103 protein-coding genes, 2 tRNA genes and 2 rRNA genes (2 of these 107 running past the window's edge) are annotated in these 114,208 nt (G+C 56.9%); 40 read left to right on the forward strand and 67 right to left on the reverse strand.

The features are described 5' to 3' along the window. Positions 1-150: the 3' portion of a VOC family protein gene (locus VXJ35_RS03240; protein ID WP_054761308.1), read on the forward strand. Its footprint begins 147 nt before the window's first position; 150 of the gene's 297 nt are visible here — the last part of the coding sequence; its start codon lies off the left edge, out of view; it ends in the stop codon at positions 148-150. Positions 151-159: 9 nt separating this feature from the next. On the opposite strand, the gene VXJ35_RS03245 is transcribed toward VXJ35_RS03240, so the two are convergent. The 5 genes from VXJ35_RS03245 to VXJ35_RS03265 form a co-directional block, all read right to left on the reverse strand. Next, positions 160-669 (reverse strand): J domain-containing protein, encoded by a 510-nt coding sequence (locus tag VXJ35_RS03245; protein ID WP_064020468.1) that lies wholly within the window; start codon positions 667-669, stop codon positions 160-162. Positions 670-813: 144 nt separating this feature from the next. Continuing rightward, entirely contained in the window at positions 814-1,497 is a 684-nt protein-coding gene (locus tag VXJ35_RS03250) for a Fe2+-dependent dioxygenase (RefSeq protein WP_064020469.1), read from the reverse strand. A gap of 3 nt (positions 1,498-1,500) precedes the next feature. Beyond that, positions 1,501-2,211: a PepSY-associated TM helix domain-containing protein gene (locus tag VXJ35_RS03255; RefSeq protein WP_064020470.1), complete on the reverse strand. Its 711-nt coding sequence runs from the start codon at positions 2,209-2,211 to the stop codon at positions 1,501-1,503. Between the two features lie 66 nt (positions 2,212-2,277). Continuing rightward, positions 2,278-4,467 carry a TonB-dependent siderophore receptor gene (locus VXJ35_RS03260; protein ID WP_064020471.1) on the reverse strand — a complete coding sequence of 730 codons (2,190 nt, stop codon included), beginning with the start codon at positions 4,465-4,467 and terminating at the stop codon, positions 2,278-2,280. A gap of 169 nt (positions 4,468-4,636) precedes the next feature. Continuing rightward, complete coding sequence (locus VXJ35_RS03265; RefSeq protein ID WP_157198049.1) at positions 4,637-4,951, reverse strand: hypothetical protein; 315 nt, start codon at positions 4,949-4,951, stop codon at positions 4,637-4,639. A 211-nt stretch (positions 4,952-5,162) separates the two neighbouring features. Between VXJ35_RS03265 and VXJ35_RS03270 the strand changes: the two genes are divergently transcribed. Both VXJ35_RS03270 and VXJ35_RS03275 read left to right on the forward strand, forming a co-directional pair. Continuing rightward, a complete protein-coding gene (locus VXJ35_RS03270; RefSeq protein ID WP_064020472.1) occupies positions 5,163-5,411 on the forward strand; it encodes a hypothetical protein in 249 nt (82 codons plus the stop codon). 10 nt (positions 5,412-5,421) lie between these two features. Beyond that, the gene (locus tag VXJ35_RS03275; RefSeq protein WP_064020473.1) at positions 5,422-5,715 is read left to right on the forward strand and encodes a hypothetical protein; all 294 of its coding nucleotides are present in this window, start codon (positions 5,422-5,424) and stop codon (positions 5,713-5,715) included. 7 nt (positions 5,716-5,722) lie between these two features. On the opposite strand, the gene VXJ35_RS03280 is transcribed toward VXJ35_RS03275, so the two are convergent. From VXJ35_RS03280 to VXJ35_RS03370, 19 genes are all read right to left on the reverse strand, one after another. Continuing rightward, positions 5,723-5,875, reverse strand: coding sequence for a hypothetical protein (locus VXJ35_RS03280; RefSeq protein WP_157198050.1), 153 nt, complete (start codon positions 5,873-5,875; stop codon positions 5,723-5,725). Positions 5,876-6,255: 380 nt separating this feature from the next. Continuing rightward, complete coding sequence (locus VXJ35_RS03285) at positions 6,256-6,882, reverse strand: hypothetical protein (RefSeq protein ID WP_064020474.1); 627 nt, start codon at positions 6,880-6,882, stop codon at positions 6,256-6,258. A 394-nt stretch (positions 6,883-7,276) separates the two neighbouring features. Beyond that, on the reverse strand, positions 7,277-8,089 hold the full coding sequence (locus VXJ35_RS03290; protein ID WP_064020476.1) for a heme ABC transporter ATP-binding protein: 813 nt from the start codon (positions 8,087-8,089) through the stop codon (positions 7,277-7,279). Position 8,090: 1 nt separating this feature from the next. Beyond that, positions 8,091-9,185: an iron ABC transporter permease gene (locus tag VXJ35_RS03295; RefSeq protein WP_064020477.1), complete on the reverse strand. Its 1,095-nt coding sequence runs from the start codon at positions 9,183-9,185 to the stop codon at positions 8,091-8,093. After that, a complete protein-coding gene (locus tag VXJ35_RS03300; RefSeq protein WP_064020478.1) occupies positions 9,182-10,078 on the reverse strand; it encodes a hemin ABC transporter substrate-binding protein in 897 nt (298 codons plus the stop codon). The genes VXJ35_RS03295 and VXJ35_RS03300 overlap by 4 nt, the downstream gene beginning before the upstream one ends. Before the next feature lie 17 nt (positions 10,079-10,095). Further along, the gene (locus tag VXJ35_RS03305; protein ID WP_064020479.1) at positions 10,096-10,632 is read right to left on the reverse strand and encodes a HugZ family protein; all 537 of its coding nucleotides are present in this window, start codon (positions 10,630-10,632) and stop codon (positions 10,096-10,098) included. A 33-nt stretch (positions 10,633-10,665) separates the two neighbouring features. Further along, entirely contained in the window at positions 10,666-11,682 is a 1,017-nt protein-coding gene (locus VXJ35_RS03310; RefSeq protein WP_064020480.1) for a ChuX/HutX family heme-like substrate-binding protein, read from the reverse strand. A 91-nt stretch (positions 11,683-11,773) separates the two neighbouring features. Beyond that, on the reverse strand, positions 11,774-12,505 hold the full coding sequence (locus tag VXJ35_RS03315; protein ID WP_064020481.1) for a hypothetical protein: 732 nt from the start codon (positions 12,503-12,505) through the stop codon (positions 11,774-11,776). A gap of 145 nt (positions 12,506-12,650) precedes the next feature. After that, a complete protein-coding gene (locus VXJ35_RS03320) occupies positions 12,651-12,881 on the reverse strand; it encodes a hypothetical protein (RefSeq protein ID WP_064020482.1) in 231 nt (76 codons plus the stop codon). An 11-nt stretch (positions 12,882-12,892) separates the two neighbouring features. Continuing rightward, positions 12,893-15,301: a TonB-dependent hemoglobin/transferrin/lactoferrin family receptor gene (locus tag VXJ35_RS03325; protein WP_082880780.1), complete on the reverse strand. Its 2,409-nt coding sequence runs from the start codon at positions 15,299-15,301 to the stop codon at positions 12,893-12,895. A 349-nt stretch (positions 15,302-15,650) separates the two neighbouring features. Continuing rightward, positions 15,651-15,881 (reverse strand): hypothetical protein, encoded by a 231-nt coding sequence (locus VXJ35_RS03330; RefSeq protein ID WP_064023350.1) that lies wholly within the window; start codon positions 15,879-15,881, stop codon positions 15,651-15,653. Next, a complete protein-coding gene (locus VXJ35_RS03335) occupies positions 15,881-17,005 on the reverse strand; it encodes a PepSY domain-containing protein (RefSeq protein WP_064020483.1) in 1,125 nt (374 codons plus the stop codon). Before VXJ35_RS03335 ends, VXJ35_RS03330 begins: the two co-directional genes overlap by 1 nt. Before the next feature lie 12 nt (positions 17,006-17,017). Continuing rightward, positions 17,018-19,219 carry a TonB-dependent siderophore receptor gene (locus VXJ35_RS03340; RefSeq protein WP_064020484.1) on the reverse strand — a complete coding sequence of 734 codons (2,202 nt, stop codon included), beginning with the start codon at positions 19,217-19,219 and terminating at the stop codon, positions 17,018-17,020. A 264-nt stretch (positions 19,220-19,483) separates the two neighbouring features. Continuing rightward, positions 19,484-19,909 (reverse strand): biopolymer transporter ExbD, encoded by a 426-nt coding sequence (locus VXJ35_RS03345; protein ID WP_054763634.1) that lies wholly within the window; start codon positions 19,907-19,909, stop codon positions 19,484-19,486. Then, positions 19,909-20,652: a MotA/TolQ/ExbB proton channel family protein gene (locus VXJ35_RS03350; protein ID WP_054763635.1), complete on the reverse strand. Its 744-nt coding sequence runs from the start codon at positions 20,650-20,652 to the stop codon at positions 19,909-19,911. The genes VXJ35_RS03345 and VXJ35_RS03350 overlap by 1 nt, the downstream gene beginning before the upstream one ends. Before the next feature lie 4 nt (positions 20,653-20,656). After that, complete coding sequence (locus tag VXJ35_RS03355) at positions 20,657-21,436, reverse strand: energy transducer TonB (RefSeq protein WP_082880782.1); 780 nt, start codon at positions 21,434-21,436, stop codon at positions 20,657-20,659. A gap of 77 nt (positions 21,437-21,513) precedes the next feature. Further along, positions 21,514-21,690 (reverse strand): hemin uptake protein HemP, encoded by a 177-nt coding sequence (gene hemP, locus VXJ35_RS03360; RefSeq protein ID WP_054763631.1) that lies wholly within the window; start codon positions 21,688-21,690, stop codon positions 21,514-21,516. 8 nt (positions 21,691-21,698) lie between these two features. Continuing rightward, on the reverse strand, positions 21,699-21,977 hold the full coding sequence (locus tag VXJ35_RS03365; protein ID WP_064020485.1) for a hypothetical protein: 279 nt from the start codon (positions 21,975-21,977) through the stop codon (positions 21,699-21,701). Between the two features lie 520 nt (positions 21,978-22,497). After that, positions 22,498-22,926 carry a hypothetical protein gene (locus VXJ35_RS03370; RefSeq protein ID WP_157198051.1) on the reverse strand — a complete coding sequence of 143 codons (429 nt, stop codon included), beginning with the start codon at positions 22,924-22,926 and terminating at the stop codon, positions 22,498-22,500. 121 nt (positions 22,927-23,047) lie between these two features. Between VXJ35_RS03370 and VXJ35_RS03375 the strand changes: the two genes are divergently transcribed. From VXJ35_RS03375 to VXJ35_RS03390, 4 genes are all read left to right on the forward strand, one after another. Further along, positions 23,048-23,476 carry a hypothetical protein gene (locus VXJ35_RS03375; RefSeq protein WP_064020486.1) on the forward strand — a complete coding sequence of 143 codons (429 nt, stop codon included), beginning with the start codon at positions 23,048-23,050 and terminating at the stop codon, positions 23,474-23,476. A gap of 185 nt (positions 23,477-23,661) precedes the next feature. Then, the gene (locus tag VXJ35_RS03380) at positions 23,662-24,759 is read left to right on the forward strand and encodes an IS5 family transposase (RefSeq protein WP_064020487.1); all 1,098 of its coding nucleotides are present in this window, start codon (positions 23,662-23,664) and stop codon (positions 24,757-24,759) included. Between the two features lie 191 nt (positions 24,760-24,950). Beyond that, a complete protein-coding gene (locus VXJ35_RS03385) occupies positions 24,951-25,307 on the forward strand; it encodes a hypothetical protein (protein WP_157198052.1) in 357 nt (118 codons plus the stop codon). A 107-nt stretch (positions 25,308-25,414) separates the two neighbouring features. Continuing rightward, positions 25,415-25,924: a hypothetical protein gene (locus tag VXJ35_RS03390; protein ID WP_064020488.1), complete on the forward strand. Its 510-nt coding sequence runs from the start codon at positions 25,415-25,417 to the stop codon at positions 25,922-25,924. Between the two features lie 1,128 nt (positions 25,925-27,052). On the opposite strand, the gene groL (VXJ35_RS03395) is transcribed toward VXJ35_RS03390, so the two are convergent. The 7 genes from groL (VXJ35_RS03395) to glnE form a co-directional block, all read right to left on the reverse strand. Next, positions 27,053-28,675, reverse strand: a complete 1,623-nt coding sequence (gene groL / locus VXJ35_RS03395; protein ID WP_064020489.1) for a chaperonin GroEL — start codon at positions 28,673-28,675, stop codon at positions 27,053-27,055. Between the two features lie 59 nt (positions 28,676-28,734). Beyond that, on the reverse strand, positions 28,735-29,025 hold the full coding sequence (gene groES / locus VXJ35_RS03400; RefSeq protein ID WP_064020490.1) for a co-chaperone GroES: 291 nt from the start codon (positions 29,023-29,025) through the stop codon (positions 28,735-28,737). A gap of 291 nt (positions 29,026-29,316) precedes the next feature. Beyond that, positions 29,317-32,064 (reverse strand): EAL domain-containing protein, encoded by a 2,748-nt coding sequence (locus tag VXJ35_RS03405; RefSeq protein ID WP_064020491.1) that lies wholly within the window; start codon positions 32,062-32,064, stop codon positions 29,317-29,319. After that, positions 32,061-35,000, reverse strand: coding sequence for a PAS domain S-box protein (locus VXJ35_RS03410; RefSeq protein ID WP_231914839.1), 2,940 nt, complete (start codon positions 34,998-35,000; stop codon positions 32,061-32,063). Before VXJ35_RS03410 ends, VXJ35_RS03405 begins: the two co-directional genes overlap by 4 nt. A gap of 9 nt (positions 35,001-35,009) precedes the next feature. Further along, positions 35,010-35,615 (reverse strand): YfiR family protein, encoded by a 606-nt coding sequence (locus VXJ35_RS03415; protein ID WP_064020493.1) that lies wholly within the window; start codon positions 35,613-35,615, stop codon positions 35,010-35,012. 13 nt (positions 35,616-35,628) lie between these two features. Then, on the reverse strand, positions 35,629-38,007 hold the full coding sequence (locus VXJ35_RS03420; protein WP_231914840.1) for a TonB-dependent siderophore receptor: 2,379 nt from the start codon (positions 38,005-38,007) through the stop codon (positions 35,629-35,631). A 136-nt stretch (positions 38,008-38,143) separates the two neighbouring features. Next, complete coding sequence (glnE, locus tag VXJ35_RS03425) at positions 38,144-41,020, reverse strand: bifunctional [glutamate--ammonia ligase]-adenylyl-L-tyrosine phosphorylase/[glutamate--ammonia-ligase] adenylyltransferase (protein WP_064020495.1); 2,877 nt, start codon at positions 41,018-41,020, stop codon at positions 38,144-38,146. Positions 41,021-41,186: 166 nt separating this feature from the next. Here glnE and VXJ35_RS03430 point away from each other — a divergent pair, with 166 nt between their 5' ends. Together VXJ35_RS03430 and VXJ35_RS03435 are read left to right on the forward strand one after the other, a co-directional pair. After that, entirely contained in the window at positions 41,187-41,666 is a 480-nt protein-coding gene (locus tag VXJ35_RS03430) for a cytochrome c (RefSeq protein ID WP_054760186.1), read from the forward strand. Position 41,667: 1 nt separating this feature from the next. Next, on the forward strand, positions 41,668-43,152 hold the full coding sequence (locus tag VXJ35_RS03435) for a DcaP family trimeric outer membrane transporter (protein ID WP_408953925.1): 1,485 nt from the start codon (positions 41,668-41,670) through the stop codon (positions 43,150-43,152). Positions 43,153-43,392: 240 nt separating this feature from the next. Here the strand turns inward: VXJ35_RS03435 and VXJ35_RS03440 are convergent, their stop codons facing one another. From VXJ35_RS03440 to hslV, 8 genes are all read right to left on the reverse strand, one after another. Then, positions 43,393-44,490: an IS5 family transposase gene (locus VXJ35_RS03440; RefSeq protein ID WP_064019980.1), complete on the reverse strand. Its 1,098-nt coding sequence runs from the start codon at positions 44,488-44,490 to the stop codon at positions 43,393-43,395. A 459-nt stretch (positions 44,491-44,949) separates the two neighbouring features. Further along, positions 44,950-46,518, reverse strand: a complete 1,569-nt coding sequence (gene ubiB / locus VXJ35_RS03445) for a ubiquinone biosynthesis regulatory protein kinase UbiB (RefSeq protein WP_064020497.1) — start codon at positions 46,516-46,518, stop codon at positions 44,950-44,952. A gap of 12 nt (positions 46,519-46,530) precedes the next feature. After that, positions 46,531-47,166, reverse strand: coding sequence for an SCP2 domain-containing protein (locus VXJ35_RS03450; protein ID WP_064020498.1), 636 nt, complete (start codon positions 47,164-47,166; stop codon positions 46,531-46,533). Continuing rightward, positions 47,167-47,706 (reverse strand): Uma2 family endonuclease, encoded by a 540-nt coding sequence (locus VXJ35_RS03455; protein WP_082880784.1) that lies wholly within the window; start codon positions 47,704-47,706, stop codon positions 47,167-47,169. It abuts the gene before it with no gap. 33 nt (positions 47,707-47,739) lie between these two features. After that, the gene (ubiE, locus tag VXJ35_RS03460; RefSeq protein ID WP_064020499.1) at positions 47,740-48,489 is read right to left on the reverse strand and encodes a bifunctional demethylmenaquinone methyltransferase/2-methoxy-6-polyprenyl-1,4-benzoquinol methylase UbiE; all 750 of its coding nucleotides are present in this window, start codon (positions 48,487-48,489) and stop codon (positions 47,740-47,742) included. An 8-nt stretch (positions 48,490-48,497) separates the two neighbouring features. Next, complete coding sequence (locus VXJ35_RS03465; RefSeq protein ID WP_054760194.1) at positions 48,498-48,887, reverse strand: gamma-butyrobetaine hydroxylase-like domain-containing protein; 390 nt, start codon at positions 48,885-48,887, stop codon at positions 48,498-48,500. Between the two features lie 6 nt (positions 48,888-48,893). Continuing rightward, positions 48,894-50,213, reverse strand: coding sequence for an ATP-dependent protease ATPase subunit HslU (gene hslU / locus VXJ35_RS03470; protein WP_064020500.1), 1,320 nt, complete (start codon positions 50,211-50,213; stop codon positions 48,894-48,896). A gap of 3 nt (positions 50,214-50,216) precedes the next feature. Then, a complete protein-coding gene (gene hslV, locus VXJ35_RS03475; RefSeq protein ID WP_054760199.1) occupies positions 50,217-50,780 on the reverse strand; it encodes an ATP-dependent protease subunit HslV in 564 nt (187 codons plus the stop codon). 213 nt (positions 50,781-50,993) lie between these two features. Between hslV and VXJ35_RS03480 the strand changes: the two genes are divergently transcribed. Then, positions 50,994-51,431, forward strand: a complete 438-nt coding sequence (locus VXJ35_RS03480; protein WP_064020501.1) for a hypothetical protein — start codon at positions 50,994-50,996, stop codon at positions 51,429-51,431. A 154-nt stretch (positions 51,432-51,585) separates the two neighbouring features. Here VXJ35_RS03480 and VXJ35_RS03485 read toward each other — a convergent pair whose 3' ends face one another. Continuing rightward, on the reverse strand, positions 51,586-52,233 hold the full coding sequence (locus VXJ35_RS03485; protein ID WP_054760203.1) for a hypothetical protein: 648 nt from the start codon (positions 52,231-52,233) through the stop codon (positions 51,586-51,588). A 731-nt stretch (positions 52,234-52,964) separates the two neighbouring features. Between VXJ35_RS03485 and VXJ35_RS03490 the strand changes: the two genes are divergently transcribed. After that, positions 52,965-53,471: a hypothetical protein gene (locus VXJ35_RS03490; protein ID WP_064020502.1), complete on the forward strand. Its 507-nt coding sequence runs from the start codon at positions 52,965-52,967 to the stop codon at positions 53,469-53,471. 118 nt (positions 53,472-53,589) lie between these two features. Further along, positions 53,590-54,432 carry an NAD-dependent epimerase/dehydratase family protein gene (locus VXJ35_RS03495; protein WP_064020503.1) on the forward strand — a complete coding sequence of 281 codons (843 nt, stop codon included), beginning with the start codon at positions 53,590-53,592 and terminating at the stop codon, positions 54,430-54,432. Here VXJ35_RS03495 and VXJ35_RS03500 read toward each other — a convergent pair. Next, on the reverse strand, positions 54,420-55,931 hold the full coding sequence (locus VXJ35_RS03500; RefSeq protein WP_064020504.1) for a B12-binding domain-containing radical SAM protein: 1,512 nt from the start codon (positions 55,929-55,931) through the stop codon (positions 54,420-54,422). The two genes, VXJ35_RS03495 and VXJ35_RS03500, sit on opposite strands and share 13 nt — an antisense overlap. Positions 55,932-56,133: 202 nt before the next feature. On the opposite strand from VXJ35_RS03500, the gene VXJ35_RS03505 reads away from it, so the two are divergent. The 6 genes from VXJ35_RS03505 (at position 56,134) to VXJ35_RS03530 (ending at position 61,089) form a co-directional block, all read left to right on the forward strand. Further along, positions 56,134-56,856, forward strand: a complete 723-nt coding sequence (locus VXJ35_RS03505; RefSeq protein WP_082880785.1) for a DUF445 domain-containing protein — start codon at positions 56,134-56,136, stop codon at positions 56,854-56,856. A 2-nt stretch (positions 56,857-56,858) separates the two neighbouring features. After that, a complete protein-coding gene (locus VXJ35_RS03510; RefSeq protein ID WP_064020505.1) occupies positions 56,859-57,635 on the forward strand; it encodes an alpha/beta fold hydrolase in 777 nt (258 codons plus the stop codon). Between the two features lie 102 nt (positions 57,636-57,737). Then, the gene (locus VXJ35_RS03515; RefSeq protein WP_064020506.1) at positions 57,738-58,139 is read left to right on the forward strand and encodes a hypothetical protein; all 402 of its coding nucleotides are present in this window, start codon (positions 57,738-57,740) and stop codon (positions 58,137-58,139) included. 41 nt (positions 58,140-58,180) lie between these two features. Continuing rightward, positions 58,181-59,410: a pyrophosphate--fructose-6-phosphate 1-phosphotransferase gene (locus tag VXJ35_RS03520; protein WP_054760213.1), complete on the forward strand. Its 1,230-nt coding sequence runs from the start codon at positions 58,181-58,183 to the stop codon at positions 59,408-59,410. 424 nt (positions 59,411-59,834) lie between these two features. Then, the gene (locus VXJ35_RS03525; protein WP_157198053.1) at positions 59,835-60,110 is read left to right on the forward strand and encodes a hypothetical protein; all 276 of its coding nucleotides are present in this window, start codon (positions 59,835-59,837) and stop codon (positions 60,108-60,110) included. A gap of 259 nt (positions 60,111-60,369) precedes the next feature. Continuing rightward, the gene (locus tag VXJ35_RS03530; RefSeq protein WP_064020509.1) at positions 60,370-61,089 is read left to right on the forward strand and encodes a GGDEF domain-containing protein; all 720 of its coding nucleotides are present in this window, start codon (positions 60,370-60,372) and stop codon (positions 61,087-61,089) included. On the opposite strand, the gene VXJ35_RS03535 is transcribed toward VXJ35_RS03530, so the two are convergent. Next, positions 61,080-64,673 (reverse strand): PAS domain S-box protein, encoded by a 3,594-nt coding sequence (locus VXJ35_RS03535; RefSeq protein ID WP_064020510.1) that lies wholly within the window; start codon positions 64,671-64,673, stop codon positions 61,080-61,082. The genes VXJ35_RS03530 and VXJ35_RS03535 overlap by 10 nt on opposite strands. Positions 64,674-64,739: 66 nt before the next feature. After that, positions 64,740-65,387 (reverse strand): response regulator transcription factor, encoded by a 648-nt coding sequence (locus VXJ35_RS03540; protein ID WP_064023354.1) that lies wholly within the window; start codon positions 65,385-65,387, stop codon positions 64,740-64,742. Between the two features lie 299 nt (positions 65,388-65,686). Between VXJ35_RS03540 and VXJ35_RS03545 the strand changes: the two genes are divergently transcribed. Further along, positions 65,687-66,145 (forward strand): CBS domain-containing protein, encoded by a 459-nt coding sequence (locus tag VXJ35_RS03545; RefSeq protein ID WP_197495955.1) that lies wholly within the window; start codon positions 65,687-65,689, stop codon positions 66,143-66,145. A gap of 195 nt (positions 66,146-66,340) precedes the next feature. On the opposite strand, the gene VXJ35_RS03550 is transcribed toward VXJ35_RS03545, so the two are convergent. Next, complete coding sequence (locus tag VXJ35_RS03550) at positions 66,341-67,003, reverse strand: response regulator transcription factor (RefSeq protein WP_064020512.1); 663 nt, start codon at positions 67,001-67,003, stop codon at positions 66,341-66,343. A gap of 236 nt (positions 67,004-67,239) precedes the next feature. After that, entirely contained in the window at positions 67,240-69,501 is a 2,262-nt protein-coding gene (locus VXJ35_RS03555; protein ID WP_064020513.1) for a PAS domain S-box protein, read from the reverse strand. A 320-nt stretch (positions 69,502-69,821) separates the two neighbouring features. Here VXJ35_RS03555 and VXJ35_RS03560 point away from each other — a divergent pair, with 320 nt between their 5' ends. Further along, complete coding sequence (locus VXJ35_RS03560; RefSeq protein ID WP_197495956.1) at positions 69,822-71,843, forward strand: alpha-amylase family glycosyl hydrolase; 2,022 nt, start codon at positions 69,822-69,824, stop codon at positions 71,841-71,843. Positions 71,844-72,226: 383 nt separating this feature from the next. On the opposite strand, the gene VXJ35_RS03565 is transcribed toward VXJ35_RS03560, so the two are convergent. The 6 genes from VXJ35_RS03565 to VXJ35_RS03590 form a co-directional block, all read right to left on the reverse strand. Further along, the gene (locus tag VXJ35_RS03565) at positions 72,227-72,850 is read right to left on the reverse strand and encodes a hypothetical protein (RefSeq protein ID WP_064020514.1); all 624 of its coding nucleotides are present in this window, start codon (positions 72,848-72,850) and stop codon (positions 72,227-72,229) included. 271 nt (positions 72,851-73,121) lie between these two features. Next, positions 73,122-73,892, reverse strand: coding sequence for a hypothetical protein (locus tag VXJ35_RS03570; protein WP_157198054.1), 771 nt, complete (start codon positions 73,890-73,892; stop codon positions 73,122-73,124). Positions 73,893-74,134: 242 nt separating this feature from the next. Then, a complete protein-coding gene (locus tag VXJ35_RS03575) occupies positions 74,135-75,499 on the reverse strand; it encodes an IS1380 family transposase (RefSeq protein WP_064020516.1) in 1,365 nt (454 codons plus the stop codon). A gap of 264 nt (positions 75,500-75,763) precedes the next feature. Then, the gene (locus tag VXJ35_RS03580; protein WP_064019980.1) at positions 75,764-76,861 is read right to left on the reverse strand and encodes an IS5 family transposase; all 1,098 of its coding nucleotides are present in this window, start codon (positions 76,859-76,861) and stop codon (positions 75,764-75,766) included. 197 nt (positions 76,862-77,058) lie between these two features. Beyond that, entirely contained in the window at positions 77,059-77,970 is a 912-nt protein-coding gene (locus tag VXJ35_RS03585) for a hypothetical protein (protein ID WP_157198055.1), read from the reverse strand. An 860-nt stretch (positions 77,971-78,830) separates the two neighbouring features. Further along, entirely contained in the window at positions 78,831-79,298 is a 468-nt protein-coding gene (locus VXJ35_RS03590; RefSeq protein ID WP_064020518.1) for a nuclear transport factor 2 family protein, read from the reverse strand. 91 nt (positions 79,299-79,389) lie between these two features. Here VXJ35_RS03590 and VXJ35_RS03595 point away from each other — a divergent pair, with 91 nt between their 5' ends. Beyond that, a complete protein-coding gene (locus VXJ35_RS03595) occupies positions 79,390-80,007 on the forward strand; it encodes a TetR/AcrR family transcriptional regulator (protein ID WP_064020519.1) in 618 nt (205 codons plus the stop codon). Here the strand turns inward: VXJ35_RS03595 and VXJ35_RS03600 are convergent. Next, on the reverse strand, positions 79,975-82,668 hold the full coding sequence (locus VXJ35_RS03600) for a cation-transporting P-type ATPase (RefSeq protein WP_064020520.1): 2,694 nt from the start codon (positions 82,666-82,668) through the stop codon (positions 79,975-79,977). The genes VXJ35_RS03595 and VXJ35_RS03600 overlap by 33 nt on opposite strands. 190 nt (positions 82,669-82,858) lie before the next feature. Between VXJ35_RS03600 and VXJ35_RS03605 the strand changes: the two genes are divergently transcribed. After that, positions 82,859-83,065 (forward strand): hypothetical protein, encoded by a 207-nt coding sequence (locus VXJ35_RS03605; protein ID WP_064020521.1) that lies wholly within the window; start codon positions 82,859-82,861, stop codon positions 83,063-83,065. 43 nt (positions 83,066-83,108) lie between these two features. Here the strand turns inward: VXJ35_RS03605 and VXJ35_RS03610 are convergent, their stop codons facing one another. Next, complete coding sequence (locus tag VXJ35_RS03610; protein ID WP_082880786.1) at positions 83,109-83,870, reverse strand: molybdopterin-synthase adenylyltransferase MoeB; 762 nt, start codon at positions 83,868-83,870, stop codon at positions 83,109-83,111. Positions 83,871-84,072: 202 nt separating this feature from the next. Here VXJ35_RS03610 and groES (VXJ35_RS03615) point away from each other — a divergent pair, with 202 nt between their 5' ends. The 3 genes from groES (VXJ35_RS03615) to VXJ35_RS03625 all read left to right on the forward strand — a co-directional run bounded on the left by groES (VXJ35_RS03615) (position 84,073) and on the right by VXJ35_RS03625 (position 86,990). Continuing rightward, the gene (gene groES / locus VXJ35_RS03615) at positions 84,073-84,360 is read left to right on the forward strand and encodes a co-chaperone GroES (RefSeq protein WP_054760220.1); all 288 of its coding nucleotides are present in this window, start codon (positions 84,073-84,075) and stop codon (positions 84,358-84,360) included. 56 nt (positions 84,361-84,416) lie between these two features. Beyond that, complete coding sequence (groL, locus tag VXJ35_RS03620; RefSeq protein WP_064020522.1) at positions 84,417-86,057, forward strand: chaperonin GroEL; 1,641 nt, start codon at positions 84,417-84,419, stop codon at positions 86,055-86,057. A gap of 159 nt (positions 86,058-86,216) precedes the next feature. After that, positions 86,217-86,990: a response regulator gene (locus tag VXJ35_RS03625; RefSeq protein ID WP_054760223.1), complete on the forward strand. Its 774-nt coding sequence runs from the start codon at positions 86,217-86,219 to the stop codon at positions 86,988-86,990. Positions 86,991-87,010: 20 nt separating this feature from the next. Here the strand turns inward: VXJ35_RS03625 and VXJ35_RS03630 are convergent, their stop codons facing one another. From VXJ35_RS03630 to VXJ35_RS03680, 11 genes are all read right to left on the reverse strand, one after another. Next, a complete protein-coding gene (locus VXJ35_RS03630; protein ID WP_231914841.1) occupies positions 87,011-89,944 on the reverse strand; it encodes a FimV/HubP family polar landmark protein in 2,934 nt (977 codons plus the stop codon). 65 nt (positions 89,945-90,009) lie between these two features. Beyond that, positions 90,010-91,032, reverse strand: a complete 1,023-nt coding sequence (locus VXJ35_RS03635) for an aspartate-semialdehyde dehydrogenase (protein ID WP_054760228.1) — start codon at positions 91,030-91,032, stop codon at positions 90,010-90,012. 6 nt (positions 91,033-91,038) lie between these two features. Beyond that, on the reverse strand, positions 91,039-92,118 hold the full coding sequence (leuB, locus tag VXJ35_RS03640) for a 3-isopropylmalate dehydrogenase (protein WP_064020524.1): 1,080 nt from the start codon (positions 92,116-92,118) through the stop codon (positions 91,039-91,041). A 22-nt stretch (positions 92,119-92,140) separates the two neighbouring features. Further along, complete coding sequence (gene leuD / locus VXJ35_RS03645; protein WP_064020525.1) at positions 92,141-92,779, reverse strand: 3-isopropylmalate dehydratase small subunit; 639 nt, start codon at positions 92,777-92,779, stop codon at positions 92,141-92,143. A gap of 3 nt (positions 92,780-92,782) precedes the next feature. Beyond that, positions 92,783-94,189, reverse strand: coding sequence for a 3-isopropylmalate dehydratase large subunit (gene leuC / locus VXJ35_RS03650; protein ID WP_064020526.1), 1,407 nt, complete (start codon positions 94,187-94,189; stop codon positions 92,783-92,785). A 75-nt stretch (positions 94,190-94,264) separates the two neighbouring features. Continuing rightward, positions 94,265-94,903 (reverse strand): adenylate kinase, encoded by a 639-nt coding sequence (gene adk, locus VXJ35_RS03655; protein WP_054760233.1) that lies wholly within the window; start codon positions 94,901-94,903, stop codon positions 94,265-94,267. Between the two features lie 194 nt (positions 94,904-95,097). Next, the gene (rsmA, locus tag VXJ35_RS03660) at positions 95,098-95,889 is read right to left on the reverse strand and encodes a 16S rRNA (adenine(1518)-N(6)/adenine(1519)-N(6))-dimethyltransferase RsmA (protein ID WP_064020527.1); all 792 of its coding nucleotides are present in this window, start codon (positions 95,887-95,889) and stop codon (positions 95,098-95,100) included. A gap of 40 nt (positions 95,890-95,929) precedes the next feature. Next, a complete protein-coding gene (locus tag VXJ35_RS03665; RefSeq protein WP_064020528.1) occupies positions 95,930-96,568 on the reverse strand; it encodes a DUF4276 family protein in 639 nt (212 codons plus the stop codon). Further along, entirely contained in the window at positions 96,562-97,755 is a 1,194-nt protein-coding gene (locus VXJ35_RS03670) for an AAA family ATPase (RefSeq protein WP_064020529.1), read from the reverse strand. The genes VXJ35_RS03665 and VXJ35_RS03670 overlap by 7 nt, the downstream gene beginning before the upstream one ends. Before the next feature lie 38 nt (positions 97,756-97,793). Next, a complete protein-coding gene (gene pdxA / locus VXJ35_RS03675; RefSeq protein WP_064020530.1) occupies positions 97,794-98,771 on the reverse strand; it encodes a 4-hydroxythreonine-4-phosphate dehydrogenase PdxA in 978 nt (325 codons plus the stop codon). A 67-nt stretch (positions 98,772-98,838) separates the two neighbouring features. Then, positions 98,839-99,366 carry a MarR family winged helix-turn-helix transcriptional regulator gene (locus VXJ35_RS03680; protein ID WP_375142689.1) on the reverse strand — a complete coding sequence of 176 codons (528 nt, stop codon included), beginning with the start codon at positions 99,364-99,366 and terminating at the stop codon, positions 98,839-98,841. Between the two features lie 250 nt (positions 99,367-99,616). On the opposite strand from VXJ35_RS03680, the gene VXJ35_RS03685 reads away from it, so the two are divergent. From VXJ35_RS03685 to nirJ, 9 genes are all read left to right on the forward strand, one after another. Next, a complete protein-coding gene (locus VXJ35_RS03685; RefSeq protein WP_064020532.1) occupies positions 99,617-101,197 on the forward strand; it encodes a nitrite reductase in 1,581 nt (526 codons plus the stop codon). Beyond that, complete coding sequence (locus tag VXJ35_RS03690; RefSeq protein WP_054760240.1) at positions 101,194-101,502, forward strand: c-type cytochrome; 309 nt, start codon at positions 101,194-101,196, stop codon at positions 101,500-101,502. The genes VXJ35_RS03685 and VXJ35_RS03690 overlap by 4 nt, the downstream gene beginning before the upstream one ends. Positions 101,503-101,505: 3 nt before the next feature. After that, on the forward strand, positions 101,506-101,805 hold the full coding sequence (locus tag VXJ35_RS03695; RefSeq protein WP_064020533.1) for a cytochrome c: 300 nt from the start codon (positions 101,506-101,508) through the stop codon (positions 101,803-101,805). Positions 101,806-101,891: 86 nt separating this feature from the next. Then, complete coding sequence (locus VXJ35_RS03700; RefSeq protein WP_064020534.1) at positions 101,892-103,064, forward strand: cytochrome D1 domain-containing protein; 1,173 nt, start codon at positions 101,892-101,894, stop codon at positions 103,062-103,064. Positions 103,065-103,066: 2 nt separating this feature from the next. After that, a complete protein-coding gene (locus VXJ35_RS03705; protein ID WP_064020535.1) occupies positions 103,067-103,531 on the forward strand; it encodes an Lrp/AsnC family transcriptional regulator in 465 nt (154 codons plus the stop codon). After that, positions 103,524-104,066 (forward strand): AsnC family transcriptional regulator, encoded by a 543-nt coding sequence (locus VXJ35_RS03710; RefSeq protein ID WP_082880788.1) that lies wholly within the window; start codon positions 103,524-103,526, stop codon positions 104,064-104,066. The genes VXJ35_RS03705 and VXJ35_RS03710 overlap by 8 nt, the downstream gene beginning before the upstream one ends. A 5-nt stretch (positions 104,067-104,071) precedes the next feature. Further along, positions 104,072-104,515: an Lrp/AsnC family transcriptional regulator gene (locus tag VXJ35_RS03715; RefSeq protein WP_064020536.1), complete on the forward strand. Its 444-nt coding sequence runs from the start codon at positions 104,072-104,074 to the stop codon at positions 104,513-104,515. Further along, the gene (locus VXJ35_RS03720; protein WP_064020537.1) at positions 104,515-104,994 is read left to right on the forward strand and encodes an AsnC family transcriptional regulator; all 480 of its coding nucleotides are present in this window, start codon (positions 104,515-104,517) and stop codon (positions 104,992-104,994) included. The genes VXJ35_RS03715 and VXJ35_RS03720 overlap by 1 nt, the downstream gene beginning before the upstream one ends. A 2-nt stretch (positions 104,995-104,996) precedes the next feature. After that, on the forward strand, positions 104,997-106,136 hold the full coding sequence (gene nirJ, locus VXJ35_RS03725) for a heme d1 biosynthesis radical SAM protein NirJ (protein WP_064020538.1): 1,140 nt from the start codon (positions 104,997-104,999) through the stop codon (positions 106,134-106,136). Positions 106,137-106,170: 34 nt separating this feature from the next. On the opposite strand, the gene VXJ35_RS03730 is transcribed toward nirJ, so the two are convergent. Continuing rightward, positions 106,171-106,656: a histidine phosphatase family protein gene (locus VXJ35_RS03730; protein ID WP_064020539.1), complete on the reverse strand. Its 486-nt coding sequence runs from the start codon at positions 106,654-106,656 to the stop codon at positions 106,171-106,173. A gap of 164 nt (positions 106,657-106,820) precedes the next feature. Here VXJ35_RS03730 and erpA point away from each other — a divergent pair, with 164 nt between their 5' ends. Further along, on the forward strand, positions 106,821-107,153 hold the full coding sequence (gene erpA, locus VXJ35_RS03735; protein WP_064020540.1) for an iron-sulfur cluster insertion protein ErpA: 333 nt from the start codon (positions 106,821-106,823) through the stop codon (positions 107,151-107,153). Here erpA and VXJ35_RS03740 read toward each other — a convergent pair. Together VXJ35_RS03740 and VXJ35_RS03745 are read right to left on the reverse strand one after the other, a co-directional pair. After that, positions 107,145-108,260: an anhydro-N-acetylmuramic acid kinase gene (locus VXJ35_RS03740; RefSeq protein WP_064020541.1), complete on the reverse strand. Its 1,116-nt coding sequence runs from the start codon at positions 108,258-108,260 to the stop codon at positions 107,145-107,147. The genes erpA and VXJ35_RS03740 overlap by 9 nt on opposite strands. A 4-nt stretch (positions 108,261-108,264) precedes the next feature. Next, a complete protein-coding gene (locus tag VXJ35_RS03745; RefSeq protein WP_064020542.1) occupies positions 108,265-109,560 on the reverse strand; it encodes a peptidoglycan DD-metalloendopeptidase family protein in 1,296 nt (431 codons plus the stop codon). 148 nt (positions 109,561-109,708) lie between these two features. Between VXJ35_RS03745 and tyrS the strand changes: the two genes are divergently transcribed. From tyrS to VXJ35_RS03770, 5 genes are all read left to right on the forward strand, one after another. Next, a complete protein-coding gene (gene tyrS, locus VXJ35_RS03750) occupies positions 109,709-110,899 on the forward strand; it encodes a tyrosine--tRNA ligase (protein ID WP_064023357.1) in 1,191 nt (396 codons plus the stop codon). A 415-nt stretch (positions 110,900-111,314) separates the two neighbouring features. Continuing rightward, positions 111,315-112,850, forward strand: a 16S ribosomal RNA gene (locus VXJ35_RS03755). 60 nt (positions 112,851-112,910) lie between these two features. Then, positions 112,911-112,987 (forward strand) — tRNA-Ile (locus tag VXJ35_RS03760). Positions 112,988-113,097: 110 nt separating this feature from the next. Next, positions 113,098-113,173, forward strand: a tRNA-Ala gene (locus VXJ35_RS03765). A gap of 341 nt (positions 113,174-113,514) precedes the next feature. Next, a 23S ribosomal RNA gene (locus VXJ35_RS03770) occupies positions 113,515-114,208 on the forward strand (it continues 2,200 nt past the right edge of the window). Together the 16S and 23S rRNA genes with 2 tRNA genes alongside form the textbook arrangement of a ribosomal RNA operon.

Genomic DNA, 114,208 nt, shown 5'->3' on the forward strand with positions numbered 1-114,208 from the left:
CTGCCCAACCAACACCCGCCGCATTTCGCGATTGTATCCGAGCATGCCGAGGACTACGGCCCGTTGCAAACCCATCGCGACGGCACCGCGTCGGTCTATATCCAGGACCCGGCCGGCAATCAGATCGAGATGATCCGTCTGGCCAAATAACGCCGGTAGTCATACCCGACCGGCTTCTTGCAGCATCGCATAGGCGGCATTGATTCTTCGGGTTTCTTCTTCCGCGACCTGCCTGATTTTCGCGCCCAGATTTTCTACCTTGTCCGGGTGGTATTCCGAAATTTTCTTTTTGTAAGCGGTGCGAATGTCCATTGGAATCGCATCGGCCTTGACATCCAGAACGGTAAAGCATTCGTCCAAGGTTTTGATCGCGGTATCGTCTTCCGGCAGCTTGATTTCGGTGATATAGACGTTGCTGTGCGCGTCCACGTCCAATTTGAATTGCGCCGCACATTTGCGGCATTGGGCCTTATTGCTTTTGAGCGGGAGCGTGAATTTGATTTGCTGGGCGCAAGCCGGGCAGGAGATGACCCGGTCGTTGGGATTGGGCTTGGTTACCGCGGGCTTCGGCAATTTCCGCCGCTTTTGTCTGGCGCGGTGCCTGATCAGCAAATAGCTAAAGGCCAGTGCGGCGACGAATGCCGCTATGGCGAAAATAATCGGATTCATTGGCGGGTGGTCTGCGAGGCTTTGAGCGCGGGTTGCCGGTGTCGAAAAGTGTAGACGATACCGGCGCAACCGGCTGCCGCCGCGGCTCGGCTGCAATGCGAAACAGTGCCCGCGCCGCCGCTTGCAGAAAGTTTGGCAGCGCGATTAGACCTCAGCCCACATCCGCAGCAGGTTATGGTAGCAGCCGGTTAGATTGACCACCGGCTCGCTGTCGCCGCCAGTATTGCGCAATTGCAGGACGGCCATGTCCATTTCGAACAACAGCCGGCGGCGCTCGGTTTCGCGAACCATGCTTTCCAACCAAAAAAATGACGCCACTCTGGCGCCGCGGGTTACCGGTTCCACCCGATGCAGGCTGGAACCGGGGTACAGCACCATGTCGCCGGCTGCGAGTTTGACGGCGTGCTGGCCGTAGGTATCTTCGATCACCAGTTCGCCGCCGTCGTAACTGTCCGGATCGGCCAGAAAAATCGTCGCCGACAGGTCGGTGCGCACCCGCTGGCCGGTCACCGGACAATGGCGGACCGCATTGTCGATGTGGTTGCCGAAGGTGTTGTGTTCGCCCTCGTAACGGTTGAACAAAGGCGGGAAAATGCGTTTGGGCAAGGCTGCCGAGAGGAACAGCGCGTTTCGGTTCAAAGCCGCCAGTAACACGGCACGAGCGGCCGCACTCTGTTCCGATTGTTCCGGCAATTGCCAATTGTTTTTGACTTGCGCCGACTGGCTGCCGGCCGTGATGCGGCCATCGGCCCAGGCAGCGTCGGCCAGAATGGTGCGGACTTGGTTAAGTTCGTCCGCGTTCAACACCTCGGGAATTTCGATCAGCATGGTTCAAGCCCCAATCGCATCGAAAGCAAAATAAAGCATCAGGCTCAACGAACCCAAACCCAAGCCGGCCGCGGCCAGCCGGTTGCCGTGCAGCCGGGTCCACAGCAAAGTGCCGGTCAAACTTAATAAGATCAAGCCGCCAGCCAGCGTATCGACCAACAACACCCAACCCATGCCCATGCCGACGCCCTTGTGCAGATTGTTCAAGGTTTGCAACAGGTTGGCATCGCTTTGTTTGACCGTGACGAAGGCGTTGCCTTCCCAATATTCGGCCGACAACAGGTGTTGCGGGTTGCGCAAATTGATTTGCCACGACGCCGGCTGTTGTACCGGCTGGTTATTCCAGGTCACGGTCTTGCCCGGCTCTTTACGCGCCCTGGCGTGGCTGGTATCGACGTTGAGGGTTTGGCCCAGCCAGGCCGCCAACGCTTTCGGGTCGGCCGGTTTCGGATCGGGCAGGGCCATCTGGATTTCCTTGGGTTCCATGCGGCCAATCGGTATTTTCAAGATGTCGCGATGATTCATCAAAATCCCGGTAAAGCCGAACAACAGGCCCAGTGTCGCCCCCCACAGTCCGAACCAGGCATGGGTGCGGCGCAGCCATTTTAAAAATGCGCCGCGCGACAGGCTTCTCGGCAAAAAAAGATAGCCGCCGTTGGTTTTCTGCGGCGGGCGGTTGGCTGGCTTAGACAAAATTTCGGCGCTGCTATTCATGGCGATTTACCCAATAAAGCGGAATCAGGTTACCGGAAACGCCGGCTTCGGCGTTTCCCGGCAAGGTTAGTATTTGAAACTGACGGTCAATTGGCCGGACACCGGGCTACCCGGCAGAGCCGAGTTTTGCTGGCCCGACTCGTAATACACCGTATCGGTCAGGTTGAACACGTTCAGTTGCACATCGTAATGCTTCTGGTGGTAAGCCACCACTGCGTCCAACCGGGCATAGCCGGGCAGCATGGCTTCGTTGACGTTGTCGGCGTAACGGTGGCTGGCGTAAAACACGCCGCCGCCGATTTCCCAATTGTCGGTTAAATGGTAAGTGGTCCAGGCCACGCCGCTATCCTCCGGCACGTTGACCGGCGTCATGCCCAGAAAGGATTTGACCGCACCGCTGACCGAGCCGGTAGCCGTTGACGTTGATTTGGTAATTTCGGCATCGAGGTGGGCATAGGTGATCGATGCATCCCAGTTCGGCATGATTTCTCCGGCCAAGCCCAGCTCGAAGCCGTCGGTGCGTTGCTCTCCGGCCAAAATTTGCAAATTTGGGTCCAGCGGCGACGTGGTGCGGGCGTTGGTTTTTTCCAGGCGGAATATCGCGGCGGTGGCCGACAGTTTGCCGTCGAACAAATCCCATTTCGCACCGATCTCGTAATTGTGGTTTTGCTCGGGCGGCAGGTTGGCGTTGTTGGCCGACAAACTCAGGCTTTCCGCCGACGGATTGAAGGATTTGCCGTAGCTGAAGTAGTAAGACTGCTCCTTGCTGGGTTGCCAGATAATGCCGCCGCGCGGGCTCCATTGCGAGACGCTGGAATCGAAATTGCCGGTGCTGATCCGGTCGATTTGCTGGGCTTCGAATACGTCGTAACGGGTACCGCCGAGGATTTTCCATTCCGGCGTGATTTCGAATTGGTCCATCAAATAGCCGGCGTAGGTTTGGGCGCGGGTCAAGCGGTTGGTGGCCAAAACGCCGCTGAAGTCGTAAGCCAGGCCGCTGGTGCTGGCCGTGATACGCGGATCGAACACCGAGACTCGGCTTATGCCGGTCGAGTTTTTGGATTTGAAGTCGTACTCTTCCCAACCGAATTCGCTGCCGAACATCAACGTGTTGGCATGGCCGAACAACGGTTTCTTGTACACGAAGTCGGTTTGGTTATAGACGTTTTCCTGCGTGTTCAGCCGCAAGGCCTGGCTGCGGTTGATGGTGCCGGCATTGACGCCGGAAAGCGCCGCGGCTCCCGAATAGAGATGAGTCAGGTATTTACGCTCGTAGTCGCCGTAACGCACAGTGTTTTTCACCGAAAAATCCTGGTTGAAGCGGTGGGTCAGGGCGACGGTGGCGACGTTGACGTCAGTGTCCATCATCCGGTTGTCGTAATAACCGTAGAAGGTATTGATCGGCACGTCGGCCGGCCGGCCGTTATACATCGGTACGCCGTAGTCGAAGACGCCGTCTTCCTGTTGGTGCAACAGATTCAAAGTCAGGTCGGTGTCGGCGCTGATGTCCCATTTGAACGACGGCGCGATGCCCCAGCGGTTGGTGTAGTTGTAGTCGCGGAACGAATCGGCATCCTGGTACAGCACATTCAAACGTGCGCCAAAATCCTGGTATTTGGTTTCGGCGTCGATGGTGGTGCGTTTGAAGTCGTACAGACCGTAGGTAAAGTTACCGGTGACGCCGGTTTTGCCGGTGGGCTTTTTGAACACCTGGTTGATTACGCCGCCGGTGGCGCCGCGGCCGAACAGAATCGACGATGCGCCCTTCAGCACTTCGGCGCGCTCTATGAAAAACGTATCGCGGGCATACTGGCCGTTGTCCTTGACCCCGTCCAGATATTGGTCGGAGTTGGCGGAAAAACCACGCAGCGTGATCGAGTCGCCGGTACGGCCGCCTTCGCCGGCGGCGATGGTCAGGCCGCTGACGTTGCGCAAAGCGTCGCGCAAGTTGAAGGCGTTTTGCGATTCGATCAATTCTTCCTTGACCACGCTGATCGATTGCGGAATGTCGCGAATCGCCATTTCGGTTTTACTGCCGGTGGTCGAGGTGTCGGCCTTGAACCGGTTGACCGGTTTGTCGCGGTTGGCTTTGACCTTAACGTCGTCCAGCACCACTTCTTGGTCGGGATCGGCGGCTTGCTCGGCCGGCGGCGCGGCTAAAGCCATGCCGCTCAAGGCTGCGCCAAGCGGCAATAAGGCGCCCAGCCGCCACTTGGCGTTGCCGGATTTAGTACGGAGTTGTTTGGTGTCGGACATACGTTCCCCTAAGTTGGCTTGATTCGATTGGCTGCCTGGCGAGGAACGCTGGGTGGCTATTTCAGTGTTGCGATTCTTGTCTCCGGCGCGGTTGACGGCGGAAGATCGGACTATTGAGAACTTGGATAAAAACAGCGTTGCTGGAATCGTTCTCAAATAATAACGATTCTCATTTTATGTGTTTCGTTTTGATTGTCAACCGTTGCTCAAGCGCAACAAGTTGCAAGCGACGCCGTTTTTGGTGGCCTAATCCACAGGCCACAGAGCCGGCGTGGAAGGTGCTATTTCTACTCGAAATTCCGGCTAGCTTGGGTTTGGTGCGGCCAAGCTTGATCAATTCCTCGGACTGATCCGGCATTGTTGTGCGCGACGAAAAAAATAATTTCATCGCAACAAGGGAAAAAGCTTTACTGCGCAAATGAGAATAATTATCATTTGTTTCAAATTCACTGCCTGTCAGTACCCGTGAAACGACTATTTTCATTTTTAGACAAAGCGGATTGTGTCAATCTGGCGATTGCACCGGATGTGTTGGCGGCGTTGGTCGAAAAAGGCCAACTGCACGCCACCGATTTTCGTTGCCTGGATCTGGGTTCCAAGCAAATCGTTTGGAAGATGTTTTTAGGATTAGCCGCGGCCAAACTAGGCGGCCGGCAGCGCCTGACGGAACTTTCACTTAACTTGAGGAACCAGCGATGAGCAAGAAACCCTGCAACCACGAATACCTGGCGGCGACCGAATTCGGCAAGGCGCAAATCTGCCGCGAATGCGGCGTCGTCCATCTGCACGTCCAGAATTTGACGATGCGCTTCGAAGTGGCCGACTTCCTTGGCTTGGCCGATACGCTGGCCGATGCGGCAATCCAGGCCAGAGCCGGCGGCGACAAGGAAAAAGCCAAACGCTCCGGCTTTACCATGATCAAGCCCAGCCAGCGTTTGAACTAGGCGTGCGGCCATGCGCTACCATCCGCAGGCGCTTGTCATCGCCATTCTGTCGGCAACGATAGGATTCAGCTTCGTGGTTAACGTCCTGTTTCCGCAGACCAGTGCGGAGATTTTCGCCGCGTTGACCGGCGACGCCGCGCCCATCGTCTGGCTGGCCTTGCTGCTGGCGCTGATGGCATTGGCGTTTTTCGTCAAAGCCAACAAACCCATCATTGACAAGGTATTGAGCGGCCGGGCAACGCCGTCCGAAGTCTGGCGCTCGTTTGCCAAACCCGGCGCCCGCCAATCCCGCAAGCGCGATTAAGTAGCCGTTATTGGTTGGGCTCACCCTGGGCTTTAACTTCTACGGTCGGCAGGGTCGTGACGCTATCGGTTTTGGCGGCGTATGCGCCGGGTTGGCTGTGTAACAAGAGGAGCTTCGCGGCAACCGCCGGCGCGACACCGGGCGCTTTGGTCAATGTCATGGCTCGCTTCATCTACGGTAAATTTAATAGGTTAGGCTGCCTGGCACTGGGTTGGGTGGCGGTGGGTTGTTGTCACATCGTTTATTTATGGCTGGATGCTAACCGCGCCTGGTTTTCTGCATTCTGGTCGTAGCGTGCGGTGAGGTAACGAACCGCACGGAGGAAAGTACGTCGTTTCCCGAATGGTGCGGTTCGCAAACCTACCGTCAGCGTATAGAGGTAGGGTGGGCAAAATTGCCCACCATTCAAATCCGCGTGGGCACAAAAGCCGTGCCCACCCTACGGGACTTCGATGGGAGTATGCGGTGATTTGCGATGCCTAACGTAGAGCTAAGCCGACCGTTGGAGCGTGGCGGAAGCGGGTCGGCTTGAGCGCCATGTTATGCAAAATACTCAATTTTGCGTTTTTTACTGAGCTTTCTGACCTCTTCATAGTCTGCTACTTCGCTATAGTATGTAAAGTGATCTAGCTGCCTTTGCTCAGAAAATATCAACTTTTCATACGGCTGGTTTTTCTTCTCTGTAAAGTGGCAGTAAATATGTGGATGCCCACCATACTTGTCTCCCTCCCAATTTGTTGCTTCGATGTTTTCGTATGGTATAAGCCCAATTAGAATTACCTTTATATCGCCTTCTTCTTTGTTCTTGCGATTGACAAATCTGTATTTGCCGGTTTGCTCATCAACTTTCAGAGACCCCCAACTTAGGCCAGCTTGTATACCTTTATGGTATGTACCCATTAAACCGACCTTGAACCAAGACGAAATGCCTTTTTCTTTGTCATTGACGTCTGGATAATTATCAATACGTTTCATGTCTCTAATGATTACATCCATTCTTAGTTTATCTCTCTGCCTTATGGCGATAACCTCTTCAAATTCCTTTTTCCATTTTTGCCTTAATTGAACTCTCTCAGACGAAGACAGTGAGCGCCTCTTACCACGAGCGAAATTGAATATATCTTTTAATATTCGATACGCTGTGCCTATGAAACCATATTCAATCATACGAGCATCTGTTCTCTATTTGCATAACTAGTAATTAAACAGTTTCCGTATATCGCCAAGCTAATACTCATTTTTTTCAATATTTTCAATAACTGATGGGTCAGCATGTAATTTTCCTGTCGATATACCATTCGGAAATCAAAACCAACGACAGGTAACGGAGCAATCTGCGTCTTTGAATCACTGGAACCACCGATTGCAACAGGGCTAGTGTCCGCTGCCAGTTTATTCGATTTTACTCTCAACAATGCCATCGCCAAGCAGGAAAAACTGTGGCATTGAATCGTAAGGTGCCGCCCTCCCTGGCGGCTTTTGTTAACGCATTCCTCCGAACACGCTAAATCGGTCAACAATCCAGGGCGGCCGATTGCCTGCCGCATTACCGCAGACCTCGTTATCCCGCCAAGCCCGGCGCCATTTGCCGCCGCGGAATCACCAACGGCGCCGCCGGGATTTGCGGATGACTACCGATACTCACCGGGTAAGCGAATACTTGCCGGATCAGCTCGCTGTTCAGGGTTTGCGCCGGCGTGCCGATGGCGGCCAGCCGGCCGTGGTGCAGTAGGGCGATGCGGTCGGCGTACAGCGCGGCCAGGTTAAGATCGTGCAACACCGCCAGGACCCCGGCCTGTTGTTCGTCGGCGAAGCGGCGGGCGATGGCCAACACCGCGTGCTGGTGGGCCAGGTCCAGCGCCGAGGTGGGTTCGTCCAGCAATAAATAGCGGTGCAGCGGGTCTTGCGGTTCCCAGATTTGCGCCAGCACCCGCGCCAGTTGCACCCGTTGGCGTTCGCCGCCGGACAGCGTGGTGTAGATGCGCTCGGCCAGATGGCCGGTATCGGTCATCGCCAGCGCCTGTTCGGCGATGGCTCGGTTTTGCGCGGCGCTGTGGGTTTTGCGTTGCGGGCTGCGGCCCATCAGCGCCACGTCGCGCACCGTGAAACGAAACGCCAGCCCGGCACTTTGCGGCAACACGCCGCGCAGCAACGCCGCCCGCTGCGGCGGCCATTCCGCCAGCGGCCGGCCGTTCATCAATACTCGGCCGGCGAACGGCGCCAACTCGCCGCTCATGGCCCTCAGCAGGCTGGATTTACCGGCGCCGTTCGGGCCGGCCACGGCCAGCACTTCGCCGGGGCGCAGTTCCAGCGTCACGCCGTCCAGCAAGGTTTTCGCGCCGGCGCGCAGGGTCAGGGCTATGGCTTGCAGCATGTCAGTGGCCCATCAATTTTTGGCGGAACAGTAGCCACAGAAAAAACGGACTGCCGAGCAGGCCGGTGACGATGCCGATTGGGACTTCGGCCGGTGCCGCCAAGCAGCGGGCCAGATAATCGGCGCAGATCAGTAATAAGGCGCCGAGCAGAGCCGACGCGGGCAATAGCCAACGATGGTCCGGCCCCTGCGCCAGCCGCAATAGATGCGGCACCACCAGGCCGACGAAGCCGATCACGCCGGACAAGGCCACCGCCGCGCCGACGCCGAGCGCGACCAAGGCCACCACGCCGGTTTTGATGCGTTCGACCGGAAAGCCCAGGTGGCCGGCTTCGGCCTCGCCGAGCAGTAACGCGTTCAAGGCATCGGCCAGCCACGGTAACAGCAGCAGATTGGCGAGTAAAAACGGCGCGCCGATGGCGACCCCGTCCCAGCCGGCGCCGTTCAGGCTGCCCAGGCTCCAGAAGGTCAAGCTGCGCAACTGGTCGTCGTCGGCCAGATACACCAGCAAGCCGGTGGCCGAGCCGGCCAGCGCGTTGATGGCAATGCCGGACAACAACAGCGAGGCCACGTCCAGGCGGTCGCCGCTGTTGGCCAGCCGGTACACCAGCCAACTGACCCCAAAACCGCCGGCGATGGCCGCGACCGGCAATAAATAGGCGCCGAATACGCCGGCGATTGCGCCGAACAGGCTGTCGCGCAAGACGATGACTGCCACCGCAGCCAGCGCCGCGCCGCTGGAAACGCCGATCAAGGCCGGATCGGCCAGCGGATTGCGGAACAAGCCCTGCATCGCCGCGCCGGATGCAGCCAAGGCGCCGCCGACCAATAAACCCAGCACCAGGCGCGGCGCGCGAATCGCCAGCAACACCGCTTGCTGGTCGGCGCCGAAGGTCCAGGGCAGGGCGATACCGAAGCGGTCGGCGACGATGGCGACGGCCTGGCCGGCCGAGATCGCGACCGCGCCGCTGCCGAGTGCGGCCAAGGCGGCGACGGCCAGCAGCAGTGCCAGCAGCCAGCACAGGCCGGCGCGGCTCAAGGCCGGTTTCAGCCGAAGACGCGGTCCGGCCGTCGCGGTCGCGGCATGGACTGTCATCGGCCGGCACCCGTATCGGCGGCGACCGCCGGCTCGCCGTGCAATTGTTTGGCCAGTTCCAGCATGGCCTGGCCGCTGTGCAAGCCAAAGCCGAGCAAGGCCAGGGTATCGACGATGAAGATTTTACGCTGCCGGCCGGCCGGGGTTTGGGCGATGCCGGGTTGTTGGTAGAACGCCTCCAGGCCGCCGATGGCGTTGGCGGCGACGTCGGTTAACAGAATCACGTCCGGCGCGGCGGCGACCATCGCCTCCGTGCCTATCGGTTTGTTGCCTTGCAGTTCGCCGGCGGCGTTGGCGGCGCCGGCCAGCGTTAACACCGCGTCGGCGGCGGTGCCATGTCCGGACGCCAGCGGCGCGCCGTGGGCGACCGCCATCAAAAACAGCACCTTGGGCTGATCGCCGCGTTGCGCGCGCCACTGCGCCAACCGGTCGAAGTCGGCTTGCACCTGCTTGGCCAGTTCCCGGCCTTGCTCGGGCTTATCCAGCAACGCGGCGACAGCGCCAATTTTGGCGGTGATGCCGGGGGCGGAATAGTCTTCGGGTAACGTTTCGATGCGCACGCCGGCCGCGCGCAATTGCTCCAGCACCGCCGGCGGGCCGGCGTGGGCGCTGGCCAATAGCAGGTCCGGGCGCAGCGACAGCACGCCTTCCGCCGACAAGCTGCGCATATAGCCGACTTGCGGCAGCGCCTTGGCGGCGGCCGGCGTCAGGCTGGTGCTATCGACGCCGACCAGGCGCTCGGCGCCGTCCAGCGCGTAGACGATTTCGGTCAACGCGCCGCCGACCGAGACGATGCGGGCCGGTGCGGCGGCAGATACCGGCGCGGCCGCCAGCCAGGCTAGGGCGGCGAGTGCGCTTCGGCAGGCAAGGCCTAGCGGTATGTTGAGTTTCATAGCCAAATCCCTGCCGTTCACGCCGGCACTTCGGCCGGTTCGCGGGTCTGGTGGCCGACGTCGTTGACGTGGCGGACCTGGCTCAAATCGTCGCCTTCGATGGCAAAGGCCTTGGCGAAGCCTTGCACGAAGCTGCCGCGTTGCGGTTGGATGCGGAACAAATGAAAGTCCTGCATTTTTTGCAACTGGCGGATGAAGGCGCCGAATTTTTCCTCGAACAAAGCCATGATGTAGGCGAACGCTTCGGTATCGCGGTCGATTTCGGCGGCGGCGCAGTGGTAGGTCACGCGTTGGCGGGCGAACAAGTGCGCGGCTTTGTCTTCGTCTTCGACGAACAGCAGACAGACCTTGCCGTTGTCGAGCAGATTGCGAGTGTGGGCCGACAGCTCGCTGACGTAGATGTAATAGTCGCCGTCGTGTTGCAGATAGGCGGCATAGCTGGCTTCCGGTTCGCCGTCGGCGCTGACGGTGGCCAGCAATACCGAAGAGAAGCTTTGCGCCAATGCACTGTAATTTTGGCGGATTTGTTCGAGGTCTATGGTTTTGTCGTTCATGGTCTTGTCCTGTACCCGGAGACGGCCGGGCGGTTAATTAAAAATACGGTTGCCGGGCAGGGCATCGATGAATTCCCGCCACAACAGGCTCTCGCCGTCTGCCGGATCGTAATCGCCGAAAACGGCGGCGACGGTTTGGCCCGGGCGGTCGCGCAACTGCAAGCTGCGCAGCGTGTGCCGGCCGTGGCGGGTGTGGACGATGGCGGCCTCGGCCACGCCTTTTTCGTTAAGGTGCAGATTGAAACCCTGGTCCAGTACGTTAAACCAGGGGGCGGTAATCCGCAGGTTCTGCACCGGACCGGTGTGCAATTGCAGCGCGCCGGCGTTGGCGGTCAGGATTTGCAACGGTAAGGCCATCCGCGCCAGTTGCTGCATCAGTTCCCGGAACTGGTGCCCGGAAACGAAGCCGGCAGCCGCTAGCGGTTTGCCGGTGCAGAGCGGTGCCAGACGCTGCCACAAATCGGGTAGCCCCTGAGCCGCAGCCCAATCGAAACCGGCCGGTTCGGCGTAAGGGATATCGGCGGCCGGCGTTTGGTCGGCGGCGGCAAATGCCTCGGCCAGCCGCCGGAAACGTTCCGCATCCGAGTGCTCGGTCAGGTAGATTTTGTGGACGGCTTCGCCGTCGGCGTCGAAAAATTGCAGGCTCCGGCGCGGACCGATCCGGCTTTGCTCGGTGGTGGCGTAGCCGGAATGCCAGCGGCCGGTCAGCAGGCACAGCTCGATGTTATGGCCGGACACCAGCAGCAGCTCGCCGCACAGGTGCAGACGCTCGTATAAGCCGGTTTTTTCGTGCACGGCAACGTCGTTGCGGGTCAAAGCCATGACCGGTCCGAGCGTGCCGACCGCGTCGATCAACGCCGGCCAGTCGGGACGCAGCCTGATCGCGTTATCGCCGCAGCCGGTCGCCACCAGTTCGGCTTCGCTGACGCCCAGGGCACTCGCCGCGTCGCGCGGCCGCAGGTGCGGGTGGTCGGCTAGCAAGTCGCGCCAGGCCAGTTTCAGGTCGTAGGCGGCGGTTGCGTTTTGGGTGGTGGCCGTATTCAACATCATGTTCAACTCCAGTCAGTCGAGGGCGATGCCCGCCGAACGGGCATCGCGGTGGTGAGGCTTGGCGCCGCCGGCGCCAAGCGCACGCGGCGGCCTAAACCGCCAAGCCTTTTTTGCGGTTTACGCCCAACAGTGCCATCAGCCCGGCGCCGAACATCCAGACGGCGGCCGGCAGCGGTACCCCGGACACCGGAGCGCTGTTCGGGCCGATATCCAGCGCGACTTGGCCCAAGCTCAAGCTGTGCTCGGCGCTGCTGAACGTGAATTGGTAGCTGGCGGCCGCTTCCGGCAAGTCCCAATAGGCCAGATAGTGTTCCAGCGGCACGTTGCCGAACGAGCTGGGGTAGCTGGAATCGTAGAAGGTCTGGCTGGTAAAGGTCGGCGCGATACCGTTCAGCAGGATGCTGGCATAGTCGGCCAGCGTGCCGACGGTCTCGAACTGCAGTACCGCCCGCAGCGGCCCGGAAGCGACGCTGCCGACAATGTTGGCGGCAAACTGTTCGATCACGCTGAAACTGTACAAATTGCCGGAGCCGGCGGCGAAGGTGCCGGAATTCCAGCTCAGATAAGCGTCGCTGGCGCCGGCGCTGCCGACATCGGGTGCCGCGGTGCGGGTTCCCGGATAGCTACTGTCGACGAAGGTGTCCCATTCGGCGTACAAGGTGCCGGTATCGCCGCGGCTCCAGCCGCCCCAGGCCGCTTCGTGCGGCGCGTCGAAGCCTTTGCCGGCCGCGTAAGGGTCGGGGCCGTTGGTCAGGTCGGCGTGGGCAATGCCGGATGCGGCCATCAGGCCGGCGATCAAAGTCAGTCGGTAAGTTTTGTTCATGGTTTTTCCTCTGTTAATGGATTTGGCGCAGCTCTTCGCCGCGAAGACGCTGCGCCGGTTTGGTTTAGCTATCGTTTCCGCCGCTTCGGCACCTCGCCGGCGGTCCGCCTCGGACTATGGCCGCTGCGGTGGCGGATGAATAAATTCATGGCGGTTGGGTCGGGTCGCTTGCGGAGGCCGCCGCCAGCGCGTCGCGCGGCGGTACGTCGACCACGTAGCGGTACTGCTTGCCGCAGTAAATGATCACTTCCTTCTGGCCGCGCTTGAGTAGGCGTATTTCGACGCGCAAGTCGCCGAAGCCGTCGTGGCGCAACAAGTCGTCGAATAGCGCTTCCAGTTGTTTTTTGGGGGCACCGGGCCGGAAATTGCGTTGCATGTTTGCCTCCGTCAATAAGCGATTTTCAGCGTCACGCCCAGGTTGCGGCCGGGCCGGGAATAGCGGTCGCGGATGTCGGCATTGGCGAACGGACCCAGATTCCGGTGCGGATTGCTTTCCTGGGTGTCCACGTCTTCCCAATCGATATAGCGGCTGTCGAACACGTTGAACACGCCCAGATTCAGGCTGATGTGGCGGTTAACGTTGTAATAGGCGTTGAAATCGACGATGCCGTAGCCGCTGGTCAGATAAATCGCTTCTTCCGGCGCGGTGTTGCGCTGTTTCGGGCCGACCAGGGTCAGAATCAGTTCCGAGCCCCAGTCGCCGCTCGGCTGGTCGTAACGCAGGCCAAGCACGCCCTTCATCGGGCTGATTTTGCGCAAGGCGACATCGTCGGTGCGGCCGCTGCGCAGGTTGAGGCCGGCGGTATACGAGCCGCTCCACATCAGGCTGGCGCCGGCCAGTTGCGGCCATGCCCAATCCAGGAAAAACCGGCCTTTGATTTCGATGCCTTGCATCCGGATCGGATCCGGGCTGTTGACGGTCTGGAAGGTCAGGTATTCGCAATCGCCGCTGGCCAGTGGATCGCAGACGGTGGCGTCGTACATAAAGCGCTCGTAGTCGTTGCGGAATAGCGTCAAGTCGAACTGGCCGGCGTCGCCTTGCCCGCGCAAGCCGACTTCGGCGCCGACGCTGGTTTCCGGTTGCAACGCCAGATTCGGCACGCTGGCGTAACGGAACGCGGCGTTGGTGAAACCCAGATTGCTGTCGCTGAAATTCGGACCGCGGAAACCGTGCGCATATTGGCCGTGCAGCGTCAGTCGGTCGGTCAGATGCAGTAGCGCGCCGAACTTGGGTAAAAAGGCATTGGCGTCCTTCACGGCCGGGACGATGTCGGCCGCCGCTTTTTCGAACAGGTAGTCGCTTTGCGGCAGCAGCCGGTAATATTCCCAACGCCCGCCCGGCACCAGTTCGATGCGGCGGTCGAACAGGGCGATGTTGTCCTGCAGGTAAGCCCCGGCTTTGGTCACGGTACTGAGCGGAAAATCGCGTACCGGAAATTCGTCGGGCAAAATCTCTTTGGTGACGGTGCCCAGTCCTTGCCTGCATTCCGGCGTCGGCCCGCCTATCGGTGCGGTCAGTTTGCCGGTCAGGCAAGTCAGGGTGCCGTCGCGTAGTTGGGCGACGCTGTTTTTGCTGATTTGGCCGCCGTATTGCAGATCGTGTTCGCTGCCGGCAAAGCCGAAATGTTTGTCCAGCCGCAGTTGGCCGCCGAAGTCCCGGTTGTCGAAGTCGAAAATCCGTTCGACCAGCACCCGGCCGTTGGCGTTGGAACGGCGGTCCTGGTTGGTAATTTGCCGGGTGGCCGACTGTTGCGTGTAAAACTGCCAGTAGGCTTGATCGAACAGCGGCGCATCCAGCCCTTTCAAGGTATGGTCCAGCGACAGGCGCCAGCGCAATTGGCTGTCGCCGGTCAACATGCTGTTGACGAAACGGCCGCTGATGTCCAAATCCCGGGCGTAAAGCGCATCGAAATCGGAGGCTTTGTGCATCCACTCGCCGGTAACCCGCAACAAGTTGGCGTCGCTGAAGCGGTACAGCAATTTGGCCAGCAGGTTGTAGCCTTGGTTATCCTGCGGACTGGGCATGGTGCGGGCGCCGTTCAGCGTATTCAGGCCGCCCCGGTTGTCGGTCTCGTTGCTGTGGCTGTGGCTGAACACGGCCAGGCCTTCCCAGCCGCCTAGCACGCCGGCGGCGGTTGCGGTTTGGGTGAAATTGTTGTCGGTCGTGTTGTAATGCAGTTTCAGGCCGGTGTAATAGTCGTGGCCGAACACCTGCAAGTAGTCTTGCGGGTCCTTGGTGACGAAATTGACGGTACCGCCCAACGCGTCGCCGCCGTAAGCGGCCGGGCCGGCGCCGCGGACGATGTCGACCTGTTGCAAGGCGTCCATATCCACCGCGTTGCGGGTCGAGTTGGCGAACGAGCCGATACTGAAGCTGTCCGGCAAACGCACGCCGTCGATCTGCATTAACACCCGGTTGCCGCCCAGGCCGCGTATGGTGAAGCCGGTCGAGCCGAAGCGCTGCGGGTCGCTGCCGACGTTGACGCCGGGTTCGTAACGAATCAAATCCTTGATGTCGCGCACCATGCGTTGTTCGATGGTTTTTTCGTCTATCGTCGATTGGGTGCCCGGCGGCGCGATGGCCGGTTTGTCGGCTTGAGCTTTGACCGTGACGGTTTCGAGTTCCAGGTCCTCGGGCATTTCAACCACCTCGGGTTCGGCAGCCAAGGCCGTGCCGGCCAGCCAGCACAGCAGCGCGCAAAACAGGGCGCGCCGGCAAGCGCCGGGTTGTCCGGAGCAGGCCGCATCGGGGCAGCGCTGCGGAGCAATTGATAAATAAAACGGTTTGGTTGCCATGGCATACAGTAGTTACTGCTGGCTGCCTGGCACGACGGCTAGGGGGCTGGCGGGTTAATTCAATCAGTTGTGTATCCATTCTGCGCGAAGCACATCATTCCCTTTCTTGTGAAGGGTGCCGTAAAAGCCAAAACAGAACCCTTTCCCTTTGGGAGAGGGAGCAGGCTATCGGTGTTCGGTAGCTTGTGCGTTTCGCTGAATAGTTACTAAGTCGTTTGTATTTGCTTCCGCGTCGCGGAAATCTCGTTTTTCCAATTCCGGTGTTTGGCGATGCCAAAAAGTTAGGATTTGGCGCTATTAATGCCCCTCTTTACAAAAGAGGGGGCAGGGGGAGATTCTCTAATTCCCCTCACTCCCGTTTGTACCCAACCGGTCCGTTGTCGCCAACACAGGCGGTGCGCCTCGACGGCCAACATCCCGGTCCGCAAACCACCGCCGGCATACCCAACAAGGCCCAGGACGCGGCATCCCAGGCGCCGTCGCCAACCAATGCCGCCGCCAGACCGACCGCGCTGATCAAACCCAGCGCCAGTGGCAGGCGCCAGATTTGCCAAAATGTGCGGCGGCTGGCGGTCCGCATCAGGCCGCCGCTTCGGCAACCGCCGGAAGCCGCCAGCGCCGCCGGGCCAGCCATAAATACACGCCGCTGATCAGCACCGCGATGGCGATCAAATCCAGTACCAGCCACAGGCATTTCAGCGGCAGGCCGCCGTAATTGCCGAAGTGCAGCGGTTTGGACAGCAGAAAGGCTTTGACGTAAGCCGGCAGTTCGCGTTTTGCCAATACTTCGCTGGTCGCGGCGTCGATAACCACCGGCGTCAGCAATTGGCTGGTCAGCGGCGTGTTGCCCTGCAGGAAGGCGACGAACTGGCGCGGGCCGGCAAACTCGTTGCAGGGGAAGGCCATAAAGCTCAGGGCCATGTCCGGCGCGGCGCGCAAGGCCGCCGCCAGTGCCGCGCCGGCCCGGCCTTGGCCGCCGACCGGCGCTTGGCCCTGGTAAGGCGCCAGCACCGCCGCCAGTTCGGTGTCCTGCCAACGCTGAAAAATCGGTTTGGCCACGGTGTTGACGACGCCGGTCAAGCCGACCACGGCCAGCCAGACCAAGGTGGCGATACCGAGCAGGTTGTGCAGATCCAGCCAGACCAGACGCCGCGAACCGGCGCGGCGCACGCTACCGAATGGCAATTTAGCCAGGTGGTAGTGGTACAGCACGGCGCCGGAGACCAGCGACGCCAATAGCAGCAAGCCCATCGCCCCGAGCAGCAGGCTGCCGGGCAAGCCGGCGAACAAGTCGTAGTGCAAGCGAAACATCAGGTTGATCAAGCCGCTGTCCAGCGGCACATCGTGCAAAAACTCGCCGCCGCGGGCGTCGTACAGATAAAACGCACTCACGTCGCTGCTGGCCGCGGTTTTACCAAGCCGTACCGACCACAAGGCCGGCTCCTCGGCGTCGCCGACCAGAAATTGCACGGTGTCGCCGGGCCGGCGAGCCAGGGCATCGGCGACGATGGCGTCGACGTCGGCTTGGCGCTTGTCGTCAGGCCGTTGGGGCGCCGCGATATTTCGGCCTAGCGCCAGATCAATTTCCTCGGCAAAAATCAACGGCAAGCCGGTCAGGCACAACAGCAGCATGAACAGCGTACAGACCAGGCTGGTCCATTGGTGGACCCCATACCAAACTTTGAACGTCGATCTGGAGGACATGTTTACCAACCCTTAGAAACTGTACTTGACCGAACCGGTGATCACCCGGCGCATGCCGTAAGTGGCGAAGCCGTCGGCTGGAGTGCCGTAATCGAAGGCCGACGTCACATGTTCCTTGTCCAGCGCGTTTTGCAGGTTGAAGGCCAGTTGTAGTTGCTTCCAGGTGTAATGCAGACTGGCGTCGAACAACACGTAACTCGGCACCTCGCTGGTGTTGCGGCCGTAATAGTTGTTGCCGTACGAGGTGCCGATGTATCGGGCGCCGCCGCCGATGCCCCAGCCCTTGGCCGGGCCGTTGGCTAAGGTGTAATCGGCCCATAGCGTGGCCTTGTGGTCCGGCACGTACTCCAGGTGCTCACCGACTTCGCTGGCAAATGAGCTCTTCGTGACGGTGGCATCCAAGTAACTGTAACTGGCCGTCACATTCAGGCCGTTATCCAGACTGGCCAAGCCCTCCAATTCGATACCGCGCGAATGGGCGCTGCCTTTCTGCACGTTCTGGAAACTGGTTGGGTCGGTGGTCAGGTAGTTGTCGCGGGTCAGGTCGAAATAGGCCAAGCTGACGAAACTTTGCTGGTTCCTGGGTTGGTATTTGACGCCGAATTCGTATTGTTCGCCGGTTTCCGGCTGGAATGTTTGCCGGGTTAGGGCGTCTCGACCGAGCGCCGGCAGGAAGGAGGTGGCGTAGCTGAAATACGGCGCCAAGCCATTGTCGGCCAGATAAACCAAGCCGGCGCGGCCGGTCGCCTTTTCATCCTGCTGGCCGCTGGCCGATCCGCCCAAACGATCCGTGGTGGCGCTGTCGGCCAGATCGTAACGGCCGCCCAAGGTCAGCCGCCATTTTTCGGTCAGTTTAATTTGATCCTGCAAATACAAGCCAATCTGGTCCTGCACCGAGACATCGTTTTGGTAAGGCGACGCGACCGGCACCGCCGCGCCGTAAACCGGCGCGTACAGATCAAGATCCGGTGCGCTACCGAACGGCAACACATAAGTCGCGTCGGTATGTTGAAAATCCAGGCCGGCCAGCAAGGTGTGGGCAATTGGTCCGGTCGCCAATTTCAATTCGGCTTGGTTGTCCAGGCTAAATCCCTGTACGCGGCCGTCTACTTCGTAGTAGTAGCGGCTGGTGGTGCGTTGGTCGGCCAATAGCGCCGCGGTGTAAACGCTACGCACGTCCAGTTTATTGTCGTAATAGCGGGTGTTTTGCCGAACCGCCAGTTTGTCGTTAAAGCGGTGTTCGAATAGGTAACCGACCGAAAACTGTTCGCGATCGTATCGATCGACGCCCGGTTCGCCGGTGAAGCGGTTGCTGGGCAGTGGCCCGTTCGGATTGCCGAACAAGGTCCCTGCCGCCGGATAGCGTTGCGATGGCTGGGTTTGGTCTTGCTGGTAATGGCTTAAAAAGGTCAGCGTGGTCCGTTCATCCGGCTTCCAGGTCAGCGATGGCGCCAGATAAATCCGGTTATCGTCGATAAAGTCGACTTGAGTTCCGCTGTCGCGGCCCAAGGCCACCAGCCGGGTCGCCAAGGTTCCGGCCTGGTCCAGCGAACCGTGCAGGTCCAGCTCGCCTTGCAAGCGGTCGTAGTTGCCGGCCTCGAATTTGATGTCGCCGCCGAAGGCGCCGAAGATCGGCTTCTTGGAAACGAAGTTTACCAGGCCGCCGGCGCCGGCTTGGCCGTAAAGCACCGAAGCGGGGCCGCGCGGTATCTCGATGCGCTCGGCGCCGAACGGCTCCAGATTATAACTGACGGCGAATCCGGGATTGACCAGCTTCAAGCCGTCCTGAAACAGGCCGGTTTCGGTCACGTCGAAGCCGCGCATTTTTAAATAGGTGGTGCGCGGTTCGAAACCGAACGATTCGCTTTGCACGCCCGGCGTGTAGCGCAGGGCTTCAGCGATAGTGCCGACGTTTTGCGCTTCCAGTTGGTCGTCGGTGACCACCGAAATCGACTGCGGCGTTTCCAGCAGCGGCGTGTCGGTCTTGCTGGCGGCGCTGGAGGTGGCCGCCACGAAGCCGACGTCGCGGCGTGTGCTTTGGTCTTTGACTTCGACGACGGGTAGGGTGACGTCCTTGTCGGCCGACGAATCCTTGTCGGTATCCTTTGCCGTGGCCGGTGCTGGGCAGATCAGCGCGGCGGCCAGCGGCAGCGCCGCCATCAGTGCTCGGGAGTCCGCCGGCTCGTGCCGGCGGCGTGAATTGGGTTGGGGCATGCGTGCTCCGTCGGGTTAGCAATGTCGTTAAAGTCATGGCTACCTGGCGGAGGCTGGGTGGCGGGTCTGTTTAGTTGTTGTTACCGGTTTTGGGATGTCCGGCGACGAGGGGATTTACTTTGCTACCATTACAAGGCGGTGTCCTTACCTGGCCCCCCAGCCAGACATCCCAAAACCGATTGGGTTTTTGCTTCAATGCCGTCGTCATTTGCCAGGCCGGCAAATTCCGGCCTTGCCAACCGGCAAAGGCCGGAAATCAGCGAACTATTTTGTATCCGGCTCCGATACGAAGCCGATCTTGCTGACGCCGGCGTTCGCGGCGTCGGCCAGGGTTTCGGCGATAAAGTGGTAAGCCACGTTGCGGTCGGCGCGAATGTGCACTTCCGGGCCGTCGGCTTGTTGGCCCAAGGGCTGCAAACGTTGTTGCAACTGTTCACGGCTGACGGCGTCTTGGTTCCAGAACAAATGGCCGTCGCCGTCTATCGCCAGATTGACCGGTTCCACCGCCGGCGCCGGTTGCACTTGGCTACTGGCCTTGGGCAGATCGATTTTGACGCTGTGGGTCATCATCGGTGCGGTAATCATGAAGATCACCAACAGCACCAGCATCACGTCGATCAGCGGGATCATATTGATTTCGGCCATGGCATGGCCGCCGGCTTTGTTTTGGTCGAAATTTCCGAAGGCCATTATTCCGCTCCCACGCTGACCAGCGTCAGTTTTTGCGCCGGATTGGCCGGTGCGGCACTCGGTTCGATGGCAGAGCCGGTGGTCAGGAACGCGAACAAGTCGTGGGCGAAGGCGTCGAGTTGGGCCAGCAGCACCCGGTTGGAACGGACGCAATCGTTGTAAGCCAGTACCGCCGGGATCGCCACGGCGAGACCTAAGCCGGTCATGATCAGCGCTTCGCCGACCGGGCCGGCGATTTGTTCCAGCGAACCCTGGCCGCTTTGGCCGATGCCGATCAAGGCGTGGTAGACGCCCCAGACAGTGCCGAACAGGCCGATGAACGGGGCGGTGCTGGCGACCGAAGCCAACACGGTCAGGCCCCATTCCAATTTAGCGGTTTCTTCGTCGATGACCCGGCGGATCGCCCGGGTCAGGAACTCGCCGGCCGAACCCGCTTCCTGCAGACGTTGCGTGCCGTGTTTGGCATGGTGGCGGCTGGCATTGATGGCGTGGTAGGTCAGATGCGAAAACGGTTCTTCGTCGCGGTGCTGGTGCAGCGATTGCGCCACTTCGTCCAACGAGGCGGCATTCCAGAACTCGCTGAGGAATTGGCTGCTGCGCCGCCGCGCCAACCGGCCTTGCCAAGCTTTGACGGCGATGAAATACCAACTGGTGACCGACATCAGCAACAGCAGTCCGAACAGAATTTGGCCGACGGCGTCGCTTTGCGACAGAAAATGGCTGAGGTTTTGATTGAATGACATGGCTTTATCCTTCGAGGCTGAATGAAATCGGTACCACCACCCAGGCGGCGACGGCTTGTTCGGCGCGTTTGGCCGGCACGAAACGCCATTTTTTGACGGTTTCCTGCGCGGCGGCGTCCAAGCGTTCGTAACCGCTGGATTTACGCAACGCGACTTGTTCGACGTTACCTTCGACGTTAACCAGCACCCGCAAATACACTTTGCCTTGTTCGCCCAGTTGGCGCGAAATCGACGGGTAGGCCGGCGGCGGGTTGTTCAGGTAGTCGGCGTTCAGGTTGGGTAGCGTCAAGGGTGCCTGATTGCCGTCTGCTTCGCTGCTTTTGGCGGGTGCCGGTGCGGCTTCGGCGCTCGCGGCGGCGGCTGGTGCCGGAGGCGCGGGGGCAGGCGCCGGTTCGGCCGGAACGCTGATCGGCGATGTGGTTTCGCTACGCGTAGCCAGTACCGGTTTGGGTTTGGCGACCTGCGGCAACGGTTTGGTTTTGGGTTTGGCCGTTTCCGGTTTGGGCTGGGCAGCGGCGGGCGGCGGAACCGGCGTAGGGGTTTTGGCTGCCGGCGCGGCGATCCAATTGACCATGATGGCCTGCGGCGGCGTGATTTTGGCTTCGGGCTGGCTGTCCGGAATCAGGCAGAGTCCGGCAATATGTAACGCAACGACCAAGCCCAGACCGAGCCAATGGCCGGATGGCGACGGTTGCGGCTGCGAACCGGCACGGCGGAATGCGGGTTGCCGTTGCGGACTGGTTGCTACGGCGATGGCTTGTAGAAAACACAGATTGACGGTCATAGTGCCTCGGCTGTTGCGTGGATGGTTTAACGCTTGGCTGGCTACCGACGGGTTGGCTGGCTATGCGGAACTACGGTTTATTTGGTCAAAATCAATTTGCCGTTGCTGGTGATGCGTAAGCGATATTCTTCGCCTTGGTGTTCGATAATCACTTCGCTCTGCGCGGCGAACAGCTCGCGGGTACTGATGCGCGGGCGGTTGGCGACGTTTACGGTGTTTCGAACCTCTTTGTTTTTTTCGTTAAAGTCATTCATAACGGGACTCAGTGGTAAGCGGCGGTCGGCCGCTGTTGCTGCCTGTGGGCGATCAATTGTTGGGTTACTCCTTGCCAATGCATCAGTAGTTGTTGGTAAAGCTCGCGGCTGTCCGGCCGCGTGTCCAATTGCGGGTGGGTTAACAAATGGCCTAGTTGGCTGACGATTTGCTGCGACAATTTCGGGCAGTGCCGGCCGTTGATGAACTGGGTCATCAACAGGCAGGTCGTCGCATGCAACCGGGTCAATTCCACTTGCGATCCCACCGCGGTTTCGGCTTCGTCCATAGAGACCTCGTTGTCAGGGTGCTAACCCGGCGGCCGCTTTACTTCCAATAAAGTCGCCGGATTAACGGGCTTAAAAAACCGCATTCTCCAAGCGAGACGGAAGATGCGGAGATGCCGGCGCGAGAGAAGCAACGGCATTTGATACAAATGATAATGATTCGCAATTATAAGTCAAGCAAAAATATGTGCCGCTCCTTCGGCTTGAGCCGGCTTCGGCCGAAAACCGTTCGCGTGTTACGGTATCGAGCGGTGGGTGCGGTGAAATTGGCGGAGCTTTCCAGGCGGGGTGGGGTGCGGGCGGGTGGAAACCGGAGTTTGAAGCAAGTCCGGCTCGGATCGGAGCTCGGCCATTGTCCGGGCGCCGCTCGATTCGGCCTGTAGCCGCCGTTCGGCGGCTGCGGTGCTGGGGCTGATGCCGCGGGCACCGGGCAAACCGAGGCCGCAGATTTGGCTTTAATCCGGCTTGCCGGCCGCGGCCGGATCTAACAAGTCTCCGAGCTTGTTAGCTAGATTGGCGTGTTTATAAGCGGGCAAGGCACATTGCCAACCGCGCAAACGCCGCGGCAACTGCTCGGCTTCCTGATGCCGTGCCGTCGACGCAGTGTGCAGCCTTGCGTCGGCTCGTGTTGAAGGCCGAACCAGCCTCTGGCCCGTCAGCTTTGCGTCTCCGCCTGGCGGCCGAAGGTGCTTTTTTGGCGTGGCTGCTGGTGTTGCCGATGATAAAGGTATCGAAATTAGCGCTGACCACGTCGTTTTGCGGCCATTCGGTTGTTGCATATTCCAGCTCTAAACCTACCACCAGTTCCGAATCAAACCCTGTCATCGATTCCGAAACGCTTGCGCCAGAAGTGAATGACAGTTTTTGGAGGTGGCGAATTGTCGAAACCGACCCTTTGCCGCCTGTCAACCAAAGTGATCTAATGACGGGGATTTGACCGTTACCAGTCATAGGCACCTGGGGCCGATAATATACAGAAAGGAAACTTAGATGCAGATCAATAAATTACCGTGCCGGAGACTATTTTCTGGTAGATATACGTTTAACAGCTTAATAACTTGTTAGCGTTCACATGATAAGAATTGCATGCCTTATTTTCCTGTTTCTGGGGTATAACTCAGTTTTCGCTGGTGGGGATTACGTATTTGGAAGAGTTTTGAGTTTCTCCGGCGATGCAGGAAAGTACAATTTCACTTTCAGCCAAACTAACATCAACCGTATGCCATTGATCAAAGCGTGCTATGAATTTAAAGTAATAGTCAATTTTGAAAATGTTCCTTGGTATTCATGGTTACCCTTTATACGATCATCGCACCCCACAAAAGAACAAACAGTTATTGCTGCATCGCTTCTTCTTGACGCTTTTGAAAAAAGCCAAGAAATTGGTTTTGGCTATATGGGGGGCGGGTTAATACCAACTTTGGAAAAGTGTACTTTTGTAAGTAAGGGCCTCACAAGCGAGTTTGATAACGTGATTCTTTCGTTCAACGAGCCAGTATGAAAATCAACGCTAACCAGCGGGTCAACTTGACCGCCAAAAGCTACGCTTCTATCGTCGCTGCGCTTTCGCCGTCAAGTTACCCTTATCGTTAGCAGGCTGGTGAAAAACTCCCAAAGCTGCAGTCATCAAGGCGCATAGCCTCAGCAAACAAGTAAAATAGCGCATCTAAATTGGAGAAGCCCCCCATGCGCGGACACGATGCCATTCAAAGTAGCTGGTTCAGCTACGTTAGCCTGGAAGAACGTATTCCCAAACAGCATCCGTTGCGTCGTTTACGTCTACTCGTCGATGGCGTATTGGCCTCTATGAATGCCGTCTTTGCCGAGCGTTACTCGCACACTGGCCGCCCGTCGATTGCGCCCGAAAAACTGCTGCGCGCCTTGCTGTTGCAAGTGCTGTACACCGTTCGTAGCGAACGCCAGTTGATGGAACAGCTGGACTACAACCTGCTGTTTCGCTGGTTTGTCGGTCTGGGCATCGACGATGCTGTCTGGGAACGCAGCGTGTTCAGCGCCAACCGCGAACGGCTGCTGTCCGAAGCGCTGAGTCGCGAATTTTTTGAGCGGGTACTGGCCATAGCCGAATGGCAAAATCTGGTGTCCGACGAACACTTCAGCGTCGACGGCAGCCTCATTGAAGCCTGGGCCTCGCACAAAAGCTTCGTTAAGAAAGACGGCAGCGGCCCGGACAAACCCGCTGGCCGCAATCCCGAGGTCGACTTCAGCGGCGAAAAGCGCAGCAACGCCACCCACCAAAGCACGACAGACCCGGAAGCGCGGCTCTACAAGAAAGGCGAATACACCGAGGCCAAACTGCGTTACATCACCCATGCCCTATCCGAGAATCGTAACGGCCTGATTGTCGATGTCGAAACCACCCAAGCCACCGGCACCGCTGAAATCGAAGCCGCGCAAACAATGATCAAACGCCGTGTGCCCAAAGGCGGTAGCGTCGGTGCCGACAAAGGCTATGACCAACCGGCTTTCGTCAACGGACTCAAGGCGCAAGACATCAAAGCCCATGTGGCCCGGAAAAAGACCGGCAGTGCCGTCGATGGCCGCACCGCGCGCGGCAAAGGTTACGCCCAAAGCCTCAAGCGCCGCAAAATCGTCGAAGAAGCCTTTGGCTGGGTCAAAACGGTCGGCGGCCTGCGCAAAACCCGTCACATCGGCTTAGCCAAAGTCGCTGGCCAAGCCTTGTTTTGCTTCGCCGCCTACAACCTGACGCGCTTGCTCAACCTATTGGTGTTCACGCCGAAACCGGCGTGGAGTGCGCCCACCTAGGGTGAAGTACGCCTGAAAACCGTCCACAGACGGCTTCAGGCGAATAAAAAGCCCTTGAAACAGGGGCAAAACGGTTGAAACTCGATGTCATGACCGATTTCAACACGAAAAAATCACGGAAACCGTGGGTAAGGGGAAATATCGGTGGGTTTTTCACCAGCCTGTTAGGCTAACTAGAGGGGAATAATTAAATGTCAGTAGATCCAAATTTAGTTGGTAGTCATCTTGAAAGAATATTAAAGGCTAGGCCTCAGAGAACTACTAACTATGGTGCCATTGCACAAGCATTTTCACTTCCTGATTTTGATGGAGCATGGTCTTCACATCCATTGAGCGAAATATTTGAAGTTCTCGATCAGCAGGACGCAAATGCAAGGCGTCCGTTTAGAACATCTGTTGTAACAGGAAAAGTAAGTAATGCTCCCGGCCCAGGATTCTATGAAGCAATGCAGCGTTTAAAAGGTATTCCTGATCCTGTTACACAAAGCGCTAGGGAGCAGCTTTGGATTTCAGAGTTAAACGAGGCTTATGCTTATCCTTGGCCTTAATTCTCCTAACCAGCGGGTCAACTTGATCGGCAAAAGCTTCACTCCTATCGTCGCTACGCTTTCGCCGTCAAGTTACCTTTATCGTTGGGCGTCAAAGGGAGTACGCATTGATTAGTCTCGAAAGTCTACGTTGGTCTGAGTTACAGCATGCCTATGGGCAAGCCTCCGACATTCCTGATTTGCTGAAGCAACTCGCGGATGTTCCAGATTCATCAGATGACAAAGAGCCTTGGTTTACCTTGTGGAGTTCTCTCGCTCATCAAGGCGATGTTTACTCAGCCTCATTCGCTGCGGTTCCGCATGTAGTTGCGGCGCTAGCTTCTTCCCCCATGAAAGCTGACTTTACCTACTTTCAGTTTCCCGCATGGGTAGAGATATGCCGCAAAAAAAGTGGCGTACCTGTTCCAGAAGATATTGCGCCTTCGTACTTCGAGGCGCTGTCGCAGCTGCCTGCTTTAGTTGCGGCGGCATCTGGCCGTGAGTGGGATGCCACCTTTTTGTCTTGCGCTCTTTCGGCTATCGCTGCATCAAAAGGCCAAGTCGTAGTTGCTGAGGCCGTTCAGGAATTATCGCCGGAAGTCGCCGAGGAGTTCATGCAATGGTTCTTCGAGCGATAAGCCGCCCAACCCATCAGTCGAGTGGGACGCTACGCCTATCGGCGTCGCGTCCCTCACTTTTACGTTATGCGCTGATATGCATAAGTTCAGCTTAATCCAAAATGCAAACGACTCGCTGGAGCATGCGCTCCAGCATACGGGACCCGTAAACACCAATAATGCTGGTGATTGGAAGCGAATAATTGTTGATCTCGCTGCTGTAGTAGAGTTGCTTTTCAAAGAAACGCTTCGCAAAGCCCGGTAGGTACGCAACGCGTACCTTCTGGCTTTCGCCACCATGACGGCCTTTTAATGGTACGCGATGCGTACCCTACGTCTGGATTATTAGACAAATCAGATAATTGACTGGACACAGATGGTTTGCCGCCATTGGTTGGCGTGCATTCTATGACTGTAAATGGCCGATACAAGCCATCAAATTCTCGCTGGGTTTGTATCGGAACCGTTGGCGGCTTTGTGATTGAGGGATTCAAACTGAGTCGCGTCATGGATGAAGCGCTACGCGAAGCCTGTTTGAAAATCGAGTCGCGGACCGACAACCGCGATAGTTTTCTCTGCTTGTCGTCGGCAACTGCTCCATGCGTTGCTCTACCTCCTGCATCGTTGCAGTCGAAAGACAAGTATCCAAAAGAAAAGACACCCCGTTGCCGATTATTCTCTGCGTGCCGAAGGCTATGAACGGGTTTTCCGCAGGGGCTTCCCAGCCGCTACGGAAAACGCGCGGCATCCCTGCCGCGCCCCTGACGGGCAAAATCGCTCGGTACATTCGTGTACCTCGCCCTTAAGAGGTGTGTATGCAAATCGGCTGTCCGGCCGATTTGGCCGTTCCAGCCCTTCGGTGCTCGGCGCGGCAGAGGGAAACCCAGTCTTATTTGCTTCGCGGTAAGTTTGTTTGCGGTTTTTTCTGTGCTTTTTTTTGTCGTTTGGCTATTAACCAGGCCCTTAAATTCCCTGGAGTCGTCATTCCCGTTAAGGCGGGAATCCACTTTAGCTGCTGGGCTCGTGCCTTCGCGGGAGCGGCGATATTTATGGGCCGGGTTAATAAAACAACAAACCTCTATTGTCGGAAAACTGCTGCCCGCAAAAAAGCCCCGGAATTCCGGGGCAAAAGCTTGCAGGTAGGTGCAGTTAGTAGTCGTCCATGCCGCCGGCCGGCATTGCCGGTGTGTCCTGCTTGGGCAGTTCGGCGACCATGACTTCGGTGGTCAGCATCAGGCCGGCGATCGACGCGGCGTTTTGCAGCGCGCAGCGGGTAACTTTGGTGGGGTCGAGGATACCCATCGCGATCATGTCGCCGTATTCGCCGGTGGCGGCGTTGTAGCCGTAGCTGCCTGAGCCGGCTTGGACCTGAGCCAATACCACCGAGGCTTCGTCGCCGGCGTTGGTGACGATCTGCCGTAAAGGCTCTTCGATGGCGCGGCGCAGGATGCCGATGCCGACGTTACGGTCGGCGTTGTCGCCTTTCAGTTCTTTCAAGGCGTCTTGGGCGCGGATCAAAGCCACGCCGCCGCCCGGCACGATGCCTTCCTCGACTGCGGCGCGAGTGGCGTGCAGCGCATCCTCGACGCGGGCTTTTTTCTCCTTCATTTCCACTTCGGTGGCCGCGCCGACCTTGATCACCGCGACGCCGCCGGACAATTTGGCGACGCGTTCCTGCAATTTTTCCTTGTCGTAATTCGAGGTAGTTTCCTCGATTTGCTTACGCAACTGCTCGACGCGGGCCTTGATGTCGTCGGCACCGCCGGCGCCATCGACGATGATGGTGTTTTCTTTCGAGACCTGAACCTTCTTCGCGGTACCCAGTTGCTCCAGTTCGGCTTTTTCCAGGCTGAAACCCAGTTCCTCGGTGATCACCGTGCCGCCGGTCAGAATCGCCATATCTTCCAGCATGGCTTTGCGGCGGTCGCCGAAGCCGGGCGCCTTGACCGCGCAGACTTTGAGAATGCCACGCAAGGTGTTGACCACTAAGGTCGCCAGCGCTTCGCCTTCGACATCTTCGGCGACGATCAGCAACGAGCGGCCGGCTTTGGAGACTTTTTCCAATAGCGGGATCAGGTCGCGGATGTTGGAGATTTTCTTGTCGTGCAGCAGGATGTAGGGGTTTTCCAGTTCGGCGGTCATGCCTTCCTTCTGGTTGGCGAAGTAAGGCGAAATGTAACCGCGGTCGAACTGCATGCCTTCCACCACCTCCAGCTCGTTGTGCATGCTGGAGCCTTCCTCGACGGTAATCACGCCTTCCTTGCCGACCTTGTCCATCGCGTCGGCGATGATTTGGCCGAAGGCTTCATCCGAGTTGGCGGAAATGGTGCCGACCTGGGCGATAGCCTTGCTGTCGGTGCAGGGTTTGGACAGTTTTTTCAATTCCTCGACCGCGACGCTAACGGCCTGGTCGATGCCGCGCTTGATGTCCATCGGATTGGCGCCGGCCGAGACCGATTTCAAACCTTCGCGGACGATGGCTTGCGCCAGCACGGTAGCGGTGGTGGTGCCGTCGCCGGCCACGTCGGAGGTCTTGGACGACACTTCTTTGACCATTTGCGCGCCCATGTTTTCGAACTTGCCTTTCAGCTCGATTTCCTTAGCGACAGACACGCCGTCCTTGGTCACGGTCGGCGCGCCGAAACTGCGCTCCAGCACCACGTTGCGGCCTTTTGGGCCCAAGGTTTGTTTGACGGCATCGGCCAGAACATTTACCCCCGCCAGCATGCGGTGGCGGGCTTCGTCGGCAAATAACACTTCTTTTGCAGCCATAAATGCTTTTCCTCCAAAAACACTTAAATCGGGATTTCAAAAACAATGCGCTTGGAAAATCAAGCGTCCAACAGGCCGAGGATTTCGTCCTCGCGCACCACGACATACTCGACGCCGTCGATTTTGACTTCGTTGCCGGCGTACTTGCCGATCAACACCCGGTCGCCGGCCTTGACCGCCAGCGGCCGCAGTTGGCCGTTATCCAGCGGCTTACCGGTGCCGACGGCGACGACCTCGGCGGAGATGGGTTTTTCCTTGGCGTTATCCGGAATCACGATGCCGCCGGGCGTGGTGGTCTCGCTTTCCAGACGCTTGACGACGATGCGGTCGTATAAAGGACGTATGCTCATCAGCTTATGCCTCCTTGATATTCAACGAAAAATACAAAGACTCAACGCTGCTTGCCAGCGTCGCTGGCCTGAGTATGGGCGGCCGCTTTGTTTTTCAAGTGCCATGGATAGGCGCAGCCGGAGCGGCAATATCGTCAAGTTAAGGATGGTAGGAGAGCTGGCCATGCCTGCGACCGAAGGCATTTGATCGCGGGCATGGCCAGCTCTATCGTTAACTTAACGAAATTGGCCGGAGCGGAGGGAGCGGGGTGACAAGTTTGCGGCGAACTGAAAATCCGGCCGCCGCCGGGCTTATTGCGCAGTGGCGGCGTGGATGCCGCCGTCAGGCCGTTTCTGGGCGACGGCCTGGAGCCGGGCCTGGAATTGCTCCAGCGGCAGCGGCCGGCCGAACAGAAAACCCTGGTACAAATTGCAGCCGTGAGCATTCAGAAAGCCAAGCTGCTCTTCGGTTTCGACGCCTTCGGCCAGGCTTTCGATGCCCAGATTCTCTGCCATGCCGATGATGGTTTGGATGATGACGGCGTCGTTTTGGGTGACGCCCAGGTTATGCACGAAGGAGCGGTCGATTTTTAATTGGTCGAACGGCAGTTTGGTCAGGTAATACAGCGACGAATAACCGGTACCGAAATCGTCCATCGAAAAGCGCACGCCGCTTTCGCGCAGTTGCTGCATTTTGACGATGGTGTCGTCGATGTCGTCCAGTACCAGGCTTTCGGTCAGTTCCAGTTTCAGCCGGCCGGGGCTGAGCCCGTAGCGTTCCAAGGTGCGCCGGACCTGGGCCACGAAATCGGCCTGGCGGAATTGCGGTGCGCTGACGTTGACCGCCAACTGCAAGCCGTCCAGTCCGGCCCGGCCTTCCCAGTGTTGCAGTTGGGCGCAAGCTGTTTCGACCACCCAATTGCCGATCGGCACGATCAGCCCGGTTTCCTCGGCCAGCGGGATGAATTCCGCCGGCGGCACCAGGCCGCGTTGCGGATGCCGCCATCGGATCAACACTTCGGCGCCGATGGTGCGGCCGCCTTGGTCGACTTGCGGCTGGTAATACAATACGAAACCGTTTTCCTCCAGCGCTCGGCGCAAATCGCTCTCCAGCGCGGCTTTGGCCTCCAGCGCCTGCTGCATCGCCGGGTCGTAAAATTGCATGCCGTTGCGGCCGTTGCGTTTGGCCTGGTACAGCGCGGTATCGATGCATTTCAGCAGTTCTTCCACCGTGGTGTCCGGGTCGCGAAACAAGCCGATGCCCATGCTGGCCGAGCAATGGTGTTCGTAGCCCTGCAACATATAGGGCCGGCCGATGGCCGCCAGGATTTTACCGCCGACCATTTTGGTTTGCGCCGAGGCTTGAGCCGCGTCGCCGTTCAGTCCGTTCAAAATCACGACGAACTCGTCGCCGCCCAGCCTGGCCACCGTGTCGCCTTCGCGCACGCAGGCTTCCAGGCGCCGGGCCACTTCGACCAGCAACAGATCGCCCTGGTTATGGCCCTTGGTATCGTTCAAGGCCTTGAAGTTGTCCAGGTCGATGAACAGCGCCGCGCCATGGCTGGCGGTGCGGGCGTTGGTGACGACGGCCTGGTGCAGGCGGTCGTACAGCAGACGGCGGTTGGGCAGCCCGGTCAGCGGATCGTAGAACGCCAGGCGTTCGATTTCGGCTTCGGCTTGTTTCTGGGCGCGGGAGCGGCTGAAGTTGTCCAACGCGATATCGATGTCGGTCGCCATCTCCAACAACAGGTCGCGGGCGTCGCTGTCGAATGCGTTGACTTCGTCGGCATACAACACGAATACGCCGACCACCGTGCCGGCTTGGTGCAACGGCAGCGCGGCCGCGGCTTGCCAGCCGGCCCGCAGCGCCTGCGGCCGCCACGGCAGCGTCAACGGATCGTTTTGAAAATCCTGGCACCAATAGGGCCGTTGCTCGCGCAGCGCGACGCTGGTCGGGCTGCGGCTGAAGTCGCTGGCGGCGGTCAGCGCCATGTCTATGCTTGGCAATTCTTCGGCGCCTTCGCCGAAACTGGCGCACGGGCGCAGCGTATCTCCGTCGGCGGCCAGCAGGCCGACCCAGGCCATTTTCATGCCGCCGAACTCGACCGCGGCCTGGCACACCCGCAGAAACAGGTCGGCTTCGCCGCTGGACTGGACGATGGCTTTGTTGCACCGGCTCAACGCGGCATAGAGTTGCATATGACGTTGGATTTTAGCTTGCGCGGCCCGGCGCTCGCTGATGTCGCGGGCGATGCCCAACACGCCGATCAAATTGCCGTTGGCGTCGCGCACCGGCGTTTTCAGCGTTTCGAACACACCGCGGTAGCCGTTGTCGGCGAACTCCAGCCATTCCTCGTTGGCGCAAACCTTGCCGGCCTGTACCGCTTTCAAGTCGTTTTGCCTGAAAAAATCGGCCAGCTCGGCGGAGACGAAATCGCGGTCGGTTTTGCCGACGATCTCGGCCTCGGAGGCACCGTATAGGCGCTCGAGTTGCAGGTTGCAAGCCAGGTAGACGCCGTTCGGGTCCTTCAGCCAGACCAGATCGGGAATGGTATCCAGCAGCGTTTGCAATTGGGTGTGGGCGGAAATGTAATCGTTCAGCGTGGTTCTGAGTTTTTGTTCGCTGAGGCGCAATTGGCTGCTGCGTTCCGCCACGGCGTCTTCCAGCCGGTTGCGCAGGCGTTCGATTTCCAGATGGGTCCGCACCCGCGCCAGCAGCTCTTCGCGTTGGTAGGGTTTGGATACGTAGTCCACCGCGCCCAATTGGAAGCCCTGCACTTTTTCTTCGGTATCCGACAGCGTGCTGACGAAGATGACCGGCACCTGGCGCGTGGCCGGGTGCGCTTTCAACCGGCGGCAGACTTCGAAGCCGTCGATGCCGGGCATCATGATGTCCAGCAGCACCAGGTCCGGCGGGTTGTCGAACGCCGATTCCAGTGCCAATTCGCCGTCGATGGCGGAACGCACCTCGTAATCCTCGGCCCTGAGCAGTTCGGACAGCAGCTTCAGCGATGCCGGCGTGTCGTCGACGACGAGAATTTTAGGTTTGCTGCAGGTCATGTCGAATCGCCTCGGTTGGCTCGCAACGCTTTCAGTATCGCCGGATAGTTGTAGTTGTCGGCCAGCACAGCCAGTGCCGCCGCGAGTTGGTTATCATAAGCCTTAATCCGGCCGATGGCATCGGCAATGCGCTCGCTTTCCAGGCTTTTCAACGCGAGTTCCAGCTCGCGGCGCAGCGCCGGCGCCAGCGCGGCCAAGCTATCCGCCGCCAGGGTCGGCATTGCCGCGGCCGGTGCGTCGGAATACAGGTAACGTACCCCCAATTGCCGGGCCAGGCAATCGTAGATTTCCGCCGGGCGGTAGGGTTTGCCGATAAATTCGTTCATGCCGGCCGCCAGGATTTCGTCGCGCTGTTCGGCAAACGCGGAAGCTGAGACGCCGATGATTTTTACCGCGTCGCCGCCCGGTAAGGCGCGGATGGTTTGTGCGGCTTGCAGGCCGTCCATTACCGGCATTTGCCGGTCCATCCAGATCAAATGCGGCTGCCAGCTTTGGAACAGTGCGACGCCGTCCCGGCCGTTTTCGGCCAATTGAATCCGGAAACCGACCGTTTCCAGCAGCCAGGACAGCAGCAATTGATTGTCGATTTGGTCTTCCACGATCAGAATCCGGTATTCCGGTTGGCCCGGCGCCAACGCCAACACTTCGCGTTCCGCCGCTGCCGCTTGCGGAGTCGAGCCGGCCGCCGTTTCCGCCACCCGCAACGGCAGTTCGATCCGGAACAGCGAGCCCTTGCCCACCGAGCTTTCCAAACCGATACTGCCGTTCATCAATTGCACGAATTGGCGGGTAATGCTCAGGCCCAGGCCGGTACCCTTGCCGTCGGCATCCTGGCCGATTTGGACGAAGGGTTCGAAGATGCGTTGCCGGTCGGTTTCGGCGATGCCGGGGCCGGTGTCTTCGACTTCTATCAGCAGATGCGAGGTGGCGTTGTGTTTGCAGCGCACGCGTACCGTGACGCCGCCGGCGCCGGTGAATTTCAGCGCGTTGCCGACCAGGTTGATCAGCACTTGCCGCAAACGGTCGCGGTCGCCGACGATGAAGCGCGGGTAAGCGGATTCCGGGTCGAGCGCCAGCTTAAGCCCTTTTTCGGCGGCGCGCGCCTGCATCATGTTCAGCACGTCGCCGACCATCTCCTGCAGATCGAACGCCGTGTCCGCCAACTGCACCCGGCCGGATTCGATTTTGGCCATTTCCAGCACCTGGTTGATCAGATTCAACAGGTGTTCGCCGCTGCGGTTGATGATATCCAGGTTGCGGCGGTCGGCCTCCGCCAGTTGCGGGCTTTTGCGCATCAGGCTGGAGAAACCCAGGATCGCGTTCAACGGGGTGCGCAGCTCGTGGCTCATGTTGGCCAGGAATACGCTCTTGGCCTTATTGGCCGTTTCCGCCGCGTCGCGCGCCAATCGCAATTCTTCGGTGCGGCGCTGGACGGTGTCTTCCAGCCGGTCGCGGTAATGCTGTAATTCTTCCTCGGCCTGCTTGCGTTGGCTGATATCGCGGCAGATCGTCAAGTTATAGATTTTGCCGCCGAATTCGAAATAGTTGGCGGTGATTTCCACCGGAAACACCCGGCCGTGGCGGGTGCAATGCGTGGTTTCGAACTGGATTTGCCGGCGTTCCAGCAATTGCGGCCAGAATTCGGACCATTTTTCCGGAGACCAGTTCGGATCGATGTCGTATACGCTCATGCCGCCGGTCAACTCGGCGCGGCTGTAGCCCAGGGTATGGGCGCCGCTCTGGTTGACGTATAAAAACCGCGGGTCGTTTTCGCCCATCAGCACGATGGTTTCCCGCACCTTGTCCAGCGCGAAGCTCAACAATTGCAAACGCTGTTGGGTTTGTTTGCGTTCGGACAAGTCGTAGAACAGGCCGAGGAAGCCGCCGATCCGGCCGTCCTCGTCGCGCAAAGCGGTTACCGACAAGTTTACCGGTAACCGGCTGCCGTCCTTGCGAATGAAGGACCATTCGCGCTGTTCGGCCTGGTTGCGCTGCGCCCGTGCCGTGAATACGCCGAAGCCCGGCGCTATGGTTTCGCCGAACTCCGCCGACAGTTTCCGGGCATACAGCGCGATTTCTTCGGCGTCGTGCCACAACGCCGGCGTCTGCCGGCCGACCACATCCGCGGCGGCATAACCCAGCAAGCGTTCCGCGGCCGGGTTGAAACTGGTGACGACGCCGTCGCGGCTGGTCGAGACGATGCCGTGGGCGGCGTTGTCCAGTATCGTGCGTTGAAACAGGCTGAGCCGGTGCAGGGTATCGTCGCGTTGCTGAACCGCAGCCATCATCGCGTTGAAATTGCGGCCAAGCTGTGCCAGTTCGTCGTTGCCTTCGGCCGGTACCCGGTGCCGGTAATCGGCCTCGGCTCGTACCCGTTCGGTGGCTTCGGTCAACGCTGCGATCGGTTTGGTGATGGTGCGCCGCAACACCAACAGTTGGCTCCAGGTCGCGCCCATCAGGATCAGCACGCCGGCAGCGAACAGCCACAAAAATTGTTGCGTCTGCCGCTGCAATTGCTCCAGGCTCATGCTCAGGCGGAGGTGGGCCCCGCGAGGCAGGGTTTGCAGCCAGTCGGCATGGGCTGCGGCTAAATAGATGCCGTCGTTTGCGGAGTAACCTTCGGCGAACTCGGCCTGCGGCTGCTCGCCGACGCGGGCCAACAGCCGGCCGTCGCTAAGCACGATGTCGGCTGCCAACAGTTGCGGATTGCCTTGTAGCGTATCGAGAATTTCCTGGGCGCGTTGGCCGTCTTCGAACGCTACTGCCGTGTCGGTGCCGACCGCGATCAACTGCGCGTAGGGTTCCATGAACTGGCGTACCCGCTGTTCCAGCGTCAGGTTTTGGTAAACCAGCAAGCCGCCGCCCATCAAGACGAAGGTCAAGACTGCCGATCCCCACAGTATCAGAGACAGCCGGCGGTGGATGGTCAGGCGCATCGGCATCGCTTATCTCAGCCGGCGCAAAGCGCCGTTGAACAGGACGCCGGAGGACACCTCCAGCATCTTGGTTTGTATGGTCAGCGAAACCGCCCGAGCCTGGTCCAGATTAATGTTCATGCCCACCCGCTCGTCGACGATGAAGCCTATGACGCCGCCTTCGGTCAGAAATTCCGGCGCGTCGCCGACGGTCAGCACCGGCTTGTTGCGCAGTTCGGCCAGCGCCTGCCGCCGTTGCGAAGCCTCGGTGTAGCCGATATAGACCAATTGGCACAGCGGCAATTCGGCCAGCCGTTCCGCGCGAACGATGCGAAAGCCGCGGCCCTGTTCGCTGCGGCCGCGCAGCGTGTCGTCCAGGATCTCGCCGAACGGGTCGGGGCCGAGGATGCCGATGCACCAGGGCGAGCCGTTGTCCGGCAGCGCCTGGCTGGGCCAGCCGACGTAATGGGCGAAATTGCGCAAAAAGGCGGCTTTAACCCGGTAAGGGTTTTCCTGCGCGGAGGCCGAATCCGGCGTCAACGCGAACAACAGCAACGCCAGCAGCCGTAACGCCAGGCGCCGGCTATCGCGGTGCAGGCCGGCGCCGATTGGCGGAAATTGGATGCCGTGTCGCATGGCCGGGCCGCCGTCAGTATTTGACCGAAAAGTTGAGCATCAACTCTTGCGGCCGGCCGCGGCTGCTTTGCGACGGCCGGTAGTGTTCGTCGAGCAGATTCTTGCCGATCAAGTCGAGGCTGATGCTGTGGCCGCCCTCTTGCCAGGTGTAACCGACCAGCGCATTGACCAGCGCATAAGTTTGGTAGGCCGAAGCCGGCGTGTCGGATAACAGGGTTTGGCCGAACACCAAATTGACGCCGCCGCCGATATGCAGCCCGCGCAGCGGGCCGGCGTCGAAATCGTAGCGGGTCCACAGGTTGGCCAGATGCGGCGCGCTCATTTGCAACGGCGCGTTGTGAAAGCGCAGCGCGTTCTTATAATAGGCGCGGCCGGTGGCGTCCAGCGTATTCGGATCCTGGGCCAGGATCGCGGCGTCGTTGCCGGTGAATTCGGTAATTTTGGCGTCCATGAAGCTGTAGGACAGGTACATCTGCCAGTTGTCGGCCAGCCGGGCCGTGGCGTCCCATTCGATGCCGCGCGAGCGTTGTTTGCCGGTGGGGACGCCGTAGATGGTGGTGATGCCGAAGGCGTCGGTCACAGCCAGGTCGTTGACAATGTTCTTGTTTTCGATGTCGAAGAAGGTCAGCGTACTGGACAGGCGGCCGTCGAACAGTTCGGCTTTCAGGCCGATGTCGACGCCGCGGCCCTCGCTCGGTTCGGGGATGCTGCGGCTGCCGTCCAGGTTGTTGACCAAAAACGTGGCGGGGACGAAGGATTCGGCATAGGTGGCGAAGGCCGTCCATTCCGGCGTGATTTTGTAGAGCAGGCCGTATTGGGGCGTGACCCGGCTGACGCTGGTTTGCGGCTGGGCGACGTTGGTCAGGCCGTCGGCGACCTGGCTGGTCGTGTTCGTCCAGCGGGCGCCCGCCAGGGCCAGCAGCCGGTCGCCGAACAGGCCCAGGGTGGTGCCGCCGTACACCGATTTGTCGACGGCGCCGACGTCCTGGTTGAAGCGGCCGGCGGTCAGCGCGGATAGCGGTATCGCGGCATTGCGGTTCCAGGTCGCCGGGTTGCCCAAGTCCCACAGCGGCAGCGGCGAACCGATCGGGTTGTTGCCCAAGGCCGGATCGTTCGGCGCCTGGCCGGCGTCGCGGTGGAAATTGCGGTCGACGTACTGGCCGCCGAATAACAAACGCAGGCTGGCGAAACCCAGGTCGTATTTGCCGACGCCCTGAATTTCGACGGTGTCGTCGCGGTTGGTGTAGTTCTGCAACCGTACGCGCCGGCCTTGCAACAGCGTGGCGTTGTCGGGCATGCCGAGGTTGCCGCTGAACAAGGCCTCGATATCGTATTCCAGATGCGAATAGCCGGCGCGCAGATGCCAGTGCTCGTTGGCTTTGAAGTCGAGCCAACTGCTGAAATTGTTGGTTTTGCTGTGGCGGAAGTCGCTGTAGGCCATGCTGTTCCAGGTGTCCGCCAGCCCCGGTACGTCGACGCCGGACAAGTTGGGGTCGGCGGCACTGGGAATTAATCCGGCCCAAGTGTTGTAGCCTGGCTTTTGCATCAATTGCGGTTCTTCGATCTTTTCGAAGTGTTCGAATTTCAACGAGACGCTGAGCCGGTCGCTGGGTTGCCACAGCAGCGACGGCGAGATATTCCAGGAATGGGCGTCGTAAGCGTCCCAGTAATGCATGTCCTGGTCGTAGGACGCCGCCATGCGGTAGGCCAGCGTGTCCGAGGCCGGGCCGGTGACGTCGGCGTCGAAGCGGTATTCGCCGTAGGAGCCGTAGCGGGCGTCGGCGCTGGCGGCAAACCGGCGTTGCGGTTGTTTGGTGATGACGTTGACGATGCCGCCCGGCGCGACCTGGCCGTACAAAAACGAGGCCGGGCCTTTGACCACTTCGACTCGCGAGATATTGGTGAAATCGAAAATCGACGGGCCGTGTACGCCGTCGCGCAGGATCTGGATATTGCCGCCGGCCAGCGAGCCCACGGTAAAGCCGCGGATCGCCAGATTGGCATTGCCTTCGTTGAAGTCGTTGCTGCGGTAGGTCACGCCGGGCGAGTAGCGGGCGATGTCGAAAATATCGCGCGGCTTTTGGTCGGCAATGAACGATTCGGTAAAGGCTTGCACGGCAAACGGCAAGTCGCGGATCGGTGTATCGAAACGGGAGCCGGATACCGAATTGGAGGCGCGATAGCCGCGGTCGAGATGGCTGGAGACTTCGAACGGCGATACTTTGACGCCGACCAGTTCGTCGATGTCCATGTCGGCGACCGCTTTGCTTTGGCTGGCGGCATCCGCTATGCCGCCGGTTTCGGCCGCCGCCGCGACAGCCTTGGCGCCCAGCGCCAAACCGGCCGCGACCGCGGCTAGTCCGCCGAATTCCGGCCAACGTCGTTTCATCATCGGGCCTCCCGAACACGATTTATCTGGATTGCCGTCCACTTTGGCCGAGAATGGCTTACGCCCCTAGCCCGCGCTAGCGGGCCGGTTACTGGAAAATATTAGCACGCACCCGGCGGTGCGAATTGCCGCTAACGCATCACAGCATATATTGGCGCCACAGCCGTTCGACTTCGCGGCGCAATTCGGCAAACTCGGCGCCGTCCGCCGTGGCGCTGAGCCCCTGCAACACCTGGTGGTGGCCGAAATCGCGGTAGGCGCAGTAGGCCTGTTTCAGCAGTGCGGCGTCGGCGGCCGGCATCAAACCGTGCTGCTGCAAGCCTGCCAACAGGCGCACGTTGTCGGTGTAGGTGGCCAAGTCGGGGTAGCGGGCGCTGCCGGCTAGAACCGAGTATTGGACGATGAACTCGATATCGGCAATGCCGCCGGCGCTGTGTTTCAGGTCGAATACCGCCGGGTCTTTCGGCGCCAGGTTGTCGCGCATTTTTTCGCGCATTTCCCTTACTTGGGTTTTTAACTCCGCCGGGTCGCGCGGCAGGGCCAGGATGCGGGCGCGAATGGCTTCGTAGTCGGTTTGCAGTCGCGGGTCGCCGGCGACGAAGCGGCCGCGCACCAGGGCCTGGTGTTCCCAGGTCCAGGCTTCGTCGCGCAGATAGGCTTCGTAATGGCCGATATGGGTGACCAGCAAGCCGGAGTCGCCGTTCGGCCGCAGCCGCAGGTCGGCTTCGTACAAGATGCCGGACAACATCTTGGTATCGAGGATGTGGCGGATTTTTTGGCCCAGCCGTAAATAAAACTGAGCGCTGCCGATCGGCTTTTCGCCGTCGGTGGCGGCGTTGTCGTCCGCGCTGCCGTACAAAAACACCAAGTCCAGATCGGAGCCGTAGCCGAGTTCGATGCCGCCGAATTTGCCGAATGCGACGATGGCGAAAGCGGCCGGACCGGGGCCGGTACCCGGCGGGCAGCCGTGCTTGGCGGCCAGCATCCGCCAGGCCCGATCCAGCACCTGTTCCAGAATTGCTTCGGCGATCCAGGTCAGGTAATCGCTGACGATCATGACCGGAATCGCGCCCATGATGTCGGCGGCGGCGACCCGCAACACGTTCAGGTGTTTGAATTGGCGCAGCGCAATCATCAATTGCTCGCCGTCCTGTTCGTCGACTTTATTCAGCGCCCGCTGCAAGTCGTCGCGCAAGGCTTGCTTCTGCAACGGTTCGTACAGCGAGCGGGTGTCCAGCAGTTCGTCGAACAAGATCGGGTATTGCGCCAGATATTCGCAAATCCACGGGCTGGCCGCGGCCAGCGTGATCAGTTGTTGCAAGGCATCCGGGTTTTCCGCCAGCAAGGCCAGATAGACGTTGCGGCCGGATACGGCCTCGAACAGTTGCAGAATCCGCAGCAAAGTGGTGTCGGCTTGCTCGGTGCCGGCAACCTGCTCGATCAGTTTCGGCATCAGCCGGTCCAGCACGCCGGCGCCTTTGGCGGTCATGCGTTTTACCGCGTGGGACTCCTTGAAATCGGCGATGGCTTTTTGCATGGCCAAAGGATCGGCGAAACCGTAATCGGCCAGCGCCTCCAGCGCCTGTTCGTCGTCGGCCCCGGCGGTCCAGACCAGGCGGGCGCTTTGCCGCTTGTTGTCCTGGTCGCTGAGCGAGAACACCTGCTCGAAAATTTCGTGGACCGAGGCGCGCACCCGGTCCAGCTCCCGCTTGAACTCATCCCAGTCGGCGAAATCCAGCGAATAGGCCAGCAGCAACTGCGCCCGCGGCTCGCTGGGCAAATCGTGGGTTTGTTTATCTTGGTATTGCTGGATGTGGTTTTCCACCCGGCGCAGAAAGCGGTAGCCGAATTTCAGCGTGGCGACGTCGTCGTCGTGCATCAATTGCAACTCGCGCAGCACGTCCAATACGGTCTGGATTTCGCGTTGCTGCAGCGCAACGTCTTGGCCGCCGCGGATCAGTTGGAAGGCTTGGCCGATGAATTCCACTTCGCGGATGCCGCCGGGACCGAGCTTGACGTTTTCCATCCGGTCTTTGCGCCGCAGTTCCTGCGTGATCTGGAATTTGAGCGAGCGCAATTCCTCGAAGGCGCCGTAATCCAGATAACGCCGGTAAACGAAGGGCTTGATCATCGCCGCCAGTTGTTTGCCGCTGGCAAAATCGCCGGCCACTTGCCGGGCTTTGATCATCGCGTAACGTTCCCATTCACGGGCCTGGGTCAGGTAATACTGTTCCATGCCGTCGAAGTTCATGATCAGCGGGCCGCTATCGCCGAACGGCCGCAGCCGAACGTCGGTGCGGAACACAAAGCCGTCCACGGTGATTTCGTCCAGCATTTTCACCAGCGAGCGGCACAGGCGGGTGAAGAATTCTTCGTAGCTGATTTCTTTTTTGCCATTCAGCACGCCGTCCTCGGCGTAGGCGAAAATCAGGTCGATGTCTGACGAGTAGTTCAGCTCCCAGGCGCCGAGCTTGCCCATGCCGAGCACGACGATACTGAACGGGGTGCCGTCGGCCAGCGTCGGCGTGCCCCAGCGTTGGCAGGCCTGGTGGTATAAAAAATCCAACGCGGTCTGGATGCAGGTTTCGGCCAGTGCGGTCAGGTCGGCCAGGGTTTCGTCCAGGTCCGACCAACCGGCCAGATCGCGCCAGGCGATTCTGACCATTTCCCGCCGCCGAAACAGGCGCAGTTCCCGGGCCAGCGCCGGTTCGGCATCGGCCGTAGCGGTGGCCGATGCCAGCGCGGCAGCGTAGTCCTGGCGCCGCAGCGGGGCGAACAGATCGCCGGAGCTGACCAGCTCCGGCAGCAGGCCGGGATGGCGCAGCCAATTGTCGCCGATGAATTGGCTGCAGGCGCAAACCTTCAACGCCGAGGCGCGGAAGCGGTCGTCGCCGAGTGCGGCCAGATGCTCCGGAGCCGAGGCCTCGGCCAGTCTGGCGCAAAAATCGCCGGCCCAGGCTTGCAATGCATCGGGTAAATGCGCCGAATGCTGCGACAACGAATCGAAAAGCGTCATAGGCCGGTTCCTGTAGTTGTAAACGGAAGGGCATGATACCTAAACTGCCGGGGTCTGAATAACAATATCCACACTATGATTAAGGCATGCTGCCGCAGCGTTTTCCCGCCATACTGGCATTACCGGTTTACCTCCGGATACAGTCGGCCCACAGGAGGCTTTTCATATGAAGAACATTTACCCGATACTCGTTCTGTTGGCGCTTGCCGCGGCCTGCTCGGCGCCGGAGCAACGCCGCCAGCAAAGCTCGGCCGGTTGGAGGGAAACCGGAACGCCGGCTCTACATGCGGTCCGCGACGGCAAATTGCGCGAACTGATGGACAGAATGGACAGCCTGATGCAGGAACGGTTTATGACGGAGACGCAAATCGACATGCAGCGGCGCAAGTACGCGCGGCAGATTGCCGAGACCGCGCAAAGCCTGGCGGCAAACGTCGATGCGATCACCGCCAGCTTGCCCGGCCTGAACCTGACCGCCGACGAGCAAGTCGCGTTTCGGGCGTTGGCGGCAAAGCTGCGCAGCGAAATGGACTTGTTGCAGCGCCAGGCCGAATCAAACCTTATCGATCAAATCAACGATAACCTGCATGAAATCAACACTACCTGTACCTCGTGCCACGCCTTGTTCCGCAAATTGGGAGATTAGCGTGGCCGCGAGGTGTAACTTTTTTTTGAAATGGCTGGGGCTGGTTGCCATTTGCGCGCTGCTGCCCGCTCCGGCTGCAGCGGACGACGACATCAAGGCCATATTGGGCGCGATGAGCCGGCAGATCGAGGAATTGAAACAGCAGGTGGCGCATTCCAATCAGCGCATTGGCCAGTTGGAGCAGGAATTGAAGCTCTATCGCAGCGAGCAGCCATCGCCGCAAGCCAATTTGGCAGGGGCCGCGGGCGGTCAGCCAGTACCGGTGCCGGCCGCAGCAGCCAATGCCGGCAATTCCAAGGAAAAAGCGGTGGTAACGGTTGGCGATACCAAAGGCACCTTCAAAATACCGGGGACCGAGACTTCGATAGGTCTGGGCGGTTTTGTCAAAACGGACGTGCTGTTTAGCAGCGTCAGCGCCGGTCGCGACCGTTTGGGAGACCAGCAATTGGCCATGGCGCAGATTCCGGTCGGCGCCGCCGGCGAACGTAGTCAGATTGCATTTCACGCCAAGGAAAGCCGCTTGTGGTTCAAGTCGTTTACGCCGAGCGCCTGGGGCGACGTCAACACCTTCATCGAATTCGATTTCTACGGCGATCCGGCCACCTACACCTATACGCCGCGCTTGCGCCATGCCTACGGTTCGTTCGGCCATCTGCTGGCCGGACAAACTTGGACCACGTTTTTGAATGCGTCGGCCTTGCCCGACAATCTGGATGTGGGCGGCTCGGCCGGCGCCTTGGCCAGCCTGCGCCAGCCGCTGGTGCGCTGGACCGAGCCGTTCACTTGGCTGGATACGCCGATGGAATGGCTGCTGGCGCTGGAGGCGCCGCGCAGTCGGCTGTGGGTGGATAACCATTTGGAGACCGGCACGGCAAATCGGGCGGCGGCTGGCGATCCGAATCTGGATGCCGGCTATTGGACTACTCCGAACGCGGATCGCTACCCGGACTTGGCGGCCCGGCTGAATTTGAATCCGGAATGGGGCAACGTGTCGCTGGCCGCATTGGGCCGGCAGTTGCGTTATACCAATAGCAGCAACGGCTATCGCCAGGACGCTTGGGGCGGCGGCGTCAATGTGTCCGGCAGGATCAATACCGTCGGCCTGGATAACATCCGCTTCATGGCTCACTACGGCAAGGGCGACGCCCGTTACGTGTCCACGACCAACACGTTCGCCGATGCGGCGTTGGATAGCCACGGCGCGATAGAGTTGTCAGAGAGCTACGGCGCTATGCTGGCCTACCAGCATTGGTGGGACAAACAATGGCGTTCCAGCGTCACCTACGGCTTTGCCCAAACCGACTATCCGCACTACGCCAATCCGGTATTGACCCGGCAGGTGCAATCGCTGCACGCCAATTTGCTATGGAGCCCGGTCAGCCAGGCCATGCTGGGCGTGGAATACACTTATGCGGACAGGGAGCTGATCGACGGCCGCGATGGCATGCTGCAACGGGTGCAGTTTTCGGCGAAATATAGTTTTTAATCGATTGAGTAATTTATTGCCTACGAGCGATAGGGAGAGCTAACAGGTTGGTGAAAAACCATATTCCAGCCACTAACAGGCTGGTGAAAAACCCACTGATATTTCCCCTTACCCACGGTTGCCGTGATTTTTTCGTGTTGAAATCGGTCATGACATCGAGTTTCAAGCGTTTTGCCCCTGTTTCAAGGGCTTTTTATTCGCCTGAAGCCGTCTGTGGACGGTTTTCAGGCGTACTTCACCCTAGGTGGGCGCACTCCACGCCGGTTTCGGCGTGAACACCAATAGGTTGAGCAAGCGCGTCAGGTTGTAGGCGGCGAAGCAAAACAAGGCTTGGCCAGCGACTTTGGCTAAGCCGATGTGACGGGTTTTGCGCAGGCCGCCGACCGTTTTGACCCAGCCAAAGGCTTCTTCGACGATTTTGCGGCGCTTGAGGCTTTGGGCGTAACCTTTGCCGCGCGCGGTGCGGCCATCGACGGCACTGCCGGTCTTTTTCCGGGCCACATGGGCTTTGATGTCTTGCGCCTTGAGTCCGTTGACGAAAGCCGGTTGGTCATAGCCTTTGTCGGCACCGACGCTACCGCCTTTGGGCACACGGCGTTTGATCATTGTTTGCGCGGCTTCGATTTCGGCGGTGCCGGTGGCTTGGGTGGTTTCGACATCGACAATCAGGCCGTTGCGATTCTCGGACAAGGCATGGGTGATGTAACGCAGTTTGGCCTCGGTGTATTCGCCTTTCTTGTAGAGCCGCGCTTCCGGGTCTGTCGTGCTTTGGTGGGTGGCGTTGCTGCGCTTTTCGCCGCTGAAGTCGACCTCGGGATTGCGGCCGGCGGGTTTGTCCGGGCCGCTGCCGTCTTTCTTAACGAAGCTTTTGTGCGAGGCCCAGGCTTCAATGAGGCTGCCGTCGACACTGAAGTGTTCGTCGGACACCAGGTTTTGCCATTCGGCTATGGCCAGTACCCGCTCAAAAAATTCGCGACTCAGCGCTTCGGACAGCAGCCGTTCGCGGTTGGCGCTGAACACGCTGCGTTCCCAGACAGCATCGTCGATGCCCAGACCGACAAACCAGCGAAACAGCAGGTTGTAGTCCAGCTGTTCCATCAACTGGCGTTCGCTACGAACGGTGTACAGCACTTGCAACAGCAAGGCGCGCAGCAGTTTTTCGGGCGCAATCGACGGGCGGCCAGTGTGCGAGTAACGCTCGGCAAAGACGGCATTCATAGAGGTCAATACGCCATCGACGAGTAGACGTAAACGACGCAACGGATGCTGTTTGGGAATACGTTCTTCCAGGCTAACGTAGCTGAACCAGCTACTTTGAATGGCATCGTGTCCGCGCATTGAAAGGCTCCAAATTTAGGTAGCCTATTTTAACAGTTGGCGGCTCATCTATGCCTTAGCCTACTTGGCTTTTCGAGTTTTTCACCAGCCTGTTAGGTCAGGTTTTCAATGAAGTCATTTGGAAGCGATAGTCGAGTTTAAGTGTTTGCGCATTAACGAGGCTATGTATATCGGGCAAAAATCATGGCCGCAGGGTGCTTTTTTTAAAGTAAATATTTTACTCCCATGGATGTAGACACTCAGGGTGTATGACGAAATATTTCACAATATGTTGGAGTATCTGCAACCGCCGCATGGCGAATTGAACCAGTTTGTCCAATGGATTGGGAATGCAGCCGGCCTATTTGCCCCGTGTGTCGGGAAGCGGGTATGGATTCTCACGCAGGACCTGGGAACCAAGTATTCAGGTAACGATGCGCGGGGAGCGGAGGAAACCAGCATAAAGCGGGTTAAAAATTATTAACCCCGCAACAACGGCGATTGCAGGATCAGCGCGGCCGTAATCAACACCGCCGCGCCGAAGATGGCGCGCAAGGTGCGGGTGTTATTGCGCTTGAGTTGTTTGCGCAGTTGCACCATTTCTTTTTGCTGGTGCTGTAGTTGCTGCTGCATGTGCGCGGCGCTTTGCAGGGCGTTGAACACCAACCCGGGGATTTCCGGCAACTGCTCGCTAATTTCCGGAAACTTGCCCAACAACTCCTTGATTTTCTTCTCCGGACCCACCCGTTGTTTGAACCAGTTTTCCAGGAAGGGTTTGGCGGTTTGCCACAGGTCCAGCTCCGGATAGAGCTGGCGGCCCAGGCCTTCGATGTTGAGCAGGGTTTTTTGCAGCAGTACCAATTGCGGCTGAACCACCATGTCGAAGCGGCGTGCGGTCTGGAACAGGCGCAGCAATAGCAGGCCGAAGGAAATGTCCTTCAACGGTTTTTCGAAGATCGGTTCGCATACCGCTCGAATCGCCGCTTCGAATTCCTCGATCCGGGTGGTCGGCGGCACCCAGCCGGATTCGATGTGCATTTTCGCCACTTTGCGGTAATCGTGATTGAAAAACGCCAGAAAGTTCTCGGCTAGATAGCGCTGGTCGCTGTCCGACAAACTGCCGACGATGCCGAAATCGACCGCCAGATATTTGTCCGGCAATTGCACGAAAATGTTGCCGGGATGCATGTCGGCGTGAAAGAAATTGTCGCGGAACACCTGGGTAAAGAAAATTTCGACGCCGCGTTCGGCCAGCTTTTTGAAATCGGCGCCACCGCGGCGCAAGGCGTCGATATCGCCGACCGGGACGCCGTAGATGCGTTCCATGACCAGTACTTTCCGCCGGGTCAACGGCCAATGGATTTCCGGGATGTACAGCATCTCCGAGTTTTTGAAATTGGCGCGAATGGCGCTGGCGTTGGCCGCTTCGCGGACCAGGTCCAGTTCGTCGAGTATGGTTTTCTCGAATTCGGCGACGATTTCCATCGCCCGCAGCCGGCGGGCGTCGGCCCAGAATCGTTCGGCCAGGCGGGCCAGTTCGTACAACAAGCCGACGTCGGAATGGATTTTGTCTTCGATATCCGGCCGCAATACTTTGACGATGACTTTTTCGCCGCTATGCAAGGTGGCGGTATGAACTTGGGCCACCGAGGCCGAAGCCAGCGGCGTCGGGTCGAATTCGGCGAACGCTTCCTCTATCGACTGGCCGAGCTGTTGTTCGATGATTTTGCGGGCGGTATCGATCGAAAACGGCGGTACCCGGTCCTGCAATTTGACCAGTTCTTCGGCGATGTCTTCCGGCAGTAAATCCTTGCGGGTCGATAAGGTCTGGCCGAATTTGACGTAAATCGGCCCCAAGTCTTCCAGGGTCCGGCGGATGCGCACGCCGCGCGGCTCGCGCGAGTTGCGGGTCCAATAATTCGGCGACAAAAACGCCAGATAGCGGATTGGCCGGAACAGATGGGTTCTCAGTACGATTTCGTCCAGGCCGTGAAACATCATCACCCAATTGATATGAACCAGGCGCAGCAGTATTTTGGGGCGAATCACGGTGTCGGTCCTTTAGTCAGACTCTGAGAGGTTGTTGGCAGCCGCCGCCAGCCGATCCAGTCGGGCGGCGAGCCGGTCGCAATCGCTGCGGCAGCCGTCAATGCTGCGGAACAGCAATTCGGCTTCGGCTTTGGCCGGCAATTCGCGGGTTTCCTCCTGCAGGAACTCTTCCAGGTTTAGCCGGAAGGTGCGCAGGCTTTGGCCGGTCCAGCGTTTGCCGCCGCGGACGATATCGCCCAAGCGATTAGCCACGCGGTCGCCGGCGACGCGGGCCAGTTTGCCTTGCAGATCGATATCGAGTTTTTCGAACAGGCGTTGGAATTTGCGGGCCAATTGGACGTCGCCCGCCAAGCGCACCTCGCCCTTGAACAGGGAACGCATCGGTGTGGCGCTGAGGCCCATCAGGCCCAGCGCCGATAGCGAACCGCTCAGCGTGGCGTCGGCCGGCTCCGGATAACTGTCCAGGATGCGGATAGTGTCGGTGCCGGGACACAAAAACAGGCTGCTGCCGAAGGTGTCGATGCGCAATTCGATGACCTTGCCGGCCATCGGCGCCAAGTATTCCGCACTGTGGCTGTCCAGCGCCAAGTAGCGGGCCAGTGCCGCTTCCAGCGCGGAGATCAGCAGCGGTTTTAGCGCGTTCGGCATTTATTGCGCCTGCTGCTGTTGTTGAATTTGCTGCAAATAGTCGCGCATGTCTTCGTTGTTGACCCGTTGGTACAAGTCGGCGACGGCTACGCTGAGGCCGATGCTGTCGAAGCTCATGGCGTCGCCGAGAAAGTAGTGCGCCGGTCGCCAATCGGTCGAGCGGCGAAACACTTCAATTTCGACATGATCGGTTTCGATCAGAACATATTCTTGCAGGCTGGCCAAACCCCGGTAGGCGGTGAGCTTGACGGATTTATCGATGCGGCGGGCGGCTTTGGACAATATTTCGACGATAATTGTCGGCCGGTCGGTGTAATAGTCGTTAACGTTTTCGTCGTCGCAGACCACCATCACGTCAGGGTAAAAGAAGTTGGGGCCGGCTTTGACTTTTAAGTCGGACGAGAAGGTTGCGTAGGGCGAATTTTGCAGATGGTTACCCAGTAAACGCGCGCTGTTACCGACCAAAAGATTGTGCTCCCGGTTGGCGCCGGCCATTGCATAGGCTTCGCCGATCGGATATTGCGCCTGTTGCAGAGCCATCTTCGAATCTCGCTGCCGGGTCGGTGGGGCGGCTTAAAACTTGTAACCCCGGTGCACGGCGACGATGCCTTGGGTCATGTTGAAATATTCGCAACGCTCCAGGCCGGCGTTTTCCATCATCTGCTTCAATTCGTCCTGCTTTGGGTGCATGCGGATCGATTCGGCCAGATAGCGGTAACTGTCTTCGTCCTTGGCTACGACGGCGCCGATTTTCGGCAGAATATTGAACGAATAGAAGTCGTAGACTTTTTCGGTGACCGGGTCGATCGGGTGGGAAAACTCCAGCACGATGACGCGACCGCCCGGTTTCAATACCCGATACATCGAACGCAGTGCCGCGTCTTTGTCGGTGACGTTGCGCAAACCGAAACCTATCGTCACGCAATCGAAAGTGTTGTCGGCAAACGGCAGGCATTCGGCGTTGACCTGGGCGTAGCGGATATTGCCAGTGATACCTTTGTCTATCAAGCGGTCGCGGCCGGTGCGCAGCATTTCCGAATTGATGTCGGCCAATACCACCTCGCCGGACTTGCCGACCCGTTTCTCGAACAATAAGGTCAGATCGCCGGTGCCGCCGGCCAAATCCAAAACGTGGTCGCCTTCGCGGACGTTGGCTAGTTGCACCGCAATTCGCTTCCAAATCCGGTGGATGCCGAGCGACATCAGGTCGTTCATGATGTCGTATTGGCCGGCAACCGAATCGAATACGCCGCGCACCAGCGCGACTTTATCTGCCTTGGGAACCTGTTTGAAGCCGAAATGGGTGGTATTGTCGTTTGTCATGATTCAATTCAGTTGTGTAAGGGCGAGCGGCGGCTGATGCCGGCGGCTTGCAATGCTTCCAGGTAAGCTGACCACAGCAGCGGGAAATCGGAACCCAGCTTGTACAGCAAGTCCCAACTATAAATGCCGGTGTCGTGGCCGTCGCTGAACACCAGTTTGACCGCGTAATTGCCGACCGGCAGGATGTCGGTAATGGTGACGTCTTCCTTGCCTGTCTGCAGAGTTTCCTGGCCGGGGCCATGGCCGACCGCTTCCGCAGATTGGGTGAAAACCCGCAGATACTCGCTGGGCAATTCGAAAATGCTGCCGTCGTCGAAATGGATTTCCAAAATCGCCGATACTTTGTGCAGCTTGATTTCGGTGGGTTGGCAGTGGCAGGGAGTGATGGCTACGCGCATGGTCGGTTACAAAATATAGCGGCTCAAGTCTTCGTCGCCGGCCAGCTCCAACAGGTGGGCGTCGACGTAAGCGGCGTCGATCAGGACCGATTTCTCCGGCAGGTCCGGCGCGCTGAAGGAAATGTCTTCCAGCAGTTTTTCCAGAATGGTATGCAGGCGGCGGGCGCCGATGTTTTCGGTTTTTTCGTTGACCTGCCAGCCCAGTTCGGCAATGCGTTTGATGCCGTCGGCGGTAAATTGCAGGTCGACGCCTTCGGTTTTCAACAAGGCCTGGTACTGCTCGGTCAAAGAGGCATCCGGTTCGGTCAGGATGCGGACGAAATCGTCGGCGCTGAGCGCGTTCAACTCGACCCGGATCGGAAAGCGGCCTTGCAGCTCGGGAATCAGGTCGGACGGTTTGGTCAGGTGGAACGCGCCGGAGGCGATGAACAGGATGTGGTCGGTCTTGATTGTGCCGTATTTGGTGGTGACGGTACTGCCTTCGACCAGCGGCAGCAAATCGCGCTGCACGCCTTCGCGGGAGACTTCGCCGCCGCCCATTTCCGCCCGCTTGCAGATCTTGTCGATCTCGTCCAGAAACACGATGCCGTGCTGCTCGACGGCTTCCAGCGCCGATTGCTTAACTTCCTCTTCGTTGACCAATTTACCGGCTTCCTCTTCCTGCAGCAGTTTCAGCGCGTCCTTGATTTTCAGCTTGCGCGACTTGGTGCGGCCGCTGTTCAGGCTTTGAAACATTCCCTGCAATTGGCTGGTCATTTCTTCCATGCCCGGCGGCGCCATGATTTCGACGCCGACCGACGGTGCGGACACGTCGATTTGGATTTCCTTGTCGTTCAAATCGCCTTCGCGCAATTTTTTGCGCATTTTCTGGCGGGTGGCTTCCTCGGTGTCGGATAGCATGCCGCCCTCGGCGCGCGGCAGCAGAATGTCCAGCACCTTGTCTTCGGCGGCATCGGCGGCACGGTTTTGCACTTTTTCCATCGCCGATACCCGCGTCATCTTTACCGCACTGTCGATCAAGTCGCGGATGATGGATTCGACGTCGCGGCCGACGTAGCCGACTTCGGTGAATTTGGTGGCTTCGATTTTGATGAACGGCGCGTTGGCCAGCCTGGCCAGGCGGCGGGCGATTTCGGTTTTGCCGACGCCGGTGGGGCCTATCATCAGGATGTTTTTAGGCGTGATTTCGTCGCGCAGTTCCGGCGCGACCTGACTGCGGCGCCAACGGTTACGCAGGGCAATGGCGACGGAGCGCTTGGCGTCGGCTTGGCCGACGATGTGTTTGTCCAGTTCGCTGACGATTTCTCTGGGGGTCATTTGACTCATGGTTTACTCTTGCAGGGCCGTTTGCGGTTCGGCGTCCAATTCTTCGATACGTAAGTTGTGATTGGTATAAATGCAGATGTCGGCAGCGATATTCAAGGCCTTTTCGACGATGTCGCGGGCACCGAGTTCGGTATTTTCCAGCAAGGCGCGGGCCGCGCTTTGGGCGAAGGCGCCGCCGGAGCCGATGGCGATAAAATCGTGTTCCGGTTCGATCACGTCGCCGGTACCGGAAATGACCAATGAGGTTTTGCTGTCGGCGATAATCAATAGGGCTTCGAGTTTGCGCAAGGCGCGGTCGGTACGCCAGTCTTTGGCCATTTCCACCGCGGCGCGGGTCAGATTGCCGCGGTGCTTTTCCAGTTTGCCTTCGAAATGTTCGAATAAGGTAAAGGCATCGGCGGTGGCGCCGGCGAAGCCGGCTATCACTTTGTCGTGGTACAAGCGTCTGACTTTTCTGGCATTGCCTTTCATCACGGTGTTGCCCAAGGTGACCTGGCCGTCGCCGCCGATCACGACCTTGTTGCCGCGCCGGACCGATAGAATTGTGGTGCCTCTGAAGTTGGTCATAACCTGCGTAACTGAGAACGGAAAGGCGGCGATTTTACATGTTCTGCGCGGAGATGGGTTAGAAGTTTAATAACCTCCGGCCCAGTGGGTGAAAGGCCTGGAGATTGAACAAAGCGTTAAAACTGATTAAAGTTCAAACTGCTGGTATTTTAAGGATGCGCCGGTTTTTTATGGCGTTTCCAACATTACAACAATAACAACAAGAGGCTAGTCATGAATTTGTCGATTCGCTGGAAAAGCGCGCTGCTGTTGGGCGCGATGGTTTTTTCGAGTGTGGCGTTGGCGCTGACCCCGGAGGAGGAGGAACGGTTAAAGGAATGCAAACGGCCCAAATTCCGCGATTTCGTTCCGGAGCATAAAGCCGAAGTCGATGCCGGCGTCGACCTGTCGTTTCACGTTTCGCACAATGCCGACCCGTTGTCCATCAGCGCCGAGGCCCACGGCGAGAAAATGAAGGTCGAGGTGGTCGACAAAAAGACCTTCTATTTCGTCAAATCCAAGCTGCCGCAACTCAGCCCTGGATTCGCCCGCGTTCACGTCATGGCTAAATCCGCCGAAAGCAAGGTTGAGTCCGGCTGCTGGGGGCAGGACGGTTGGTTGATCAAGATCAAGGGCGACGAGGCCGCGGCCAAGCCGGCATCGGCTCAGTAGGCCTTGGTTGCAAAAATCCGCCGCCATCCGCATCGCGCGAGTGTGTGCGCTAAATTAATTGTTTTTCGTATCTGACCTAGCGGCTCGGCATTTTGCAGCAATAAAAAAGCCGGCATTGCGGCCGGCTTTTGCTTCGATCCTAAGGTTGCTTCGGTTACGCCGCCAGGGTCTTTCTGCGTTTCAATCCCAAGACGCCGACTAAGCCGGTCAGGAACAGCCAAGTTGCTGTCGGCAGCGGCACTGCGGACGGAATAATCGGCGATACGCTGATGCTGCCGGTATAGGTGCCGCCGTTGGATTGGCCTTTGATCGCGAGTTGGTAACTGCCTGCGCCTAATACGGGAATGTTATTCAACGAAATCAAATTATAAGTGGTCAACAATTCCTGATAAAACGGTGTTGAGTTTGGGAAAGGCAAGGTCACCAATTCCGGAGTCGAGGCTACTGCGAAAGAGGTCAGCGAGCCGGTGGCAATCACCGTTGAAGTCGAGTCGAGCAACTCCACGCTGGCATTCGAAATGCCGCTGGTGCTGGTGACGAAGCCGGCGCTGAAATCGGTGGTCAGACTGACTAAGGTTTGAACGTTTTGAAAACTCACGGCGCCGGATAGGTTGTAGGCGTCGTAAACATTGTCAATCACAAAGTTATAGATATTTTCGAAAGCCCCGGTGCTTACGGTATCGTTGATCACGGTCGCCGAAGCCGGGGTTAATAAGGTGGAGGCTGCCGCCTGAGGTGCATGGCTTGCGCCGGCTAATGCCAGGCAAGCCGTTAGTAGATAAGCTGTTTTGGTTTGTTTCATATTCAATTCCCGTGAAGTTAAGCCTGTACCAAGGTTACGGAACAATTATTCGGTCGACATCAGACAAAAGTACAGTCGCGGTGGTAGCGGTTTGTAATAGGCGGGCCACACGCGAATCTGACCGATCCGGCGCTTGAGGGGGCAAATTCGCCGCCAAGTTTTAACGCCCGAGTTGCCCGCCGGTGCGGCGGGCTTGTTTTCTACTGGCCGTTCGCGCAGCGAATCGGTAGCTATGCAACATGGTCGCCGGCCTGCTTCTCTTTTGCCTGCACAAAATTATACACGCCGAATAATTGTGGATTTGTAAGCCTATGAACTTTAATCGAATCTTAATTTGTTACTAATCAACGGGCCGGCGAATAGGGATAGAATTTCAATCATGGTTTTTGTAGTGGATTGTCCAAGCAAACCGCTCTGGGAGTAGAGAAAGAGACGGTGGATCAGGTTCAAATACGCGCTTGTTTAAGCGGCTGGCCCTGTTCGGAATAATAGCAGGGCGCGATGGCCGGGAGCGGTATGTGTGTTGTCGGGTTATTTTGAGTGTTAGATTCGGCAAAGATATAGCCAGACGGAATTCGGATGCTTGCAAGCGCTGAGTCCGTCGGGGCGGGTTTTGATCCGCCTAGCTGCAAGAACTCTATGTGCACCTGTCTTCGGCGTTTTTGGGGGCGGGGCCGGAGTAAGTTGGCCGAGGACGGCCGTTTGTTAACGTTAATGTACGGAGAAAACCAATGAAAATGATTTCATTCTTTAGGCTTTGGCTTGCCGTTTGCCTGTTTGCAGTTTCGACTGTAAGCTCGGCCGGCATCATCTGGGAATCGACGGATGGGGATAGTAATTTCTTATCCGTCAGTTTCTCGTCACCGTTCCCTACGGGGGATACTTTGGGTCTCTTCTCGGCAACCGCTACCGTGCTGGATAGTACTTCGTTGCTATACAGTTTTTCCGGTGTCGGCAGCTTTGCGACTTCAAGCCCGTTTAAGTTGGGTTTGCTGACGAGTAGCGGCTGGGTTGGAGAAGATGCCAACTACAATCTGGTAGGTAATACTTATTTATTGAGCTTTACCAAACCGGGCCTCTCCAATACGCTGAGTCTGCTCTACGGCTTCGACATCAAGCCGGCCGCAAACCAAGACCCGGTGTCTAGCGTACCCCTGCCCGCATCAGTCTGGCTTATGACCAGTGCCTTGTTGGGGTTCTTATATGCAGGGCGCAATAAATCCAATCTAGTAGCTTGATTCCTCGCCGGATCAAACAATCGGTGTTTGGTCCGGTGTTTTTTGGCGGTTCGTCCCGGCTTACTAAGTTTCTGCATTATCGGCGATAATCCCCGGTTTAATTCGGTAGGTTTCGCCCGTGGCAAACATTTTGGTAATTGGGTGCGGCAATATCGGTTTTCGCTTGGCGTCAGCATTGACTCGCGACGGCCATTGCGTGACCGCCTTAAAACGCACGCCGCTGGCCGTTCCGGCCCCTTTTGCTCTGGTTCTGGGCGATATCGCGCAACCGAGCACTTTTAGCTCACTACCCGCAAACTACGACCTTGTAATACTCGTGTTGTCGGCGTCCGGTCGCAATGCCGAACAATATCGAGCGCTTTACCAAGCCGGGTTGAACAATGTCTTGAATCATTTTGCCGCCGCCGGCGTTGCGCCGCCCTGCCTTATGGTGTCTTCCACCAGCGTTTACGGCCAAAACGGCGGAGAATGGGTCGACGAAGACAGCCCCACGCAACCCGCCAGCGCAACGGCAGAGTGGTTGGTAAAAGCTGAGCAGCGCTTGTGGCAGGCCGGTCCGCACAATTGCGTCGTCAGATTTTCCGGCATTTATGGGCCCGGACGCGATTGGCTGTTGCGGCGGGCCGCCGCCGGTGAGGCAATCCAGCGCGATCCGCCCAGCTTTACCAACCGCATTCATCAAGACGATTGCCTGGCGGTGCTGTTGTTTCTGATCGGCAAGATGCTGGGCGGAACTGAACTGGACAAGTGCTATCTGGCCAGCGACAACGATCCGGCGCCGTTGTGGGACGTCATGGTCTGGATCGCTGCCCAATTCGGTTATCCGCCGCCAAAGGCTTTGCCGCCGGCGATTGGCGTTGCGCAGAACAAACGCTGCAGTAACGCTCGGCTTAATGCCTTGGGTTATCGCTGGCGCTATCCGAGTTACAGGGACGGTTACCTACCGCCTTATTCGGCCTGAAGGGATTGTTTTTGCCGCTTGTTGGCAGTGCTGCGTTTGGGCGATGCCGGCGCTGCCGAGAACGCCAGAAATTGTGGAACGCCCTTTTCGCCGCTAACCCTGAGGTCTTGGTGCAGGCTGGCAAGTGCGCTAGCTTGGTCTATCGCTAAGCTCTCGGCCATGGCCTGGTAAACCAACTCGAACAAGCGCTTCAACGATATTTGCCAAGTACTGCCGCTTAACGCGTAAAGGCTTTCGCTGAGCTGCATAAACCGGGTAAACGGGCGGTCGGCTAAGATCAGCGGCAAGGTATGGGCGAAGCGGCCGGAATTGCCGATCAAATCCCAGAAGCGGGCAAAGCGGTTAATCCTTTGCATCTCTGCGAAACTGAGCGTGCTACTGCTGAGCAACGCGTAAGGCGGATTCGGATCGTAGCGTAAATCGAACGCTCGAGTGTGGCGGTTGATCGGAGCGCCGCGCAGGCGTTTCAGGATACCGACCTGTATTTCCTGCGGCTGCAAAGCGACCAACGCGTCGAAACTGTTGCCGAAACTTGCCAGCGTGTCGCCCGGCAGACCGGCGATCAGATCGGCGTGGATGTGGGCTTGGGAATGCTGCCGGAGCCAAGCCAGATTGGCTTTGGTTTTTTCGTTGTCCTGCCTGCGGCTGATCCGTTGCTGGATTGCCGGATCGAAGCTTTGTACGCCGATTTCGAATTGCAACACGCCTGGCGGAAAGCGGGCGATCGCGGTTTTCAATCGATCCGGCAAATTGTCCGGAATCACTTCAAAGTGCAAATACAGATCGCTGCTGAGCCGTTCCAGAAAAAACTCCAGAATCGCCACGCTGGTGTCAGTCTTCAAATTGAACGTACGGTCGATGAATTTAAAATTGCGGGCGCCGCGCCGATGCAATTCGGCCATGCTGGTTAAAAACGCATCCAGAGCGAAAGGTTTTGCGGTGAGGTCTAGCGAGGACAGGCAGAACTCGCATTTGAACGGGCAGCCGCGCGAGGCCTCGACGTAAACGATGCGCTGGCGAATGTCGGTATCGCTGTAATAAGGGTAGGGCGATGCCAAATCCGCTAACGGTACAGTCTGGCCGACGACGATTTTGGCCGGCGGCTGTATGCCGGCCAGCAGTTGGCGGCATAAATCCGGGAAGCTGATTTCGCCGTAACCGGTGACGATGAAATCCGCCAACTTGGTCCACGGCGCTAGGTCGGGCGGATGGCTGACTTCCGGGCCGCCCAGTACTACGACGATTTGCGGCGCGACCTGTTTCAAAATCGCCACAATCGCACCGATTTCGGCCGCATTCCAGATATAGACGCCAAAGCCGATTATGCGGGGTTGCAATTCCAGCAATTTCTCGACGATTTCCAGCGGGCGTTGCTGAATGCCGAATTCGAGTAATGCGGTGTGTTGCTGTAATTCGCCCATATTGGCGTAAAGGTAGCGCAGGCCGAATGCGCTATGGATGTAACGGGCATTCAGGGTGGTGATGACGATATCGGGCATGTTTAGTCGAGTTTATTGGCCTATAGCCGGGGCGGGATGCGAGCATAGCATCGATTGTTAAGCGCGATAAACCGTCACCGGTTGTGCTTAGTCGGCTTGAAATATGGCGAATTAGCGGCCATTTACAGCGGGGCGGCGGCTAAGCCGGCCTGATAAAATGCGTCCAGCGCCATTGTCCGAAATTCGAACCCTTTGTATCTCCATGAAAAAAATACTGAATCAAAGTTTTTTAACCAATTTTATTTCGCTGCTGGTAATCGGCATCGGTTACCTGAGCCCTTATTATGCCGAGACGTTGAAGGCCATCGGCTTTTTCGCGTTTTCTGGCGCGATTACCAACTGGCTGGCAATCCATATGCTGTTCGAGAAAGTGCCGTTTTTGTACGGTTCCGGCATCATTCCGGCCCGGTTCGAAGAGTTTAAAGCCTCGATCAAGGCCTTGATGATGGAGCAATTCTTCACCGTGGAAAATATCGAGCAGTTTATCGAAACCGAAGAGCGGCAAGGCGGCAGGATTCTGAACGTCGAGCCGCTGTTGGGTGCGGTCGATTACGACAAAGTCTATGACGGTTTGGTCAGCTCGATCATGGCGTCCTCGTTCGGCGGAATGTTGCTGATGATGGGCGGCGAGCAGGCCTTGCTGCCGCTAAAGGAACCGTTTTGCGAAAAAATGCAGCACACGCTGCGGGACATGGTCGATTCGGATACTTTCAAGTCAGCGCTGCAAAACGGCCTGAACGCGCACAAAATCGGCGAAGACCTGACCGGCAAAATCGAAGCGGTGATCGACAAGCGCCTCGGCGAGTTGACGCCGCAGTTGGTTAAGGAAATGGTGCAATCCATCATCAAGAAGCATCTGGGTTGGCTGGTGGTGTGGGGCGGAGTATTCGGCGGCTTGCTGGGCGCATTGTTCGGGTTTGCCTGAGTATGGCCAGCGTCGAATTGGTTTACGAAAGCCACGGCGAACCGGGCGGCATTCCGCTGATCATCGTGCACGGCTTCTTGGCGGCGGCGCGCAATTGGCGCACTGTCGCCAAGCGCTTGGCCGCCAATCGCCACGTCTACGTGCTGGATATGCGTAACCACGGCAGCTCGCCGCAAGCCGAGAGTCTGGACTACCCGAGCATGGCCGGCGATTTGATCGCCTTTATGGACCGGCTCGGCATCGCCGCCGCCGATTTGCTCGGCCACAGTATGGGCGGCAAGGCGGTGATGTGGTTGGCTTTGCAATATCCTCAACGCGTCGCCAATCTGATTGTTGCCGATATCGCCCCGGTGAATTACCAGCACAGCTTCGATGCGCTGATCGATGCCTTGGGCAGTCTGCCAGTAGCTAGTATCGGCAACCGCAAACAAGCTGAGGCAGCCTTGGCCGACGCGATTCCGGATTTGGCCTACCGCCAGTTTCTGCTGCAAAACCTGTTGCTAAAGGATGGCCAATATTATTGGCGGATCGATCTGGATGTCATGCGGCGCAACGCCCATCATATCGTCGGCTTTCCCGACGCCGAGACCGCTACGTTCGCCGGGCCGGCCTTGTTTATCGGCGGCGAGCGCTCGAAGTATATCGATGCGCAGGCCGTGTACCGGGCATTTCCCGCGGCCAGGATCAGTACTATCCCGGATACGGGGCACTGGCTGTACGTCGAAGCGCCCGAAGCGTTTTGCCGCTTGGTAGAGGACTGGTTGTCGGTTAACAGCTAACCGTTTGATTTTGTAGGTTTAGAACCTTGGTACACTAGCCGGGTTCGGGATAGCCGCTATCATCCGCAATGCTTTGGAGCGATAGCATTGCGGAGTATCTCTATGTCCAACTCTACCTGTCGGCAGTCGCCGAACCGAAAAAACCAGCGGCTGGCGCTTTCATTGGACGATTTCATCGCCTCGCAACAGGATGCGGCACTGAGCGATTATTTGGCGCTGTCCTTTAGCAGCGAAGGCGAATTTACCAAGATCAGCGTAACCACGGTAGGCCCGGAGCCGATCACTTATTCGGCAATGGTTTCGGCAGTCGCGACCCCGGATTGGCGGACCTTGGTGTTCGTTGCGCAGCCGTTTAAAGTGGGCGAGTTGAGCGATTTCAGTTCGCTTCCCGAGAAACGAAAAGCTTGTGTTAGAATCGCGCGGCTTGCGCCGTTTCGGCTGGCGCTGCGCTCCAAAGGCGGGCAGCGCAGGCGCAGAGGCGGCTCTAACGCCGATGGCGCGTAATTCGAGCCATCCCTTTTCTTAACTATTTATGCGAAACGCTCATGAGTAAACCAAAAAAAGTCGCAATTCTTACCGCTGGCGGTTTGGCGCCATGTCTGAACTCTGCTATCGGCAGCTTGATTGAACGTTACACGGAAATCGATCCGAGCATCGAAATCATATGCTACCGTGGCGGTTACAAGGGGCTGTTGCTGGGAGATTCTTACCCGGTCACCGCGGAAGTGCGTCAAAAAGCCGGTTTGCTGCAACGTTTCGGCGGTTCTGTAATCGGTAATAGCCGGGTCAAACTGACCAACGTCAAGGACTGTGTCAAACGCGGTCTGGTCAAAGAAGGCGAAGATCCGCAAAAAGTAGCGGCCGACCAGTTAATCAAAGACGGCGTCGACATCCTGCATACCATCGGCGGCGACGATACCAATACCGCAGCGGCTGATCTGGCGGCGTTTTTGGCCAAGAACAATTATGGCTTGACCGTAATCGGCCTGCCGAAAACCGTCGATAACGACGTATTCCCGATCAAACAATCGCTGGGTGCCTGGACCGCCGCCGAACAAGGTGCGCGTTACTTCATGAACGTCGTCGCCGAGAATAACGCCAACCCGCGCATGCTGATCGTCCACGAAGTCATGGGCCGTAACTGCGGCTGGCTGACGGCTGCCACCGCGCAGGAATACCGCAAATTGCTGGATAAAGCCGACTGGCTGCCGGAATTGGGCTTGAGCCGCGAATCTTATGAAGTTCACGCCGTATTCGTCCCGGAAATGGCGATCGATCTGGAAGCCGAAGCCAAGCGTCTGCGCGAAGTCATGGACAAAGTCGATTGCGTCAACATCTTCGTCTCCGAAGGTGCCGGCGTCGAGTCCATCGTCGCCGAAATGCAGGCCAAGGGCCAGGAAGTCCCGCGCGACGCCTTCGGTCACATCAAACTGGATGCGGTCAACCCCGGCAAATGGTTCGGCGAGCAGTTCTCGCAAATGGTCGGCGCCGAAAAAACCTTGGTGCAAAAATCCGGTTACTTTGCCCGCGCCGCAGCCTCCAACGTCGACGACATGCGCTTGATCAAATCCTGCGCCGACTTGGCGGTCGAGTGCGCCTTCCGCCGCGAATCCGGCGTGATCGGCCACGACGAAGACAACGGTAACGTGTTGCGTGCGATTGAATTTCCGCGCATCAAAGGCGGCAAACCGTTCAATATCGATACCGACTGGTTCAACAAAATGTTGGGCGAAATCGGCCAGCCTAAAGGCGGCAAAGTCGACGTCAGCCACTAAACGGCGCCAAGCAAAATCCTTAGTAATACCCGGCGGCCAGGATTCTGGCTGCCGCTAGCCAGTCCAGAGGGGAAGGTGTCTAAACTAACCGGTTAGCCCTGTGTCTGGCTTGCGCGACCGACTGGCGCGTTCATTTTTGTGAGCGTGCTCGGCCGGCCAACGTTTTGGCGACCCCGTAAAACGATAGTCAGAGTTTCGGCACATAGGCCTGCAGGCCCGAGCCTTTCAGCCAATTGCCCAAATTTTGGGTATTCGCTCGTATTTCTTTCTCCTGCTCGATATTTTCTAATTTCACCCGTACCCGATTCGGCGGCGACAAGCTTCCATTTCCGGAAGCAGCCGAGGTGTTTTGCTGCTGTGCGGAAATTTGCTACCGATTCGATTGCAATCCAAACCGCATTTTTTATCAGTCAGGAGCGTCTCGGTGGAAGTGGATTATGAAAATTATGAAATCGTGTCGGTGTTTCAGGATTATGCGCTGATCGATGCGGAGTCCTATCAGCGCAATTACCAGACTTACAATGGCCGGCCGTTGCCGGTCGGTTACTATGTGGTCAACTGGCCGGAGCACATCAGGGTCAGGCGTTTCGACGAGCGGGCGGTGTTTCATGGTCCGTTCCCGTCCCGGATGGAAGCCGCGTCGGCGTTGAATCGACTGACCGTCAATGCGGCGGCGTTTAGAAGGCATAAGCTGTTGTAGGTAAGGTCATGATGTGCGGCCAAACGTTGTTCCGGCCAAAGCATCGTATCGCGCCGGGCCTAAATTTCGTTTTCAGCGTCTTCAACCCCTGGTTCAGCCGGCCGGGGTTGCCGGAGTTAGCGCGGCCGACTCGCAACTTTAAATATCCGCCAGCCAGAAGCTTAAAACCCAAACAGTACTATCCGGAGCAAAGTCGGCATATCGGGTGCGGGTTGGCCGACGACGAACCGCAGTAGGGCAGTTAGGATCTAGGACACCGATGTTTCAGAACGACGAGCTCGAACATATCCCAATAGTTAGCGAATATTTCGCAAAGCTGACCGCGCTCGAAACCGCGTATGCCGAGAATCTGGAGCAACTAGCCGCTGCCCAGGCAAAAGTCACAGCGTTGGCGAAGGACAACTTGAGTTGTAGAAAGAAATTGAAAAAATTGGCGAAGCGTTATCTGCAGGTGCGCTATTTCGCCGATCACGACGATTTGACCGGACTTCCGAACCGGCGATTGTTTGAAGACCGCCTGAAACTGGCCATCGCCCAGTCGCCGCGACATCGTAAACCCGTGGCGTTGCTGTTTCTCGATCTGGATAAGTTTAAACACATTAACGACAGTTTCGGCCATGCGGTCGGCGACCGCGTGTTAAAGCAAGTGGCGCAACGCTTGACGGCCTGCATCCGGCGCGGCGATACCGCTTGCCGCTACGGCGGCGACGAATTTATCGTGATGCTGCCTGAAATCGGCGGCGCAGACAGCGGTGACATTGTTATCGATAAAATTCGTAAGCAATTATCCATGCCCTACCGGATCGGCGACTTGGAAATCGAACTTACGGTTAGCATCGGAATTGCCACTTATCCGGCCGACCAGCAAAATATCGACGACGTGATCGGCCAAGCCGATGCGGCCATGTACCGGGCCAAAAAACGCGTGGAGCGGGTGTTGCGCTTGGAACCGGGGCGTGCCACAGTTCCTTATTTCTGAGCGGCGGGCAAGTAGGTCGCGATCAATTCCAACAAGCGTGCCGGCTCCAGCGGCTTGGAGAATGCTTTGCAATTCGGGAGCTGTTTGCCCAGGGTTTTAGTCAAACTGGTATTGCCGGTAACGATCAGCGCCGGTAACTCGAGGCCGATCGCGGCGCGAATCCGGTCCACAGTTTCGATGCCGTCCAGCCCCGGCAACTGGTAATCGCTGATAATCAGGCTTGGCCGCAAGCCGTCGGCAATCGCGGCCAATGCCGCTTCGCCGTTTTGGGCGAAATGTCCGCTGATGCCGTGGGCGTCGAACAGCATTTTCACCGCTTTGCAGATTGCCGAATCGTCGTCGATGAACAATATCCGCGCCGAACGGTTATTATTAGAAACGGCCGGCTTTGCCGATGTGGCGGCGGCGGGCGGCGGCGGGGACGTACCCAATGGCAATTCCACGGAAAACACCGAGCCGACGCCCGGCTGCGAACTTACCGATAACTGCAAGCCGAGGATATCGGCGATATGCTTGACGATCGCCAGGCCCAGCCCCAAGCCTTTGTCCCGGTCCCGTTCGGCATTGTTAACTTGGTAATAGGCCTCGAAGATATGGGCCAAGCTGTCGAACGGAATGCCGATGCCGCTGTCTTCGACCGAGATGCGCGCCTTGCTGCTGCAGTCGCAGGAGACGATGATTTGGCCGCGCTCGGTATATTTGATGGCGTTAGCGACCAAATTGCCGACGATGCGTTCCAGCAAGGCCGGATCGCTATGTACGACGCAATCGCCGTGGCGGTATTCCAATAGGAGCCCCTTGAGCGCGGCCTGCGGCACGGTCGTGGCGGCGAGCCGGTCGAATAAGTCGCGCAGCGCGAAATCGCGTTTGCTGGGGACGATAATCCCGCTTTCCAAGCGCGCGATGTCGAGCAGCGCGTCGAGGATGGAACCCATCATCGCGATCGATTCGTGCAAATCGTCGCACACCGCCTTACAGTCCGACGACTCCAGCCGCTTTGCCAGCACCGACAGGTATAAATCGGCCGATTGCAGCGGCTGGCGCAAATCGTGGCTGGCCGCATTCAAAAACCGGGTCTTGAATTCGTTGGCTTTTTCCGCCGTAATCAGCGCGCCATTGAGTTCCTGGGTCCGGGTTTTCACCGCGGCCTCGAGATGCTGTTTGCTGTCGCGCAATTCCGCTTGGCTGAGCTTGAGCGGGGTGATGTCCGAAACAATGGTCAGTATGGTCTCTTGCTCGCCGTTTTGTTTGTGCAAGATACAAACGTACTGGTTAACCCAAAGCACGCGGCCGGATTTGCACAGGTAGCGGATTTCCATCTGGAAAAACCTCACCATGCCAGCGGTCAGTCGCCGGAAGTTGTGCAGGTAGGCTTCGATATCGGCAGCAAACATGATTTTGTCCAACGGCATCGGTTGCAACTCTTCGCGACTGTATCCCAGTAGCGCGCAATATGCGGCGTTGCAATCCAGCAGTTCGCCGGCCCGGTTTCTAACCGAAATTCCGACCAAGGCATTGTCGAAAACGCTGCGAAAATGTTCTTCGCTTCGGCGCAGCTTGGTTTCGGCCTGACAGCGCTTGATGAAATTGGCCGCCTGTTGCGCATAGATATCGAGCATGCTGGCTTCCAAGCCGTCCAAAAACCGCGGCGTTCGGAAATGGGTGGAAATCACGCCGATCGGCAGGCCTTCGTTGGACATTAACGGGGTACTTTGCACGGCCCGATAACCGGCTTGGCGGGCGACCTCGCGAAACGGTGCATAAAACGGGTCCTGGTCAACGTCGGCGATCACTTGCCGCTCGCGGGTACGGAGTGCCAGTCCACAAGCCGTCGGCGTGCCCTCGGACATCGTGTGGAAATAGTCCAGGAAATCCTGGCGAAAACCCTGCTGAGCCATGATCTTTAAATCGCCTTCGTTGCTCAGCAATTGGATGTTACCCATGTCGGCCTGTAGCATGCCCGTGGTTGCGATCAGCATTTCCTGCAGCCCGTCGGTCAGGCTATTGGTCTGCCAAAGCCGAAAACAGGCCGTGTTCAGCAATTCCAATGCCTCCTCTTCCCGTTTCAGATCGTGAATGTCGGTGCAGATGCCCAGCCATTCATCGCTGGTGCCCGTCAATTTATGCAGCACGGCTACCCGAACTTGCCACCAGCGATAACTATTGCCGCAGTTCAGCAAGCGGCATTCCAGGTTAAACGAAGTTTGTTCGCGAATGGCCCGCTCCCAGGCCAGCATCACCCGCTGGCGGTCGTTGGGGTGGACCGGGGCAAACCAGACGTCGTCCGGATGCTGCGGGTTCGGGCAATTCAGGTACGCCAGCCATTGGCTATTGGCATAGCGGATGACGCCGTCGTTGCCGGCAATCCAGGCCATCTGCGGCATGGATTCGATCAGGCTGCGGAACAGCCGTTCGCTGGCGGCCAAGTTACGGTAGCTCTGCTGCAAGTCCAATTCGACTTGTTTGAGCTGGTTGATGTCGATCGCGATCACCATCAACTGTATCGGGTCGCCCGGCAGCGTGGAGCCGTACTTGCGTACCCAGACCGGTTGGCCGCTCTTGGCGATATAACGGTTTTCGATGACGAACGAGGCGACTTCGCCGTCCACTACTCGCCGGACTTCGGCCAGATTGGCCGCTAAATCATCGGGATGGATCAAGTTCCGGAATTCGAGACCTTGCAGTTCGGTTAGCGAATAACCGGTGATGGCGCAATAAGCGCTATTGCAATATTGAAAATTACCGGTCAGATCGGTGATGGCGATGCCGGCGACGGCGTTGTCTAAGATTTTGTGGAAATGGTCCTCGCTTTTACGCAGTTTGGCTTCGGCTTCCTTGCGTGCCGTGACGACTTCGCTGAACAAAATCACGCCGCCGATAGTGCCGTCGTTGGCGTACCAAGGGCACATTTCCCATTTCACCCAATCCGTCCGCCCGTCGGCGCGGACAAAAGTATCTTCTTCTGCGGACAAGGTCTCGCCGGCCAGACAACGGCAGTAGATATCGCACCAGCGCGCGGATGTCTCCGGAAATAGCTCGTAATGGCTAATGCCGAGGATGTCGCGCTGTTCCAGCCGGAAATCCTCCAGCCAGCGTCGGCTGACTGCCAGGTAGCGCATTTCTTTGTCGAACATGGCGATGGCGGACGGCGCATGCGCCATGAACAGACGGAAGCGCTCGTCGTTGATCAGCGCCTGCTCGGCGTTTTTCAGATGGCTGATGTCGCGGACCGAGCAGACGACCAGCCATTCCTGCTCGGTTTGCAGCGGACTCAAGCTGATTTCCACCGGAAATTCGCGGCCGGACTTGTGTAATCCCCACAGATTCAATCCGGAACCCATGCGCCTGACCGACGGTTCGGCCAAGTACTTTTGCCGTTTGTGGCTGTGCTCGTCGCGGAAGCGGGGCGGCAGCAGCATATCGATATCCTCCGCCTGCAATTCGGCTGGGGTGTAGCCGAACACGGTTTCGACTTCGCTATTGGCAAACAGAATCCGATGTCGCCTATCGATTAACAGCGTCGCATCCGGCAATGTATCGAGAAAATTATGGAAGGGCGCCAGTGCCGAAACAGGGTGGGTCATGGTAACACCGGCCTCCAGAATGAACGCCTGGGGCGCGCGGAAAGTAAGAGGTTGGCCTTGGCCGGGTTAGAGCTCCGAGCGATCGCCGGAAACCAGGTCGGTTTCCGCGGCCAGTTTGACCAAATCGAGTAGGTTTGTCGAGCCGGTCTTACGCATCAGGCTACTTTTGTGTTTTTCCACCGTGCGGTAGCTGATATTCAGACTGCGCGCGATTTCTTTGGCGCTAGCGCCGTTGATCGCCAATTGCATGACTTCCCGTTCGCGCTGGGTCAATTGTTGCACGCGCTGGCGGGCTTGTTGCCGGCGGTCGGCTATGCCGAGCATTTGCTCGGATTTTGCCAATGCCGAATGAATCGCAAGCAACAGTTTTTCCCGAGCTACCGGTTTGACCAAATAATCCTCCGCGCCGGATTTTATCGCCTTGACGCTGGCCGGAAATTCGCCGTATCCGGTCAGAAAGATGATGGGCAGGGCTATGCCTTTCCGAGCGAGCGTTTCTTGAAGCTCCAAACCGCTCATACCCGGCATGTGCATGTCGACAATGGCGCAGCTGCAAGTTTGCGGCGGGTCCGTCGCCAAAAAATCTTCGGCACAGTTGAATGTGCTGACCGCCAGACCTTCTTGCGCCAGCACCAAGGCTAGGGATTTGCGTAGGGAGGCATCGTCGTCGACAACAAATATTTTGGGCAAGGAACGATCCAGAAGTTCAGTCATGGCAAACAACATAGCAAGGGCTTGAAACTGCTGTAAATGGGGAGTAACACTTATTGCGTGTCGTTAAATTGCGTTGTGCCGTGGCCTAGGCCTCGGTGTTCGTTCCCATTGTGCCGACGGCGCGGATTGTCCACTATTGGCCACAAGTGGGGGCGAGCGCAGGTTTGCAAACCGCGGTTGCAGCCGGCGAACTGCCCCGCATTCGCCAAACTCAAGCCCGATCGGTTCGCAGGCAGTTTGCCGAACGCGTGGGCAATATTCAATAACAACGAGGTTAGACTATGAAAGTGGCGCAAATTATGAGTAAACAAGTGCAAAGCTGCCGGCCGACGGACAGCCTCGAGCATGTGGGAAAATTGATGTGGGACAAGGACTGCGGCTGTTTGCCGGTGTGCGGCGGCGACGGCATGAATAGCATCGTGGGCATGATCACCGATCGCGATATCGTTATGTGCGCCATGTTTCAGGGCAAACCGTTGCGCGAATTGCAGGTGGCTGAGGCGATGGCGCGCGAAGTACGGACCTGCCATCCTAACGATGCCTTGGCCGTTGCCGATAAAATCATGCGCGATGCGAAAATTCGCCGGCTACCGGTCATCGATAAGTCCGGATGCGTGGTCGGTATGATTTCCCTGGCCGACTTAGCCCAGGAGGCAGCGCGCGAAAACTCGGCAGACCTGAAGGACATTAGCCCGAACCAGGTCAGCAATACGCTCGCGACGATCTGTACCCCGGATATTCGGCAGCTCGCCGCATAATCAGGCAGTAAACCGTGGTTACCGGTTTTCCCGCCGGTAAACCGCCATAAGTCTAACCGGCGAACGGTGATGATGCCGAACGGCCTTGCCGGAATGGTTTGCAGCTTGGCGGCTGGATCGCCGGTCCAGCGCGCTCTTTCCGGCGGTTGCCGGATGTGGGCCAATCTGCTCCGGCCTAGCCAACGGCCGGCCGTGCTATTCGGCCTTAAAGCACAGGCCAAAGCCGTCGTCGAGCAGCGCACCGGAGGTCAATACGTCGGAAAGCAGGTCCAGCATGTTCTTGGCGCCGGTTTTGAGCAACAGGCTGCTCTTGTGCTTTTCCACGGTGCGGAAACTGATATTCAGGTCGCGCGCGATCTCTTTGGCCGAGAAACCTTCGGTCGTCAGGCGCAGCACCTCCCACTCGCGTTGCGTCAATTTTAACGTGCGCGATTTCACGTCTTGTTGGCGCTTGATTTTGGCTTGTATCAGTTCGCTTTTCGCCAGACTGGCTTGAATCACAGGCAGTAGTTTTTCGACGGTGATCGGCTTGACCAGAAAATCCTCGGCCCCGTGTTTAATCGCGGCGACACTGTCCGGAATTTCGCCGTGGCCGGTCAGAAACACGATCGGCAAGGCAATGCCGTTGTCGATCAGATGCTGTTGCAATTCCAGGCCGGTCATGCCGGGCATGTACATATCGACGATCGCGCAGCCGCTGCAGTGCGGCAAATCCGAGGCCAGAAACGCTTCGGCACTCGCGTAGGCCGCCACCCGCATGCCTTCCATTTCCAGCACCAAAGCCAGCGATTTCCGCACTGCGTCGTCGTCGTCGATAATGAACACGGTCTGCGGGGATTCAACTGTTGACTTAATCATGCGGTGTAGTCTATCAGGCGCGAATAACCGGAGCATATGGGGGTTTTTACTCATGGTTCCGAATTGGGTTTTGCGGTCCAATTGGCGATTGCTCCGGATGCCTGTCTCACCGGCGGTCGCGGTCGCGTTAGCCGGGGAAGCGAAACGGCCGTCCCGTGCGCTGCCGCCGGCTCGGTTTCGGCTAGCGCAAACAACCCGCGCCGGTTACGTTCAGTGTCTGGTTTTGTGCCTGGCGGCTATTCCGATCCCGCCTCCAAAGTCGCCAGCAGTTTGTCGAATTGAACCGGCTTGCTCAGTAGCGGCCAACCCGACTCCTGCATGCGCGCCAAATTCTCAGGGGTGGTTTCTCCGGTCAACAACACGGCCCTGACCGGCCCTGGCGCGTGTTGTCGGACGGTCTCGAGAAATTGCAAGCCGTCCATGCCGGGCAAACGGTAGTCGCACAGGTAATAATCCGTCGCATACAGTCTAGGGCTGGCCAGCGCATCCTCGGCGGAACGGAACAGCATCGCCTGCAAGCCTTGCATTTCGAACGCCAGCTTGGTGGCCACGCCGAGATCGGGGTCGTCCTCGACGATCAAGATCCTATGGCCGGGCGCCAGCTCGCTGCCGGCGGCCGCCGCGGTTTCCGCCGCTAACAGGTTGTCCTCAGTTTCCGCGTCGGCGTACAGGGGTACGCAGAATTCGAACACCGATCCCCGGCCCAGTTCGGAGCGGCAGCGGATTTCGGTATCGAGCAATCTGGCTACGCGTTTGCCGATGGACAGGCCCAGGCCGACGCCTTTGGCCCGGTCCCGCTCCGGATTGTTGATCTGGACGTATTCGTCGAAGATGGCGTGCAGAGCTTGTTGGGGGATACCGATGCCGGTATCCCAGACCTGAATCAATGCCCGGCTGCCGCGGGGCCTGATAGCGACCAGGATGCGGCCCCGCTCCGTGAATTTGACGGCATTGCCGACCAGATTGCGCAGCAGGTTCATCAGGAGCTGCTGATCGGTGAACAGCAGCGGACAGTGCTGCGACCGGAACAGTTCTAGCCGCAGCCGTTTCGCTGAGGCCAGTGGCGAAAACTCCGCTTGGATTATGCCGAGTAAATCCTGGCAGCAGACGGCCTCCGGGGCGGCCTGGATATTGCCGGTCTCGAGTTTGGACATGTCGAGCAATTGGTTGAGTATGTCGCCGAGCGCCCGGGATGAACGCGACAACTGCTGGACGATGTCTTGTTGCTTTTCGTTCAGGCCGTTCGCCTTTAATACCTCGATCAATAACAGGATGGCTTGGAGCGGCTGGCGCAAGTCGTGGCTGGCGGCGGCCAGGAAGCGGGTTTTGGCCCGATTGGCTTGCTCGGCATGCTGCTGGGCTTTGACCAGAGCGGTCTCGGCTTGCTTCAGATCGGAAATGTCCTGCACGGTCCCGACCGCGTTAAGCCATTGGCCTTGCCGATCGAATTCCAGTTCGGCCAAGGCCCGAATCCAGCGGATTTGCCCGTGCACGACGATGCGGTAGGTCACGTCATACGGCGCGCCCTGCAAGGCTGCGTACCAAGCCGTTTTGACTTTCTCGCGATCAGCGGGATGAACTCGTGCGAACCAGGCGTCGAACGTGGCGAGGTTTTTATCGGCAAAGTCGAACAGCCGGGCCGTTTCTTGGCTGATCTTCAACACTCCGCCGTTACCGTCCATCTGAAAACTGCCGATGCGGCCGACCGCCTGCGCCCGCTGCAATTGTGCCTCGCTTTTGCGCAAACCGGTCTCGATTTCCTTCAGGCGTGTGATATCCCGGCCCACCGACTGGATTTGCTCGAGTTTGCCGTCGGCGTCGTAGAAGCCGCGGTTCACGAACTGCATCCAGCGCAAAGCACCGCCGGCGACAAACACCCGATTTTCGACGAATACAACGCGATGGTCGGGCGACATCGTGCGCAGCCTGGCCTCCACCATCGGCAGGTCGTCCGGATGGACGGTCGGATGCCAGCGACGGCCGATCAATTCCTGGTGGGTTTTGCCGAACAAACGGCAATAGACGTCATTGACGAAGACAAAGGTGCCGTCCGGCAGGAAGCGGCTGATGGTCTCGGTCTGGTCTTCCACCACCATCCGGTAGCGCGACTCGCTTTCCTCGAGCAGTTGCCGGGTTTGGTGGCTTTCGGTGCGGTCGACAACCGCGCCGACCGTAATATCGGGGTGCCCGGCCAAGTGGGAAATGTTGAATTCGTACCAGCCCACGCTGCCGTCCTTGCGCTTCTGCGGAAAGCTGCCGTTATAAGCGTACTGGGTTTCCAGTCGCGCATAAACCTCCGCGCCGAATGTATCGTAGCTCTGCTGGTCAATGAACAGAATCCGGGTGGATTGCCCGATCATTTCGTCGCAAGCGTAACCGAACATGCTATGCATGGCCCGATTGGCCCAGACGATGCGTCTTGCCTGGTTGACCACCACGAGGGCAATGGAATAGCTCTCGAGAATTGCGGCCGATTGGCCAATTAACTTTTCGAGCATGGATGGCCTCGATGTGCAGCGGAGTTGGGGAGCGGCAATTTAAGATTTGCCTCGGCGAGCCCTTGTGCCAGCGGCGCTTGTTGGCGGGTAGCCGGCAAAGGCCTGCGCCAGTTATCCCAATAATAGCCTGAAACCGGTCGTTTCCCGGGCTCCAAACCGGGCGTATACGTGTTTATACGAATATTCCGCGAGACAAAGGCACATACAATACTGGCATCAGGCAATTTGAGCCGGTGGCCGTATTTTGTCCGTAACCCGAGCAGTGGCAACGCGAACCGAATTTAATGGCCGGCTTAAGCGATCGGCATGGAGTAAGGCATATGGTGGATTTGTTTAAGCGCAAACGTTCGGCATTCGTGCTTTGGGGAGCCGCTGATACTGCGCCGGCGCCCAATTTGGTTATCGGTCAATTCAAACCCGGCAATCCGCCGGAGTTGGTAAATCGTAAGCAATTTGCGTTGAAACGCGATGGCCAACTGTGGCACATAGACGCCGCCGACTGCGGTCTGGTCGACGGCCAGGTTTACCATTACTGGTTCGAGGTAACCGACACCAGCCCGACCCGAGACGGCGCCAGGATTTTATGTACCGATCCTACCGCGTTTGCTGTCGATTGGCGCTTGTTGGCGCCGCGCTTGCCGGCACCGTACCGCAGCGACGATCAGGATCCGGCGGCGGTCATCAAATTCGAACGGGGTGTGTTGCTACCGTGCGATCCGGGCGGCGAGGCCTGTATTCCGGCCCGGCCGATTGCGGCGGACAAGGCCGCGCCGAATAACCGGATCGTGATTTACGAACTGCCGACCGCTTGGTGTCGGATCAATATCCATCGCGACCCGGAAATCGGCGTCGGTACTTTCCGCGACGTGATGGCGCTGGTGGATACTGAAGTGGACGCGGCCAATTTCTCCGGGCTGGCTGCGTTACAGGCCGGCCGCAGCCATTTTGCCGAGCTGGGCATCAACGCCTTGGAATTGCTGCCGATTGCCGACAGTTTTGTCGATCGGGAATGGGGTTACGCTACCAGTAATTATTTTGCGCCCGATCATGATTTGGGTTTTCCGGCGGGCAATACCTCTCCGACTGCGAATACCGATCTGGTCGCACTGGTCAATCGCTGCCATGAACACGGCATCCGATTTTTCATCGATGCGGTAATGGCATTTGCTACCCGCGCCGCGATGGAAAATATCAATTTCCCGGATTTTCACATCGATGCCGACGCACATCCCGACGATCCGGATGCCAATCAGTCTAGTGGCCAGGGACGGCGACAGGGTTTCGGCGGCAAACTCTGGCGATACGGCCGCCTGCTGCGGCAAAGTTACGATCCGGTTTCCGGCAAGGTCGAAGACTATTTTCCGGCGCGACAATTCATGCAAGCGTATTTGTTGCGCTGGATGGCGGATTTCGCCATAGACGGCGTGCGGATGGATAGCGTCAACAATGTCGCCAACTGGGATTTCGTCGAGCAGTTCAAGGATTCGGCCAGGCAAACCTGGTTGGCAGCCGGTGGCCGGGACGACCGGTTTCTGGTGATTGGCGAAGAGTTGTCTGTACCGCTGGAGTTGGTCCGCCAAAATCGGCTGGATGGACTGTGGAACGAAGAGTTCAAACGCATGGTTCGCGCGGCCATTCTCGGTCGGAACAGCGAGAAAGAGTCGAGTTTCGAGTGGACGGTACGCAAACTGATCGACTGCCGTAATCTCGGTTTTCGCGACGGCACCCAAGTGGTCAATTATTTGGGTTCGCACGATACGGAGGGTTACCGAAACGAACGGTTATTCAATTTTCTGTTGAATAACGGCATCGTCTTTACCGAGGAACGCATCAAACTGGCCTTCGCCTGTTTGTTGACCGCCGTCGGGATTCCGATGATCTTCGCCGGCGACGAATTTGCCGACCAACACGACCTGAGCGTCAGCCATCCGCCCAAACAACTCGATGCGGTCAATTTCGAACGGCTGGAACAGCCTTTTCGCCGCCGTATCTTCGAATACGTCGCCCGGTTGGTGAAATTCCGCACCCAATACGACGCGTTGGCGGTCAACGATACCGAGTTTATCCATGTCGATTTCAACGACGGCAAACGTGTGCTGTGCTGGCGGCGAGGCTTCGCTGGCAGCGGCTCCCAAGTCGTGGTCGTCGCGAATTTTTCCGACTTTGCTACTGTCAACGCATTTGCCGAGTCTGCCGAATATCGGGTAAACAACTGGCCGGCCACCCCAAGCGGCAAAAAATGGCGGGAAGTCACTCGAATGCGCGATGTACCAGCAGCCTGGGTCGGGCGCGAGCCGATTTTTCCTTGGGAGGCAAAGGTGTATGCCCTGGTGGATGCCTAATCGAGTAAGGCGGGAAGCGGGTTATATCGTGTGGCGGACTTAAAGATTTGTCGCCCAATTCACCGAGCAGGAGGTGAACCGCTGTCGGTACCGGCATGACGGAAGGCCGCCGTAACGGCAACACTTTGCCAGCCTCTCGTTCCAGCCAAGCAAACGCATTGAGGATAAATCCGGATCGTCGGTTTGGCTGAGATTGGCCAAGGGAGGGCGGCAACTCGCGCACGCAAGAGGGCTTTTATCGCCCGCTACGCTTAGCAGGTTGGTGAAAAACTCTTTTTTGCAACCAATCAGACCTATATTTAGTACTACAAGATTGATTCAGCACTAAATAAAGGCTTCTTCTAGCTAAATTAGTGGCTGGAATATGGTTTTTCACCAACCTGTTAGGAGCGGGGGAATCCTAATATACCGGCCAAGCCAAAACCGAACAGCCAAACGGCCGCGGGAATAGGGGTTGGGACCGGCACCCCGGGTTGCGCTGACAAATAACTGTAGGTTATGTTGTTAATGCCGCCGTTGAAACCGTCCGGCCCGAATAAAATCATAAAACCTTTGTTTGATGAGGCGTTTACGGGAATAAGCGTACTTATTGCCCCATCTATCCATGGCGAATCCTGCAATATACTGGTTTGGGTTGCCAAGTCGATTACACTGTATTGAACGTTATTGCCATAACCATAATAGCCAAGGGCGAAGCTGTTGAGTTGCAACACCGTGTTCTCGGCAGTAACCGAAAGCTGTAAGGCGCAGTTTTCGCCATACCAACAAAAAGCCCCCGCGCCGCCCGAATAGCCTCTGTCGTAAGCCAGCAACTCGGTAAATAAATCATTATTCGGATCCCAGTTTAAAGATACTGGGCCATTGCTGCCGAAGCCAGGCTTTATCTTTTGTATCGGTTCCCAATTAAAAATATCGGCATCTTCAATTTTTACGGTTACTACCGAAGCATGCGAAAGGTTGATATTTAATGCCAAAAATAGTAATGCCAGAAATTTTAAGTTAAACATAACAGCCTCATCTCGATGGGGTTTGCTAATCCCGGTGCGGTTATAAAGTCATTTTATGCTCCGATAGTTTGATTCTAACTTCGCATCAAAATGCAAATTCTTTAAGGTCTTCTTCGTAATGAAAGATCCTGGTAATGGCCATATTGCCCTTTAGCAGGTTGGTGAAAAACCATATTCCAGCCACTAATTTAGCTAGAAGAAGCCTTTATTTAGTGCTGAATCAATCTTGTAGTACTAAATATAGGTCTGATTGGTTGCAAAAAAGAGTTTTTCACCAACCTGTTAGGGCCAGGCTTTTGCGCCCCGTTTTGTCGTTGCCCGCCCCGGCTTCGGCGCCGCTGTCGATAACAATACGGCAGGCGGATGGGCCTATTACTCTGTCGGCGAGCAATACCAAGCGTTTAAGTTGTCCCCCCGTTGTTAATGCCTTAAACCGTACCCAAGCCAAATTGGCAGGGTAACCCGCAATCGACAAAGATTCCGCTCCCCAGCCATACAGATATAGATTGGGATTGTCCTGCGCTTGTTCTTGGTAAAGGCTCTTGATAAGCAAGTTTTGATGGGGATTGGCATTATTGTTCTGGCCTTGAATATTGGACTTGCTATACAGGGATAAAAGCGTTAACTCGTGATTAACGGTTAAGTTGGCCGAATATTCCGATATTGGCGTATGTTTTAACTTGCTTTTTTGAGGCTGGACGATATTAAAATTTTGTCCGAAAAAATCGCGACGCTCTTCTATGGTTGCATTGAAGACAATAGGCTCAGGGTTTTCGCTCGAGCTAATTTTGGCAAAATTGCTTTCCGGTTTGTTTGTCGCGCCATCCGCATTGACTTCAATAGCATAATCGGCCGCTACGGCTTGGCAGCCTCCGGCCAATACTGCGGCACTTGAAACATCCAGCACGGCTTCCAATAGCATGAGCGCGGCAACTTGATTGGTCTCGAGTTTTATTTCCGTAACCGCTGCGGGGCCATTGTCGAATAGCTTCGGCACTTTTACCGTTTCCGAAGATGCTTGAACCGTTGAGGTGAAGCTCAAAATAACACCTGAATCCGTGTTCGCACTAACGTAAACGCCTCCAAATGCGCATGAGTGCATTTTTTTACATGCCGCATCCTTGCAACGTTGTTTTTTATCATCCAGCGGACGATTTTTTCGCCCAAAAGCGGTCCGCCCAGGCTCGATTAGCCCGTTTGAGTGGGCAATACCCCAAAGGGCGGCAAGCCCGGGGGGGTAATCCGCCGGGAGTGAGCCGAGTCATTGTGTGTTTCGGTCCGCGTTTATCCCGGCGTAGCGTTCGGCTGAACCACCAACCGCTGCTGCAAATACTCAAACAGCCGGGCGACTGGCGAAGCCTGCCCCAAATCCAGCCACCACTGCCGGGCTTTGTGGATGACTTGCCCGGCGCGATACATGATTTCCTGCAACACGGTTCTGATGCGCCGCCGCTTGGCGGGGTGTCGGATCGGCGCCAAGTCGCCGAGTAGGCCCAGTTGGCCCAACAAGCGTAAGCAGTTGTAGGCCAGCATGCCTAAGCGCAGGATGACGTCGTTGGTGTCGAATTTGCCGGACGGTAGCCGCTCCAGGTCGAGGTCGGTCTTGAACTCGGAATGAAATTGCTCATGGGTGCCATGGTCGCGGTAGCGTTCGATGACCATGGCTTCCTCGTCGTCCAGACTGGTCCACCAGCCTTCCAGTTCGATGTCGGGCAGCAGCAAGTGCTGCCCGCGCTTGTCGATGGTGCGTTCGATCAGGCGTAGCACCAGACGAAACGGGCGAGTTTGTTTGCCAAAGCGGCGTTCAACGTTGATCGACCAGAGTGCTTCGCGTTTGCCTGCACGTTTTTCGACGAAGGCACCCACCGCTTCGGCTTGCGCCACCCACTGGTCTTTGTCCTGCCGACGCGGATTCCATTTCACCAGATAATCGAACGACCGCCCCATCGCGGCCCAGCGGTCTTTTTCCTCGGCGGCTTTGAATAACAGCTTGGCGCTGTCGAACCCGGAGTCCTTGCGCATCAGCACCGCTTGTTCGGCTGGCACCAGACGTTCGACGCGCGGCAACAGCCGTTCCAGAAAATACTCGATCCCCAGCGACGAATGCCAGCGCCCGGGCCTCAGCTCCAGGCCAACGCACCAGCCCTCGTTGCCCAGATAGGCTGCCACCGGCGTATAACCGTCCACGCCCTGATAAGTACGGCTGACCTCTTCCTTCTGGCTGCCGCTTTGATCCATCACAAAGGTATCCATGTCCAAACAGACGTAACCTTTGTGCGGCGTAATCGGCGCGGCGGCGCCTTCGAGCAGGCGAACCGACATCTCGTCCAACGGCTCGCGCAGCGGGTCACTGACGCGGTCCAGGCGCTGCCGCAACCAAACGCTGCCCGGCACTTTGCGCAGGTTGAGCGCCTGCTTGAAAAAACGGTCTTCCCGAAACGGCTCAATCGCCTCGAAGTCGCTCTTGCCGATGCTGAGCAGGCCCGTCGCCGATTTCACGAGGTCGGACGTCTTGATGCCTTGCGAAACCGGTATCCGCCCATCGACAACCGCTTCAACATTGATGATGTCCAGACATTGACCCACCAAGGCCAAACCCGCATACGAGGTGAATTCCTTTTTGGAAGCTTTCAGCTTGAAGCGACGCATGATTATTTTGGGTGAACAAATAAGACACCTATTATCCCTTTTTTATCAGCCATTTATCCGGCTTTTGTTGGGCGAGAACACGGACTTAGGTAACAGTTAACAGGCTGGTGAAAAACCCACTGATATTTCCCCTTACCCACGGTTGCCGTGATTTTTTCGTGTTGAAATCGGTCATGACATCGAGTTTCAAGCGTTTTGCCCCTGTTTCAAGGGCTTTTTATTCGCCTGAAGCCGTCTGTGGACGGTTTTCAGGCGTACTTCACCCTAGGTGGGCGCACTCCACGCCGGTTTCGGCGTGAACACCAATAGGTTGAGCAAGCGCGTCAGGTTGTAGGCGGCGAAGCAAAACAAGGCTTGGCCAGCGACTTTGGCTAAGCCGATGTGACGGGTTTTGCGCAGGCCGCCGACCGTTTTGACCCAGCCAAAGGCTTCTTCGACGATTTTGCGGCGCTTGAGGCTTTGGGCGTAACCTTTGCCGCGCGCGGTGCGGCCATCGACGGCACTGCCGGTCTTTTTCCGGGCCACATGGGCTTTGATGTCTTGCGCCTTGAGTCCGTTGACGAAAGCCGGTTGGTCATAGCCTTTGTCGGCACCGACGCTACCGCCTTTGGGCACACGGCGTTTGATCATTGTTTGCGCGGCTTCGATTTCGGCGGTGCCGGTGGCTTGGGTGGTTTCGACATCGACAATCAGGCCGTTGCGATTCTCGGACAAGGCATGGGTGATGTAACGCAGTTTGGCCTCGGTGTATTCGCCTTTCTTGTAGAGCCGCGCTTCCGGGTCTGTCGTGCTTTGGTGGGTGGCGTTGCTGCGCTTTTCGCCGCTGAAGTCGACCTCGGGATTGCGGCCGGCGGGTTTGTCCGGGCCGCTGCCGTCTTTCTTAACGAAGCTTTTGTGCGAGGCCCAGGCTTCAATGAGGCTGCCGTCGACACTGAAGTGTTCGTCGGACACCAGGTTTTGCCATTCGGCTATGGCCAGTACCCGCTCAAAAAATTCGCGACTCAGCGCTTCGGACAGCAGCCGTTCGCGGTTGGCGCTGAACACGCTGCGTTCCCAGACAGCATCGTCGATGCCCAGACCGACAAACCAGCGAAACAGCAGGTTGTAGTCCAGCTGTTCCATCAACTGGCGTTCGCTACGAACGGTGTACAGCACTTGCAACAGCAAGGCGCGCAGCAGTTTTTCGGGCGCAATCGACGGGCGGCCAGTGTGCGAGTAACGCTCGGCAAAGACGGCATTCATAGAGGTCAATACGCCATCGACGAGTAGACGTAAACGACGCAACGGATGCTGTTTGGGAATACGTTCTTCCAGGCTAACGTAGCTGAACCAGCTACTTTGAATGGCATCGTGTCCGCGCATTGAAAGGCTCCAAATTTAGGTAGCCTATTTTAACAGTTGGCGGCTCATCTATGCCTTAGCCTACTTGGCTTTTCGAGTTTTTCACCAGCCTGTTAATTTGGTATTCATAATAAATCTCCTGTACAAGTTAATTATTTTTCTGCCATAGATCATGTTTAAATCGTCTAGGCATGGCAAACCCGACGATTAATTTGGGCTTAACACCCGAATTCATTTGCGCGGAATTTGTCCGTTGTATTTTTGCGTCTAATTGCAAGCGCCCCCATTAATACCGAGCCCATCATCCAAACAGCGCTTGGTAGCGGCACAATTGCAGGTGCCAATCGCGGTGTGGCACTATTTAGCCCCATCACATCGAAAATATAAGGCGAGCCTTCGCCGCCTTGGGTATCGTAATAAGCCAGCCAATATTCGTTTTTGGGTAATCCGTTATAGAACCAGCCGAAATCGGGGGATTGGTCGACATTGGTTAATTTCAACCAATAGCCGGTGTTGGGTTGCAATATTGCGGGTGCGTTTTGGTCTTGCGCGTCGGCCGAAAAATGTATTTTGGTTCCGAAGTTGCCGTTGAATATTACCGATGTCGGGCTATTGAATTGGAATATGGATTGGCCTAGATCTTTGCCGATATTGGTTGACGAGCTGGGTACATTGGTAAATATTTCCAGCTTAACAGGTTGGTGAAAAACTCTTTTTTGCAACCAATCAGACCTATATTTAGTACTACAAGATTGATTCAGCACTAAATAAAGGCTTCTTCTAGCTAAATTAGTGGCTGGAATATGGTTTTTCACCAACCTGTTAACGCCGGATAACGAGCTTTGCTCGACAGGGGAATATTGTCCTCCGTCTAATTGCAGATCGGCCCCGGATACATCGCAGCCATTCGCACAGGTAATCGGATTCACAAAGAAATATCCGGCGACCCAGTCGTCGGCGTCTTTATTGAGCATGTCGGTGCCTGACTGGGCTCCAATAATAGGGTTGCCTTGCGGAGTAAACAGGTAATGGTATGTGCTATAAATACTGTCAGCCGATACTGGGCTTGCAAACAGGCAAATTACTATGGCCGAACTTAAACTTGTTATGGGTGATTTAAACTTAAACATAATTGCCTCTTAGATATATTTTTCAATTAAAATCCAGCCACCATCAAGAAAATTAATAGCAAAGCCAAGGCAGTAACCGTCCTGGTTTGCAAATCAAATCTCAATAAAATCTTTTAGTGGTTTATTAAAACTCTCGTGCTTTTAAGGCGCGATTAATCCTAATCAAATTTTAATTTGATTGTAATGCGTAGAATTACTATAGGTAGTTTTACTATGGGTGGTTTTACGTAGGCGGCAGAAACTCCGTCCTATTAGCCAAACGATGCGGTATTTAAAATCGCGGCGAATTTCAAGAGTCGGCCGAGCGGCTTTTGCCCGGTTATTTGAGTTTTGTTTTAAGAGGCCCGCGTATGCGCTGCTAGGGCCGGCGCAATGCCTTAGCCGCCAAAATCGGCTTTGTACGATGCATGCGCCGAAAATCTTGAAAACGGAGCGCCGGCGAAGTGAAGATTTTCAGTCGGCTTATTGCGCTGGGCAGCGCAATAAGCCGTGCTCTTCGGCTCCGCCGCCGGCGTGAGCGGTCAAGCTGCACCAGCTTGGTTTCAGGCGGGTAGCGCTGCGATGGGGGGGCTGAATGCCGATTTACTGTCGGCCGGAGTTTGGGCGGCAAATTTTGCCCGCGGCATGGCCGATGCCGAGCGGAACCTCGGCTATTACCCGGCCGCCATATAAACGGCAAACCGGTCGAAGCTGTCTTGGGCTGGGCCGAAATCGTAGTTTGATTGCGGCAATCCATCCGGCGCAATCAAGATCGCTACCAGGCGAAACAATTTAGCGTCGCGGTTTGCAGCCTGAATCGGATGGTCGGTATCGTCTGGGGCGGATTTTGCCGCCCCGTTTTGGGCGAATATCCTTGCCGCTTACAAACCCAATTCGGTCAAACCGGCGTGGTCGTCCGGCCTGCGCCCCTGCGGCCAGTGAAACAGGCGCTCGCTGTCTTTGATCGGTAAATCGTTGATGCTGGCAAAGCGGCGCTGCATCAAACCGAACTCGTTAAACTCCCAATTTTCGTTACCGTAACTGCGAAACCAGTTGCCGGCGTCGTCGTGCCATTCGTAAGCAAAACGCACCGCGATGCGGTTTTCGGTAAACGCCCATAATTCCTTGATCAAGCGGTAATCCAGTTCCTTAGCCCATTTGCGTTGCAAAAACTCCTTGATCTGTTGCCGTCCTAGCGGAAACTCGGCGCGGTTGCGCCAGCGGCTGTCTTCGGTATAAACCTGCACCACCCGGTCCGGATCGCGGCTGTTCCAGGCGTCCTCGGCCATGCGCACTTTTTGCGCGGCGGTTTCGGCGGTAAACGGGGGAAGAGGTGGTTTGGTATCCATAGTGCGCTCCCGGAAGAAGAGGGTTATGTAGACAGAATTGTCTACTGGGTTTATCGTAGCGATTGTAGACAGAGTTGTCTACAATCGGCTTATGGTCTTCGAATCCTCGACAACCGTTTCCGATTTGCCCGCGCGGGAGCGGATTTTACTGGCGGCGCACGACCTGTTTTACCGGGAGGGCATTCGCGCGACCGGAGTCGATAAAGTCATCGCCGCGGCGGGCGTGACCAAGGTCACTTTCTATCGCCACTTTCCGAGCAAGCACGATTTGATTCGGGCTTTTCTGGAATATCGGCACGGAATCTGGATGGATTGGTTCGTCGACGCGATCCGGCGCCACGGCGGCGTTCCCGGCGGCGGGCTATTGCCGCTGGTCGCGGTAATGGAGGAATGGTTTCGTAAGCCGATTTACCGCGGTTGCGCGTTTATCAACAGCGTTGCCGAATTGGGTGGCACCTTGCCGGAGGTTTTGGCGATTTGCCATAGCCACAAGCAGGACATGGTCATGGCGGTGCGGGAGTTGCTGGCCGACATGCCCGGTCGCGACGGATTGGCGCAAGCCGCTGCCGTTGCGATAGACGGGGCCATCGTCCGCGCCCAGACCGAAGCTCCGGACGCGGAAGTTAAGGAGTCGTTACGCAGTCTGGCGTTGGTGTTGTCGGCGTTGCAGGCGGCGTCAGCCGCGGCGGCCGAAACGGCGCAGCAATAATTTTTCCAAGCCGACGACGGCATAAATCACCAGACTCACGGCCAAAATCAATAACCATTCGTCCTGGCCGATCGCCGCGCTGCCGAATAAATTCTGCATGGGTGGCCAATAGGTGAACAACATCTGCAGGGCGATCATGGCGCTGACGCCGACCAATACCCAGGGATTGGAAAACACCCCGACTTTAAACATCGAATAACGTAGCGATCGGCAGTTGAACAGATAAAACAGCTCGCCGAAGACGAACACGTTTACCGATACCGTGCGGGCTTTGGCCAGGGTTTCTTGGTGCATCAGCTCCCATTCGAACAAGCCGAAAGCGCCGGCCAGCAACAGCACGCCGACCAGGCAGATCCGCAGCAGCAAGTGCCTGGTCAGGATCGGTTGCTCCGGATTGCGCGGCTGGCGTTGCATCAGGCCCGGCTCCTTGGGTTCGAACGCCAGCATCAATCCCAATAGCACGGCCGTGGTCATGTTGATCCACAAAATCTGCAGCGGTGTGATTGGCAATGCCACGTTGGCAAATACCGCCGCGGTGATCACCAGGCCCTCGCCCAGATTGGTCGGCAGAGTCCAGGCGATGAACTTCACCAGATTGTCGAATACGCCGCGGCCTTCTTCGACGGCGGCCTCGATCGTTGCGAAATGGTCGTCGGTCAGCACCATGGCCGCCGCTTCCTTGGCGACTTCGGTGCCGCCCTGGCCCATTGCCACGCCGATGTTGGCTTGGCGCAAGGCCGGCGCGTCGTTGACGCCGTCGCCGGTCATCGCCACGACGTGGCCTTTGGCTTGTAAGGCGCGGACCAGCAGCAGTTTTTGTTCGGGAGCGATGCGGGCGTAAACGCTGCAATGTTCGACCTGCTGCAGGTAATCGGTTTCGGTGTAATTTTCCAGCTCGCTGCCGGTGATAGCCTTCTCGCTGTGGCGCATGCCGAGTTGTTTGGCGATGGCCAAAGCCGTGACCGGGTGGTCGCCGGTGATCATTTTCACGGCGATGCCGGCCCGGTAGCAGGCGGCTATCGCCCGTGCCGCTTCCGGCCGCGGCGGGTCTATCATCGCTTGCAGGCCGAGGAATGTCAGGCCGCTGCTGACTTCGCTATGGGCGACGGCATTGTCGCCGTGGCCGGTACGGGCGAAGGCCAGGACGCGCAAGCCTTGTGCGGCAAGTATTTCCGCCTGGCGTTGCAATTGGCGCTTGTCGAGCGGAACCGGTTGCAAGTCGGCGGAAAAAGCGCTGTCGCAACGTTCGAGCAAGCTTTCCAGCGAGCCTTTTAAGTAGACGTGGCGTTCGTCCAATGCCAAGTTGTGGTGCAGCGTGGCCATATATTGGTATTGCGATTCGAACGGGATAGCGTCCAATCTCGGGTGGCCGTTGCTGACGCTGGCATGGTGTAAACCGGCTTTATGGGCGGAGACCAGCAAAGCCGCCTCGGTCGGGTCGCCTTCGATCCGCCAGCTATCGATGTCGGCGATCAAGCGGGCGTCGTTGCACAGTAGGCCGGCTTTCAGGCATTCGAGCAGAGCGGGTTTTTGGTGCGGGTCGACCGGTTGGCCGGCTGCGAGAAATTCGCCGTCCGGCGTATAGCCGCTGCCGCTGATAGCAAACTGTTCGCCCCCGGCATAGACGAATTGCACTGTCATCTGGTTTTGGGTCAGCGTGCCGGTTTTGTCGGAACAAATGACCGTGGTGCTGCCCAAGGTTTCGACGGCGGGCAGTTTACGGATGATGGCGTTACGCTTGGCCATGCGCGAAACGCCGATGGCCAGTGTGATGGTCAGCGCCGCGGGCAAGCCTTCCGGAATCGCGCCGACGGCCAAGGCTACCGAGGCCATGAACATATCCAGCGCGCTTTCGCCGCGCCAGACGCCGACGGCAAATGTCAGCGCCGCGCAGGCGACGATGACCCACAGCAGCAGCTGGCTGAATTGGCTCATTTTTCGCGTCAACGGCGTTTCCAGCGGTTCGGCCGCTGCGATCAAACGGTTGATGCGGCCGATTTCGGTGTTGTCGCCGGTGCCGACCACAACGGCCAAGGCGCTGCCGTAACTGACCAACGTCGACGAATAGGCCATATTAGTGCGGTCGGCCAACAAGGTCGCGGCGGCTAGGGTTTGGGCCTGTTTTTCGGCCGGCACGGACTCGCCGGTTAAAGCGGCCTCGTCTATTTTCAGTTCTCGGGTTTGCAGTAAGCGCAAATCCGCCGGCACCTTGTCGCCGGATTGCAGATAAACCAAATCTCCGGGTACCAAGTCGGCGGCGGCGATGGTCCGGCGCTGGCCGTCGCGCAACACATTGGCGCTGAGGTTCAGCGTTTGCGCCAGCGCATTGATCGCTTTCAGAGCGTTGGCTTCCTGGACGAAGCCGATGATGGCGTTAACCAGTACCACGCCGAAAATAACGCTGCTGTCGGCCCATTCTTCCAGGAATGCGGTGGTCGCGGCCGAAAACAGCAGAATGTAAATCAGCGGTTGGTGGAATTGAGCGAGCAGTAAGCGTAAAGGCCCTTTGCCGCGCGGCGGCGTCAGGCGGTTGGGGCCGGTGTCGGCCAGCCGGGACTCGGCTGCTTGGCCGGACAGGCCGGCGCCGAGTTGCACATCGAGCTGCGACAGTAACTGTTCCGGCGGCAGATTATGCCAAAGGGTTTGCGGATTCTGCTTCATGGTCTAAGAATAACGGTTGTGGCGGTAGGATAGGTGTGCGGTTTTTCGGCGCCGATTCGGGCCGGTATGCGCTTCGGGTTGACAATCGTCATCTTCTGCTTGTTCCTTGCTGGCTATAGGGTTATAGTCCGTAACCGAGGCTTGGGGCCTTATTCTAAATTAAAATAAAAACAAATAGTTGGAGGTAGATATGGGCGGAGTTATCGAATTGGTGGTGTTGATGCTGGTTATTGCCATCTTCGCGTTTGCACCGTTGGGGTATTTTATATACATGTATACAATGAAAAACGGCGAGCCGTTCGGCGATATCGAGCCGCACGGCGACAGCGAATCGGCTGTGTTGAACGCAGTCGCTAAGGCGATCAACACGGTCAAAGGCAAGCTTGGCAAAAGTTGATCAGCCTTACTGTTCGGCAAAAGCCGGGACTATCCCGGCTTTTTTATGTTCGTTTGCCGGCTATATCGCTGCAAGTCGGGCAGGCCGGATTTTTCTTCAAGCGCAGCGTTCGCCATTCCATGGCCAGACCGTCCAGCATTAATAATCGTCCGGTTAAGGGTTCGCCGATCCCGGTAATCAATTTAATGGTCTCCAGCGCCTGCATGCTGCCGACGATCCCGGTAATCGGCGCGACCACACCGTTGCGGGCGCAATTTTGCAATTCTTCGCCGTCGCTTTGGTAAAGGCAGTTGTAGCATGGGCTTTGGTTGCGGCCGGGCGTGAACACGCTGATTTGGCCCTCGAAGCGGATCGCCGCCCCGGATACCAGCGGCGTCTGCTGTTGTACGCAGGCTTGGTTAATGGCGAAACGGGTGGTGAAATTGTCGCTGCAATCCAGCACCACGTCGGCTATTTCGACTTGTTCCAACAGTTCTGCGCCGGTTAGCCGCCGCTTGCGCGCCTCCACTGTTACCTGCGGATTGATTTTTTCCAGCGTCTGCCGGGTTGAAATCACTTTATCCAACCCTATATCGGAGGTGGCATGGGCGATCTGCCGTTGCAAATTGCTCAGATCCACCTGGTCGTCGTCGTACAGCGTAATGCTGCCGACACCGGCGGCGGCGAGATACATCGAGGCCGGCGAACCCAAGCCGCCGGCGCCGACGATTAGGATTTTGGCCTCGATCAGCTTTTGTTGGCCGGCAATGTCGATTTGCGGCAGCATGATCTGGCGGCTGTAGCGGAGTAGTTGTTCGTCGTTCATAGCGTAGACGGTGGTAGGTGAGCTGCAGATGATGCCAAAGAGCTTGACAGAGTGCAAAACCCGGATATTATTAGCACTCGTTATTGGAGAGTGCTAATAAATTGCAAGTTGTTCAAAAACCGGGTTGCTCGACTCTGATCGCCAGGGTTTTTAAACCGCTTTTCAGTTTTAACCTTTAACTTTATTAATCGAGGAGACATTGATGAAAATTCGTCCGTTACATGACCGTGTAGTCGTAAAACGCGTTGAGGAAGAGACCAAAACCGCCGGCGGTATCGTGCTGCCCGGTTCCGCCGCGGAAAAGCCGAGCGAAGGCGAAGTGCTGGCGGTGGGCTCAGGCAAACCGTTAGACAACGGCCAAGTACGTCCTATGGCAGTCAAAGTCGGTGACAAAGTACTGTTCGGTAAATATTCCGGCACCGAAGTTAAAGTCGATGGCGAGCAATACATCGTCATGCGCGAAGAAGACATCATGGGCATTTTGGGCTAATCCCTATTAACCTCATTTATCTTTTTCAATCTCTTTAAATATTTAGGAATTAAAAAATGGCAGCAAAAGACGTGAAATTCGGTGGCGACGCCCGTGCTTTGATGGTAGCCGGTGTCAACATTCTGGCTAACGCGGTTAAGGTCACTCTGGGTCCGAAAGGCCGCAATGCCGTGCTGGACAAAAGTTTCGGCGCACCGACCATCACCAAAGACGGTGTGTCTGTTGCAAAAGAAATCGAATTGAAAGACAAATTCGAAAACATGGGCGCGCAAATGGTTAAAGAAGTCGCGTCCAAAACCTCCGACGTGGCCGGCGACGGTACCACCACTGCAACGGTACTGGCGCAAGCTATCGTCAACGAAGGCCTGAAATCAGTTGCCGCCGGCATGAATCCGATGGACCTGAAACGCGGTATCGACAGCGCCGTAACGGCTGTGGTTGCTGCGATCGAAAAACAAGCGATTCCCTGCAGCGACAGCAAAGCCATCGCCCAAGTAGGCACCATCTCTGCTAACTCCGACGAATCGGTCGGTGCGATCATCGCCGAAGCGATGGAAAAAGTCGGTAAAGAAGGCGTCATCACCGTCGAAGAAGGCACCGGTCTGAACAACGAGCTGGACGTCGTCGAAGGTATGCAATTCGACCGCGGCTATCTGTCTCCGTATTTCATCAACAAACAAGAAAGCATGAGCGTCGAACTCGACGATCCTTTCGTATTGTTGTACGACAAAAAAATCTCCAACATCCGCGAAATGTTGCCGATTCTGGAAGGAGTTGCCAAATCCGGCCGCTCCTTGCTGATCATCGCCGAAGACGTCGAAGGCGAAGCGCTGGCGACACTGGTGGTCAACAACATGCGCGGCATCGTTAAAGTCGCAGCCGTTAAAGCGCCTGGTTTCGGTGACCGCCGTAAAGCCATGCTGGAAGATATCGCGATCCTGACTGGCGGCGTCGTGATTTCCGAAGAAGTCGGTTTGTCTTTGGAAAAAGCCGACATTTCGCAACTGGGTACTGCGAAACGCGTCCAAATCAACAAAGAAAACACCACCATCATCGACGGTGCCGGCGACGAAGGCCAAATCAAAGGCCGCGTAGCGCAAATCCGCGCTCAAGCCGAAGAAGCGACTTCCGACTACGACCGCGAAAAACTGCAAGAACGTCTGGCCAAACTGGCTGGCGGTGTAGCAGTGATCAAAGTCGGCGCCGCAACCGAAGTGGAAATGAAAGAGAAGAAAGCTCGCGTCGAAGATGCACTGCACTCAACCCGTGCTGCGGTTGAAGAAGGCGTGGTTGCCGGCGGCGGTACCGCGTTGATCCGCGCCCTGTCTGCGTTGGAAGGCCTGAAAGGCATCAACCACGACCAAGACGTCGGCATCAGCATCCTGCGCCGCGCGATGGAAGAGCCTCTGCGCCAAATCGTTGCCAACGCCGGCGACGAAGCGTCCGTGGTGTTGAACGAAGTCAAAAAAGGCAGCGGTAACTTCGGTTACAACGCAGCGACCGGCGAATACGGCGACATGATCGCGATGGGTATTTTGGACCCGGCGAAAGTGACCCGTTCAGCGTTGCAAAACGCTGCTTCCGTGGCCGGTCTGATGATCACCACCGAAGTGATGATCGCTGACGCACCGGCCGACAACAAAGCCCCGGCAATGCCTGACATGGGCGGCATGGGCGGCATGGGCGGCATGATGTAATTCATCTGGTCGGCTTGAGCCAGAAAACCCCGGTCTCCGCAAGGAACCGGGGTTTTTTATTGGTTGCAGCCTTGCGGTTGCATTGAGTTTCGGGATTGCCGAAATTAAACTGAAATTTACAACACGGTTGCGCCGGTTGGCGCAACAACGGGGTAAGGCATGGCTGATACAGGCTACGAGATATTGATCGCCGACGACAACGAGACCAATCTTTGGCTACTGCGCGAGCAATTGTCGCAGTGGACGGAAGGCGTGGTTTTGGCAAGCGATGGTCGGGAGGCCTGGAATTTATTGGACCAACACCGCTTTGGCCTGGTGTTTCTGGATATGAATATGCCGTTTCTAAGCGGCTTGGATTTGATCGGCCGGTTACGGGCCAGTGCGGGCCCGAACTGCCGGACTCCGGTCGTTGCCGTAACCGCCCATGCCCAGGAAAGCCAACGGATTCAAGCCTTGGCAGCCGGATTCAATGATTATCTGGTCAAGCCGATTCGTCTGGCGCGGTTGCAGGAAATTGTAGCCCGCTGGCGGGTGGAGCCGGCGGGCGGCGCCGAGTATTACGCACAACAGCTTTTACGCAAAACTCAGGAAAACCGGCAACTCAGCCAAAGTTTGGCCGGTAAATTATTTGCCGAATTGCCGGCCCATCTGGCCGAGATAGAAGGATTCTTAGGCGATTCGGCAACTCGGCAGGCTTGGGAAGTCGTACATAAACTGCACGGTACCTTCTGTTTTTTCGATTTTGGGGATTGTTTGGCCGTGACCGAAAGTCTGGAGCAAGCGTTGTTGACCAATCAGCTCGAACAGGCGGGGAGGCATTTCGAGGCGTTGAAACAGAAGTCGGCTTGGCTGTTGCGTCACCAAGCGGCAGTCCTGCACTCTTTGGCGACCAAAGCGGCGGATGCTAATCCCCCGCCGTCTGCTAGAGGTTAGGCCGGCGGGAAAATTTCCGATTATTTCAATTCGTCCAACAGCGCTTGGGCGGCCTGTTGTTGTTGTTTGGAGCCTTTGGCGAGTACGTCTTCGGCAATGGTTTTGGCGGCATCGATGTCGCCCATATCGATATAGGCTTTAGCCAGGTCGATTTTGGTTTCGTATTCGTCCATGTCGGTCAGGTCGGATACGCCGACTTCGAATTTGTCGTCGCTGCTTGAACTGATAATTGGCGCGTCGAAATCGAATTCGAAATTGAAATCGTCGACAGCGTCCGGCGTTGCTTTATCGGACGCTGCGTCGGTTTTCGCATTCAGATTATCGAAGTCGGAGAAGTCGAAAGTTTCCAGTTTCAATTCCGATTCCAGATTCAACGGCGAATCGGTTTTGTTCGAGGCGCTTGCCAAATCGGGAGTCGCCAAATCCACGTCAAAGTTAAAATCGAAGCTATCGATCTCGGCCGGTTTTTCCGCCGGCGCCTCCGTTTGGGTTTCGGTGGTACCGAAGTCGGCGAAATCGAAGCTTTCGATGTCCGCCGCGGTTTGGTCCGCGACCGTCGCCTCTCTACCGGAAGCCGCCGGTTTTGGCGGTTCCAGGTCGAAATTAAAGTCGAAGCTTTCGATCGTATTGTCTGCAATGGCCGGGTTTTCGGCCGTTGCGGAACCGGTCTCGTCGGCAGGACTGGAGAATTCGATGGTTTCCAGAGCGATATCGTCGCTGGCGGCAACGGTCTTGGTTTTCTCGTCTGCGGCCGGCGCGGCAAAATCCAGGTTGAAGTCGAACGATTCGAAGTCGCTGCTTTCAATTACGGCCGATTCTTTGCTATCGGCGTCAGATGGCTTGTCGCCGGATAGGTCGTCTGAAATCGGGGTTTTGCTTTTTACTCCGCTGTCGAAGTCGCCTAAATCGAAGTCCAGGCCGTTATCGTCAAGTCCCGGATTTTTATCGAGATCCAGGTCCAGGTCCAGATTCGCCAATTCGTCATCCAATAATGCGAATACCGAATCGTCTTTCAGAGCGGCGGTATCGGTTTCGCCTAGGGAGGTTGTCGCGGAGGATTCGAACGATTCGCTGGCCGTTGCCGGGGCAGCGGCATCGCTGCCGAACAGCGGCGCATCCGGCGCGATCTCCTTGGCCATGTCGGCAATTTTTTTCCAGAACGGCTTGTCGGCTTTCTTGCCGGCATCTGCGAGCTCTTGGGCGTAGGCGCAGAAAGCATCCTTGTTTTCGCTGGCGTAGAAAATTTCCAGCAACTTCAGCTTGCATTCGTCGCGATGCGGTTGTTCCTGTATCGCGTGGCGGATCAGTTCTTCCGCCTGTTGGTAGCGGCCGTACGCCAGATAAACGTCGGCTTCCGAAATCGGATCGACTTCGTTTTGGTCGGTATCGAATGCGTCGAAATCGCTCGGCGTGAAATCGCTGATAAAAGAGCTTTCCCCGACCGTGCCGACGTCGTACTCGGACGTGTTGCTGATGTCCATGATCGGCACCGAGAGGCTGCTTTCGGAATCCGGCATCTGGATTTGGCTGGCCGAGGCGAACATGCTCTCGGTGTTGATACGTTCGTCGATATGGCGTTTACGCCACAGCAACCAGCCTAGTAAGCCGAGGATGCCGCAGCCCAATCCGCCGACTACCCAATAATAGGCGTCGGAGGAAAACAGGCCTTCCTCTTCGGGGACTGGCACGGGAGCGGGAGGCGGCGCAACTTTTACCACCGGTTTCGGTGCGGGCGCTGGTGCCGGTTGCACGGCCGGTTGTTCGGCTACCGGCGCGGTTGGCGGCGGAGTTTGTGCCTGAGGCTGAGCCGGGCTGGGTTCGGTTGCCGGCGGTGGCGTTGCCTGAGTAGGCGCCGGCGTGGTTTGGGTCTGTGCCGGAGCCGGAGCCTGTTTGTTGTTTTGTAGCGTGGCAAGCTGTTGGTCTTTCAACGCCAGCAACTGTTGCATCATGTTCAGTTGCTGTTCCAGCTTCTCGATGCGGGCCTGCAATTCCAGATCCTTGCCTTCGCCGGATGCCTCGGCCGCGCTTTCCGTGGTCGCGGTGGCGGCAGTCGAATGCGCACCGGATTTGGCTTTTCCGCCGACCACTGTATTCTCGGCAAGTTTCGCTTCCGACGGTGCGACCAGTTCCAGCGGTTTGGCCGGTTTTTCGGGGGCGGCCGGCTCGGCTTTCGCTACTTTGGTTGCCGGTTTGGATTCCGGCCGTACCGGCTGTGGAGCGGATGCCAGGCTCGGAACTTTTAATAGGGCGCCTTCTTTCAGCGAGTTGATGTTGCCGTTATTGAACGCATCGGGATTGGCTTTATGCAATGCATTCAGCATTTGTTGCGTCGGTACATTGCGTTCTTGGCCGAGCTGAGTAGCGATGCTCCACAGCGTGTCGGTTTTTTGCACCGGGCCGAATTCGCCGTCTGTGGCGATTGGCTGGCTAACGCTGTCGCCGAGTTCCGCTTTAACCGCTCGCCGCGGCGCCGGCCGGGTTTTCTTGGCCGGACGTGGCGGCTCGATTGCCTCTGCGGAGTAATCCGGCGCTTGGACCACCGGAATCGTGGCTTGGTTATAAGCCGTCGGCGGATCGATCAGCAGCGTGAATTCGCGGGTCATGCTGCCTTGCGGCCAGGAGACTTCCAACAAAAAATCCAGAAACGGTTCGGTCAGAACCTCGCGGGACGTGATTTTGACGACGATCGAGCCGTTGGCTTGCACCACCGGCTCGAATTTGACTTTCGACAGGAAATAGTTCCACACCACGCCGGCCTGGTCGAATTTTTCCGGCGGCGCCAGACGCACCGAAACATCGGCAGGGTTTTCGCTCGAGTCGACGGTTAGCTTGATTTCGGCATTAAGATGTTGGTTCAGCGCGGAATGCAATTGTATTTCGCCGATGCCGAGCGGCAGGGCGTTAACCGGTGCTAGCAGCGAGACAACCGCTAAAGCTTTAGTTAAATTGCTCACATTGCTTTCCTTCACTGGTGACACCTCGGTGCTATGACCTCACAAAAAACAGAGCTAAGCTTAGACTAGATGTAGCTTTTTACCAGGACTTCGGCGATCTGCACACTGTTAAGCGCCGCACCCTTTCTGACGTTGTCGCTGACCACCCACAAGTCTATTCCGCTCGGATGCGAGATGTCTTCGCGGATCCTGCCGACGAATACATCGTCGTGGCCGGAGGATTCGGTGACTGCCGTCGGGTAGCCGCCGTTCTCGCGTTCGTCCAGCAAGGTGACGCCGGGCGCCTGGCTCAGCAATTCGCGGACGCGTTCCACCGATATTTTCTGTTTGGTCTCGATATGTACCGCTTCGGAATGGCCGAAAAATACCGGTACCCGCACTGCGGTGGGGTTGACTTGTATATCGGCATCGCCCAGGATTTTTCGAGTTTCCCACACCATTTTCATCTCTTCCTTGGTGTAACCGTTGTCCATGAATACGTCGATTTGCGGCAACACGTTGAAGGCGATTTGCTTAGGATAAACGCTGGGCGAAACCGGTTTGGCATTCAACAGATTGGCGGTTTGCGTCGCCAATTCTTCGATCGCTTCCTTGCCGGTGCCGGATACGGCCTGGTAGGTAGCGACATTGATGCGGCTGATACCGGCCGCGTCGTAAATCGGCTTTAACGCCACCAGCATTTGTATCGTCGAGCAATTCGGGTTGGCGATGATGCCGCGGTTTTTGTAATCCGCGACTTTTTCCGGGTTGACTTCCGGCACTACCAGCGGGATGTCGTCGTCGTAGCGGAATTGCGAGGTATTGTCGATCACGACGCAACCGGCTGCGGCGGCTTTGGGTGCATATTCGGCCGAAACCGAAGCGCCTGGCGAGAACAAGCCGATCTGCACCTTGGAAAAGTCGAACGTGGCCAAGTCCTCGACGACCAACGATTCGCCTTTGAACGGAATCCGCTTTCCGGCCGAACGCTCGCTGGCCAGCGCATAAACTTTGCCGACCGGGAAATTGCGCTCTTCCAAAATTGAAATCATGGTTTCGCCGACCGCGCCGGTGGCGCCGACGACCGCTACATCGTAGGTTTTAGACATCGTGGTTTATCCTTGTAAAGCTTTGAGAACGGCGTTGCCCATTTCGGCCGTGCTGACTTGGGTCGTGCCGGCGGAGTAGATATCGGCGGTGCGCACATTGGCATCCAGCGCGGTATTGACCGCCGCTTCGATGCGCTCGGCCGCTGCGGGTTGGTTGAAGGTGTACCTCAGCATCATCGCCACCGACAAAATCGTGGCCAGCGGGTTGGCGATGCCTTGGCCGGCAATATCCGGCGCCGAACCGTGGATCGGTTCGTACATGCCCTTGGCGTTGGCGTCCAGCGAAGCCGACGGCAGCATGCCGATGGAACCGGTCAGCATCGCCGCGATATCGGATAAAACGTCGCCGAACATGTTGGTCGTGACGATGACGTCGAACTGTTTCGGCGCCCGCACCAATTGCATCGCCGCATTGTCGACGTACATGTGGCTCAGTTGAACGTCGGGGTAGTCTTTGCCGACCTCGGCCATCACGTTGCGCCATAATTCGGTGACTTCGAGCACGTTGGCCTTGTCGACCGAACACAGTTTCTTACGGCGCTTTTGGGCGATGCGGAATGCCGAATGGGCAATGCGGCGAATTTCCGATTCGCTGTAAATCTCCGTATTCAGGCCGACTTTTTCGCCGGATTCGGCAACGTGGATACCGCGCGGTTGGCCGAAGTAGATACCTCCGGTCAATTCGCGGACGATCATCAGGTCCAGGCCGGCGACTACTTCCGGTTTCAGCGTCGAGGCGTGCACCAATTGCGGGTACAAAATCGCCGGCCGCAAGTTGGAAAACAGATTCAACTCGGAACGGATGCCGAGCAAGCCGCGTTCCGGCCTGATCGCGTGGGCCAACGGTTCCCATTTCGGGCCGCCGACCGCACCGAGCAGCACTGCGTCGGCGTTCTTGCACAGGTTCAAGGTTTGTTGCGGCAGCGGCGTGCCGAAGGCGTCGTAAGCGGCGCCGCCGACCAGTGCAGACTCGAAGTTCAGGCCGAGGCTCATGTCGGCGTTGATAAAGTTCAACACCTTCAGCGCTTCGGCGACGATTTCCGGGCCTATGCCGTCACCCGGTAACACGGCGATTTTTTTCGGCATCAATCGACCTTATTACCGTGGCTCAAGCTTCTCTGAATAGCCAGGGTGCGCGTTTGGCGCGTTCCGCTTCGTAGGCCTTGATTTTGTCGGCGTGTTGCAAGGTCAGCGCGATGTCGTCCAGGCCGTTCAGCAAGCGGTAGCGGCGGTTTTCGTCGACGCTAAAGCCGATAGATTCGCCGCTCGGCGTCGTGATGGTTTGCGCTTGCAGATCGATGGTCAATTGGTAACCGTCGCCGAGCTCCTTGAACAAGCGGTCTACCGTTTCCGCAGGCAACACGATAGGCAAAATGCCGTTTTTGAAGCAATTGTTGAAGAAGATGTCGGCGAAGCTCGGCGCAATAATGGCGCGGAAACCGTAATCTTCCAGCGCCCACGGCGCGTGTTCGCGCGAAGAGCCGCAGCCGAAGTTTTCCCGGGTCAACAAGATTTGCGCCCCTTGGTACTGCGGTTGGTTCAGCACGAAGTCTTTATTTAACGGCCGGTTGCTGCAATCCATTTCCGGCTCGCCGCGGTCCAGATAACGCCATTCGTCGAACAAATACGGGCCGAAACCGGCGCGGCGGATGGATTTCAAAAACTGTTTCGGAATGATGGCATCGGTATCGACGTTGGCTCGATCCAGCGGTGCAACCAAAGCGGTCAAAGTGGTAAAAGCCTGCATCGTTTAAGCCTCCTCGGCGACATTGACAAAGTGGCCGGCAATCGCCGCCGCGGCGGCCATCGCTGGGCTGACCAAATGGGTGCGGCCGCCGTAGCCTTGGCGGCCTTCGAAGTTACGATTGGAGGTCGACGCGCAATGCTCGCCGGCGTCGAGTCTGTCGGCGTTCATCGCCAAGCACATTGAGCAGCCCGGTTCGCGCCATTCGAAATCGGCCGCGATGAAGATTTTGTCCAGACCTTCGGCTTCGGCTTGCTGTTTGATCAGGCCGGAACCGGGTACCACCAACACTTGCTTGACCGAGGCCGCTTTTTTGCGGCCTTTGATCGCTGCGGCAGCGGCGCGCAAGTCTTCGATGCGCGAGTTGGTGCAGGAGCCGATAAATACTTTGTCCAGCTTGATGTCGGTGATTCTTTGGCCGGCCTGCAAGCCCATGTAGGTCAAGGCGCGCTCGATACTTTGTTTTTTGACCGGATCGGCTTCTTGCGCCGGGTCGGGAATGCTGGCATCGACCGGCAATACCATTTCCGGCGAGGTGCCCCAGCTGACTTGCGGTTTGATCGCGGCCGCGTCGAATTCGATAACTTTGTCGAACTTGGCGTCGGTGTCGGAATGCAGTTTTTCCCAGTAACGCACGGCCATGTTCCAGTCTTCGCCTTTCGGCGAATACGGGCGGTCGCGGTAGAACTCGATGGTTTTTTCGTCGCAGGCGATCAAGCCGGCACGGGCACCGGCTTCGATAGCCATGTTGCAGACCGTCATTCGGCCTTCCATGCTCAGCGCACGAATTGCGTCGCCGCCGAATTCGATGGTGTAACCGGTGCCGCCGGCGGTGCCGATCCGGCCGATGATCGCCAACACAATGTCTTTGGCGGTGACGCCGGGGCCGGTTTTGCCGTTGACCTTGATCAACATGTTTTTGGCTTTCTTTTGTACCAGAGTCTGCGTTGCCAGCGCGTGTTCGACTTCCGAGGTGCCGATACCGAACGCCAACGCGGCAGATGCGCCGTGAGTCGAGGTGTGCGAGTCGCCGCAGACCACGGTCATGCCGGGCAGGGTGGCGCCTTGTTCCGGACCGACCACGTGGACGATGCCTTGGCGAATGTCGGCCATGTCGAATTCGGTAATGCCGAATTCGGCGCAGTTGTTTTCCAAGGTCTGGACTTGCAACCGCGAAACCGGGTCGGCGATGCCTTGGGCGCGGCCCGATGTCGGCACGTTATGGTCGGCCACAGCCAGGTTACGTGCCACGCGCCAGGGTTTGCGGCCCGAGATGCGCATGCCGTCGAAGGCTTGCGGCGAAGTCACTTCGTGCAATAACTGGCGGTCGATGTAAATCAAGCACGAGCCGTCGTCTTCGGTGTGGACGACGTGGTCGTCCCACAATTTGTCGTATAAGGTTTTACCTGCCATCTTAATTTCTCTCTGCTGTGGTACGCATTTATGCCGTTTCGGCTATGCGTGCCGTAATCTAAAAGGTACGCGTTATTAAGCCAATGCCGCGAATAGCTTGTCGGTAATGTCCTGCACCGAGCCGACGCCGGCAATCGACGCGAATTTGGCTGTTTGGCCGGCGGCCGAATAAAAGCCCACCAGCGGTTTGGTTTGCTCGTGGTAGACACTCAGGCGCTTACGCACGGTTTCTTCCCGGTCGTCGTCGCGTTGGATCAAAGGCTCGCCGGTAACGTCGTCGATACCGTCCTGTTTCGGCGGATTGAACACGACGTGGTAACTGCGGCCGGAAGCCGGATGCACGCGGCGGCCGCTCATGCGTTTGATGATTTCCTCGTCATCGACGGCGATTTCGACGACGTAATCCAGTTCGACGCCCATTTTTGCCAAGCCTTCGGCTTGGGCGATGGTGCGCGGAAAACCGTCCAGCAAAAAGCCGTTTTTGCAGTCGTCTTGCGCAATGCGCTCCTTGATCAAGCCCAGAATAATCTCGTCGGAGACCAGACCGCCGCTATCCATGACTTTCTTGGCTTCGATGCCCAGCGGAGTGCCTTCGCGGACTGCGGCGCGCAACATGTCGCCGGTGGAAATTTGCGGGATGCCGTATTTCTCGGTGATGAACTGGGCTTGGGTGCCTTTACCGGAACCTGGGCTGCCTAACAGGATAATGCGCATATCGATAACTCCGAGCGTGAAAAAGGCATTCCGCCTCTGATATGGTGAATCGGTCCGGGATCTAAGCCAAACTTTGGCGCAGTCGCCGGAAAAAGCCCGACATTTTAGCGCAATTGCCATGCAAACGCCCAAAACTTCCGGAGCGGTTGGTTTTCGGCGGGCAGGTTCGAATGGCTGGCGTAGCCGGCGACAGTTCAGGTCGGTTCGGGCGGTGTCAGGTGTTGGCTGAGCAGCGCGAACTCGGCCAAGGATATGGCTTCCGCACGCAGAGTGGCGTCGATGCCCAATTCGGCAAATGTCGGTTCGCTGATCAGATTTTTCAACGAATTGCGGATGGTCTTGCGCCGCTGCGAGAACGCTTGGCTGACTAACTGGTTAAAGCCGTCCATATCGGCGACGGCGACCGGCGGCTCGGCATAAGGCGCCAGCCGGACAATGGCCGACATTACGGCCGGTATCGGATCGAAGCTTTCCGGCGGCACGTCGAACAACCATTCCGCCTCGCAGTAATACTGCATCATCACACTGAGCCGACCGTACTTTTTACTGCCCGGCTCCGCGCAAATCCGATCCACCACTTCTTTTTGCAGCATGAAATGCATGTCTTCGATGCAGTTGCAGTCTTCCAGCAAATGAAACATCAGTGGCGTCGAGATGTTGTAGGGCAGATTGCCAATCACCCGCAATTTTTCGCCGGCTGCAGCCAAACCGCTGAAATCGAAATTCAGCGCGTCCGCGCTGTGGATGGTCAGGTTGGCGTTGCCCTTGAATTGCTGTTGCAGCCGCGCCACCAAGTCCCGGTCCAATTCGACCACGTCCAGTTTTACGCCGCTGTCCAGCAATGGCTTAGTCAGCGCCCCCAGGCCGGGGCCGATCTCGACCCAGTGCTCGCCCGGCTGCGGATGGGCGTAATCCAAAATGTCGTGGATGATTCGGTAATCTTGCAGAAAGTTTTGGCCGAAGCGTTTGCGGGCGGTGTGGGTCATGAAAGGTTAATGTGGAGTTGTGAAATATGGATTCAACGAATTAATTTAGGCCGCTGATGTTTTGCAATTTATCCAATAGTCGTTTGGCGTTAGGGGCTTTCGAAGAAACTTTTCGGGGATCGAGATTTTCCAAAATCGCGAAGGAATCGTTACCTTTGCTGTAGGGCTGTTTATTGGTTAAATGGCGAGTGGACTCGCGGAGTTGGCGATAAACATTTTCTTTGTCAAGTCGCTCCACATTGACTGGCGCTGTTAATGAATTTTTGTTAAACCCTTTTCCGAAGTATTTCGACAAGCTTTCTTGATCTGCAAAGAACCAGTTTTCCATGCACTCGACCATGAAATGGAGCTGGTCGTCTGTCACCTTTTCTGGACAATCCCACTTATCGCCTGATCTATGTTTTACGTGTTGCCAATAACCTTGGTTATCTGTTATCGAGAATGCCGATTCGCTATCTACCAGGAGTATAAAGATGTCTCCCGGTTGTGCTTTTCTAATAGCTAAGCAGAAATCGTCGTAGGCAAATCGTCTCGATCCGCAAGCAACTACGCGAGGCCGGCGACTACCTAAGCCATACGCTTCGAAAAATCGGCCAAATCCTCTGCGACATGCGTCGTTTAAACGCTTGTGTCCGCCGCCTTCAACAAAAATACGGAACTCTGGGTGTTTGTTTACCACCGATTTCCTCCGATGTGGCCACTCTGGCGCATTTGGCCTAAAGTGTATTTTTGGAGCCAATCGTCCAATTGATTGCTGTTCAGTCGCTGCATTGAGGTAGTTTCGCCATCCTTCTCAAAGGTAACCACTTCGTCGGGCGTGTTTGTGAATTCATCGACCAGAAGATCTGAATGGGTTGTTACCACGAGTTGTGTGCGCTCGCTGGCTTCTCGTAGAAGTTTCGCCAGTTCTGCTAACGCGTCAGGGTGTAAACCGAGCTCTGGTTCTTCGATGCAAATGAGTGGCGGTGGTGTAGGGTGGCAAAGAATGGCTAGTAGGCACATGAATCTTAGCGTGCCGTCGGAAAGGCGTGTGGCAGGGATGGAGAATCGCCCTTCATGCAGGAATACCTGTGCAGCAGCTCCCTCAATGTTTACACCAAAGTCGGTGATAGTTGGATATAGGGCTCGTAGGGCTTCCAAAATGCGTTCTTTCGGCGTAGGTTGATTATGTAAGTTATTCAAAATCAAGCCGAGATTTAGGCAATCTTCTCTCAGGAAGTCTGTTTCTAACGCAGTGGATTGATATTTGCGAGGATGCGTGTCGCGTCCGAATGACCATTCTCTGTAGATTTTGATTCGGCTGAAACGATCCCCTAACCAAGTGAGTTCGGGGTAGTTTTCAGGATCCCGTCGTTGGGCGAGGATCGATTTTTCTGGGTCTATGTCCTCGCGTTTTAAGCGCCGCTTGTTACCAGGATTGTCAGGATCCCCGGCATTAATCATAGGAAAGCCATTTTGATAAAAAAAATAAAATCGCGGATTGTCATGCCCAGGCAGAGGATTTTCGTTTTCAATTCGTTCGTCAATAATCTCAAATCGTCTGTTAATTGAAGCGAAATCGAGTTTATATCGGAGATTCATTTCAGCGTAACGATTTCGCGAAGCCGCTGAGCGACAAACAACAGCTTCTATAGAGCTAGCTTCGCCTTTATTAGCACCCTTCCAAATCCAATCATCAACCACACCACCTCCTTCCCGTATCGAGCCTGCAATACCTCGGGGTGTGGATTGCAATAAACCAATAGCTTCAATTAAGTTGGATTTTCCACTGCCGTTGTGGCCGATCAAAATATTAAGCGGTTTTAGATCGATGGTTTCGTCTTGAAATGACAGGAGGTTTTTCAGTCGAATTTTTTCCAAAAACATTTGTGCGCTCGTAAAGTTGGGTGTTTCTTAGTTGTCTACTAATCGATCATATCCAACGCCGTCCGCAACGCAAATTGCAAACTGCCGAGCTCGGCTTTGCCGGTGCCGGCCAGTTCCAGCGCGGTGCCGTGGTCGACCGAGGTGCGGACGATGGGCAGGCCTAGCGTGACGTTGACGGCTTGGCCGAAGCCTTTGTATTTCAAGACCGGTAGGCCCTGGTCGTGGTACATGGCCAGCACGGCGTCGGCATGGTCCAAATACTTGGGGGTAAACAAGGTGTCGGCCGGCAATGGACCGTACAAATGGATGCCCTCGCTGCGCAGGCGCTCCAGAGTGGGTTCGATGATTCTGATCTCTTCGTGGCCGAGGTGGCCGTTTTCGCCGGCGTGGGGATTCAGGCCGCACACCAGGATTCGCGGCTCGGCGATGCGGAAACGTTGGCGCAAATCGCTGTCCAGTACTCTGACGACTCGGCTTAAAGACTCGTTCGTAATCGCGGCGCTGACCTGGGCCAACGGCAGGTGGGTAGTGGCCAGGGCTACCCGCAAGCCCGGCGTCGCCAGCATCATGACCGGATCGGCGCCGCACAGTTCGGCGATGAACTCGGTATGGCCGCTGAAGCGGAAGCCGGCATCGTTGATCGCTGCTTTATGCACCGGCCCGGTAACCATCGCCGAGAAGGTGCCGCTCAGGCAGCCCAACGTCGCTTGGCGGATGGTTTCCAGCACGTAGTGGCTGTTGTCGGGATTGAGTCGGCCGCAAACTGCCGGCGCGCCTAGTTTTAGCGGCAATACCGTCAGCGTGCCCGGCTGGTGTTGGGTGGCGGGTGGTTGTTCGATGTCGAACAGTTCGATGGTTAGCGGCAGGCCGAGCTTTTCTGCACGTTGAGCCAGCAGTTCCGGATCGGCCACGGCGACGGGCCGGCACGGGAGTTGGTGTTGTACCAGTTGTACGGTTAAATCCGGGCCGATGCCGGCCGGTTCGCCCGGGGTTAAAGCTATTCTGGGTATCGTCATAGTGGTTTCCCCCGAATCGGGCGCATCAGGCCGGGCGGTGGCCGCTCAACGGGCTTGGGCCCGAAGATCAGACCGGATTGTGTTCCTGGCAGATTTTTTGGCTGTCTTCGATGCTGAGTTTTTCTTGGGTCAGCAGGCAAAAAAAGCCGCCGTCTTTTTCGCTGAAATTTCGGCAGGTCTTGCAGACTCCGAACGATTGCGACTGGTTGGCTTTTTGTAGCGCAGTCAAGGCTTGTTGGAACACGTTGGTGTCTGAAGGCGGCGCCTCGCTATGCTGCAAAATTGCCGTGGCGCTGGTGAACAGGTCGGAGGGGCGGGCTTGTTTAAGAATTTCAACGCCGTCCGGCAGCAAATGCAGGTGTACTACACGTTTATCGTTAGTATCCGGCGTTTTGCCGATGTAGCCTTTTTTTTCCAAAATGATCAGCGATTGCGAAACGGTACCGCGCGTCATGCCCAGGTAATTGGCAACCGCGGCCGGCGTGTTGCTATATTTGTTACAGCGCGATAGGTAGTTCAGTACTTGGAAATGTACCGGTTGCATGCCCAGTTCGGTGCATTTTTTCCGTTCTTCCGAGCGGATTAACGTGGTCATGCACTCAATAAGTTCATAAATATCAGTCTGTTGCATAAATTGAATTCTGTTCGAGGCGCATAAGGTTGACAAGGACGCCTATCAAGCGGTAAATTGATAGCGAATCGAAACTTTAATTTATAACATTCGGCCTGGAGTCAACAAGTTGTAATTTTACCATGGGAATCCGCGGCACTGCCCGTTGTGGTCTTTTATGGTTTAATGCACCAAGTTGGCTCTTTTTTTAACTTGCGGATGGCGGGGAATTTAGATGAAAAAAACAACGATAAGACTGCGTAAAAATTTACTGGCGAGTTCCATCATCATGCTCTTGTCGTCCGGAGTGGCGCTGGCCAAGAGCGACGATATGCACCAAATCTATCAAGACAATTGCGCGAGCTGCCACGGCTCCGACCACGGCGGGTATTTGGCGCCGGCGCTGAACGCGGACACTTTGAAGGGCCGCAGCCCGACCGCGTTGCGCACCATCGTCATGGCCGGCAGTTTCGATACGCTGATGCCTCCTTTCTACGGCAGATTGAGCGACGACGAGATTCGCGGGGTGATCAAGCACTTGCAGTCAACCCCGAAACAACCGAATCCGGCCTGGACCATAGACGACATGAAAAATTCGTTGAAAGTCTACGTCAAAGACGAGAGCACCTTGCCTAGCAAGCCGACTTTCCAGATCGACGATAAATTCGAAAATCTGATCGGCGTTGCTGCGCGCGGCAAATATGGCCGCGGCGAAGGTTCCAAAGCCATTTTCATTAACAGCGCGACCCATCAGAAAGTCGGCGAGGTTGCGACCGGCACTGCGGCGCACATTATCGACTTCAACCCGGCCAATCCGCGTTGGGCTTACGTCAAAACCGACACCGCCGAGATTTTCAAAGTCGATTTGTACTCGATGAAAGCGGTACGCAGTATCAAAACCGGCTGGAACGGCCCCGGCATGGGCGTTTCCCGCGACGGCAAATACATCATGGCCGGTTCTTTCGTGCCGCATAACGCTGTGATCCTGGATGCCGATACGCTAGAGCCGTTGAAAACCTTCGAACTGGAAGGTATCGATCCCGACGGTAAACACGTGTCCTCGGATTCCGGCATGATCATCGGCACCCCTTACGCGGACATCTTTGCGATTGCGTTGGAAAATGCCGGCCAAGTCTGGATTGTCGATTACAAGAAAGACGGCTTCCCGGTCACCAAAATCGAAAAAGTCGGCCGCCACTTGCACGATGCCTTCCTGACCCACGGTGGCAAAAAACTGATGGTGGCATCCTATGACGACAGCATCGTCGCCGCCATCGATCTGGAAGAACGCAAGCTGATCAAACAATTGCCGGCCGGTTGCGTGCCGCACGTCGGCGGCGGATCGGCGGTCAAAGTCGATGGCCGTACCTTGGGCTTCGGCACCAACTTCGGCGACTGCGACAAGATGGTCGTCAGCGTTTGGGACTTGGACAAAATGGAAGTGGTCAAGCAAGTGCCGGTTTCCGGCGGCACCGAGTCGCCTGCCGCTCATGCCAATGCGCCTTACGTCGCTGTGGACATCATCAGCAAGGACAGACGTGCCCGTACCGTGCAGTTGATCGACAAAAAATCGCTCGAAGTGGTTAAAACCTTGGATGTCGGCGGCCACGCCTACTTCCCGGAATACAGTGCCGACGGCAAATTCCTGTACATCTCCGCCGGCTACAATGGCGACGAAGTCGTGGTCTACGATTCCAACAGTCTGCAAAAAGTAGCTTCCATTCCGATGGAAAGCCCAGCCGGGATTTTCTCCAGAGGTCGTGTCAAGTACATGACTCGCGGTTTGTCGCCTGACGAGATGGAGCAACACAAATGAAAATAGCCCGTTACAGTGCAATGGTGTTGGCCGGCATGTTCGCCGCCAATGCCCAGGCGGTTAGCTTATATGTCGGCCAGTACAAAGCCGGTGTGGTGTGTGCGCAATGCCACGGTATCCGCATGCCGAGCGCGGACGCGCCGTTTCCGCCGTTAGGCGGACGCGATCCGGAATATTTGAAAACCGCGATCAAGCAATACCGCGATAAGACTCGCAAGTCGGACATCATGAACGCGATAGCCGGTTCGTTGACCGATAGCGAGATTGCCGATATTGCCGCTTATTACGGCAGCGTCAAGCCTTAAGCGATGCGGCTCGCCTGGGTACTCGGCGTGTTTTGTTTCGGCGTCTGCGCCGACGAGCCGGGTGCTGCTCGCCAGCAGGAACTGGAGAATATGCTGAAGCACGACTGCGGTTCCTGCCACGGTTTGCCGCCGAAAGGCGGATTGGGGCCTTCGTTGATGCCGGACGCCTTGGCCGGCAAAAACGATGCGTTGTTGTTCGATGCGATTCGTAACGGCCGGGCCGGCACCGCAATGCCGTCTTGGCGCCCGTTTTTGAACGATGCCGAGATCAGATGGATGGTTGGTCGTCTGCGCCAACGCTGAAGCCGGCATCGCTTTCGGTTTTGCGCAACCGGACTCCGCCCTTTTGCGGATTTGTTGGAACGGAAAAATTTCGGAACAGGGTCTTCATGAAACTTTTGGCTGCCGCACTGTTGTCTACGCTCGCAATCGCCGGCTCGGCATGCGCCGATTTGCGCGCTACCGGGGACTTGGGCGTCGTAATCGAGCGTGAGGCGGGTACGATTCAAGTCGTCAACACTACTAAGCCGGCCATGCTGAGCCGCATCGAAGGTCTGGGCGATTTGTCGCACGCCTCGGTAGTATTCTCCCGCGACCAACGCTACGCCTATGTGTTCGGCCGTGACGGCGGACTGACCAAAATCGATCTGCTGCAGGACAAAATCGACAAACGGATCGTGCAGGCCGGTAACAGTATCGGCGGCGCGATTTCGCAAGACGGCAAGGTCATCGCCGTTTCCAATTACACCCCGGGCGGCGTCAAACTGTTCGACGCGGTGACGTTGGAAGCCTTGGCCGAGATTCCCGCGGTATACGGCGACGAAAACAAGTTATCCAAAGTCGTCGGCTTGGTCGATGCACCGGGCCAGCGCTTTGTCTGCAGCCTGTTCGATGCCAACGAAATCTGGCTGATCGACGCCAAAAATCCGCGCCAACCCGGCGTCAAGAAATTCAAGGACGTCGGCAAGCAACCTTACGATGCATTGTTGAGTCCCGATGGCCATTATTACGCCGCCGGTTTGTTTGGCGAAAAAGGCTTGGCGCTGCTGGACTTGTGGCAACCGGAGCAAGGCGTGCAGCATATTCTGGACGACTACGGTAAGGACGACGAGCAATTGCCGGTCTACAAAATGCCGCATCTGGAAGGCTGGACCATGGTTGGCGACTGGCTGTTCGTACCGGCGGTCGGTCGGCACGAAGTGTTGGTCGTCGACAAGCACGACTGGTCTCTGCTGAAGCGGATTCCGCTGGCGGGCCAACCGGTGTTCGTCAGCGCCCGCCCCGACGGCCGGCAAGTTTGGGTGAATTTCGCTTTTCCGGATAACCAGACGCTGCAGGTTATCGATGTCAAGGATTTGAATGTCGTCAAGACTCTGCAACCCGGAAAAGCCGTGCTGCATATGGAATTCAGCCCACGCGGCGAAGCGGTATGGCTGGCGATACGCGACGACGACCGGGTCGCCGTTTACGATACCGAGACTTTCGCTGAGATTTCGCGGCTGCCGGCGCAGAAGCCCAGCGGCATATTCTTTACCGACCGTGCCAATCGGATAGGTTGGTAACCATGTTGGCGCAGTTGCAACCCTTGCACAAACACTTGTTGAACGATTATCAGCAGGACTTTCCGCTGAGTCCGACCCCGTATCGCGATATCGCCGAGCAACTCGGCGTCAGCGAGGATGAAGTGTTGCATGCCTTCGAGGAGTTATCCGCCCAACGCATGATCAGCCGGATCGGCCCGGTGATCGCGCCGAACAGCATCGGCAGTAGCGCTTTGGTGGCGATGGCGGTGCCGGAGCACGATTTGGCGCGTGTCGCCGAACTGGTCAGTGCCTATCCGGAAGTCAACCATAACTATGAGCGGGAAAATCGGTTCAATCTGTGGTTCGTCGCGGTCGCCGACGACGAACCGCAGCTAAACGCGGTGATTGCCGAGATCGAAACTCGCAGCGGTTATCCGGCGATGACATTGCCGATGCTGGCGGATTACTTCATCAACCTGGGCTTCGAGATGAATCTACATGATTGAGACCGCCGACCAGCATTTGATTAACGCAGTGCAGGCCGGGCTACCGATCGCGGCGCGGCCCTATGCCGTGATCGGCGAACGTTTGGGGCTGACCGAACAGGAAGTTATCGAGCGTCTGGCCCGGTTGCGGGCGCAGGGTCTGATCAAGCGCTGGGGGGTGGTGGTCAAGCATCGCCAACTCGGCTATCGCGCCAACGCGATGATCGTGATGGACGTGCCGGACGAACGGGTTAGCGATGTCGGCGCCTTGCTCAGCCAGCAGGCTTGCGTCAATTTGTGTTATCAACGCCCGCGCCAGGGCGAGGTCTGGCCGTACAACCTGTACTGCATGATTCACGGTAAAAGCCGCGAAGTGGTATTGGAACAGTGGGCTGAGTTGCGCCATGGTTGCGCGCTGACCGGGTATGCCTACGAAGTATTGTTCAGCCGGCGCTGCTTCAAGCAACGCGGCGCGTTGTATTCGCTGCGTGCCGCTTTACCGGTGCAGCCCGGCGGCGGACAGGGTCAGCCGACATTCGAAATTCATTCGAGCTGACCGCTATGGATCCCTCCGATAAAGCCATTGTTAACCGGCTGCAGCAAGGCTTCCCCATCTGCGACTCGCCTTTTCGTTACGTCGCCGAAGAGCTGGGTATAGCCGAATCCGAATTGTTGGCCCGGTTGCAAACCATGCTGGCCGAAGGCGTGCTGTCGCGTTTCGGGCCGATGTACCATGCCGAACAAATGGGTGGGGCACTGACGCTGGCAGCGTTGAAAGTGCCTGACGATCGGTTCGACGAAGTGGCGGAAATCGTCAACGCCTTTCCGGAAGTCGCTCACAACTATGCGCGTAACCATGTTTTGAATATGTGGTTTGTATTGGCCACCGAGAAGCCGGAACAGGTATTTGCCGTAATCGGCCGGATTGAGGACGCGACCGGTTTGGCCGTCTACAATATGCCGAAAATCAGCGAATACTATGTCGGCTTGCAATTGGAAGCGTGATGAATATTGATGCGGTCGACCGCCAAATTATCCAAGCTACCCAGGCCGGTTTGCCGTTGGTGGCGCAGCCCTATCAGGCGGTCGCCGAGGAGTTGGGCTTACCTGTCGAAGATGTTATGCAGCGGCTGGCACGGATGCAGCGAGACGGGATCATCCGCCGCATCGCCGCGGTGCCCAACCACTACAAACTGGGCTACCGTTACAACGGCATGACGGTTTGGGATGTTGCCGATCGCTACGTCGACAGTCTGGGGCCGAAAGTGGCCGAATTGCCATTCGTCAGCCATTGTTACCAACGGCCGCGGCATTTGCCGGACTGGCCCTACAATCTGTTCGCGATGGTGCATGGCAAGACCGAACAAGACGCCGAGCGGCAGGTGGCGGCCATCGCCGATTTATTGGGCGAGCGGGCCCGCAGCCATGAAGTGCTTTACAGCACTAAAATTCTGAAAAAGACCGGCCTGCGCATCGGGGGATAACCATGTTCCGTCTCAGCCAATACATGCGCGAAGTGCTGGCGCCGACGCCGTTGCAGCCGGCGCGCAAACCGTCCGGGCCGGTCGTGATCTGGAATCTGATCCGGCGTTGCAATCTGACCTGCAAGCATTGCTATACCACTTCCGCCGATATCGATTTCCCCGGCGAACTGACGACACCGGAAATCTACGCAGTAATAGACGACTTGAAAGCGTTCAAGGTGCCGGTGTTAATTCTGTCCGGCGGCGAACCGTTGCTGCATCCCGATATTTTTGCGATATCGCAACGCGCTCGCGATATGGGGTTTTACGTAGCATTGTCCAGCAACGGCACATTGATCAACGCCAGCAACATCGAGCAAATTGCAGCTATCGATTACCAATACATCGGTGTCAGCCTGGACGGCATGCGCGAGGCGCACGATAAATTTAGGCAGAAACAAGGCTCTTTCGATGCCTCGCTGGCCGGCATCCGTCTATGCCGCGACCACGGCATCAAGGCCGGAGTGCGTTTTACGTTGACGCAAGATAACGCCCACGATTTCGGCGCATTGTTGCAGTTGATGGATGACGAGGATATCGACAAGTTTTATTTGTCGCATCTGAATTACGGCGGTCGCGGTAACAAGAACCGTAAGGATGACGCGGAGTTTCAATTGACCCGCAACGTGATGGATGCCTTGTTCGAGAAATCGCTGAGCTGGGAACAGCAAGGTCTGCATCGGGAGGTCGTCACCGGCAATAACGATGCCGATGCCGTGTATTTCCTGCACTGGGTCAAGCGGCGTTTTCCGGAGCGGGCCGAACATATCCGGGCCAAACTGCAGCAATGGGGCGGCAATGCCTCCGGTGTCAATGTGGCCAATATCGATAACTTGGGCAATGTCCATCCCGATACCTTCTGGTGGCATTACGGCTTGGGTAACGTGCGGAAGCGGCCGTTCTCCGAGATTTGGCAGGATACCTCGGACCCGTTGATGGCCGGCCTGAAAGCTTCGCCGCGGCCGTTGCAGGGGCGTTGCGGTAGTTGCGGCTATCAGTCTATCTGCAATGGCAACACCCGGGTCCGGGCGCAGCAATTGACTGGCGATTTTTGGGCGGAAGATCCGGGTTGCTATTTGGTTGACGAGGAAATTGCCGGCTAAGAGGCGCAGCTAAATCCTGCTGCTGCCGGTGCGTTTAACGCATTAATGCGCACGGCAGGCTCCACAACAGCGTCGCCGAATGCGGCGAATCGAAATCGACTTCGAGGCGGGTCAAAGAGGCTTTTTTGATGCATAGCACATCGGCCGACGTATTCAGCAATTGGGCGATGCACTCCGAAAAATCCGGTTCGTGGCCGACTAACCATATGTCCTCTCCGCCGTGGTTTGCCAGCAAGTTCAATTGTTCCCGAATTTGATGCGGGGCTGCGCCGATCGCCAGCCAATCGGTACTCTGCGCAGCGGGGCAGCCGGGTAAATAGGCGTGGAGTAGATCGGCCGTTTGTTGGGCGCGCAACACCGGGCTGCAAAACAGGTTTCCGGGGATAAGTTGGTTTCTTTCGCAGAAGGCGGCCAGCCGTTTGACCTGTTTAATCCCTTTGTCGGTAAGCGCCCGGTCTGTATCGGCTTTTGCCAGGCTGTGTTCTTGCGCGGTGGCGTGTCTCAGAAACGTGATCAGCATTAGTAAAGCCCTCGGTTGCTCCGGAAACGGTGTCCGATTTTACTGCGATTTGCGTTGGCGGTGGATTAAAGCGTTTAGCTGATTTCCAGCGGTACAATAATTGTTGACCAAAATACTGGGGATAGTCATAATTCCCTACCCATTCAATTGCTTAAGAGTTTTATATGGCAGATCCAATTGTATTTACCGATAGCGCTGCGCAAAAAGTCGCGGGTTTGATTCAAGAAGAGGGTAACGACAATCTTAAACTGCGGGTTTATATCAGTGGCGGCGGCTGTTCCGGCTTCCAGTACGGCTTTACTTTCGACGAAGAAGTGAACGAGGACGATACGCAAATCGTCAACGGCGGAGTCACCGTGTTGATCGATTCGATGAGCATTCAGTACCTGAACGGCGCGGAAATAGACTACAAGGAAGATTTGTCGGGGGCGCAGTTCGTGATTCGCAATCCCAACGCCACGACCACTTGCGGTTGCGGCTCGTCGTTTTCAGCTTAATCCTGGCCCGCCCGGGTAAATTCCTCCTAAAATCACGGGCGCTTTGGCGCCGGTGACGCTACAAAGGTTACCCGGCAAGCCGTTCAGGGTTTGCCGGGCCAGCCAAGCAAACGCAATCGCTTCGACGTGATCCGGATCGATGCCGATGGTTGCCGTCGATGCGACCGGAAGCCGCATGTTTTCCGCCAACAAGCGCAATAAATGCCGGTTATGGGCCCCTCCGCCGCAAATGAACACTTGATTAGTTTCGGGAGCGTGCTGGCGAATGGCTGCTGAGATGGTGTCCGCGCTGAATTGGCACAGCGTCGCTTGAACGTCTTGTGCCGGTAATTCGCCGAATGCTTCGATTTTCTGTTGCAGCCAGGCGGCAGAAAAATACTCTTTGCCGGTGCTTTTCGGTGGCGCTAAGCGGAAATACGGATCGTCTTTCAATTTAGTTAACAGCTCTTGATTGGTTCGTCCGCTGGCCGCCCAGTCGCCACCAGGATCGAACACGCCCGAATGGTGTTGTTGATACCAATAGTCGAGCAATCCATTGCCGGGGCCGGTGTCGAAACCGATAGCCGGCTTGTCGTCGAGCACCGTGATATTGGCGATACCGCCGATGTTGACCACGGTTCTGACCTGGCTCGAATCGCTGAATACCGCTTGGTGGAACGCGGGCACCAGCGGTGCGCCCTGACCGCCGGCGGCGATGTCGCGGCGGCGAAAGTCGGCAACCGTGGTAATGCCGGTTATTTCGGCAATGCGGTTCGGATCGCCGATTTGTAGTGTGAAGCCGTCGATGCCGGCCGGGGCGTGGTAAACGGTTTGGCCGTGGCTACCGATTGCGGTGACGGCACTGGCCGGTATTCCGGCTTTTGCTAACAGTGCGTTTACGGTTTCGCCGAATAAACGGCCGATTCGGCTATCCAAAGTGCCGTAATCTTGCAATAGCACTGCCTGATTGGCTTGGCTTACGGTCTGGATGGATTGGCGTAGTTCGCTGGGAAAGGCTTGGTAATGGAATTCGACCAAGGTAATTTTGTGGTCGGAGAAATCGACCAGGCCAGCATCGATGCCATCAATGCTGGTGCCGGACATCAAGCCGATATAAAGTTCGGCCATTTCTTTAGTTTTGCGCCACCTGCGCGTCGCCTCTGGCTTGCCTCAGTTGCGCGACCAGCGGTTGGGTCTGAGCCTTGAATTTGGCCAGCAAAGCTTTATCCATCGGCATCGAATGAGGCAATTTCACCGTGACCGGATTGACGTGTTGGCCGCCGATACGGAATTCATAATGTAAATGCGGGCCGGTGGCTAAGCCGGTTTTGCCGACGTAACCGATCACGTCGCCTTGTTTGATGCTGCTGCCCACTTTCTGGCCGGATTTGAAACCCGACAGATGGGCATAGAGCGTCGAATATTTTTGGCCGTGTTCGATTTCCACTACATTACCGTAGCCGTTTCGGATGCCGCGGAACACGATTTTGCCGTCACCGGTGGTTTTGACCGGCGTGCCGATGGCGGCGGAGTAATCCACGCCCTTATGGGCACGAATTGTGTTCAATATCGGGTGTTTGCGGTGTAGGTTGAAGTGCGAGCTGATTTTGGCGAAGTCCATCGGCGTTTGCAGGAAGGCTTTGCGCAAGCCGTTGCCGTCCGGCGTGTAATAGCCGGTATTGCCTTGGTTGTCTTCGAAGCGTACCGCGGTATAAGTCTTGCCTTGGTTGACGAATTCCACCGAGAGGATGTCGCCGGTGTCGAATTCGCGCCCTTCCACGAATAGCTTTTCGTAAACCACGGTGAACTCGTCGCCGTCGCGCAAATTCAATGCAAAATCGATGTCCCAGGCAAAGATGTCGGCCAGTTTAAGGATGATCTTCTCCGGTAGTCCGGCTTGGGTGCCGTCTTCGAACAACGAGGAGTGGATGGTGGCTTTGGCGCTGGCGACTTGGTAGTCGACTTTCTTGCTGAGCAGTTCGACATCGAATCCGTCGTCGTGGCGCGTGGCAATCAGCGTTTCGAATGGGTTTTTGGCGTAGGTCAACCGTTCCAGTTCGCCAGACGAGTTAAGCGTGGCAACGACGTCTTGTCCTGGCTCGACTGCGGCAAATTGCTTGCCGGTGGCGTTGGCATGGACAATTTTATGCAGGTCTTCGCGGCTCAGGTTTAAGTCCGAGAAAATGCTGGAAAGGTTTTCGCCGGATTTGACGGTGTGTTCCAACTCCTCGGTGACGTCGAGGTGTTGGATTTTGGGTTTGGTTTGACTGTAATTGGTGTATCGATCGAGTCTGGAAGAGATCAGTTTGTCTTGTTCCAGAATTTTGGCGTCTTCCAAACCTTTGTGCGGGATCAATCCGTAACTTGCACTTGCGGCAACAACGGTACAAGCGCCTAACAGCGCCGACTTGAGTATTCTGTTCTTCACAGCAATCACTTTTCATTGTTTGTCGAACGCCCAATTGTAGGCAATTTTATTGTTCATGGCTAACAAAAGGGGATTTTTTATCCTTCGGTACAGTTGCATCCCTTATAATGCGCGCCCTAAAAACGAAGGCTATTAGGAGAGTGTTTTGTTGCAAGAAACCTTGGCTCAGCTGCGTTACGGGGCTGAAGAAATCTTATTGGAATCCGATTTTGTCAAGAAGCTGGAGGAAAGTCGTCCGTTGACGATCAAGGCCGGATTCGATCCGACCGCTCCGGATTTGCATTTGGGGCACACCGTACTGATCAATAAGCTGAAGCAGTTTCAGGACGCCGGCCACAACGTTCAATTTTTGATCGGCGACTTCACGGCCATGATTGGCGATCCGACGGGTAAAAATGTCACGCGGAAGCCGTTGAGTAGAGAGGAGGTGTTGGAGAACGCCAAGACTTACCAAGCCCAAGTGTTCAAAATCCTGGATCCGGAAAAAACCGAGGTGAAATTCAATTCGGCCTGGATGGGGGCAATGACCAGTGCGGAATTGATTCAGTTGGCTGCCAAACATACCGTGGCCCGAATGCTGGAGCGGGATGATTTCAGCAAGCGTTACAAAAGCGGACAGCCGATTGCGATCCATGAATTTTTATATCCGCTGATCCAGGGTTACGACTCGGTAGTAATGAAAGCGGACGTCGAGCTGGGTGGGACCGATCAAAAGTTCAATTTGTTGGTTGGGCGCCAATTGCAGGAGATTTACGGCCAAAAGCCGCAAATAGTTCTAACCATGCCTATTTTGGAAGGTCTGGACGGGGTGCAGAAGATGTCCAAGTCTTTAAATAACTATATAGGTATTGCTGATGTACCGGACGATATGTTCGGCAAGATCATGTCGATATCCGATGAGTTGATGTGGCGTTATTTCAAATTGTTGAGTTTTCGGCCGATGCTCGAAATCGAGCGTTGGCGGCAAGCGTGCCAGAATGGAGATAATCCGCGAAATTACAAAGTCGCGCTGGCGCAGGAAATCGTCGAGCGGTTCCATGGGGCGGCTGCGGCGAAAGCGGCATTGGAAAATTTCGAGGCGCGTTTTCAACGGGGGGCGATACCTGAAGATTTGGATGACATTCAGTTGGAGGCCGGTGCCGAGGGATTGCCTATTGCGAATCTACTGAAAAATGCCGGTTTAGTGGCGAGTACTTCGGAAGCCTTACGTTTGATCAAACAAGGCGCTGTAAAAATCGATGGCGAAAAATTGGAGGATTCGAAGCGGGTGATCACTAGGAGTACCCACATTTATCAGGTTGGTAAAAGAAAAGTCGCGCGAGTGACGATTAGTAGTTGACAGTGTGGTTTGAAGTGAATACAATGAGCGGCTCTTCACTGCTGAGCTGTTTAGGGATTTGAAGTTTAAATTCTTTGAGTAGTGAGGGCGAGTGGTTTGCTGGTTGCTTTTGGTAGCGGCAAGTTACTTGCTGGTTTTGATTGGCTTCGGTTCTTGGGTTGGATTTTGAGAGTTGAAAGTCGGTTAAAAAAAGTGGTTGACATGATTTCTGATTGCTGTAGAATATGTCGGCTCAACAGGGCGAAATGTTCTGGCTCTTTAACAAACTGAATCGAAATAATTTGTGTGGGTATGTGTAGCGATACGTTTCTGTTAGAAACTATCGATACAGACCACGTCAATTTAAGCTTATAAATTACGTTCTGTAATCGAGTCAAGATTGGTCGCTAATCTTTCTTAGCGGCAAACCAAAATTAAACTGAAGAGTTTGATCATGGCTCAGATTGAACGCTGGCGGTATGCTTAACACATGCAAGTCGAACGCTGATAAGGTGCTTGCACCTTTGATGAGTGGCGGACGGGTGAGTAATGCATAGGAATCTGCCTATTAGTGGGGGACAACGTGGGGAAACTCACGCTAATACCGCATACGATCTACGGATGAAAGCAGGGGACCTTCGGGCCTTGCGCTAATAGATGAGCCTATGTCGGATTAGCTAGTTGGTGGGGTAAAGGCCTACCAAGGCGACGATCCGTAGCTGGTCTGAGAGGATGATCAGCCACACTGGGACTGAGACACGGCCCAGACTCCTACGGGAGGCAGCAGTGGGGAATATTGGACAATGGGCGAAAGCCTGATCCAGCAATGCCGCGTGTGTGAAGAAGGCCTGAGGGTTGTAAAGCACTTTCAATGGGAAGGAACACCTATCGGTTAATACCCGGTAGACTGACATTACCCATACAAGAAGCACCGGCTAACTCCGTGCCAGCAGCCGCGGTAATACGGAGGGTGCAAGCGTTAATCGGAATTACTGGGCGTAAAGCGTGCGTAGGCGGTTGTTTAAGTCAGATGTGAAAGCCCTGGGCTTAACCTGGGAACTGCATTTGATACTGGGCAACTAGAGTTGAGTAGAGGGGAGTGGAATTTCAGGTGTAGCGGTGAAATGCGTAGAGATCTGAAGGAACACCAGTGGCGAAGGCGGCTCCCTGGACTCAAACTGACGCTGAGGTACGAAAGCGTGGGTAGCAAACAGGATTAGATACCCTGGTAGTCCACGCCGTAAACGATGTCAACTAACTGTTGGGTTCTTTAAGAACTTAGTAGTGGAGCTAACGTATTAAGTTGACCGCCTGGGGAGTACGGCCGCAAGGCTAAAACTCAAATGAATTGACGGGGGCCCGCACAAGCGGTGGAGCATGTGGTTTAATTCGATGCAACGCGAAGAACCTTACCTACCCTTGACATCCTCGGAACTTGTCAGAGATGACTTGGTGCCTTCGGGAACCGAGAGACAGGTGCTGCATGGCTGTCGTCAGCTCGTGTTGTGAAATGTTGGGTTAAGTCCCGTAACGAGCGCAACCCTTATCCTTAGTTGCCAGCGAGTAATGTCGGGAACTCTAGGGAGACTGCCGGTGATAAACCGGAGGAAGGTGGGGACGACGTCAAGTCATCATGGCCCTTATGGGTAGGGCTACACACGTGCTACAATGGCCGGTACAGAGGGCAGCGAAACCGTGAGGTCAAGCAAATCCCACAAAGCCGGTCCCAGTCCGGATTGCAGTCTGCAACTCGACTGCATGAAGTCGGAATCGCTAGTAATCGCGGATCAGAATGCCGCGGTGAATACGTTCCCGGGCCTTGTACACACCGCCCGTCACACCATGGGAGTGGGTTGCAAAAGAAGTAGGTAGTTTAACCTTCGGGAGGGCGCTTACCACTTTGTGATTCATGACTGGGGTGAAGTCGTAACAAGGTAGCCCTAGGGGAACCTGGGGCTGGATCACCTCCTTACAAAGACAGAACGCCGTTACACGTATCCACAACAAATTATTTCGATTGAAAGACGCACCTGGGTCTGTAGCTCAGTTGGTTAGAGCGCACCCCTGATAAGGGTGAGGTCGGAGGTTCAAATCCTCCCAGACCCACCAACGCGAAAAGCAAGACGAAAGCAGCAAGGCAACTGAACAAGCAAAAGACAGCCGTCGGATTGCTCCTGTGTTGATCTTGACGGTTTCGGCTTTAGTCTTTTGACTGTTTCGGGGCCATAGCTCAGCTGGGAGAGCGCCTGCCTTGCACGCAGGAGGTCGGGAGTTCGATCCTCCCTGGCTCCACCACTAGCCATAAGCAAACCAAGCGCCCGCGTCTGCCGTAGCCGTGAAGGCGATCAGCTCTATAACGTTTGACAACAGACTTTATAGAATTGGTCCTCGGATCAATACGCTCTTTAACAATATGGAAATCTGTAACCAAGTCTTGATCGGAAACGATCAAAACTGAAACGAGTTGCAGTTTATGAAAGGCAATTATCGAAAGATAAGCGCCGAAAGTAAACCGCGAATCGTTCTCAAGCAACATCAGCGAACATGTCAGCTGACAAATAACTTAAATAGTAAGCCTAACAAAGCCTAAGATGAAAATCGAAAGCTGAGTAAAAGCAGACGTATTCGGGTTATATGGTCAAGTGAATAAGCGCATACGGTGGATGCCTAGGCAGTAAGAGGCGATGAAAGACGTGGTAGCCTGCGAAAAGCTTCGGGGAGGCGGCAAACAGCCTGTGATCCGGAGATGTCTGAATGGGGAAACCCGGCGAGGATAACCTCGTCATCTTTGAGTGAATACATAGCTCACTGAAGCGAACCCGGAGAACTGAAACATCTAAGTACCCGGAGGAAAAGAAATCAACCGAGATTCCCTTAGTAGTGGCGAGCGAACGGGGACTAGCCCTTAAGTGTTGATGACGTTAGTGGAACGGTCTGGAAAGTCCGGCGATACAGGGTGATAGCCCCGTACACGAAAACGTCTTCAGCATGAAATCGAGTAGGTCGGCGCACGTGAAACGTTGACTGAATATGGGGGGACCATCCTCCAAGGCTAAATACTCCTTACTGACCGATAGTGAACCAGTACCGTGAGGGAAAGGCGAAAAGAACCGCGGAGAGCGGAGTGAAATAGAACCTGAAACCGTATGCGTACAAGCAGTAGGAGCCCCTTCGTGGGGTGACTGCGTACCTTTTGTATAATGGGTCAGCGACTTACATTTTGTGGCAAGCTTAACCGAATAGGGGAGGCGTAGGGAAACCGAGTCTTAATAGGGCGTTTAGTCGCAAGGTGTAGACCCGAAACCGGGCGATCTATCCATGACCAGGTTG

Origin of the sequence: Methylomonas sp. DH-1 (assembly GCF_046097555.1) — a bacterium.
GTDB lineage: Bacteria > Pseudomonadota > Gammaproteobacteria > Methylococcales > Methylomonadaceae > Methylomonas > Methylomonas koyamae.

What these genes read in the sequence shown, in the direction of transcription:
- VXJ35_RS03245 (WP_064020468.1), bottom strand. Translation starts at nt 669, where the DNA reads ATGAATCCGATTATTTTCGCCATAGCGGCATTCGTCGCCGCACTGGCC.
- VXJ35_RS03250 (WP_064020469.1), bottom strand. Translation starts at nt 1,497, where the DNA reads ATGCTGATCGAAATTCCCGAGGTGTTGAACGCGGACGAACTTAACCAA.
- VXJ35_RS03255 (WP_064020470.1), bottom strand. Translation starts at nt 2,211, where the DNA reads ATGAATAGCAGCGCCGAAATTTTGTCTAAGCCAGCCAACCGCCCGCCG.
- VXJ35_RS03260 (WP_064020471.1), bottom strand. Translation starts at nt 4,467, where the DNA reads ATGTCCGACACCAAACAACTCCGTACTAAATCCGGCAACGCCAAGTGG.
- VXJ35_RS03265 (WP_157198049.1), bottom strand. Translation starts at nt 4,951, where the DNA reads ATGAAAATAGTCGTTTCACGGGTACTGACAGGCAGTGAATTTGAAACA.
- VXJ35_RS03270 (WP_064020472.1), top strand. Translation starts at nt 5,163, where the DNA reads ATGAGCAAGAAACCCTGCAACCACGAATACCTGGCGGCGACCGAATTC.
- VXJ35_RS03275 (WP_064020473.1), top strand. Translation starts at nt 5,422, where the DNA reads ATGCGCTACCATCCGCAGGCGCTTGTCATCGCCATTCTGTCGGCAACG.
- VXJ35_RS03280 (WP_157198050.1), bottom strand. Translation starts at nt 5,875, where the DNA reads ATGACATTGACCAAAGCGCCCGGTGTCGCGCCGGCGGTTGCCGCGAAG.
- VXJ35_RS03285 (WP_064020474.1), bottom strand. Translation starts at nt 6,882, where the DNA reads ATGATTGAATATGGTTTCATAGGCACAGCGTATCGAATATTAAAAGAT.
- VXJ35_RS03290 (WP_064020476.1), bottom strand. Translation starts at nt 8,089, where the DNA reads ATGCTGCAAGCCATAGCCCTGACCCTGCGCGCCGGCGCGAAAACCTTG.
- VXJ35_RS03295 (WP_064020477.1), bottom strand. Translation starts at nt 9,185, where the DNA reads ATGACAGTCCATGCCGCGACCGCGACGGCCGGACCGCGTCTTCGGCTG.
- VXJ35_RS03300 (WP_064020478.1), bottom strand. Translation starts at nt 10,078, where the DNA reads ATGAAACTCAACATACCGCTAGGCCTTGCCTGCCGAAGCGCACTCGCC.
- VXJ35_RS03305 (WP_064020479.1), bottom strand. Translation starts at nt 10,632, where the DNA reads ATGAACGACAAAACCATAGACCTCGAACAAATCCGCCAAAATTACAGT.
- VXJ35_RS03310 (WP_064020480.1), bottom strand. Translation starts at nt 11,682, where the DNA reads ATGATGTTGAATACGGCCACCACCCAAAACGCAACCGCCGCCTACGAC.
- VXJ35_RS03315 (WP_064020481.1), bottom strand. Translation starts at nt 12,505, where the DNA reads ATGAACAAAACTTACCGACTGACTTTGATCGCCGGCCTGATGGCCGCA.
- VXJ35_RS03320 (WP_064020482.1), bottom strand. Translation starts at nt 12,881, where the DNA reads ATGCAACGCAATTTCCGGCCCGGTGCCCCCAAAAAACAACTGGAAGCG.
- VXJ35_RS03325 (WP_082880780.1), bottom strand. Translation starts at nt 15,301, where the DNA reads ATGGCAACCAAACCGTTTTATTTATCAATTGCTCCGCAGCGCTGCCCC.
- VXJ35_RS03330 (WP_064023350.1), bottom strand. Translation starts at nt 15,881, where the DNA reads ATGCGGACCGCCAGCCGCCGCACATTTTGGCAAATCTGGCGCCTGCCA.
- VXJ35_RS03335 (WP_064020483.1), bottom strand. Translation starts at nt 17,005, where the DNA reads ATGTCCTCCAGATCGACGTTCAAAGTTTGGTATGGGGTCCACCAATGG.
- VXJ35_RS03340 (WP_064020484.1), bottom strand. Translation starts at nt 19,219, where the DNA reads ATGCCCCAACCCAATTCACGCCGCCGGCACGAGCCGGCGGACTCCCGA.
- VXJ35_RS03345 (WP_054763634.1), bottom strand. Translation starts at nt 19,909, where the DNA reads ATGGCCTTCGGAAATTTCGACCAAAACAAAGCCGGCGGCCATGCCATG.
- VXJ35_RS03350 (WP_054763635.1), bottom strand. Translation starts at nt 20,652, where the DNA reads ATGTCATTCAATCAAAACCTCAGCCATTTTCTGTCGCAAAGCGACGCC.
- VXJ35_RS03355 (WP_082880782.1), bottom strand. Translation starts at nt 21,436, where the DNA reads ATGACCGTCAATCTGTGTTTTCTACAAGCCATCGCCGTAGCAACCAGT.
- hemP (WP_054763631.1), bottom strand. Translation starts at nt 21,690, where the DNA reads ATGAATGACTTTAACGAAAAAAACAAAGAGGTTCGAAACACCGTAAAC.
- VXJ35_RS03365 (WP_064020485.1), bottom strand. Translation starts at nt 21,977, where the DNA reads ATGGACGAAGCCGAAACCGCGGTGGGATCGCAAGTGGAATTGACCCGG.
- VXJ35_RS03370 (WP_157198051.1), bottom strand. Translation starts at nt 22,926, where the DNA reads ATGACTGGTAACGGTCAAATCCCCGTCATTAGATCACTTTGGTTGACA.
- VXJ35_RS03375 (WP_064020486.1), top strand. Translation starts at nt 23,048, where the DNA reads ATGATAAGAATTGCATGCCTTATTTTCCTGTTTCTGGGGTATAACTCA.
- VXJ35_RS03380 (WP_064020487.1), top strand. Translation starts at nt 23,662, where the DNA reads ATGCGCGGACACGATGCCATTCAAAGTAGCTGGTTCAGCTACGTTAGC.
- VXJ35_RS03385 (WP_157198052.1), top strand. Translation starts at nt 24,951, where the DNA reads ATGTCAGTAGATCCAAATTTAGTTGGTAGTCATCTTGAAAGAATATTA.
- groL (WP_064020489.1), bottom strand. Translation starts at nt 28,675, where the DNA reads ATGGCTGCAAAAGAAGTGTTATTTGCCGACGAAGCCCGCCACCGCATG.
- groES (WP_064020490.1), bottom strand. Translation starts at nt 29,025, where the DNA reads ATGAGCATACGTCCTTTATACGACCGCATCGTCGTCAAGCGTCTGGAA.
- VXJ35_RS03405 (WP_064020491.1), bottom strand. Translation starts at nt 32,064, where the DNA reads ATGACCTGCAGCAAACCTAAAATTCTCGTCGTCGACGACACGCCGGCA.
- VXJ35_RS03410 (WP_231914839.1), bottom strand. Translation starts at nt 35,000, where the DNA reads ATGCGCCTGACCATCCACCGCCGGCTGTCTCTGATACTGTGGGGATCG.
- VXJ35_RS03415 (WP_064020493.1), bottom strand. Translation starts at nt 35,615, where the DNA reads ATGCGACACGGCATCCAATTTCCGCCAATCGGCGCCGGCCTGCACCGC.
- VXJ35_RS03420 (WP_231914840.1), bottom strand. Translation starts at nt 38,007, where the DNA reads ATGATGAAACGACGTTGGCCGGAATTCGGCGGACTAGCCGCGGTCGCG.
- glnE (WP_064020495.1), bottom strand. Translation starts at nt 41,020, where the DNA reads ATGACGCTTTTCGATTCGTTGTCGCAGCATTCGGCGCATTTACCCGAT.
- VXJ35_RS03430 (WP_054760186.1), top strand. Translation starts at nt 41,187, where the DNA reads ATGAAGAACATTTACCCGATACTCGTTCTGTTGGCGCTTGCCGCGGCC.
- VXJ35_RS03440 (WP_064019980.1), bottom strand. Translation starts at nt 44,490, where the DNA reads ATGCGCGGACACGATGCCATTCAAAGTAGCTGGTTCAGCTACGTTAGC.
- VXJ35_RS03450 (WP_064020498.1), bottom strand. Translation starts at nt 47,166, where the DNA reads ATGCCGAACGCGCTAAAACCGCTGCTGATCTCCGCGCTGGAAGCGGCA.
- VXJ35_RS03455 (WP_082880784.1), bottom strand. Translation starts at nt 47,706, where the DNA reads ATGGCTCTGCAACAGGCGCAATATCCGATCGGCGAAGCCTATGCAATG.
- ubiE (WP_064020499.1), bottom strand. Translation starts at nt 48,489, where the DNA reads ATGACAAACGACAATACCACCCATTTCGGCTTCAAACAGGTTCCCAAG.
- VXJ35_RS03465 (WP_054760194.1), bottom strand. Translation starts at nt 48,887, where the DNA reads ATGCGCGTAGCCATCACTCCCTGCCACTGCCAACCCACCGAAATCAAG.
- hslU (WP_064020500.1), bottom strand. Translation starts at nt 50,213, where the DNA reads ATGAGTCAAATGACCCCCAGAGAAATCGTCAGCGAACTGGACAAACAC.
- hslV (WP_054760199.1), bottom strand. Translation starts at nt 50,780, where the DNA reads ATGACCAACTTCAGAGGCACCACAATTCTATCGGTCCGGCGCGGCAAC.
- VXJ35_RS03480 (WP_064020501.1), top strand. Translation starts at nt 50,994, where the DNA reads ATGAATTTGTCGATTCGCTGGAAAAGCGCGCTGCTGTTGGGCGCGATG.
- VXJ35_RS03485 (WP_054760203.1), bottom strand. Translation starts at nt 52,233, where the DNA reads ATGAAACAAACCAAAACAGCTTATCTACTAACGGCTTGCCTGGCATTA.
- VXJ35_RS03490 (WP_064020502.1), top strand. Translation starts at nt 52,965, where the DNA reads ATGAAAATGATTTCATTCTTTAGGCTTTGGCTTGCCGTTTGCCTGTTT.
- VXJ35_RS03500 (WP_064020504.1), bottom strand. Translation starts at nt 55,931, where the DNA reads ATGCCCGATATCGTCATCACCACCCTGAATGCCCGTTACATCCATAGC.
- VXJ35_RS03505 (WP_082880785.1), top strand. Translation starts at nt 56,134, where the DNA reads ATGAAAAAAATACTGAATCAAAGTTTTTTAACCAATTTTATTTCGCTG.
- VXJ35_RS03510 (WP_064020505.1), top strand. Translation starts at nt 56,859, where the DNA reads ATGGCCAGCGTCGAATTGGTTTACGAAAGCCACGGCGAACCGGGCGGC.
- VXJ35_RS03515 (WP_064020506.1), top strand. Translation starts at nt 57,738, where the DNA reads ATGTCCAACTCTACCTGTCGGCAGTCGCCGAACCGAAAAAACCAGCGG.
- VXJ35_RS03520 (WP_054760213.1), top strand. Translation starts at nt 58,181, where the DNA reads ATGAGTAAACCAAAAAAAGTCGCAATTCTTACCGCTGGCGGTTTGGCG.
- VXJ35_RS03530 (WP_064020509.1), top strand. Translation starts at nt 60,370, where the DNA reads ATGTTTCAGAACGACGAGCTCGAACATATCCCAATAGTTAGCGAATAT.
- VXJ35_RS03535 (WP_064020510.1), bottom strand. Translation starts at nt 64,673, where the DNA reads ATGACCCACCCTGTTTCGGCACTGGCGCCCTTCCATAATTTTCTCGAT.
- VXJ35_RS03540 (WP_064023354.1), bottom strand. Translation starts at nt 65,387, where the DNA reads ATGACTGAACTTCTGGATCGTTCCTTGCCCAAAATATTTGTTGTCGAC.
- VXJ35_RS03545 (WP_197495955.1), top strand. Translation starts at nt 65,687, where the DNA reads ATGAGTAAACAAGTGCAAAGCTGCCGGCCGACGGACAGCCTCGAGCAT.
- VXJ35_RS03550 (WP_064020512.1), bottom strand. Translation starts at nt 67,003, where the DNA reads ATGATTAAGTCAACAGTTGAATCCCCGCAGACCGTGTTCATTATCGAC.
- VXJ35_RS03555 (WP_064020513.1), bottom strand. Translation starts at nt 69,501, where the DNA reads ATGCTCGAAAAGTTAATTGGCCAATCGGCCGCAATTCTCGAGAGCTAT.
- VXJ35_RS03560 (WP_197495956.1), top strand. Translation starts at nt 69,822, where the DNA reads ATGGTGGATTTGTTTAAGCGCAAACGTTCGGCATTCGTGCTTTGGGGA.
- VXJ35_RS03565 (WP_064020514.1), bottom strand. Translation starts at nt 72,850, where the DNA reads ATGTTTAACTTAAAATTTCTGGCATTACTATTTTTGGCATTAAATATC.
- VXJ35_RS03575 (WP_064020516.1), bottom strand. Translation starts at nt 75,499, where the DNA reads ATGCGTCGCTTCAAGCTGAAAGCTTCCAAAAAGGAATTCACCTCGTAT.
- VXJ35_RS03580 (WP_064019980.1), bottom strand. Translation starts at nt 76,861, where the DNA reads ATGCGCGGACACGATGCCATTCAAAGTAGCTGGTTCAGCTACGTTAGC.
- VXJ35_RS03585 (WP_157198055.1), bottom strand. Translation starts at nt 77,970, where the DNA reads ATGTTTAAGTTTAAATCACCCATAACAAGTTTAAGTTCGGCCATAGTA.
- VXJ35_RS03590 (WP_064020518.1), bottom strand. Translation starts at nt 79,298, where the DNA reads ATGGATACCAAACCACCTCTTCCCCCGTTTACCGCCGAAACCGCCGCG.
- VXJ35_RS03595 (WP_064020519.1), top strand. Translation starts at nt 79,390, where the DNA reads ATGGTCTTCGAATCCTCGACAACCGTTTCCGATTTGCCCGCGCGGGAG.
- VXJ35_RS03600 (WP_064020520.1), bottom strand. Translation starts at nt 82,668, where the DNA reads ATGAAGCAGAATCCGCAAACCCTTTGGCATAATCTGCCGCCGGAACAG.
- VXJ35_RS03605 (WP_064020521.1), top strand. Translation starts at nt 82,859, where the DNA reads ATGGGCGGAGTTATCGAATTGGTGGTGTTGATGCTGGTTATTGCCATC.
- VXJ35_RS03610 (WP_082880786.1), bottom strand. Translation starts at nt 83,870, where the DNA reads ATGAACGACGAACAACTACTCCGCTACAGCCGCCAGATCATGCTGCCG.
- groES (WP_054760220.1), top strand. Translation starts at nt 84,073, where the DNA reads ATGAAAATTCGTCCGTTACATGACCGTGTAGTCGTAAAACGCGTTGAG.
- groL (WP_064020522.1), top strand. Translation starts at nt 84,417, where the DNA reads ATGGCAGCAAAAGACGTGAAATTCGGTGGCGACGCCCGTGCTTTGATG.
- VXJ35_RS03625 (WP_054760223.1), top strand. Translation starts at nt 86,217, where the DNA reads ATGGCTGATACAGGCTACGAGATATTGATCGCCGACGACAACGAGACC.
- VXJ35_RS03635 (WP_054760228.1), bottom strand. Translation starts at nt 91,032, where the DNA reads ATGTCTAAAACCTACGATGTAGCGGTCGTCGGCGCCACCGGCGCGGTC.
- leuB (WP_064020524.1), bottom strand. Translation starts at nt 92,118, where the DNA reads ATGCCGAAAAAAATCGCCGTGTTACCGGGTGACGGCATAGGCCCGGAA.
- leuD (WP_064020525.1), bottom strand. Translation starts at nt 92,779, where the DNA reads ATGCAGGCTTTTACCACTTTGACCGCTTTGGTTGCACCGCTGGATCGA.
- leuC (WP_064020526.1), bottom strand. Translation starts at nt 94,189, where the DNA reads ATGGCAGGTAAAACCTTATACGACAAATTGTGGGACGACCACGTCGTC.
- adk (WP_054760233.1), bottom strand. Translation starts at nt 94,903, where the DNA reads ATGCGCATTATCCTGTTAGGCAGCCCAGGTTCCGGTAAAGGCACCCAA.
- rsmA (WP_064020527.1), bottom strand. Translation starts at nt 95,889, where the DNA reads ATGACCCACACCGCCCGCAAACGCTTCGGCCAAAACTTTCTGCAAGAT.
- VXJ35_RS03670 (WP_064020529.1), bottom strand. Translation starts at nt 97,755, where the DNA reads ATGTTTTTGGAAAAAATTCGACTGAAAAACCTCCTGTCATTTCAAGAC.
- pdxA (WP_064020530.1), bottom strand. Translation starts at nt 98,771, where the DNA reads ATGACGATACCCAGAATAGCTTTAACCCCGGGCGAACCGGCCGGCATC.
- VXJ35_RS03680 (WP_375142689.1), bottom strand. Translation starts at nt 99,366, where the DNA reads ATGACCACGTTAATCCGCTCGGAAGAACGGAAAAAATGCACCGAACTG.
- VXJ35_RS03685 (WP_064020532.1), top strand. Translation starts at nt 99,617, where the DNA reads ATGAAAAAAACAACGATAAGACTGCGTAAAAATTTACTGGCGAGTTCC.
- VXJ35_RS03690 (WP_054760240.1), top strand. Translation starts at nt 101,194, where the DNA reads ATGAAAATAGCCCGTTACAGTGCAATGGTGTTGGCCGGCATGTTCGCC.
- VXJ35_RS03695 (WP_064020533.1), top strand. Translation starts at nt 101,506, where the DNA reads ATGCGGCTCGCCTGGGTACTCGGCGTGTTTTGTTTCGGCGTCTGCGCC.
- VXJ35_RS03700 (WP_064020534.1), top strand. Translation starts at nt 101,892, where the DNA reads ATGAAACTTTTGGCTGCCGCACTGTTGTCTACGCTCGCAATCGCCGGC.
- VXJ35_RS03705 (WP_064020535.1), top strand. Translation starts at nt 103,067, where the DNA reads ATGTTGGCGCAGTTGCAACCCTTGCACAAACACTTGTTGAACGATTAT.
- VXJ35_RS03710 (WP_082880788.1), top strand. Translation starts at nt 103,524, where the DNA reads ATGATTGAGACCGCCGACCAGCATTTGATTAACGCAGTGCAGGCCGGG.
- VXJ35_RS03715 (WP_064020536.1), top strand. Translation starts at nt 104,072, where the DNA reads ATGGATCCCTCCGATAAAGCCATTGTTAACCGGCTGCAGCAAGGCTTC.
- VXJ35_RS03720 (WP_064020537.1), top strand. Translation starts at nt 104,515, where the DNA reads ATGAATATTGATGCGGTCGACCGCCAAATTATCCAAGCTACCCAGGCC.
- nirJ (WP_064020538.1), top strand. Translation starts at nt 104,997, where the DNA reads ATGTTCCGTCTCAGCCAATACATGCGCGAAGTGCTGGCGCCGACGCCG.
- VXJ35_RS03730 (WP_064020539.1), bottom strand. Translation starts at nt 106,656, where the DNA reads ATGCTGATCACGTTTCTGAGACACGCCACCGCGCAAGAACACAGCCTG.
- erpA (WP_064020540.1), top strand. Translation starts at nt 106,821, where the DNA reads ATGGCAGATCCAATTGTATTTACCGATAGCGCTGCGCAAAAAGTCGCG.
- VXJ35_RS03740 (WP_064020541.1), bottom strand. Translation starts at nt 108,260, where the DNA reads ATGGCCGAACTTTATATCGGCTTGATGTCCGGCACCAGCATTGATGGC.